The organism is Kribbella sp. VKM Ac-2571, assembly GCF_004362255.1.
GTDB classification, from domain to species: Bacteria; Actinomycetota; Actinomycetes; order Propionibacteriales; family Kribbellaceae; genus Kribbella; species Kribbella pratensis.
Window position 1 is genome coordinate 1 of sequence record NZ_SNWS01000011.1, and the last position, 115,343, is coordinate 115,343.

Consider the following 115,343-nt stretch of genomic DNA (forward strand, 5'->3'; position numbering starts at 1 on the left):
CGATTCATGCGACAGCCTCTCGTCTGCCGCCGCCACCACACCGACCTGCACCACGGCCACTGGACCATCACCATCACCAACGGCCAAGTCCACGTCACCAGACCCACCTGGGCCGACCCACCAACCCGCCCACACCAACCACCCAACAACACACCCCGAGCACACAAGCCACAGGGCGATCGACACACGCCCGCAGGCCCACCGGACACCGCCTCCGGGGTACACGAGCCGTCAGGCGAGCGCCTCACGCCCTCAGACCCACCGCACGCCCCATCCTGGGCAAACGAGTCGCCAGGTGATCGCCCCACGCCCACGAGCCCACCCGATGACCCATCCCAGGCGCACGAATCAACGGGTGAACACCCCACGCCCTCGGCCCCAGCGGACGACGCCCCGCGGGCAAACAAACCACCGGACGGCGCACCTCGGGCACCCAAGCCACCGCGCGAGAACACCACGCCCTCGGGTCCAGCGGCCGACGCCTCCGGGGCGCACGAGCCGCCGGGTGACCACCCCACGCCCTCTGCATCATCGGAGGCCGTCTCCCGGGCACACGAGCCACCGGGTGACCACCCCACGCCCTCGGAGCCATCGGACGGCGAGCCGACGCACGCCGACAACCCAACGCCCCGAATCTCAACCCCACAAGACGATCCCTGGGATGAGACCACCGCGCCCGCAGCACCGGATGTAAGACCAAGCCGCTGGCACGCCGACGAGTCGACCCGCGCGGAAGCAGCCCGCTTCGCAGTCTGGGGCGAGCACGCCCCAAACAACTCCGACACCGGCCCACCCTCCTTCGCCACGACCTGACCCCACCAGGCGTGACGATCCGCGGGCAGCCGATTAGTCCGCCGCGCACACCTCTCTCCAGCCACGCCCGGAACGCGGTATGCCGGGCCGTGCCGTCCCCGGGAGGCGCCGTACCCGGGAGGCGCCGTGCCGGGACGTGGTACGCCCAGCACGAGCCGCACACGACGTGCTGCACCCGGGACATGCTGCGCTCGGGACATGCTGCGCCCGGGACGTGGTTCGCCTGGATTAAGGACGTGTCGCGCCCAGGACCTGGTGCGCCCGGCACGTGCTGTACAGGACGTGCTGCGCCCGAGACGTGCTATGCCCCGGACATGCTGCGCGCAGGACGCGCCGTACCCGGGAGGCGCCGTGCAGGGACGTGCTGTTCCCGGGACGTGCTGTGCTCAGGACGTGGTACGCATGGAACGCGCTGCGCGCAGGACGCGCCGCACCCGGGAGACGCAGTGCCGGGACGCGCTGCGCCCGGGACGTGCTGTGCTCAGGACGTGGTACGCATGGAACGTGCTGCGCACAGGACGCGCCGCACCCGGGAGACGCAGTGCCGGGACGCGCTGCGCCCGGGACGTGCTGTGCTCAGGACGTGGTACGCCTGGAACGTGCTGCGCACAGGACGCGCCGTACCCGGGAGGCGCCGTGACCGGGACGTTGTGTGCTCAGGACCTGCTGCACCCGGGACGTGCTGTGCAGGACGTAGTGACTGGGACATGCTGTGCTCAGGACGTGGCGTGCCCGGAACGCGCCCGTGACGGGGACGTGGTGTGCTCAGGACCTGCTGCACCCGGGACCCGCTACACCCGGGACGTGCTGTGCAGGAAGTGGTGCCTGGGATGAGCTGCGTGGGATGTGGTGTGGACTGGCAGGTGGTTTGAGGGTGGGCCGCTCGCTTGCTTGGGTTTCGCCGGATCGCAACGGTTGGCTGTTGCACGGTGCGGTGTCAGTCTCGGCACGGGCCGCCGAGGGGGGAGCAGCAGCCTTTGCCTTGCCAGGCTTCGATTCCTTCGCGTACTGCGACGGCTGCGATGAGCAGGCCGGCGATCGGGTCTGCCCAGGACCAGCCGAGGGTCGCGTTCAGGACGAGCCCGACGAGGAGCACCGCCGAGAGGTAGGTGCACAAGAGCGTTTGCGTCGAGTCCGCGACGACGGCGTTCGATCCCAGCGCCTTTCCGGTACGGCGTTGTGCCCACGACAGGAACGGCATCACGATCAGGGACGCGATCGCCAGACCGATTCCGACCGGAGACGTCTCGGGATCGGCTCCGGTGATCAGCGTGCGGATCGACTCGAAGCCGACGTACGCCGCGAGTGCGAAGAATGAGAACGCCAGCAGACGAAGGGCTTGACGTTCGCGGGACTCGGGCAACGGGTGGCGGAACTGCCACAGGATGATCAGTCCGCTGGAGACCTCGACGACCGAGTCCAGACCGAACCCGACCAACGCGACCGAGCCGGCCACCAACCCGGAGGTGATCGCAACGACCGCCTCAACCACGTTGTACGCAACGGACGCACCGGCCAGCAACTGCGCGCGCTTCCCCAACCGGCGACGCTCAACAGGATCCACCACCCAAGCAGCCCCCAGCTGCAACGGTTCACCCGCGACTGGGCTCAGCCGCAACGGTTCACCCGTAGCTCGGCTCGGGCGCAGCAGCTCACCCGAGGTACGGCTCGGCCGCACCGGGTCACCAGCGGCTCGGCTCGGCCGCGCCGGATCACCAGCGGTTCGGCTCGGGTGCAGCGGTTCACTGGAGGGTTGGCTTGGGTGCAGCGGGTCAGTCATGGCTGGGCTCCGGTGCGGTGGTCGCGTCGTGTGTCAGGCCGTAGTTCGGGCAGAGGGCGACGGCGTCGCCGGTTAGGGCTAGGAGGCGCTCGGCTGCGGCCAGCAGGTCCATCGTCGCCTCGGGGTGCGACAGGCTGAACATCGACGCCCGGCCCTGGGGTCGCGACTCGACCAGCCCGCAGTCGCGCAGGCACGCGAGGTGCTTGGAGACCGTCGACTGGGCGAGTCCGAGGTGTTCGGTCAGGTCGACGACCCGGTGCTCACCCAGTGCGAGATGCCGCACGATTGCCAACCGCGAAGCATCACTGAACCCGTGGAACAAACAACCGGCCACCGCCAACGCAGTCGCCTCGTTAACCTCGACCTGACCAATCGCCATTTGGCGATGTTATCGTGCAGTGGTGGTTCTGGCCAGACGGGTCCGGCTGAGGACGTAGGCGGTCGGGGTCGCGCCGTTGTATCTGAGCACGCGCTGACGCACGACCTTCAGGGCGCGCTGCCTCTCGATCGCGCTGTGGAGCAGGCGTTTGTCCTCGGTGAGGAGCACGGCGCGGCCGTCGGCGGTCAGGATCCGGTCGATCTCGGCCAGTGCGGCGGGATAGAGGGTGCGGTTGGCGCGATGACTGCCGACCTGCTTGCCGAACGGGAGATTCGCAACCACCCGATTCACGCTGCCGGACGCAAGCGGAAGAGCATCCGCCGCGCCCCGGACGAGGGAGAGTTCGCCGCCGGCGAGCGCGTCACCACTCGCGATCCTGAGGGCGTTGTTGGCCGCGATCCTAAGCGCGTCACCGCCCGCGATCGTGTGCGCGTCACCGCCAGCGATCCTTAGGGCGTCGCCGGCCGCGATGCTGAGTGCGTCGCCAGCCGTGATCCTGCGTGCGTCGCCGCCGGCGATCGTGTGCGCGTCGTCGCCCGCGATACCGAGTGCGCTGCCGCCCGCGATACCGAGTGCGTTGCCGCCCGCGATCCTGAGTGCGTCGCCGTCGGCGATCGTGTGCGCGTCGCCGCCCGCGATCGTGAGGGTGTTGTTGGCCGCGGTGCTGAGGGCGTCGTCGTCTGTGATCGTGCGGGTGTTGTTGGTCGCGGTGCTGAGGGCGTTGTTGGCGGCGATTTGGAGGGCTTGGGGGTCGTGGTCGAGGCCTAGGAGGCGGGTGGTGGGGTGTTGGCGGCGTACCGCTTGGAGGATGGTGCCGGTGCCGCAGAATGGGTCTACGACGTGCTGGCCGGGGCGGATCTTTGCCAACCGGACCAGCACCTCGGCGACGATCAGGTTGGTTGACCAAGGCAACCGTTCCGAACGGCCGAATCGCCGCGTCCACGACAGCGGACCGAACTCCGCGATCCACCCGGCGGCGGACGGGACGAGGTTGACGTCCCAGTTGGCCGGGCGGTTCAGCCAGCCGAATCGTTGCTCGGTCGCGTTGATCATCTCCCGTCGCTGGGTCGGATCGGCCGTCCCGACGCGAAAGCGGACAGGGTGCGGAAGGTTGCTGAGGGCTCCGCTTCGCAGTGATTGGTCGAGGTCACGTAGGGCGAGCGTCGAGTACAGACCACAGGCGGCGAGTTCGTCGAGCGGGCCGTCGATCGTGCACTCGACGGTGTCGACGGACGCCTGACGGATCGAGTGGATCGACGCCATCGCCCGCAGTTCCTCGATGAGGAGGTCGGTCGCGCCGTCGATGGTGCGCAGGACAAGGTGATCGGTGATGCAGGGCATGACAATGCCGGACAAGAAGGCTCCTGAAGGCTCGCGATCGACAGAACAGTCGAGGCGCGGCGCAGGCACGCCAGATCGAGCCGACCCCGTCCAGGGCCCGCCACGACGTACCTACACCTTCAGAAACGCTGCATCGAGCAACATCCTAGGGCGCGCCGCCGTACCGGCACACCTGCTCTTACGATGCGGGGGTGGAGCACATCGTGGAGGAGCGGTCGGCGGAGGACCTCGAGTTGGGTGAGTTGCTGGCGGCGGCCTACGGCGAATTGGTCGCGAAGTACGGGGCCGAGGGGCGGTCGCAGGTCAAGCGCGGTGCGCGGTACTTCGTGGTGCTCGACGACGCGCGGCATGCCGTCGGGTGTGGCGCCGTACAGGCGTTCGGGCCGGACAGCGAGCATCCAGGGGACGGCGAGGTGAAGCGGATGTACGTCGCCCCGGCCGCACGCGGGCGGGGATACGCGCGCGCCTTGCTGGCCGGTCTGGAAACGGCCGCTCGCGCTGCCGGCTACCCGATGCTTCGCTTGTCCACAGGTGAGCTCCAGCCCGAGGCAATCGCCCTCTACGAGTCGAGCGGATACACCCGCACGGCACCCTGGGGAAAGTACGTCGATCAGCCCGGAACACACTGCTACGCAAAGGGAATTCCGGTAGAATTCACTGGTGACGGGACCTCGCATTTTCACAGTTGACCAGTTGCTCGATGTGCTCGATCAGGTGGTGAGTTCGAGTGGGCGAGGGGACCGCTCCAGCACCTCCGCCGCGGAGTACTGGACCGGGTTGCTGACCACGCCCGGCCATCCGCTCGCCACCCAACTCCCGGACGAACCGCTGGTCGACTGGCACGAGCGAGGTCTGCTCGGAGAGCTCGAGAATGCGCGGGTTCTCGACGTCGGCTGCGGCGCGGGCCGCAACACCCGGTGGTTCGCCGAGCAGGGCGCGACCGTCGACGGGATCGACCTGGCCGCGGACCTCCTCGACACGGTACGGCCGACGATGCCCGCCGCTGTGACGTTGACAGCGGTCGACGTACTGCGTGATCCGCTGCCGGCCGGTCAGTACGACGTGGTGTACGACACCGGGTGCTTCCACCACATCGCCCCGCACCGCCGGATCACGTACCTGCAGCGGGTGCTGCCGCTCGTGCGCCCCGGTGGGCGGTTCGGGATCGTCACGTTCGCCGCCGAGCGGATGGAGATGCCCAGCGACCTCGACGTGGTCACGACCGGCGACACGTACGGCGGTATGACGTTTTCCGTCGAGGATCTCCGCACGATCTTCGGCGCCCTGACCCCGATCGAGCTCCGCGCCGTGCATCCGGACCGCGAAGGAACCTTCGCCGCTGACTTCCTCAACGCTGCCCTCTTCACCCAGCCCTGAGCAGCCTGTTTCCGGTGACTGGAACTGGCCATTGCCGAGCCTATTCCAACGTTGTAAAGTGCTCGTGTCCCGCCACCGATCAAGCACCACGGGAGACAACAATGTCGCAGCCTCGTGCGGAATACCCGCGTCCGCAGTTCGTCCGCCCCGAGTGGGTGAATCTGAACGGCGAGTGGCAGTTCGAGATCGACCGGTCGGACTCCGGGCTGGAGCGCGGCCTGCGGGAACGCGAGCTGACCCAGCGGATCGTCGTACCGTTCGCGCCGGAGACCGAGTTGTCCGGGATCGAGGACGTCGACTTCATGGAGGCGGTCTGGTACCGCACCACCGTCACGATCCCCGCGGAGTGGGACGGCAAGGACGCCGTACTGCACTTCCAGGCCGTCGACCACGACACCACCGTCTGGGTGAACGGCGAGGAGGTGGTCCGGCACCGCGGCGGGTTCACCCCGTTCAGCGCCAACCTGCACCACGTCGCCAAGCCGGGCGAGCAGGCGACCATCGTCGTCCGCGCCCGCGACACGCACCGCGGCCCGCAGGCGCGTGGCAAGCAGAGCCAGCTGTACTTCAACCACGCATGCCTGTACACCCGCACCACCGGCATCTGGCAGACCGTCTGGCTCGAAGCGGTCCCGACGGTGCACCTGAAGCGCCCGCGGATTACGCCGGACGTGGCAGGCACGGCGTTCCACCTCGAGGTACCGGTCTCGGCGAACAAGGCCGGCTACACGATCAAGGCCACTCTCAAGGACGCGGACGGAGAGATCGTCAGCCACCAGGTCCGCGCCGACCTCGACCTGGCGCCGCGTCTGACGCTGCAGATCCCGGCCGACCGCGTCCGCCTCTGGGACACCACGGATCCGCACCTGTACGACGTAGGCCTCGAGCTGATCGATGCCGACGGCAACGTGGTCGACGGCGCCGACTCGTACGCCGGCCTGCGGTCGGTGAGCATCAACGGCAAGGCGATCCTGATCAACGGCAAGCACGTGTTCCAGCGGCTCGTGCTGGACCAGGGGTACTGGCCGGAGAGCCTGATGACCGCGCCGTCCGAGGAGGCGCTGGTCCGCGACATCGAGCTCAGCCTGGCGGCCGGGTTCAACGGCGCGCGCCTGCACCAGAAGGTGTTCGAGGAGCGGTTCCTGTACCACGCAGACCGGCTCGGGTACCTGGTCTGGGGCGAGTTCGGCGACTGGGGTTCCGGCGTCGGCAACACCGACAAGGACAACCAACAGCCGACCGCGTCGTACGTCGGCCAGTGGCTCGAGGCGGTCGAACGCGACTACAGCCACCCGAGCATCATCGGCTGGTGCCCGCTGAACGAGACCCACCAGCTGCTGCACGACCGGATCACGCAACTCGACGACGTGACCCGCGCGATGTTCCTGGCCACCAAGGCCGCCGACACCACCCGCCCCGTGCTCGACGCCTCCGGCTACAGCCACCGCGTACCGGAGACCGACGTCTGGGACTCGCACAACTACGAGCAGGACCCGGCCGAGTTCGCGAAGCAGATGGCTGATCTGGTGAACCACAAGCCGTACAGCAACACCGGAGGCCCCGAGGGCAAGCCGATCTCGTTGGCGTACGACGGCCAGCCGTACTTCTGCAGTGAGTTCGGCGGCATCTGGTGGAACGCGGAGAAGGCGGCCGCCGGGAAGAGCGGGAACTCCGCGGACTCCTGGGGCTACGGACAGCGGGTCGCGAACGAAGAGGACTTCTACGCCCGCTTCGCCGGCCTGGTCGACGCGCTGCTCGACAACGAGTTGATGTTCGGCTACTGCTACACGCAGCTGACCGACGTGTTCCAGGAAGAGAACGGCATCTACAACTTCGACCGCAGCAACAAGCTCGACGTACCGCGGATCAAGGCAGTGCAGGACCGCCAGGCCGCCTACGAGAAGGACTGAAGCCCGAGGCTGCCGACAGCGACCAGGACCCAGAGGATCGCTCCGAGGAGGAGTGGCCTGGGTCCTGCGTCGCGCAGCTCGCGCGGGCGCAAGGAAAGGCCGATCGCGGCGAGGGCGGCGGTAATGAGGGTGCTGCCAACGATTGTCAGCGTGGGCAGCCAGCTTGACGGTACGGCGCCGGCCGAGCGGAGGCCCGCGGCGGCGATGAAGCCGATCAGGAACAGTGGGACGAGCTTGCGCCACGGCAACGGTTTACGAATCGATGCCGTGGCGCCTGCGTACGACCCCTCGGCCGCGGCGTCGAGAGCGCGGGCGACACGGTTCTCGCGCCGGATCTTCAGCGCGACCAGCGTCAGCACGATCGGGATCAAGGTCAGCGACCGTGTCAGCTTCACGACGATCGCCTGGTCGCCGGCAGCCTGGCTGTACGCATACCCGGCCGCGACGACCGACGACGTGTCGTTGACAGCCGTACCGGCCCACAACCCGAACGCCTCCGAGCTCATGCCTATCAGGTGGCCGAGCGGGGGGAACGTCAGTACGGCGACAATGTTGAAGGTGAAGATCGTCGCAAGCGCATAGGCGACCGACGAGCGCTTGGCGCCGATCGCGGCGGTCGCGGCCGCGATCGCGGAGCCGCCGCAGATCGCGGTGCCGACGCCGATCAGGATCTGGGTGTCGCCACGGACGCCGAGGATCCGGCCGAACAACCACGCACCGCCGAGGGCGAGCGCCAACGTGCCGAGCATGACGGGCAACGACGAGACGCCGACGCGCGCGACCTGCTGCAGCGACAACCCGGTGCCGAGTACGACGATCGACAGCTGGAGCAATGTCTTCGAGGCGAAGTCGTACCCGGGCCGCCAGACCTCCGAGCGCAGCGCCGGGATCACACTGCCCGCGATCACGCCGAGAAGGATCCCGAAGACCGGTCCGCCGACGAGCGGCACGAGCCGCCCGAGCGGGACTGCCACCGCGGTTACCAGGAGGACGATCCACAACCCTCGCAGGCGCCGTACGGCAGAGCCGAGGCGACGGACGGTGGGAGCGGCGGGGTGGGGGTGAGGTGGCCTAACCTCAAGCTGCACCACTAGCCGGTTCCCTCCTGCGAGAAATGTACGTACATTCACGGTAGGAGATGACCGGACATTTGGCAACTGGGAGGAACTGGGTGACCGTGCGCAGGCTCGACCGGGCCGGTGGAGATCCGTTGTGGAAGCAACTGCAGGAGGATCTGGTACACCGGCTGCGCTCCGGGGAGTTCGACGACGCGTTCCCGGGCGAGCTCGCGCTGGTCGAGGAGTACGCGGTCAGCCGGCACACCGTTCGCCAGGCGCTCGGTCAGCTCCGTACCGACGGGCTGATCGTCGCGGAGCGCGGCCGGCAGCCGCGGGTCGCGACAGCACCGGAGATCCGGCAGCCGATGGGCGCGCTGTACAGCCTGTTCTCCTCCGTCGAGGAATCGGGCCTGCCGCAGCACAGCGTCGTACGGGCACTCGACCTGCGCGCGGACGGCGTGGTCGCCGCTCGCCTCGACCTCGAAGGGTCGATCCCCCTGCTCTACCTAGAGCGTCTCCGGTACGCCGGTGACGAGCCGCTCGCCCTCGATCGCGTCTGGCTGCCCGCCGCCCTCGCCGAGCCGCTGCTGAACGCGGACTTCACCCACACCAGCCTCTACAACGAGCTGGCAGAACGCACCGGCATCAACCTCGACCACGGGCGCGAGGACATCCGGGCGATGAACCCGAGCCCGGCCGAGCGCGCGCTCCTGCACTGCCCCGACGACGCCGCGGTCTTCTCGATCATCCGCCGGGGCACCGCGCAGAACCGCCCGGTCGAGTGGCGGCACACGATCGTTCGCGGCGACCGCTTCGCCCTCTCCGCCGAGTTCTCCGCCCACACGGGCTACCGCCTGACGCCGTACCCGAACGCCAAGGCCTGGTAGCCGGACGCCAATGCCATCACAATTGCGCCCACCGGGCCGACTCCCGCGGGCACCTCGCCGGCGCGGGACATTGTGATGGCCTGGGCGTCCGTCAAGCGCCGAGTTCTGCGCGGAACGGGTCGTCGGCCGGCAACCAGCACGCGCGGGCATCGAACTCCACCTTCACATCCCGCGTCAGCGCCTCGACGGTCGCGAGTACGGCGGGTCTTTCCTCGGCGCGGCGTGACACCAAAGCCCAGGTCCACAACGGGATCGGGTCGACGACCGGGCGGCGGGCGAAGTCGCGCGGGAGCGGGGTCGCGTCCCGTTTCGGCGAGCTGACGACCGGGCGTCCGAGCCGACGTACATGGTCGTAGAACGCAGGACCGGTGATGCCGTGGTCCTCGATGCGGACCACTGACGCGCCGGTGGCGCGGGCGAACTCCACCGCGTAGATGTTCCACGAGGCCCACGCTTCGGTGTCCGCGTCGACCAGCACGACCGTGTCGCGCGCCGGCACGGGCGAGTCGTCACCGATCGAGAACGCGAACAACCGATCCGCACCCAGCAGCGAGCCGGCCAGTTCCTGCTCGGCGAGGTCGGTCGCACGCACCCAGCAGATCGCCAGGTCGATGCTGCCGTCCGCGACCCGCCCGGCCTGCGTGTGCGATGGCATCACCCAGGCATCCACAAGGAGTTGCGCGACCCCGGACACCCGCTCCGCCAGATCCGGCGGCCGCCAACTGACGTAGCCCAACCGCACCGGCTCACTCGCCGCGAACCCCCGAGCAGTACGTCGCAACGTATCGGCCTGCTCGAGCAACGCCCGCGTCTGCGGCAGCAACGTCTCGCCGAACGCGGTCAACCGCACGGTTCGGCGATCGCGCTCGAACAGCCGTACGCCGAGATCGCGCTCGAGCGACTTGATCTGTTGCGACAACGACGGGCCGGCGATGTGCAACCGGGTCGCGGCCCGCCCGAAGTTCAGCTCCTCGGCGACCGCCACGAAGTACCGCAACTGGCGCAGCTCCACGCCCGCAGCCTAGTAGGCCGCGCCTCTCAGCTGGGAGCAAGCCGGTCGTGGAAAAGCGCCGATGGTTCGACAACGATCGAAGTAAATCCACTCGAGGAGAGCGAGAACCATGAACCACCGCAAAGTAGCCGTCATCACCGGTGCGTCCCAGGGCATCGGCGCCGGACTCGTCGCGGCGTACCGCAAACTCGGCTACGCCGTCGTCGCGAACTCGCGCACGATCACTCCGTCCGACGACCCCGAAGTGCTGGCCGTACCCGGCGATCTCGCCGAGCCCGGCGTCGGCGCCCGGGTGATCGAGCAGGGTCTGGAGACGTTCGGCCGGATCGACACTCTGGTGAACAACGCCGGCATCTTCGTCGCGAAGCCGTTCACCGACTACACCGACGAGGACTACGACCTGACCACCGGCCTGAACCTGCGCGGCTTCTTCGACATCACCCGCCGTGCGATCGCGGCGATGCTCGAGAACCCCGACGGTGGCCACGTGGTCAGCATCACCACCACCTTCGCGGACCGCGGCTTCAGCAGTGTCCCGGCCGTGCTGGCCGCACTGACCAAGGGCGGCCTGAACTCCGCCACCAAGTCCCTGGCCACCGAGTACGCGACCCGCAACATCCGCGTCAATGCCGTCTCGCCAGGCGTCATCCGTACGCCGATGCACCCCGAGGAAACGCACGAGTTCCTCGCCGCACTGCACCCGGTCGGCCGGCTCGGCGAGATCGAGGAGATCGTCGACGCGGTCACGTACTTGGAGAACGCGAAGTTCGTGACCGGCGAGGTGCTGCACGTGGACGGCGGCCAGCAGGCTGGTCAGTGACATGAAGCAGTGGCGCCTGGCGGGTCAGGGTGCGGCGGCTTTGGCCGGTGGGATGGGCATCGGCCGGTTCGCGTACACGCCGATCCTGCCGCTGATGCACACGCAGGCCGGCCTGTCGCCGCGACTCGGCGCGGCTCTCGCCACGGCCAACTACACCGGCTACCTCGCCGGTGCGTTGGCGGCGATGGTCGCGCCGCGGCTCCTCCACTCCCGCTGGGCGCTTCGGCTGTCGCTCCTGAGCCTGGCCGCGACGCTCGCGCTGATGCCGCTGAGCCGGAGCGGTTCGCTCTGGCTGGGGTTGCGCCTGATCGCGGGGATCGCGAGCGCCTTGGTGTTCGTGATCGCGGTCAGCGCCGTACTCCCCCGGCTGCACAGCCACCACGTCGGCTGGACCTTCGGCGGCGTCGGCGCCGGCATCGCACTCTCGGGCGCGGTGCTGGTGGGCGGCGACTGGCGTACGGCGTGGTGGATCACGGCCCTCCTGACGATCGCCTGCACGGTCCCGGCGTGGCATCTGACCGGATCACCAACACTGTCGACCACTGCACGCGGGACCCGATCACGGGACTTCACCGCACTTCTCACCAGCTACACCTTGGAGGGGATCGGCTACATCATCGCCGGTACGTTCCTCGTGGCCGCGATCAACGAAACCGCCGCCGGGCCGGTCGGCAACGGCGCCTGGATCCTCGTCGGTATCGCTGCCGTACCGTCGACCGCGGCCTGGGCTCGCCTCAATCGCCGGTGGTCACGGTCGACCCTCCTGCTGGCCGCGTTGACGCTCCAGGCAATCGGTATCGCGTTGCCGACCTTTATGCACGGCGTCGCTGCCGCGCTGATCTCCGCCGCCCTCTTCGGCGCCACGTTCCTGGGCGTCGCCAACCTGGCGATCGCGATCGGCACCGAACTCCGCGTGCCGCACGCGGTCGCTATCCTCACCACCGGCTACAGCCTCGGCCAGATCGTCGGGCCACTGGCGGTCGGCCCCCTACTACACAACGGATATCACCAGGCGCTCCTGGTCAGCGCCGGCGTCGTGACCCTCGCCGCGGCCGCCGCGCTCCTGGTCCGCCGTCCCCTTAGGAGCCTCACATGAACGCCATCCTCACCAATGTCCTGGACCAGTGGAAGTCGGGCATCGACGACCACGATCCCGAACGCGTCGCCGCCCTCTTCCCGAAGGACGCCATCTTCCAGGGCCTGCATCCGTACGGCGTCGGTCGCGACACCGTCACGGAGTACTACGAGTCACAGCCTCTCGGACTGTCGCCGCAGTACCGGATCTTGGAGACGCGCGAGCTGGGCGACGACCTGCTGCTCGGGTACCTGACGGTCGACTTCACGTTCACCGACCGGCCTACGCTGACCGTCAATCTGAGCGTGCTGCTCCGTCGGACGGACGATGGTTGGCTGATTGCGCACTACCAGGTGTCGCGGTTGTAGATACTGGCTGGATGAGTGTCAAAGAGCTGCGTTTGGTTGTGACGGTTGACGACTACGACGCCGCGGTGGCGTTCTACCGGGATGCGCTCGGGTTGCCGGAGCGCGAGTCGTACACGACAGGGGATGCGCAGGTGATGATCCTCGAGGCCGGTCGGGCGACGCTCGAGATCGCGAACACCGCGCAGGCCGCGTACATCGACGAGGTCGAGGTCGGGCGGCGGGTCGCCGGCAAGTTCCGGGTCGCGCTCGAGGTCGAGGACTCGGCTGAGACCACGACGCGGCTGGCCGGCGCCGGTGCCGACGTGATCGCGGAGCCGACCCGTACGCCGTGGAACTCGCTGAACGCCCGCCTCGATACCCCGGGCGGCATCCAGCTGACCTTGTTCACCGAGCTTGACCTCAAGTGAACTGGAAGTGTTGAGGTAGCGGCATGTGGAACATCGACGACCTGGACCTGGATGCCTACCTCGCCCGGATCGGGCACGACCGGGTGCGCCCGTCCGCCGACGCCTTGCGGAGCCTGCATCGGGCGCACGTGCTGGCGATCCCGTTCGAGAACATCGACGTGATCCTCGGCACGCATCCCGGCATCGGCCTCGACGCGATCCAGGCCAAGCTGGTCGGCCGGCAACGCGGCGGGTACTGCTACGAGCACGCGCTGCTGTTCGGCGCCGCGCTGGAGCAGCTCGGGTTCGACGTCGTACGGCGGGTCGCCCGGGTGCAACCGCACAAGGCCGGACCGCGGACGCACGCGCTGCTGAAGGTGGGCGTCGACGGGCAGGAGTTCCTGGCCGACGTGGGATTCGGGGCCGGCCAGCTGTACCCGACCCCGTTGAAGGACGGCGCCGTCGTCGACCAGGCCGGCTGGGACCACCGCCTCACGCTCGACGGCGACCTGTGGACCCTGTCGAAGCAGACCGCCGACGGGTGGGTCCCCCAGCACGCCTCGAACGACGAGCCGGTCCGCCCGATCGACTACGAGGTCTACCACCACTACGTCTCAACCCACCCGAAATCCCCCTTCACCGGCCGCCCAGTAGTAATGCGAGTAGCCGACGGCGTCGTACGCCGCCTGGTAGGCAACACCCTCACCACCGAACAAGCCAACGGCCCCACCACCGAACGCAACGTCCCCCCAGCAGACCTTCCCGACGTACTCGCATCCCTAGACGTAATCCTCAACGAAGAAGAACTCGACCGCCTCCGCTTGGTCTAACTGCCTACCTTGGGGTTTCGGTGCGGAAGGACTCGCCTAACTCGGGGCCTAGGCCGTAGTAGTGGCGGAAGTTGTAGATGAGGGGTGACCAGGCGGCGGGGTCTACGTGTGAGGTGCCTGGTACGACGATCTCTTGGGCGGCGTGTACTCGGACGACCCGGGCCTGTGCGATCAGGAAGTTGCCTTTGGCATCTAGCTCCGAGTGGTCAACCGTGGCTTCGAACTGGAGTGGGCATTCGGCGACTCGGGGTGGGGTGACGAGTTCGGAGGGGACGGGGGTCAGGCCGGATGCGGTGAACTTGGCGCGTTCGTGGCGGAACCGATCCTGTTTGTGGGAAGGGACCGGGTCGGCCGCGGTCAACGGGGCGAGGCGTTCGACGACCTTCCACAGATCGGGTGACGGGTAGTTGATCACCACCTCCGGTCGCGCACGCAGGTTGATCGCAGTCTGTCCCGAGACCCCGACCCCAAGCACCACGACGTCGCCGAGCGCCCAGGCCGACGACATCGGGGCGAGGTTGACGGTGTCGTCCTCGTTCACGGTCGCGAGCAGTGCGACGGGCGTACCGACGTACAGGATGGAAGGTTCGATCGTCAGATGAGTCACGTGAACCGACGCTAGACACGAGACCGTTCGCTTGGGGCCTAACTGTGGGGGCGGGATGATGGGGGTATGACGGCCGAGGGTGAGGAGTTGGCGGGGTGGGCTCGGATGTTGGCCGATGGGACTCGGGCGACTGTTTGTCTGGCGTTGCTCGACGGGCGGGCGTGGACTGCTAGCGAGCTCGCCCGGCTGGCGAAAGTTTCGCGGCCGACGATCAGTGAGCACCTGAATCAACTGGTCGGCGGCGGGTTGCTGACCGAGGTGCGGCAGGGGCGGCATCGGTACGTGAAGCTCGCCGGACCGGATACGGCCGAGTTGCTCGAAGGTCTCGCCGCGTTGGCACCACGGCGTGAAGAAGTCGCGAACAGCCTGGCCGCGGTGAGCAAGCGGGACGCGTTCGCGCGGGCGCGCACCTGCTACGACCACCTGGCCGGCAAGCTCGGCGTCGCGCTCGCCGACGCGATGACCGAGCGTGGTCTGATCGACTGGTCGGAGGGGATCGCGTTGACGCCGGAAGGCCAAGCCTGGTTGGAAGATCTCGGCATCGAGGTCGACGTACGACGTGGCCGGCCCGCCATCAGGTCGTGTCTGGACGTGACCGAACGCCGCCCGCATCTCGCCGGCGCGGTCGGCGCGGCGTTGTGCAGGCACGCATTACGGAACGACTGGGTCACGCATATCCCGGGCGGTCGCGCGTTGAAGGTGTCGGGTTCGGTTCAAGCGTTCGGGTTGCCTGTGAGAGTTGTCAAAGAATTGCAGCCCGGCCCGCGTGAAACACAGAAGTAACACGCGCTCGGGAGGCGGCCGGCTCCGAAACCCCCTAGCCTTCGGCCATGACTGAGTTCGAGCCCGGCACCGATCTGGTGTCCCGACTCCCTCTGCCCAGCCATGTTGTCGTCCTGGCGGATGGCAAGTGGCGTCGCGGCTGGCTGATCGGCCGCGACCACGAGGAATCGGGATGGACCGCTCTGGTGCAGTACGAGGGCGACGACGGCACCGAGCGGACGGAACGCCTCCCGGCGGACCGGATCGCTCTCCCGGAGTCGAACGGCCCGACAGAACAAGCGTCCTAGGGAGGGAACGCGAACGACACGAAGGCCCCCGGGGTGATGAGTCACCGGGGGCCTTCGTTCGTAACGCTGCTTGGGCGCCTCAGAAGCATCGAGCACCCCGCCCCAGACCCTTCGGGCGGACGGCCTGGGACGGGATCCTCAGTGGCGTTACACACGGTGTATCGCCGGTGACGGCCGGAGTGTTACACAATCGGAAGAATTTCCTTGCAACCCGGTCACGACGTACTGCGACCCCGGTGCACGTCCCTGAACACCGGGGTCTGGATCGGAGGCCTCTCGAGCGACCGCCGCTCTTGCATCCCTGGTGCCCCGACGCGCTACGGTCATGCACGCTCAGAAACGAACGGCCAGCAGGACCCGCCCGGTTTCCGAGCTGCGGATGTCCAGGGCCTTGATCTCGTTGCGCTGCAGCTTCGTGGTCGCCGCCGGCTTCACCGTCGTCCCGGGCGCGGACGTCCAGCTGGCCATCAGCTCGATCTTTCCGGACGTGTCCGTTACGTACAACTCGTACCCGCGGGCGCGTTCGCTCGGCGTCGCGAGTTCGTCGTACCGGCAGCTGATCTCGATCGTCGTACCCCACGGCTCCGGCACCAGCCGGGCGTCCGCGGACAGTTTGCTGGACACCGTCTGGGCGAGTACGACGTAGTCGCCCTTCGGCTCGTCGCGGGTCAGCGGGACGATGATCAGGGCACCGATGACGGCGGCCGCGACGGCGATCCCGGTCGTCAGCGCACCGACCCGGATCCGCTGCCGGCGCCGGTCACGCTGAACGTTCCGGACCAGACCGGGCAGCAGATTCGGCGGATCCGACGCGACGGTGGCCAGCGCCCGATCGGCCGGCAAGGCCGCCAGCACGCCCGGGACGCCGGCCAGGGACGCGACTCCGGCCGAGCACTCCGCACAGGTGTGGAGATGCTCCTCGTACACGCGCCGGTCCTTCGCCGACAGCGCGCCGAGCAGGTAGGCCGCGTCCCACTCCCAGTACGGGTCGCTCACTGGCTCGTCACCCCCCTCTCCTGCAGCGCGAGCTTCAACGCTCGCAGCCCGTAGTGCAGCCGCGACTTCACGGTGCCCGACGGGATGTCCAGCTCCTCGGCGATGTCGGCGACCGTACGGCGCCCGTAGTACGCACGAACGATCACCTGCCGATGTTCCTCCGACAGCTGAGCCAGCGACTCGGCTACCAGCCAGGCATCCAGTACGGCGTTCGCGTGGTCGGCGCTCGGGTTCTCCGGGAGGTCGTCGCTGGCGACCTCCCGACTGACCCGCGCGCTGCGCCGGTCGTCGATGACGAGGTTGCGCGCCACCGTGAACAGCCATGCCCGGGCGCCCGCCTCGTCCTCGGCCAGGATGTTCGGCCGCCGCCAGGCCCGCAGCAGGGTCTCCTGGACGACGTCCTCCGCGAGCCGGTCGTCGCCGGTCAGCCGGACGACGAACCGCCACAGCGCAGGAGCGTGCACATCGTGCAGCTCGCGCAGCAGCGTCGCCCGGTCGTCGGCCATCGGCGCTCCTGCTCTGTGCGGGTCGGACATCGGGTTACTTGCTCGCCGCGGCGGCCCGCTGGACCGACCAGGCACCGTTGCCCAGGACAGCGATCAGCAGGAACGCGAAGCAGAACAGGGCCGCCTTCTCGCCACCATTCTGCACGGGCAGCAAAGCACCAGCCTGGTGCACGCTGAAATACGCGTAGGCCATCGATCCGGAGCACAGCAGCGCGGCGTACCGGGTGCCAGGTCGTGTCTGATGGTTCAGCGCCGTAGCGAGCAGGTGCTCGGTGCGGTGCATCGGCGTGCGGGGGCGAAGGTCTCGATGCGGAGCATCGTGGCCTTTGCACCCGTGCGGCGAGGTGCCGTGCCGAGTGCCGCGCAGTAGGCGCTGGACCATCAGACACGACCTCAGGCCGATCATCACCAGCGCACCGCCGACCGTCTGGATCAACGACGCCCACCAGGACGGCCAGACGAACGCGGCGACCTGTTCGGTGCCGAGGACACCGAACAGCGCGGCCGCGCCGTGGGTCGCGAACAGGAAACCGACGACGATCCGGAAGACGCCGATGACTTCTTTCTGAAAACGCTCGAGCACCTGCACAGGGCCTCACTCCTCGCGGCGTGGTTGTGGTCTGGTGCCTGGTTCGAACGATTGAACGCTCTACTTGGTTCAACGCTGGGTGATGTGAAGCTCACATTCCGGATCGGTTGTCTTACGGGTCGCGAATTGGTAACCCCGGGCGGCGACGGTCAGCCCGGCGCCCCAGACGACGTACGCCGGGACCGCGACCCAGAAGAAGCTGTCCGGGAGTCCGACATCGCCGTACACAGGCTCGCCCTGGACCGCGTTCCCGATCATCTGGAGCAGGCCGACGGTGAAGTACGCCGTCATGCCGCCGCCGATCGTGTAGCCGGGGAGCAGCACGAGCCAGCGCGGGAAGTACCGGCCGATGGGGTGCACCAGGAGGAACGGGAGGACGGTTCCCACGAGGACGAAGCCGCCTTCGAAGGCGATGATCGACAGGTTGCCGCCGTACGGCGTCTTCTCGAACCCGACGACTGCCTGCGCCGCGAGCCTGGTCAGGCACCCGGCGGTCGCGAGGCACGCACCCGCGGTCGAGACCCAGTACGGCCACGGCTTGGCCTCGGACTGGTGGGATTTGGCCAGGCGGCCGAGCAGCAGGGCACCGATCACCGCGCCCAAGCGGCTGAGCATCCCGGGCACGTCGATCGGGATACCGAGACCCGGCAGGACGGTGGCGACCAGGTCGAGCAGGATGAACGCGGCCGCGGCGACCCAGCCCGCAGCCAGCGCCCAGAGCAAGCGCGGCCGGATGCGGATCAGGGCGAGCGCGGTGACCAGACAGCCGACCACCGAGACCCAGTTCGGGACCAGCAGATCGTCGCCGGGCAGCTTCCACTGGGGTGCATGACCGGTCGCGAACCAGATCCGCACACCGCCGTACGCCACTGCCCACACCACGACCGCTCGTCTCATACGGCCAGTCTGTTGAGCCTCGGCCGCGCTCGGATCACCCGCACGAGGGAGCGGCCTCCATCGTCAGCGTGAAGCGTGCAGTTCTTGCAAGATGCGGACGAAGGTCTTGCGGTCGGCCGGCGTGAGCGTCGCGAGGACCTGTTCCTCCTGCGCCTGGATTTCCTTGCGGACGGCACGACGTACCTTGCGGCCCTGGGGTGTGATCGAGAGCAGGCGGACGCGGCGGTCGGCGGGGTCCGGGGTGCGCTCGATCAGGCCGGCCTGCTGGAGTTCGTCGAGGGTGCCGATGATGCGGGACTTGTCCGCACCGATCGCCTCGGCAAGCGCGGCCTGGGTCCGGACCGGGGTGTCGTCGAGCGCGGTGAGCACCGAATAGCCCCACATCGACACGTTGTGCGCGGCGAGCACGGGCAGTTCGATCGCGATCAGTTCCCGCACCAGCGGATACAGCATTGCGGCGAGGTCGGGTCGCTCGATTGCCATGTCCGGAAAGGTAGCACTGGCGCAATCATATGCTGGCGCTTACGATAGGCGCATGCCTACTATTGATTACGTTCAGCTCGACGCCGAGGCCGTCCGGGCCAGCATCGAGCTCGTCTCGACCGCGACCACCGACGACCTGTCCAAGCCGACCCCGTGCCGCGCCTGGACCCTCTACGGTCTGCTCGCCCACATGGCCACTCAGCACTACGGCTTCGCGGCCGCCTCCCGCGGTGAGTCCGACCCGGCGATCTGGAAGGTCCGCGATCTCGGCGACGACCCGGTGAAGGGGTACGTCGAATCCGCCGAGCATGTCCTGGACGCGTTCGCGCAGCCGGGGGTCGCGGAGCGGACGTTCACGCTCGCCGAGTTCGGCCCCGACGCCGCGTTCCCCGGTTCCCAGGCGATCAGCTTCCACTTCATCGACTACGTGGTCCACAGCTGGGACGTCGCGAAGTCCCTCGGTACGACGGTGACCTTCGCCCCCGCCACCCTCGAGGCGGCGCAGGACGTGGCCCAGATCGTGCCCACCGGCGAGGTCCGCCTCACCCCGGGTACGCCGTTCGCCCCCGACGTACCGTGGTCCGGCAACGACCCCCTCGACCGCATCATCGCCCACCTCGGCCGCAACCCCACCTGGCCGAGCTGATTCACCAGCCGGCGTCGGCGAAGCCGTGGTGCTGAACGTCCTGCGTTGACCTGCCTTCCCCGGTCACTTCGTTGCCTGATCCGGCCAACCGCGGCCGGGACAGGCACCGGCCGCCGAGCGTCGTACGTATGAATGACGAACGGTTGATGCTCCCGCTCGGTCACCTCGTCGGTTCCGGCCGGGTCCGACGCGGGACCGACGTGGTGGAACTGGACGATCGGCAGTACGCGGTCTGGGCGCTTGCGCACGGGTCTCCGCATGCGGTCGAGAAACAGATCACCTGGCAGCGCGACTCGATCGTGCAGCTGGCCCGGCACGCCGGTGTCGCCGACGCGGCGAATCTGGTGCAGGAACTGACCGGCCTCGGACTGCTGGCTGAGTTCAGACTGGACAGCGACGAGGCGATCGACTTCGCGCAACGCCACCAACTGACGCCGCTGATGCTCGGGCTGGGGAACACCGCGGCCGAGCCCGGCCGGTTCGCCATCGGCTTCCTCGGACAACCGGTGCTCCACGTCGACTTCGCCGTCTACGACTTGTGGCAGTGGTCGGCCATGGACGACACGCTGTGGGCAGTCTGTCGGAGTGCAGCCGGCGTCGCCGGCCGGACCGATGAGGACCGGCCGGGCGGGGTCGACGCCGAGAAGCTCCTTGCCGGGTTCCTTCCGGCCCTGCATCCACTGCTGCTGGTGAATGCGGCGTACGTCGATGTGAGCTTCCGGTTGCGTGGGGTGAGCGCATGAACAACGCACTGATCTTCCCGGTCGGTCACTATCTCGGCGCCAACCACCCGGGCGAGCAACACATCGTCCGGATCGGCTGGCAGCAGTACGAACTCAAGACGGGTGACGAACTGGCGGTCTGGGCGCTCGCCCACGGCGTACCCGGCACTGCCGGCACGCCATGGACGCGGGCAACCACCGAAGCCGTCGCCCTGGCCGGCGGGATCGCCGAAGCAGCGGCCGTGCTCGACCAGCTGCTCGGCCGCGACCTGCTCGTCGAGGTCGAGCCGAGGACCGCGGACGCGGCGGCGTTCGCACGTACCTGCCGGATCAGATCGCTGCTGGTGGGTTCCGGCGAACATCCGAGCGCTCCCGGTCGTTACGGCCTCGGCGCGGTCCCCGCGAATCCGACGGCGCGTGTCGACGGGTTCAGCTACGAACTGTGGATGTGGGCACCTGCCTGCGACAGTCTCTGGCAGGCCTGCGAGTACTTCGCCCGGGCCGAAGCCGGAGCGGATGCCGACGGCGTGAACGCCGAGCCGGCCCTGGACCGGGTCCTGCCCGCGGCACAGCTGCTGCTGGCCAACGGAGCCGCCTACTTGGACGAGGCCCGCGAAGCCTGACCCGGCCCGCGATCATCGCGGGTCAGGCTGAGCCACCGGAAGCCGTGGCCCTCCAGGGTCACGGCGTACGGCAGGTCGTCGATCACCCGGAACCGCTGCCGCCCGAGAATGTCGACCGGCCCGCGGCCGGCCCAGGCGCTCAGGTCCAGATCGGTCGCCTGGGTCGTGCCGGCGAGGTTGAAGATCCCGAGCATCACCTCGTCGCCGTGCTCCCGGGCGAACGCGAGCACGTGACCGTTGCTCCCGGCCAGGTCCGTGAAGTTGCCCACGGCAAGAGCAGGATGCAGCTTGTAGGACCGGATCAGCTCGCGGGTCCAGTACAGCACCGACGACTCGTCGTACAGCTGGTGCTCCACGTTGACCTCGCGGAACCCGTTCACCGGGTCGCTGACCGGCGGTAGGTAGAGGTGCCGCGGATCCGGATCGCCGCTGGAGGGCCGGTACGGCGCCGCGACCGAGAATCCCGCGTTGCGGTCCGAGGTCCAGGGCATCGGGGTGCGCTGGGCGTCCCGGTCCGGCAGCGTCGGGTCGTCGCCCATGCCGAGCTCGTCGCCGTAGTAGATGATGGGCGACCCGTGCAACGCGAACAGCAACGCGTTGGCCAGCTTGAGTTTGCCGATGTCGTTGCCGAGCAGCGGTGCCAGCCGGCCGACGAAGCCGTCGTTGGACTTGCGCAGATGCGTCGGGTCGTAGGTCGCGTGCAGGTACTCCCGTTCGGCCTGGCTGACCATCTCGGTGGTGCGCTCGTCGTGGTTGTCCAGGAACGTCATCAGCGCGGCGCTCGCGGGCAGCTCGGGCCGGCTGCGGACGAGCTCCCGGATCGGCTCGGCCACTCCGCTCGCGAGGGCCATGTACAGGCGCGGCATCAACGCGAAGTCGAAGGCCATCTGGAATCCGTCGCCGCCCTTGGCCGGATCGCCGAAGTACGCCATCAGGTCGTCGAGCGGCTGGTTGGCCTCACACAGCACCATCGCACCGTAGCGGTCGGCGAGTGCGCGCATCCGCCGTACGAACGCGTGCGTCTCGGGCAGGTTCTCGCCGTTCGTGCCCTCCCGGACGAACAGGTACGGCACGGCGTCCACCCGGAACCCGTCGACACCGAGCTCGAGCCAGAACTCCTGTGCGTCGAGAATCGCCTGCTGGACAGTGGGATTGTCGAAGTTCAGGTCCGGCTGGTGGCTGAAGAAGCGATGCCAGAAGTACTGTCCGCGGACGGGATCCCAGGTCCAGTTCGAGGTCTCGGTGTCGGTGAAGATGATCCGCGGACCGATCAACGGCCGGCCCGACGACGAGGTGATGCGCAGCCAGGTCGACTCCGGGTCGATGTCCCGCCGTTCACCGGTGTCCGGATCGAGGATGTACTCGGTTCCGTCCGGGTCGGTGTGCAGCGGGGTGTAGAACTGCTCGGGCGTGTCCGACCACACGTAGAAGTCGCCGTATGGACCGTTCGGGTCACGGCGGGACTCCTGGAACCACGGATGCTGGTCAGAGCTGTGGTTCGGGACGAAGTCGACGATGATCCTGATGCCCCGCTGGTGCGCCTCGGCGAGCAGTTCCTTGAAGTCGTCGAGTGTGCCGGCGCTCGGGTGGACGCCGGTGTAGTCGCTGACGTCGTACCCGCCGTCCTTGAGCGGTGACGGATAGATCGGGTTCAGCCACACGCAGTCGACACCGAGCAGTTCCAGGTAGTCCAGCTGGTCGATCAGTCCGCGGAGGTCGCCGTACCCGTCACCATCGGCGTCGCGGTAGGCCCGTACCAGCGCCTGATAGAACACCGCGTTCTGGTACCAGTGCGCGCCGGACGGTTGTGTCGTCGAGTCCCCGGTGACCGTCGTCGCGGGATAGACCACCGGCCCGATCTCCTCGGCGGTGCGCACCTGGTGCTCTTCGATACCGGCGTAGACGTCGACGGTCTGCTGCGCGATGACATCCCAGTGGTACATCGGGGACAGGGCCTTGGCCCGGGCGGCCTCGGCCCGCCGGCCGGCGCCGTCGGGATCGTCGAGTACGCCGAGGATCGCGGTGACGAGCTCGTCGACGGCACCGGCCGGATACGCGAGACCGTTGCTCTGGTCAACGAATCCGATCTGGTCCGAGGCCACCAGTGGCAGCCCGGCGGTGGCCAGTTCGTTGGCGACGACACCGAACGGCTCGTAGCGACTCGGAATCACGCCGACGTCGGCACTGGCCACCAGTTCGGGCAGGCCATCGGCGTGACCGATCCGGCCGAGGAAGACGACGTCTCCGTCGGCGAGGCGCCGTTGGCTCACCAGTGCGGACACCAGTTGCTTCAGCTCCGCGGCGAACTCGCCCGTGTCGTCACCGACAACGCGCAGTTTGGCCGCGGGATAACGCTGCTGAACAGCCGGCAACGCCGCGATCAGGTCCTGGACGCCCTTCTCCTTCGCCAGCCTGCCCTGGTAGTAGATCACTGTGTCATCCGCAGCGGCCTGCAGCCGGGCCCGGGCCGAGGCACGATCCACCGTGGCGCGGTCGATCTTCCAACGGCTCGGATCGGTGCCGTTCGGAATGATCGTGACGCGATCCGGGGACAGCCGGAACGCCTCGACAGCCTCCTGTTTCATCTTCGGCGAGTTGACGATCACGTGGTCGGCTCGGCGTACCGTGCGCCACTCCAAGGCGTGGATGCTCCGGCTGGTCTCGGTGTCCAGCCGGCCGCCCCGGCGGCCGATCTCGGTGGCATGCACGGTCAGCACCACCGGGATGCCGAAGGCGTCGGCGAGGTCGAACGCGGACCGGGTCATCCAGCCGTCGTGGGCGTGCAGTACGTCGGGCAGCTCGTCGGGGTACGCGGCGAGATACTCACGCCACGCGGCCAGCGTCCGATCGCTCATCGCATCCGACCAGCCGACCTCGTCGGCCTTCAGGTGTTCCTCGGTCCGGTAGCCCGCGGGCGGCGGGATCAGCATGACCTGCAGGCGCCGGCCTTGACTGATCAGTTCGGTCAACCCGGCCGCACCGAGACCGAACAGCTGCCTGGTGATGTTGAGCGCGTAGTGCCCCAGACCGACCTGCGCGGGCAGCAGCGCCTTGACCACCGACCCCAGCCCGCCGACCTGGGCACCGATGCCCTGCAACGCCGACTCCCAGGAGTTGTGCGCGATCCGCAGCGGACGCCCCGCGCCCCGCCCGTCACCAGGCACCAACGCCACGGCGCCGACGTCCTGACTCAGTAGCTCGACAGCGTCGAGGCGCGACGCGACGCGACCGATCAACGGGGCCAGCTCGGGGTCCGCGAGAGCGAGCCGGCTGCCGATCCCCTGGGCTCCTGGCAGCAGGCCGAGGTTCGTGACCGTGTCGAGCAATGCCAGGTCGGCTCGTACGCCGGCCTTCGGGTCCGACTCCGGGACCTCGTCAGCCACCCAGCCGAGGACTGCCAGCTGGGTCTCCCGGCCGCGGTCATGCGCGGTCGGAACGACCCCGGCGCTCCGGTTCTGGCCGGTCGGGTACACATCGGGTCCGTCGGCCGGCGTCCCGACCAGCAGCTCGCCGATCTCGCGCAACTCGTGCCCGATCGCCGGCAACACCTCGACGGCGTCGATCAGCAACCGCGACACGGTCACCGTCACGCTGTCCTCGCCGGCCTCCCACCGCGCCGGCGCGTGGTCTTCGACATCGCCCACCACGAACACCAATCGACGTGCGTGATGCGCGCGCACCATCCGGACGCGCATCGGATCGACCGGATCGACCTCCAAGGCGTCGAGCTTGGCCATCAGCTGCAGCAGCGCCCGCGTTCTCCCGTCGGTCAACAGATCGGTTGTCATCCGGGCCACCTCGGCCGTGTTGTCCACGGTCCGGCCCTCCGTGGTGAACATGTGTCCCAAGGCCGCCGCGTTGCCGGAGTCCTCGCGAGACCGGTCGTCGAGCACCGCGCGCAGCGCACGCTGCTTGACCTTGCCCTCCGCGATCGCTCCCTCGGCCATCCGGTGGTAGCCCTGCAAGGCCTGCTTGCCCGCGCGGAACCAGTTCAACGGGTAGTGGCCGGCGGTACCGGTGACACTGGTCAGGACGGCGTTGACCGAGCCGGTCATCACCTCGTCGGCCGCCTCTGCCTCGGCATGCGTGATGCCGGCTACGGCCGAACCCAAGGTGCTGACCGCGGCGAACTCGCCGATCCCCGGCAGCAACGCGGTGAGCGGGAAGATCTTCCGCCAGAACGGCGGCATCACCGGAGCCTGCGGTTCGGGTACGACGAGGTCTGCGATCACCTCACCCGGAACACCGGGCCGCGTGCCGTCCGGCCCCGCCAAGGCAGACCACACCAGGTCGTGGACGCCGCCGAGCAACCGGTCGTCGCTCTGGCGACTCCGGACCAGCGACGCATGCGCGAGCTGCGCGGACGTCAGGTCGGTGTAGTGCGTGTCCAGGTCGCTGTACCCGCTCTCCACCAACGCGTTGACCCAGGTGTTGACGATCGTGTTGCCTGCCTGGACCGCCGCCACCACCGGGCTGACGAACACGCCGATCGCGGTCCCGGCAACTCCCGGCGCGAGGATCGTCGGGTACCGGATGTCCAGCACCTGGCCGAGGTCCAGGCCCCGGTTCGGGCGCCGGTCGAACACGGGCCGGCCGAGCCGGTCGTCGCTGATCCGGCGGGCGAGCAGCGCGGTCGCCGCCGGCGGCGCGGTGTATCCGGCGTCCCGGATCAGGGCGCTGACGCCGAGCTGCAGCTCCCGGGCCCGCAGCGCTTCCTCCTGCCGACGGGCGTGGATCCGGCGTACGTCGTCGAACTGGCCTTGCCGCAACCGGTTCGCGACGTCGTGGCGGGTACGGCGTCGTTCACCGAAGGACGCCCCGAGGTAGCCGAGCCCGGCGCTGACACCGAACACGGCGGCCAGTGCCCACTGGCCGGCGCCGGCTCCGACGAGGGCAACGGGCTCGATCGTCGACATCACGCCGTACGGCAGGTTCGACCACAGGTGGTAGCGCTGGGACCGCTGCAACATCCACGGCTCGCTGTCATGCGCCGACCACCGGCGCGCTGCCTCGGCGGGCCGCTCCGGTTCTGCCGCCGGGACCTTGACCACACCTTCGAGCAACGGCCGGATCACGTCCCGGACGTCGTCGCGCAGGGCGACGGCCTGGGCCGCTTCGCGCCCGGCGCGCAGCGCCGCACCCCGGCCTCGGACGGCCTGCTCGAGCTTCTCGCCGGCCACCTGCCCCCGGTACATCAGATAGCCCTGCCCGCAACCCTCCGCCAGGCCGTAGCCGATCGCGAAAGTTGCCCCCAGCCACGAAGAGTTGTGGAACACGGCCAGGCCAAGCGCGGCGTTGCCGACGCCGATGAGCAACTTGTCCAGCGCCATCCCGCCCAGGAACACCGCGCGTCCCGGCACCCGTGAGGGCTCGGACTCACCCCGGTCGATACGGTCCTCGAGCTGCTCGGCGAGCGCTTGCGCCGACCGTCCGCGGCCCCGGCGGGTCAGGACTCGCCGCAGGGACAGCGGGATCAGGTCGTCCAGCTCTGTCACGGCCTGATCGGCCAGCTCGAGCTCGGCGAGGTGTTCGGTCAGGTCCTTCACCAGCATCCGGAAGGTACGCCAGCCGGTCGCGGACACGAGCTGCTGCTCGAACCGCGCGAGTACCGCCGCGATCCCGGGAGGTAGCGCGGTCGTGCTGTCGAGGTGCTGGGCAATCGCGGCATAGAGTCCCTCGATGGCGAGTCGCTCGCCGCGCAGCCGGTCGACGCCGGGTGGCGTCCGGACCTGGTACGTCGCTGCCTCGGCGCCACGCACCACCTGGCCGTGCCGAGCGGCGAGCCCGGCACCCGGCTCCACGACGACGTAGACGACCTCGAGCGAGCCGTCGGCGCGCGGGACGGTGATTGCCACGGTGTTCTCGCCCGTGTGGGCGAAGGACAGCCGCCGGCCGTGCGGACCTGCCTCGAACTCGTTGAGCCACGACGCCAGCCGGGGCAGGTCGCTGCCGTCGAAGACCGGTATGGCCGCCCGGCTCGGCTCGATGCCGGCCTCCCCGAGCGGGCGGGTCTCGATCAGCCCGCGGGCACGCGTGACCCGGCGAGTGCCGTTGTGCCTCAGCACGTAATCCGCGAGCTTCCCGTCGAGGTGCCGCAGCGCGGCGATCTTGCGGTCGTAGTCAGGGCTGCTGGGCAGCAAGCCTTTCTGATACAGGAATTCCCGCAATGCCCGTGTGTCCTGCCAGGTCGGCTCGGCATGATGCAGGCTGAAGCTGCGCAGCCAGCCGATGGCGGCCCGGTCGTCGGGACTGAACTCGTTGCCGGCGCTGCCGCCCAGCGCCTGCCAGGTGAGCAGGTTCGAGGGCTCGATCAGCTCGTGCAGGGCTTGTCGCCAGGATCCTTCCTGGGCCAGGTCGGCTGCCAGTTGGTAGTCGGCGATCGCCTTGACCACCCTGCCTGCCAGCTCGTGCACACTCGGGCCGGCTTCGCGTTCTGCCTCAAAGGGCACCACGACATCCGCGACGGGCTGCGCCGAGGGCTGGTCCTGCCGGTCGAGGCGTACGGCGAGGGTGAAGGGTTGGTGTCCCTCAACCTGGACCGTGAGCACGCCGGCCTGCTCGGTCGGTACGAGTGTCGCGCCCACTGCCTGCTGGAAACGAGGCCGGCGCAACGTCTCGTCGAGCCACCCGGCGTCAACCGTCACCGGGAGGGCGGCGACCAGACCGGGTCGGGCGCCGTACTCGAAGGCGAGCTCCACGACCTTGCCGTAGCCGGAGCGTTCGAGGAGGTTGAAGCGACCGAAGTGGTTCACGGCACCGATGTCGAGCCCGGCCGCGGACACCGCCTCCCGCAGCCTGGCCCGGCGCTTACGCGTCAGGCGCCAGCGGTCGTATCCGCCCAGATCGTGGGTCGGTCCCGCGTTCAGCCGCCGTTCCCGGACCCGAAGCTTCGTGGCGGTCAGTACGTCGGCCGGTGTCAACCCGCCCGGCACCTCGTACCCGCGGTGCAATGCCGCGTTTCCGCCGAGCTGTTCGGCCGCCTGGCGGGTGGCACTTGCCAGCTCATGCAAGGCTGCCGCCCCCGGAGCGTGCGCCGAGACGAGAGCGGCGGCCGCCCGCACCCGCTCGGCGGCCAGGGCCAGATTCGTCGGCTGGTACGGGTCGTCGAGACCCGCGCGTACGTCGTCCAGCGCCTCACGAACCGTCGACCAGTCGACGAGCGAGACGGGTTCCGGTGGCATCGCGAACTCGTCCGCCGCTGCCTGCAGACTCCCCCGGACCGTCCCGAGGATCTCGAGCTGCGCCGCGAGGGCCGCGATGTGCCCGGCGGCGGCCGCCTCGACCCAGTCGGCGTCCAACTCCCTGTCGATCCGCTGCCCGAAGGTCAGATCGGCCAGCTCCCGATCGATGCCCTCAGCAACAGTGATCACGAAGGCGGTCGACGCACGGTCGCCGACACGTTCGACAGTCACGTCGCCGTGCGCGACGGAGCCACGCCGTACGCCGGCGAGGAAACTGAGACCGCCGCGGGTCGTGACCCGCAGCCAGCCGGGACCGACCGGTTCGATCGCCGCCACGTTCTCGATCACGTCCGGGAGCGCCGGGGAGTCGGCCCAGAGCCGCACGAGGCTGTCGTCGGTGGGTGCCTGCATCGCGGGCTCTCGCTCGATCCGCGCCAGGACCGCCGCGTGCTGGTCGGCGGGCAGGTACAGCAGTTGGCTCGGCGAAACCAGCGCCTCGACGCCGTACTCGCTGTGTTCAGCGACGGGCCGGCCGGCGAATGGCAGCGGCGTACCGTCCGCGTCCAGGACCAGCGCTTCGACGCTGACGACGTTCGACCGGGCCTCGCGGAAGATGACACTGCGATCGACATCCTGCTCGTCCGCGTCGACGTACCGGGGCCGGCCGCCGTCGTCGCGAACGACGACCCGGCGGCTGGATCCGTCTTCGCGGGTCAGCACGACGAAGGCGCGGCGACCTTCCGCGGACCGCACGGCGGTGTTCGCGACAGTGGTCTCGATCTGACGAACGGCATCGAGCACCGCGTCGCGGGCCCGCTGCCGGCCGGCCGCTTCGCGACGAAGCACGAACGCGTCGGCGGCGTCGTCGAGTGCCTTCTCCACCGCCGGCTCAGGCGACCCACCCTGGTCCGAGGCCGCATTCCACGCCGCGATCGCATCGTCGAGCCGCGACTCGGCGGCCGCCAGTTCCCGCTGAACGCGAGCCCCCTCCAGCGTCGGTTGCGCGACCTCAGCAGGTCCTCCGTCCCGAACATCGACGACCACCTGCAGTACCCCGCCGGTACGACGCACAACCTCAGCAAGCCGCACAGCAAAACCGTCAGCGATGCGACGCTGATCCTCGGGTGCCAACTGCTGGTACGACGGCATCTCCCGGAACGTTTCGGCGACGCTGCCGCTGTCGGCAGAGCGATCGCGTTGTGGACGGATGCGGCGGGCGCGTGCGGAATCGGCCACGCGGGCTTTGCGCCTCACGTTCTCGATCGCGGCTGCCAGGAGTTCGTCGGCCGCGATGCCGGGACCGGCGACCTCGACGGCGCGGAAGTTGCCTTGTTCGTCGACGAAGGCTCGGACGTCGGCTGCGGGGTGGTGGCCGAGGGCATGCAGTCGGCGGACGTAGTCGTGGAACTGCAGGACAGTGTCGAGCGTGATCGCCTGCCGACGGCCGGCTGCATCCGGCTGCGCGGCTGTTGCGCCGCCGTCTACCCGATCCGCCGCGAGGCCGACGTACCTCTTGCCGTCGATCTGCGTCGTGACCAGGCCGTGCGGATTCGGACCGTAGCCCGTGCGCGCTGCGACGTACACGCGCTCGAGCTCCGCGACGACGCGGTCACGGGCTTCCTGGCTGTCGGGGTAGAGCTTCACGACCTGATCGGTGGTCCGGTAGACACCAGAGCCGTCGACCGTCGTGGAGAGTTCTTCGCCCGTCAGGCGGGTCGCGGCGGTCCAGTCGTACGACGGAGGCTCGAGGTTCTCGTTCAGGGCCGGGGCGCCGCGGACGGGACCGGGCGGAGTGAAGCTGCGCTCGGCGCCGAGACGGTCCGCGGCCCAGGCGATCCAGGCGTCGATGACTTCGAGCGGGTCGGATTTCGCGCGGCTGAAGATCGCGAGGTTCACGCCCTCGGGGACGGACGGCGGAGTCGCGGGCGGCAACGGGCGGACACGGCCGACGTCGTACGCCCAGAACCGGCCATCCGGGTCGATGCCGAACTGGAGGTCGGTGATCACCAGGTTGTTCGCGACGAAGAACGCGCGGATCGCGAGCAGGCTGTCGAGGGTTGCCTGGGTCGGACGGAGCACCTGCGGCCCGTCGAAGTCCGGCACGCTCGCCCAGACGTCGCGGCTGATCGTCGTGAAACGGTCGGCGACGAACGCATCGCGGCCGAAGACGGTGGTGTAGCGGAGCGGGGCCACGACCTCGGCCGCGCCGGGTTTGGTGAGCAGGTCCAGCGTGCGGTTGAGCTGCTTGAAGAACGACACCTCGATCGTCGGCAGCGCGATCAGCACGACCTTGTCGTAGAACGCGAACGCGGCCTTCGATCCGCCGATCCCGAGCAGACGACCAAGGTGCGGCTCGAGATCGTCGATCGGTACGCCGTCCGGGTTGTCCGGAGTGCGCAGGACGAGAGTGTCGTCGGGACCGAAGTCGACCGTGCCCTCTTGGTGCGGTGTCGCCTTGGGGTGCAGGCTTTGCCAGCCGTCCGGTGTACGGATGACGATGTCGATGCCCATGACGTCGGCGAGCTTCTGCGCCAGTGCGCGGGCCTCCGGTGTGGTGGTGTCGAGGACGATCGACACGTTGCGATAGAGGTCGGTCATCACCGCGAGGTGGTGCGGAGTGAGGCGGGCACCCTCGATCACGAAGTGGTTCTCGTCCGTGGCGGTGACGAGGAAGCGCTTGACCTTGCCGCCCGGGGATGCCGGGAGAGCGGCGGCGAGGGCTCGCTCGTCGGGCGTGCCGTCGAGCAGCTCGTCGTACGACGACTCGACAACCCCGTTGGTGAACGCGGGCAGACCGCCGCCGTCGTACCGATTCTGCTGAGCCGGACGGATCCGCGAGATGCTCGGTCCTGTCCGGTTGATGCGGGACCTGGCGGTGGCGAGGTCTCCGGCGGGGAGGGGAGCGGTCCGCAGGTGGCGGACGCCGTTGGCCAGGGCCCGGACGATCCGGTACAGCGGCTCCAGGTGGTGGTCGCGGCGGGCGTTCTCGAGGGTTTCGTTGCTGATGGCACCGATCGCGGCGAGGGCGTCGCCGAGGTGGGTCGAGAGCAGGCGGTTCCAGGCCTGCCGCAGGCGCGTCGGTACGCCACCTTCGGCGAGCCGTGCGAGGAACTCCTCGTCCTGGACATCCGACGGCTGGTCGCCGTACAACTCGTCGACCTCCGCCGACAGCTCCGGCTCCAGCCCCCGCATGTCCTGCACCGCGGCCAGCACGTGGCTGCGCACCGCCGGGCCGAACAACTGCCACCCGAAATGCCCGATCACCTCATGCCACACCGACGCGGCAACATCGTCCGCGGACCGGTGATCCCGGGCGGACAGGTAGACGACACCGTCCCCACCCTCCATCCGGAAGTACGCCGGCTGAGGCACACTCGTTGGTTCGACTCCGTGTTCCCGCGCAAGGGCGTCAGCATCAGCCTCAACCACCACCCGCACTCCGACTGCCCGCGGCAAGCGCATCCGCGCCCAAACCTCCTGCACGGCCTGCTGCACCTCCCCCACGCTCATCCCGTCCGGGCGCCCGAGCTCGTCCACCCCAACTGGCGCGTCGACCGCACCCGACGCGGTCTTGCTGGTTTGCGCCACATTCCTCGGCGCATCTGCACGGCGCCGCGCCCGCGCGCCGTCCCCCGAGACTCCTGGCCGGCGGCGGATGATCCGCGACTGCACCTTCTTCGCAGGCGTCGGCGCGGCGGGGGTGGTGGTCAGTTGGGATTGGGCCCAGGCGAGCCATGCGTTGAGGGTGCCCAGGGCAGGATCCTCGGGGCCGGTGATTTTGCGCGCGCCGGCGATGTCGTAGGCGAGGAACCCGCCGTCGGCGGTGACGGCGAACTGGAGGTCGCCAGGAAGGACCAGGTTCTCGACGGCGAACTTGTGGAGAGCCTGGAGGCTTTCGAGTGTTGCCTGGGTGGGAAGGCCGGGGCGGGTGGCGCGGGAGTCGGGGTCGGGGGCCTCCTCGTCGAGGATGTCGTGACTGGTGGTCGCGTAGCGGTCGACGATGATCGCGTCGCGGCCGAAGAGCGTGGTGACTTGGTGGATCGGGGCGATGACGTGTTCGCCACCGGGGAGGCTGCGGAGCTGGGTGGTCTGCTCGACCTCGGAAGCGAGGGACACGCCGGGGTGGGCCACCAGGACGACCTTGTCGTAGAACGCGAAGGCGGTCTTCGAGCGGCCCGAGCCCAGGCGGGGACCGAGGTTGTCCTCGTTCACCTCTACCTCGATGCCATGAGCCGAGGTTGCGCGGGGCTTGCGGACGAGCCTGCCGTCCTCGGGTACGACGACCCCGTCGGGGGTCAGCGAGGGATCGTCGGCCGGGTTGATCACCTGAGTCTGATCGGACGATCGCAGTACGACGTCCTGTCCGGTGATGTTCGCGAGCTTCTGGGCCAGGGCGATGGCGGCGGTGGTCGGGCGGTCGACGACGATCTCGTGGTTCGAGGTCCGGGCGAGGGAGGCGAGCTCGTGCGGGGTTACGAGGTGGTCGCCGTACAGGAGGTGGTTGTCGTCGGCAACGGAAATCGTGTGTGGTCCGCCGGGGAGTCGAGGGTGGTCGCCTCCGCGGCGCATGCCGGCGAGTGCCTCGCCCGGGCGGGGTGCGCGCGGTCGTCCGGTGGCGTCGAGTGCGGGGGCGCCGCGGCGGATGATGCGTCTGCCGGAGGTGGTCGGGGTGCCTGTGTGGTTCGGGGCTGGGGCTTGCGGGTTCAGGGCGCTTGTGTCGGGGTGTGAGGACTCGAGGTGGGTCGTGGCGGCGTTCGGTTGGGCGGTGGGGAAGGTCGTGCTCTGGTTCGCAGCCGCGTGAACCGGGACGACCTGCGCAGCTGCGTCGGCTTGGGTGGCTGGGTCGGCTTGGGTGGCTGCGTCGGCTTGCGTGGTTGTGTCGGACTGCGTAGCTGTGTCGGCCTGGGTGGCTGTGTCGGCTTCGGTGGCTGCGTTGGCGTGGGTGGCTGCGTCGGCTTGCGTAGCTGGGTTGGCTTGCGTGGTTGTGTCGGCTTGGGTGGTTGGGTTGGTTCGGGCGGGGTCGAGGGCTTCGGTCGGGGTGGGTTGTTGGGGGGCGGCGAGTTGTTCGTCTGTGGTGTGGTCGGGGCCGTTGTCGTTGGGCGGGGTCGGGTGGGTGGTGGGGATTCGGCGTACGGCGTGGTCTTGTTCCGAGCGGGATTGCTGAGTGGTGGTCGGCGTGGATGCGCCCTGCTGACCAAGGCGGGCGGTTGTGGCGGTCGGGGTCACGCTCGACTGGCCGAGCATTCCCCCGACGGGGGCCAGCATGTTTTGAGCGGTGTTCTGGGCAGCGTTCTGGGCCGAGTTCTGGGCCGAGTTCTGCGCTTGGTGCTGCGTCGCGTTCTGAGCGGTGCCCTGCGCGGTGTTCTGCGCGGTGTTCTGCGCCGTGTTCTGGCCGACACCCTGACCCACGGCTTGGCTGGCGTCCGCCGCGGTGGTCTGGTTGGCGGACGGGGACACGACCTGGCCGCCGTCGGAGCCGCCGGGCGGATTCCCGCCGGGGGTGGCGGAGATGATCTTGTTTCCGACGTACTCGCCGACCTTCTCGCCGATCACCTCCAACGGACCGTGCACGTCCCCCGGGGTCGAGTTGCGGACGGCGCCGTGAGCACCGGCGAGCCAGGCCTCTTGCAGGGTCGGGTTGTGCCAGCCCTCGCCGAAGCCCATCGCCGTCAGCGAACTGGACAGCGGCGACGTGACCGCGTTGTTCACGAACGTCCGCCCGATCTTCCCCAGACCCGGCACTTTCGCCAGCCCGACTCCGAGGCCGTGCGACAGCGGTACGCCGACCACGGCGCCCGCCGCGGTCATCGCCGTACCCCGCCAGTCCCAGTCGTGGGTCGTGACGAAATGGTTGTCGGCGTCCGTCACCGGTCGGCCGTGGCTGTCGACGACGAGGCGGCGGTCGTGGCCGTCCACCTCGCCCCACCAGCCGGCCAGTGTGTTCGGGATGACCTCGTCGGCAACCTCCGCGCCGACCAGCCCGAGCACCCTCGGCACCATCTGCTTGCTGAGGACGAACTTGCCGGTCTGCTGCGCCGCACTGGCGACCATCTCGGCAACCATCCGCGTCTGCAGCTTCTTCGCTTCCCGGTTCACCAGCTTCTTCAGAAGCTGGAGCAGTAGCCGTTTGACACCTTCCTGCCCGAGCTTGCGGATCAGCGTTCCCATGATCGGACCGACGCCGGCCAGGATCGTGATCCAGCTGACGATGCCGATGATCATCAGCTCGCGCTTGGTCCGCAGGATCGTGTCGCCCATGGTCCGGAGGAACTCGGCCACGTGCTTGACGTCGTCGGCCATCGCCGACGGCCCGGACGCGTTCTTGTCGGTCGCGTACCGCGTCAGGTACTCGCTCAGCGCGACCCCGGCCTCCCCGTGGTACGTCGCGCTGAACGCATTGCCCGCGGCCTGGACGGCAGTCGCCAGCTCACCCGTGAGGTACGCCGCGCAGGCGTCGTACTGATCGGCCAGCGCGTACAGCTTGTCCTCGTCGGCCTGCGGCTCGGCGCCGCCCTCGAGGATCGACTTCAGCCAACCCGGCAGGTGCAGTCCCACGGCAGCTAGGCCTCGTCCTGCGGAACCGGCTCCCAGTGGTCTGTGACCCGCCGCAGCCCGATGTCCGCGACCCGGACCTGTTGCGACGCGTCCGCGTCGGTGGCCTCCGCGCGCTCCGCGCAACCGGTCATCTGGTACCCACGGCCGAGCAATTCGGCCTCGATCGACTTCGCGCCCTCGGGGAACTGCTCGGCACCGCTGTTGGCCCAGCCATCGGTGATCTGCTTGCCGTAGTCGTCGTTCCCCGCGGCGCTCTCGATCGCGTGTTTCGTCACGCCGAGCAGCAAACTGGTCAGCTTGGCGCGGGCATCCCCGCCGGCTTGCCGGCAGGCCTCGGCCGCGCGGTCCACACCGGGGATGTCGACCTGGATCCGGTCAGTCATCGAGGTGCTCCTGGAAGGCGCCGTACGCCGTTTGCATCTTGGCGGCCGCGGCGGCGTGGGCCTGCCCGAGGGTGGCGAGGATCGTCGCGGCCAGTGCGCGCGGGTCTTCCGTGCGGTAGATGCCGGGATCGAACTCCATCTCGCGTACGTCGCCGCGTCCGGTCACGGTCACCTTGACGAGCCGGTCGGGCGAGACCACCGTCACGACTGTCTCGTCGAAGGCGCGATCCAGCGCGTCGGTCGCGGCAGTCAACTCGTCGAGTCCGCTGTTCAGACCCAACGCAGCCAGTTCCTTGTCCAGGTTGAGATTCGGCATCTCCATCACACACCTCCGACTCCTAGCGTCGGCGGTCGGCGGCATCGTGGTCAGTCCTTGGCCACAAGGGGTCAGAACCCGTGGCCAGATCGGGCCGCGCCGTACGGTCCGGATCGTGAAGCCTGTCAGAGCAGCAGCCGCGGCCGCCGTACTGGGTGCGCTGGCCGCCACCGCGACGCCCGCGTCCGCGACACCGCCGGCCGGGCAGTGCCAGACCGCCGAGGCCGGCGGGCAACCGGTCACCAAGATGCCCTGGGCAACCACCTGGCTGGCCCCGGAGCGCGCCTGGCCGGTCACCACCGGTCGTGGCGTGACGGTGGCCGTCATCGACTCCGGCGTCGACGCCGACCATCCGCAGCTGCGCGAACCCGGCGCGGTCCTGCCTGGCAAGGACGTCCTGACGCCAGGTGACAAACGCGCGAACTTCGACTGCGTCTCGCACGGTACGGCGGTAGCGAGCATCATCGCCGCGCGACCGCTGCCCGGGACCGGGTTCCGCGGCGTCGCCCCGGGCGCGCGCATCCTGCCGATCCGGGTCAGCGAACGCGACGCGAGCGAGCAGCAGGGCGAGGCGGTGAACGGAGGAGTGTTCGCCGGCGCGATCCGGTACGCCGTCGACGCGGGTGCGACCGTCATCAACATCTCGCTGTCGCTGTACGCCGACCAGAAGCCCGTTCGTGAGGCCGTTCGGTACGCGCAGCGCCACGACGCCCTGATCGTCGCGGCGGCCGGCAACGCCCACGCCCAGCGGGGACCGGATCCCGTGACCTACCCGGCGGCGTACCCGGGAGTGCTGGGTGTCGGCGCCATGACGATCGACGGCTCACGGCTCCCGAGTTCGCAGGTCGGGCCGTACGTCGACATCTCCGCGCCGGGCGGGGGCGTACTGGCCGCGACCCGCGTCCGCGGTCACCGCTACTACGACGGCACGAGCTTCGCGACGGGTTTCGTCAGCGGTACGGCGGCCCTCGTCCGCGCCGCCGATCCGAAGCTGCCGGCCGCCGAAGTCGCGGCCCGGCTGATCGCGACCGCTACCCCGGCGTCCGGGCCGGCCGATCAGTACGGCGCCGGCGTGGTGAACCCGTACCGAGCCGTCCAGGACGTTCTCAGTACGACGAAGCCCGCGGTCCTGCCGCCGGTCCGCCCGTCGACAGTCGATCCGGCCGCAGTGCGTCGTACGGTCGCCTGGAACCTCGCGGGTCGGGAAGGGCGGCGGATCGCCGTACTAGCAGGGATCTGCGCGTTGCTAGTGGTGATCGCCGCGGTCGTCGTACCGCTCGGCCGCCGTCGCGGCTGGCGGGCCGGCTGACGAACGGACAAGAGCCCGGCCCCTCGAGAATCAGGGGCCGGGCTCGAGCGGTGGATCAGGCGCGGATGTCCAGGGCGTTGGCCGCCGACCGGTCGGCGCGGTGCATCCGGATCCGTGCGTCGTCGAGAGCGTCGCTCCGGCGACTGAGCACCAGGTTGATCTCCTCGTTCGCCTGGATCCACAGCTGCTGCACGGCCTGGAGCTGTGGCGAGCCTTCCTGGCTCTGCCATGCGCCGAGCAGCGCCTGGATGGCGGACTGGAGCCGGCTCTGCAGTTCGGTCACCTTGTGGTTCGCGGTGGCCATGTCGAACGCGCCGCGTGCCATTGCGTCCAATGGATAGTTGATCAGCATCAGTGCGCCTTTCCTCAGAGCTTGGTGACGTCGAGTGCGGTGCCGGACCCGACCTGGGTGAACGCGGCCTGGCTGCCGGAGTCCTCGGACTCGTAGCCGTTCTTCGAGGTGGTGATGCCCTCGGACATCTGGTGCAGCTTCGCGCACAGCCTGCCCACCGCGTCGAGGTGGTTGTTGTGTCCCTGCCAGAAGACGTTCTTGATCTGTCCGTCCATCGGGGTGAGCCCGCCCATCGCGTTGTCGAGCGCGGTCATCACCGCCTTCAGGTTGTCGCCGATCGTGGCGGCTTCGTGGGCCGTCCGCTGCATGCGCTGGAGTTCGGTCTCCACACCGGCCATGGTGTTTCCTCCTCTGCTGTTGCCGGCGCGTGATCACCGGTCGATGTCACGCTAGGTCCCGGTGCCGCGTCCTCCGGGCGCGTTCCGGTTGCGGCCATGGAATGGCCAGTTGTGCTGTCCTCAGACACCCTCTTGGAGCTTCCAGAGCTCTTCGTCCAGCACGTCTTCGGTGGCGGTACGGCGGGAGCGTGCGGAGGCTCTGCGCTTGCGCAGTGGGGGTGCTCCGGACGGGGTCCCGTGCTCGCCGTTGGTCCGGCCCTGGAGGTCGGACTGCACACCTTGGCGGCGCATCCGCTCGGATGCGGTGGACTCGGCCGGCACGGTGAAGCCCGGCTTGGATGCCGCCGCGCCAGGACGGATCTCGCCGCGGCCGGTGGCGCCGGCCGCGCCTGCTCCACTCATCGGCGGATACATCGGCGGCGCACTCGACTGCGTTCCGGTCGTGGCGGTCGTCGCGGTCTTCCCGGTCAGTGCGGGTTCCGCGCCGGTGCCGCCCGCGGTAGTTGCCGATCGCAACGATGCAGCCGGGCGGTCCGTCGTACCCGACGGCAATCCGGTGTGACCGCCACCGCCGCCACCGCCGGAGAAGGGCATCCCGATCGAGCCCAGACCGCCGCCACCGAAGCCGCCACTACTCGTGGTAGGCGGTGTGTAGGGCTCGGGCTTGTAGATCGGCGCGGTGCCGGCACTACCTGCCAACGCGGGCTCGTCGGTCGTGAGTCCGTTCGACACCGCGCTACCGGGGTCCGGTGTCGTGGCCGCCGACGACGGGTCGGCTCCGAGCAGGTCCTTCGCGTTCTGGGCGAGCGTCAGCCACTTGTCCAGGTTTTCCGGCACCTTGCCGACAAGATCGATCCCCTTGCCGACCACGTCGATCAGCTTCCCGGCCTCCTCGACCGGATCCTTCGCCTCCGGTGTCGTCGGCTTCTCTGGTGTCGTCGGCTTCTCCGGGGTGCTCGGGTTGGCATCCCCGGTGTCCGGCGCACCTGCTCCGGTCCCTGCTCCCGCACCGGTGTCCCCCGCGGTGCCGGGGCCGGGAGTCTGGTCGTCCCGGGTCTCCGGCGCAGCCGCGCCACCAGGTGCGGCACGAGGCCCGGTCCAACGTCCCGGCCGTTCAGGATCCTTGTCGCTCATCGATTCGTTCATCGTCTGGGCGACGAACTGCATCCGGCCGCGCGCCAGCCCGTCCAGGCGGTCGATCTCGTTGGATGCCGAGTTTCGTGCACCGTAGTCGTCGCCGGCCTGGTCGCGGATCCTGACCTGGTCGGCACGTCCGGCGGCCCACGCCCGCATCTCGACCTGTGCCGAGGACAGCACCGCGGACACCAGGTTCATCCGCAGCATGAGGTTCTGCCCGAACAAGGTCCACCGGTTCAGTACCTCGACGTCGCGCTGGATGCGATCGTCGAAGGCCTTCTGTGCGTCCGAGTCGTTGCTCTGCCGCCAGATCGTGACGTGTCCGCTCGCCGAGCTGACCCCGCCCGCGGCGTTGCTCGCGAGGACCGCCGTCTTCCCCCAGGCCTTCGCCGCCGCATCCCAGGCAGCGGGGTGCTCGGCGGCGACGACGTCGTACAGCTCCTGGGCGTTCATCTTGCTGTAGTCCATGGCGTTGCCTCTGCTACTTCGGTGCGGGTTCGGGGTCGGGGAGCTTCGGGAACACCGGCGAGATGTCGGGTTCCGGGTTCGACTCGACCGGCCGGAACGACTTGTTGATCGCGGCCTGCCGGGCGGCGTTGTCGCCGTCGACGCCCGTGTAGGTCTCGATCACGTGGTCGGCGAACTGCCGGAGCGCCTCGATCCCGAGCGGGACATCGGTGCCGAAGGACTCGAGCTCATGGAGAAGCACGACGTGGATCGACTGGATCTTCTTGCTCTCGTCCATTCGGCCGGCCAGATTGGAGCCGTCCTTGATCAGGCCGGCCACTTCGGTGAAGTCCACCGCGGGCAGCGCGTCCCGGAAGTTCCGTACTTCGTCTGTGTCGAACAGCAAGCTCATGCGCTTTCCTCCGTTGCGGCCGGGCAGTTGACGATTTGGACGAGGTTGGGGTTGCCCCGGCGGTCCACCAACAGGCCGCGGCCGGGCGGTTGCGGTTGGGGTTTGGTGGTGCCGAGCAGCGGGCCTTCGGACTTGTCGCCGCTCATCACGAGTCCCGGCGTACCGAGGTCGCGGAGGCGGGCGATCAGCGGTTCGAAGATCGCCCGGCCGGCGCCGCCGGTACGGCGGGCAACGATCAGGTGCAGGCCGATGTCGCGGCCGTGGGCGAGGTAGTCGACCAGACCGGCGAGCGGGTTGGTGTGGCCGGCGACCAGGTCGTAGTCGTCCACCAGGACATGGATCTGCGGTCCGGTCCACTCGCCGGACAGCCGGCGTTCGAGCACCGGGAGCAGGTCGGCGACCATCGCCTCGACGCCGCGCGGATCCGTGAAGGTTCCCATGACGTGCTCGCCGGCGACGGTCAGCGAGCGCCGGTAGTCGACCAGGATGATCCGCGCCCCGGTGGGCTCGTAGCGCTCGACGATCGACCGGGCGGTCCAGCGCAGGAACCCGGTCTTGCCGGTCTCGGTGTCGCCGAACAGCAGGAAGTGCGGGTCGGCGTCCAGATCGACGTACGCCGGTCCGAGGTCGCGCTCCGCCAGCCCGATGGGCAATCCAGGACGTTCCTGCTGCTGGCGACGCAGTACTGCGGCCAGCTGCTCCTCGGGCAACTGCAGCGGAAGCAGCCGTACGCGCGGCGCGCCCGACACCGGCCACGCGGCGGCGAGCTGCGCACCGAGATCGCCGTCCGGACTCGCGACGACGAAGTGATGCCCCTTGCCGGCGAGCCCACGGCCGGGCTTGTCGGTCGGCACGCTCATCGCGGCCCGGCGGTCCACCATCGAGTCGGCCGGGTCGCCGAGCCGCAGCTCGATCCTGGTGCCGAACAGGTCGCGGATCGTGCCCCGCAGATCGAACCACCGCGAACAGGTCGCGACCACGTGGACGCCGTACGCGAGACCGCGTCCGGCGATCTCGGCCAGGGTCGTCTCGAGTTCCTCGAAGTCGGAGCGCAGGACCGACCAGCCGTCCACGACGAGGAAGACGTCGCCCCAGGGGTCGTCCGCGAACTCGCCTGCCGCACGCCGTTCCCGGTACGACGCCATACCTTCGATGCCGTGTTCGGCGAAGAAGCGTTCCCGGTTGCTGAGAAGCTGCAGTACTTCCGCGACGGTCCGGCGTACGGCGCCGACATCGAGACGGGACGCGACACCGCCGACGTGCGGGAGCTCGCGGAGCGTGGTGAGCGATCCGCCGCCGAAGTCGAGGCAGTAGAACTGCACCTCGCGTGGCGTGTGCGTCAGAGCGAGCGCGGAGATCAGTGTGCGGACCGCCGTACTCTTGCCGCTGCGTGGGCCGCCGACCACCACCGCGTGCCCCGCACCCGCCGAGAGATCCACGACGAACGGATCGCGTCGCTGCTCCAACGGCTTGTCGACGAGTCCGATCGGTACCCGTAGCGTTCCGCGTGGTCCTGCGGCGGTGAGCCCGTGGTCGGGGTCGACGGTCAGGGCCGGCAGGAGGCCGGTGAGCAGCGGCGGGTCGTCCAGTGGCGGCAGCCAGATCTGGTGAGCCGGTTTGCCCTTGTTCTCCAGGCGATCGACGAGGATGTCGAGCAGCTTCTCGCCGACCCCGTCCTCCTCGGGCTGCTCATCGTCCTCGGTGGCAGGCTTCGAAACATAGGCGCTCGTGTACTCCGCCACGTCATCCGCGACATGGTTGCCAGCCGCAACCGAACTCGCCGCCGGCCGATGCACACCGGACACGTAGGCGGAGCGGAACCGGACGAGGGTCTCGGTGCCGATCTGCAGGAACCCGTGCCCGGGGGCGCGTGGCAGCTCGTATGCGTCCGGGATGCCGAGTACCACGCGACTGTCCATCGCGGAGAACGTCCGCAACCCGATCCGGTACGACAGGTGGGCGTCCAGCCCGCGTAGGCGACCCTCTTCGAGTTTCTGGCTGGCCAGCAGCAGGTGTACGCCGAGTGCGCGGCCGAGGCGACCGATCTGGTTGAACATGTCGATGAAGTCCGGTTTGGCGGACAGCAGCTCGGAGAACTCGTCACAGATCACCAGAAGGGTCGGTACCTCGGGCAGGTCGGCTCCCGCCGCGCGAGCGAGTTCGTACTCCCGCACGGACTCGTAGTTGCCGGCTCGCCGGAGCAGCTCCTGGCGGCGGATGATCTCACCGCCGATCGCATCCGACATCCGGTCGACCAGAGCGAGCTCCTCGGAGAGATTCGTGATCACCGCACTGGTGTGCGGCAGCCGGTCCAGCTTGGTGAAGGTGGCCCCACCTTTGAAGTCGACCAGTGCGAAGTTCAGGCTGTCGGACGAGTGGGTGGCGGCCAGGGCGAGTACCAGGGTGCGCAGCAGCTCGCTCTTGCCCGAACCGGTCGCGCCGATCAGCAGACCGTGGGGTCCCATACCGTCCTGGGCGGACTCCTTCAGGTCGAGTTCGACCGGCGTACCGTCCGCGGTGACGCCGAACCGCACGCGCAGCCGGTCCCGGTTCGGCCTGGGTCCCCAGTGGCGAATGGGGTCGAAGTCGTACGGCTCTCCTAGACCGAGCAGGTCGGTCAGTCCGAACGCGGATGCGAAGCTCTCCTCGCCGTCCGTGCCGGTCGACAGTCGCAGCGGTGCCAGGAGGCGGGCCAGCGCTTCGGCGTCCGCGGTGGTGAAGCTGTCCGCCGTACCGACGTCGGACTCGCCGTCCATGGTGATGCTGGTCAGCGCACCGTCATCCGACACGTCCAGCAGGACAGTCGAGCGATCGAGCAGTCGGGGCGGCTCTGTGGTCAGGTCGATGACGCTGACGCCTTCGACGCCGTTGCCGGTCATCAGGTGGTCCGAACCGACCACATCGCCGCCGTCGATCACTACGACGATGTGCGGGCCGTCCACTCGACTCGACGCTGCCGGGTCGAACCGCGGCCGTTGCGCGAGCAGATCGTCCAGCACTGACTCGAGGTCCGGGACGCTCTTGCTGATCAGCCGGATCGGTCCGAGTGCGTCGGACTTCTCCGGATGGTGTGCGTGCGGCAGCCACTTCAGCCATTCCCAGTCCGGCCTGGTCTCCGGACCGATGACGGCGGTGATCAGCAGGTCATCCGGCGAGTGAAACGTGGCCAGCTGCGCAATCAGCGCGCGTGCCAGGCTGCGAGCGCGGTCCGGCTCACCATCGACGTACACGCGGGAGAAGCCGCGCAGGGCCATCGCCACGGGTAGTCCCGGCACTGACGAGTACGTCGTGATGAAGCGGCGCAGTGCGCCGGCGGACAAGGGCTCTAGCTCTTCCAGTGGTGCTGTGTCAGGTGGAGCGACCGGTGTGGCCAGTGGCTGTGCACCAGTGCCCACGCGGACGATCGCGAAGTCGGGGTCGTTGCGGCGGCGCTCCCAGAGCCGGTAGCTCTCGACCAACGTCCAAAGCTGCGTCGGATCCGGGTGCAAGTACGACAGCGCCGTCCGTTGCTGGGTGACGGCACGCCTGGCCCGGATCCGTTGCTGGGACAGGTGTCTGAGATAGCCGCGTCGTGCGCGCGCCATCTCTCGGCGTGGTGCGCCTTGTCCTGCGAACGCCACTGCCGCCATGCCCAGTGCGGAGAGTCCGAACAGACCGCCGACGATGTAGCTCATCCTGCCGCCACCGCCGAGTGTCGAGTACATCAACGCCATAGCGGCACCGCCCGCGAGCATCGGAACCATCATCACGTACTGCGAGAGCTGCCTGCTCGCAGTCTGCGGCAACGCCGGCGGTGCGTCCAGCGTGACGTCGCCGGTGGGCAGCGCCGGACCGTCGCGCCGTGGCGGTCTGCTGACGATGACTGTCGACATGCTCCAGGACGTTAGGTGGTGCGGCAGGAGCACAGGGGGTTGCGGCCACTTGCTGACTGTCCACAAGCTGCAAGCACAGAGCCCCGTGATGCTGTGCGTGCCACGGTTGCTGCCGTGAGCATCCGAGGACTGGTCAAGGTCACCATCGACGCACCCGAACGCCGCATCGACCTGGCCCTGCCGGAGCGGTCGACGGTGGCCGAAGTGCTGCCCGGCATCCTGCGGCACGCCGGCGACGACCTCGCCGATCTCGGCGCACTACAAGGCGGTTGGATCCTTCGGCGACCCGACGGCGAAGCGCTGGAGACGCACCGGGACCTGGCCGGGCAGGATGTGCGCGACGGCGAGATCCTGCATCTCGCTCCGGCCCACCAGCACTGGCCGGAGCTCGAGTACGACGACCTCGTGGACGCGATTGCCACCGACGCACGATCCGGCGGCCGCGCCTGGACGCCAGGAGCGACCCGCTGGTGCGGACTGGTCGCGGGAGCAGCCGCCCTGCTCACCGCACTTGCTCTGGAGTTGCGCAGTGGACCGCCGTGGTCCTCCGTGGCCCTCTTCGCGCTGGTCGTCGCAGGCGTGCTGATGACGGTTGGCGTCGTACTGTCCCGTGCTGTCGGCGATGCCTCGGCGGCTGCTGCCACCGGAGCGGTGTCGGTGGTGTTCGCGCTGGCCGGCGGAGCCTTGTTGCCTGCCGCATCGTTTCGGCTGTCGGAGCTTGGTGCACCGCAGCTGACCGCAGGCGGCGCGGCAGTGCTGCTGTTCGGGCTGATCGGGTACGTCGGGATCGCGCGACACACTGCGGTGTTCGTGGCCCCGGTGACCGCGGCCATCCTCGCACTCGTTGCCGGTTGGCTGAGTGGTGCGCTGGACGGCACCCGATCCGCTGCCGTTGTCGCTGCCGCGGCGGTCGCGTTGATACCGATGGCCGCGCCGATCGCGATGCGGATCGGTCGACTGCCGAAACCCGTCCTGCCCACCAGTACGGCGGATCTGCTGGCCGACGCACCCCAGCCACCCCGACGCCTGGTGTACGCCGCCGTACTGCGGTCAGCGGCGCTCTCCACGGGCATCCTCGTCGGACTGGCCGGCGGACTCGCCTGCTGCCTGTGTGTGCTGGCGCTGTCCACCTCGACGCCAGGGCGGGTGCTGGTGGTGCTCGTTGCCGGGATCTGCTTGCTGCGGGCACGGTTGCTACCGGTAGTGACGCACCGGTTGAGTCTGATCGGTGCGGGTCTTTTCGGACTCGGCTGGTTGCTCGTGCTCACGCCGTACAGCCTGCTGGGGTTCGCGGCGGTCGCTGCGTTCCTCGGGCTCTGGTACGCGGGGCACAAGCCAGGTGCGTACCTCGCCCGATACGCCGAGCTGGCTGAAGTGGTGCTGGTCCTGCTCGTGGTGCCGGTCGTGTTGTCGGTGCTCGGGCTGTACGCGTACGTGCGCGGGCTGGGTGGGTGACCGATGGCCTCCAAGCGGGATCAACTGCAGTCGCACCAGTTCGTACAGCAGCGACTGACGCATGCATTGCTGCTGCGGGAGACCGATCCGGAGTTCCCGCCGTTCCGGCGTGGCATCGTCGCCATGCTGATCGGCATCGGGCTCGCGGTACTCGCACTGGCAGGGGCAGGCGTGTACGGGCAGCTGTCACCCGGCGGCAAGACATCGTGGAAGTCCGGTGATCGCGTCATCGTCGAGAAGGAGACGGGGACGCGGTACGTGTACCGCGACGGGGTGCTGTATCCGGCCGCGAACTACGTGTCGGCGTTGCTGCTCGCGAACAAGTACAGCGCGCCGCTGATGGTGTCTGCCAAGTCGCTGCTCGGAGTACCGCGTGGCCAGCGGGTGGGGATCCCGGACGCACCGGACTCCTTGCCCGCCAAGAGTCGGCTGCTCGGGAGTGGGTGGTCGCTGTGTGCGAGACCAGGTGTCGACTCGGCAGGCAGTGCGATCGTGCGGTCGGTTCTGCTGGTGGGAACCGAGCAGCCCGGTGCTGCGGTCGACTCGTTGCTTGTTGTCGGACCAGATGGTCGGCGGTACCTGATCTGGCGCGGCTATCGGCATCTGATCCAGCAGCAGGCGACTGTGGCCGCAGCGCTCGCACTGAACAACGAGGCGTGGTTGCCGGTGCCGTCCGTGTGGCTGGACCTCGTTCCATCCGGTGCACCACTCGGACCGATCTCTGTGCCGGGTGCAGGCACGCAGTCCGGTCTGCTTCGACCGGGCAGGATCGGCACGCTGTACGTCGTACAGACGTCGACCGGCCAGGGACAGTACTACCTGCTGCAACGGGATCGCCTGCTGGCGATCAGCTCGCTGCAGTACGACGTACAGCGCACTGCGCCGGTGACTCGAGAGGCGTACCCGGGGTCCGTGCCGGAAGCTGTGCGGTTGGATCCGGCCGTGGTGGCGCAGGTGGCGGGCGGGGTGAGTACGGCGACCACGGACTCAGCGTTGCCGGCTACGCGGCCGACGTTCGCACGGCCGGAGTCCTCTGGGGACTCGGTGTGCGCGGTGTTCTCCGATGGTGAGTTCCGGCCGCGGTTCACCCTGGCCGGCTCATTGCCCTCGGCCGGCGACGCCGGTGTCACAACAGGACGTGGCATCGGCGGGCTGGCGTTGGCGGACGCGGTCGTCGTACAGCCCGGGTACGGGGCGGTCGTGGAGGCGATGGCGTCACCGGCTCAGCCTGCTGGATCCGGGGCGCTGTCGTTCGTGAGTGATCTCGGACGGCGGTATCAGCTGGCGAGTCACGACGTACTGGGTGTTCTCGGTTACGACCAACCACCTGTGGTTCGGCTGCCGGCCGAGCTGATCAGCCGACTGCCCGCTGGTCACGCGCTCGATCCCGACGCGGCGACCTACCCGATCGGCCCTTAACCAATCCCTCAACCTCAGGAGGAACTATGGACATCGGCACGCTGACTGTGGTGCCCGACGAGCTACGCCAGTTCGCGGCGCTCGCACCACTGGCGACCGTCACGCCGGTCTCCGGCACGGTCCAGGCGACACCGCCGCTGGCCGGACCGATGCCGGAGAGCGCGACCGTCGAGGCACACGTGCGGTTCTGCGTGGAGAACACCGGCACGGTCACGCTGCAGGCCACGAACGGCATCGCGACACTGATCGATGCCGCGCTGTCGATCGCCGGCCGCTTCGAGTCCACCGACCAGTCGAACGCGATCACGCACCGGGCGCTCGCCGACGAGTTGCCGACGGCAACGGACTGACGGGACGCGATCATGGGTGCGTACTTCGGGATGGAACTGAACGCGATGGCGACGATGCTGTACGGGCAGCGCGCCGAACCTTGGCACGCGGGCGCCGACATGTGGGGCTCGGCGTGCCAGCAGTTGCTCGCCACACACGGCGACCTCGGCGCTGCGAACGCCGTCGTCACCACGTGGCCGCTGAGCATCGGGTCGCTGTCGCAGGTCGCGTTCAACGGACAGGTGGTCGGCAGTCTCGCGTCGCTCGGCGAGTGGGCGGCGTACACCGGTGCGATGTCGGCGGCGCTCCGGCTGGGCGGTACGGCGCTGAACGCGGCGCAGGCGGCGATGCCGGCGCTGCAGAGCGGATACGACACCGCGGTCGCGTTGAGCGGCGTACCGATCATCGGGCCGTTCGCGGCACAGGTCGCGGTCGGTCTGCAGCAGGTCGGCGCCGGGATGATGGAGGCGGTCGGGATGGTCATGCAGGCGCCCACCGCCGTACCGCAGCCGACTCAGGGCTGGCAAGGGCCGGGTGGTGGCGCAGCGATGCCGTCGTCGCCGGTAACCGCCGCGTCGGTGACGGATGTGCTGGACGCAACGGACAAGTTGTTCAGTGCGCTCGAGAAGGGCGCGAACCTGGTGCAGACCGTCACCGGACTGGCGCAGTCGGGGAGCCTCGGCGACGCGCACGACTCGCTGACCAAGCTGCCGGACTACAAGGATCTGCCGGGCGCGGTCATCCGTCCGGACCAGCTGACGCTGGCCGGTGGGGCTACGACATCGGCGGTTCCGCCGTCGATCGGAGTGCCGCTGTCGACAGTCGGCGCGGCTGGCGGGTCGCCCGGTGGGATTCCGGTCGCGGTGCTTGCCGGGACAGTCGGCGCGATGACCAGCTCCCTCCGCAGTACGCCGGTGGTCGCATCGTCGGCGACCGGGGCACGGATCGCCCCAGGCAGTGAACCAGGCCTGGCCGGCAGTGCCGCGCGGGCGGCCGCGGCTGCTGCCAAGTCGATGCCTGCAATCACTCCGCCGATGTCCGGAGCATCCGGTGGGGGCGGCTCCAACGAAGTCCGCTCGGGCTCCCGCAAGCGCTCTGCCAAGGACGACCACCTCCGCGAGTCCGGCGTGCAGCCCACCCTCCAAGGCCGCCCTACCGAGGACCCCGACTTCACGCTTCCCCGTCCCAGGCGCCAGACCCCGGGTCCGCTGCTGGACGACGAACTCTTCACCCCACACCCCTAGGACGGGAAGCCGCATGACTACCACCCCAGCCACCGCCCCCACCGCCACCCCCGCGGCACCCCACCTCACAAACACCCTCATCACCACCACAGTCGCTCCACCCCGCACCGCTCAGTTGGCTGCCAGGCCAACTCCGCCTGCTCGGCCTGCACCAGCAGCCGCGTCCCGTCCCGCACCTGTCCCCGCATCTGGTCCTGCTCCCGTCGCGCACTTGGCACCGGCTGCCGTACCTGCTCCTGCTCCGGTGCGTGGTGCGCGGGTTGGCTTGGGGCAGGTGGTTTGTTGGGAGGTCGGGGTCGGGCTGGTGGCTTGGCTGGTTGGGCGGGGGTGGGTGGCTGATGTGGCTGCAGGGCTCGTGGCTATCGGGGTGCTGGTGGCCACCGCCTGCCGGTGGCGTGGGTTGTGGTGTTACGAGTGGCTTCGACTGGCCGGTGGCTACCTGGTGCGCGGGACTCGGTTCGTGGCGGTCGAGGGGGTCCGTGGACGGCTCGAGATAGCTGAGGTGGAGGCGGGCACGATCATCCGGCCCGACGGCGTGACCGTCGTACTGGAGAGCGACGTACCCCCAGACCTGACGCCGGCCGAGCTGATCGAGGAGCACACCGGTCTGCGTGTGAAGCTGCTCCGGCAGCCCGGCCGCGCCTGGATCGCAGTCACCGCGCTGCGGTCCGCCGGACGCCACCAGGACACCGAGCTGGAACTGCTCCTCGCCAACACCGTGCGTCGGCTCAGCAAACGCCTCCGGCGACGCGGTCTCCGCGCCGAACCGCTTGGGCCGGGCGAACTGACCAGTCTGCTCAACACGCTCACCCCGAAGCACATCTCCGAGGAGTGGGACGCCCTCGGCCTCGGCCCCGGCCGCTACCGGATGTACGCCGTACCCGCGCACCTCGCTCTCCAGCAGGCCGGCGCTGTCACCGTCACCACCTCGAGCGACCTCGACCACGCCCTGGTCCTCGCCCACGCCGACGCCCCACCCGCCCCGGTCTCGGTCCCCCGGACCGGCCGGCAGCGGGCCGCGTTCATCGCCGCCCTGCCGTGATCCGCGCCTGATCCGCGCCTGATACAGGCGGCTGGATCATTGGGCTGGACAGGGAATGTATCGGGTGTATCGGGCGTGGACTGCGGCGAGATTCGCGCTGGACGCGGGGTCGCGATGGTTCTGGTGTTCACCGAGTCGCACTGACTCGACCGAATCGAGCGAGGTGTCCCGTGTACCACTCAGAGCCCACCGAAGGCGCTTCGTACCTCCGCGCGGCGCGCTACCCACGAGCCGTCAAGTCCGCGCCGCAGATCCGCACCACCGGACTGCGGCTCGCCCACCTGGGCGTCGACGCGACCGCCGAGCGTACGTATCTGGTTGTCCTCGAGCGACCGTCGTGGACCCCGGCCGAGCTCGGCGAGCGGCTCGGACTGGACGACGCCGCAACCCACGACGTGATCCAGCACCTGACCGGTCTCGGTCTGCTCTCCCGCGCCGGCTCGGGAGAAGTGGTCCGCCCACTCAACCCGAGGCTCAGCCTCACCGCGTTGCTCGCCGAACGCGAGGCCGACCTGGCCCGGGTCACTCGCGACCTGGAACGCAGCCGGGTGGCCGCGGCCGAGATCGCCGGCGAGTTCGCCCGCCGGCACCCGGCACCGCTCGGCGACGGCAACAGCGCCCTGGACTGGGCCGGGAGCCCGGCAGCCGCACAGCGCACCATCGAGGGGCTGCTCAAGTCCGCAGCCGGCGAGGTGCTGGTCAGTACGCCGGCCACCACAGCTCTCTCCGACCCGATCGCCGGCCTCCGCGAGCTCGGCACCGGCGTACTGGCGCCACCGGTGCGCTACCGCATCCTCGTCCCGGACGCCGCCCGTACCGACCCGATGCTGGCCCGCCGACTGCAGCAACTGACCCGCAACGGTGCACAGGTCCGGACCGCGACCACCGTCCCGCTCTGCGCGATGATCGTCGACTCGGCGACCGTTGCCCTGCCGGCCGATCGGACCGGTCGCGGCGCGGTCAGCATCCTCCGATTGGCGTCCGCTGTCGGCGCAGTGACCGAGCTGTACGAACGCATCTGGCACGCCGCCACACCACTGCGCCAGCCAACCGGACTCGGCGACGCGTCCGGGCTGACCGTCCGCGAACGCGAAGTGCTCTCCCTCCTCGGCGACGGCGGCACCGACGCCTCCGCTGCCGCGCAACTGGGTGTGTCGGTCCGGACCGTACGCCGAATGGTGTCCGAGATGATGGCCCGGCTCGGAGCGCAGAGCAGATTCCAGGCCGGGCTGAAAGCGGCCGAGCGCGGCTGGGTGGGGACGCGATGAGCCGCACCCTCATGGTGGCGCCGGACCGTCCAGGTGCCTACCCGAGCATCGGAGCCGCCGTACTCGACGCTCCCGAGGACGCCGTCGTCTCGATCGCCCCCGGCGTCTATCGGGAGGTCATCGACCTTGCGGACCGGTCGCTGACGCTGACCGCCGACGCAGGGGACGTGGTCATCGACGCCACGTCCGCGCAGACGCCCGTACTGCGAACCGCGGGTGGACGCCTCGGACTCCGCGACCTGACCATCCGCGCCGGCGACGCACCGGCCGTCGAGCTCCGCGGCGGCACCCTGCTCGCCGAGCGCTGCGCGCTCTCGGCCCGCTTCGGTCCCGTCGTCCTCGTGACCGGACCGGCCGACGTGTCCGTGTCGCACTGCCAGGTCGACGGCGGCGAACACGGACTGGTGCTCGAGGACTGCACCGCCCAGATCGAGCACACCAACGTGTCCGGTGTGTCCGCGGACGGCGTCATCGTCCGCCTCGGCGCAACCGTCGTACTGCGGAACACCCAGGTCACCGATTGCGGTCGCCGCGGCATCTACGCGTACCAGTACGGCCGGCCGACCATCGAGAACTGCGAGGTCTCCGGTACGGCGGAAGCGGGCGTACTGATCGCGTACGACTCCACCGCGGTCCTGCGGCACACCCTCGTCCGCGACGCCGCCGGCCCGGCCGTGGTCTTCGGACGCCGATGCCAGGGCGAGGTCGTCTCGTGCCGCTGGGAGAACACCGCCGAACCAGCACTCGACCTGGCCGAACCAGAGCGGGTCTCAGTGACCTCCGCAGTGCAGGTGGAGGCACGTGCGACCACGGCCCAGCCGGCGGCGGCAGACGTGGAGTCGCTGCTCGCAGAACTGGACGCCATGGTTGGACTGGCCGGTGTGAAGGACGAGGTGCGCAGCCTGATCGACGAGATCCAGGTGAACGAGTGGCGCCGGAAGGCCGGTCTGCCGGTCGGCGGTCTGAGCCACCACCTGGTGTTCGCCGGCGCACCCGGGACCGGCAAGACCACGGTGGCTCGCATCTACGGCAAGCTGCTCGCGGCGCTCGGCATCCTCCCGAAGGGACAGTTCAGCGAGGTCGTCAGGCGCGACCTGGTCGGCCAGTACCAAGGTCACACCGCCGAGAAGACCTCAGTGGTGTTCCAGGACGCGACAGGTGGCGTGCTGTTCATCGACGAGGCCTACACGCTGTCCCGGGCCGGGGCCGAGAACGACAGCTTCGGCCAGGAGGCGATCGACACGCTGGTGAAGCTGATGGAGGACCACCGTGACGAGGCGGCGGTGATCGTCGCCGGGTACAGCGACGAGATGCTCCGGTTCCTGGACGCCAACCCCGGCCTGGCGTCACGGTTCTCGAAGACCATCGACTTCGAGAACTACTCCCCGGACGAGCTCACCCTGATCGTGCAGCGGATGGTCGCCGCGAGTGAGTACGACCTGGACGCCGCGGCCGCACCGATCCTGGAGCAGCACTTCGCGCGGGTCTCGCAGACTGCGAACTTCGGCAACGCCCGCGACGCCCGGCGGTTGTTCGACCGGGTCCGGAAGGCACAGTCGCAGCGCCTGCGGCGGTCGGACGGCATCCCGGACGTGAGCGAACTGCGCACGCTGCAGCTGGCCGACGTAGCCGCAGCGGTGTCATGAGACCGGTTCGAGGACAGCAACGAACTTCGACAACAGCGCGGACAACCCGTCGAGTACCAGGTCGAGCTGGGCACCCGGTGTGCCCGGTTCGCCCGCGGTCTGCTCGCGGATCGTCGCGAGTACTTCGCAGTGCGCCCACAGCGACGGCGCGACCCACCCCCACTGCCACAGCTCGTAGGTCGCCGTACTCACCGTGGCCAGTGGCTCCAGCCCTGGTACGCCGATCGCGAACCGCTCCAGGTCGTCAGGACGATTGCCGAGCCCGACGAACAACGGCAGCAGCCGGTGCCGCTGCGCGAACTGGATGGGCTCATCGGCCCGCGTCAGCACGCCTCGATCCAGCAACTTGTCGAAGTGGTGTTCCGCGTCGTCGATCTCGGCTTCCAGACACTCAGTCACCAGCTCGGTCGCGGTGGACGACCGGTGCGCCAGGGTCCAGACGCCGAACTCGGACTCACTCAGGTGTTCCGCAGTACGGCCGACACGGACGACGTGCGGACCGGCGCGGTGGCCGACCGGAAAGACAGCGGTCATCAGTACTCCTGTACGGCGAGGTCCAGGCATGCTGCGCTCGGTGCGAGCAACGCGTGGAGTGCGGTCACCACGGCAGTGAGGTCGGCGTTGTGTTCCTTGCACGCGATCAGCAGATTGGGAGACAGATGCCCCCACAGCCACAGGTCGTAGAGCGTTCGGGTCATTCCAGCGAGTTCGAGGTCGGTGGTGCCCGACTTGAACATCGCCGGGAGTTCCGGTGTGTTCCCGAGGCCGAGGTTCAGTGGCAGCAGCCGGTGCCGTTCGGCGAAGCCGGCTGGATTGTTCACATCGACCTCGACCAGCAGGTTCCTGGCCAGCAAGCTGTCGATCAGCGGGCCGCGGCCGCCGGTCAGAGCGTGCGCCAGCGCCCAGACCGCGAACTCCTCGTCAGCCAGGTCGACGATCTCTCCGCCGAGCCGCACCTGCTGGACATGACTGCCCGCGGCGTGGACCGTCCCGAGGCAGTGGCCGATCGGGAACGTCAGCGTGGTCATGCCGCTTACGGTGGCACCCGGCGAGTGCGCGGTGGGCGCCCTTGCAGCATGTGGCCAGTGTGTGGCCGCAGGCGCCGGGCTGGCGGCGAACGACCTGTTCACACGGGAAGATAGACACGTGACCGACAAAGCAGGACCTGACTCCGCTCCGGCGCTCCCGGGGTGCACAGACGTGGTCCTGGTCCGTTCTGGGATCCCGAAGGTGTACCGGTGCCTGTGGCAAGGGACTGCGGCCAGCGCGCTGGTTTACCCGGTCCACGTCGATGCGAGCACCGCGGCGATGTTCAACAAGCAGGCGAAGGCGCTGCAGGGAGTCAACCATTCGCATGTCGCGTCGGTGCTGGAGTCCGGCGTCGCTGACGGCTTCCCGTACCTGATCAGCACTGCCGACGCCGGGACGCTCGCGGAGCAGGTGCGTAGTCAGCTGCACTCACCTGCTGATCTGGCAGTGCTTGGTCGGCAGCTCGCGGAAGGTCTAGCTGCTCTGCACGGTGCTGGGCTGATTCACGGCGGCCTCACACCGGGCGCGGTGGTTCTGCTCTCGGATGGGCGGCCTCAGCTGTCTGCGCTCACTCTCGGGCTGGGACAGCACACTGGGCACGCCGCGTTGAACTCACCGAGTCAGCTGTACGTCGCCCCGGAGACGTTGCGGGACGGGACGCTGACTGCGTCGTCCGACCTGTACGCGCTGGGCGCTGTGCTGCACGCCGCGATCAGCGGGAAGCCGCCGTTGGCTGCGCGGATGGGTGAGACAGCCGGCGAACACATCCTTCGCGTGCTGAACGAGCCACCGGCGCGTCTCGACGTACTGCCGGACGAGTTCGCGGAAGTCATCGCGCGACTGCTGGAGAAGGACCCGGCCAAACGGCCCGTGTCCGCGGAGGTCGTCGCCGCCGCTCTCGCAGCGTTGGGAACCCCGACGACCCCACCGATCCCTCCCGTGCGCCCCGTCGCCGCCGCCCCCAAGCAGACAGCTCCCGCCAAACCACCCCTACCGCGACCCGCGGTGATGTCCCGAGCCACCCTCCGCTCGTGGCCCACGCCCGACCCACAGCACAAGCCCGCCCCGCAGCAACAGACCACCCCAGCAGCGCCACCCGCTCCCCAACAGCCAACTCCCGCTCCGCCAACGCAGTCGGCTCTCCCACCGCACGCTGGAGCACCGGGTCCGTCAGCCGCGGGCCATCCACCCACAGCCACGCCACCCCCCGGCCAACCACCCTCCGGCCAGTCGCCGGCGGGTAGCGCCTCGTCTCCTGCTGCTGCCGGGCCCAAGCGGCGTAACTGGTTGCTTGCGGCAGCAAGCGTTGTCGTCGCGGCCGCTGTCATCACCACGTTCGCCCTGGTCAACCGCAAAGGCCAAACCGCCACACCCCCGCTCAGCGCCCCCACCCCAACAACAGCCTCCACACCAGCACTGGCAGTCAAACTGAACCCACCAGCAGACCACAGCACCTACGTAGACCTCAGCTGGAGCGGACCGTCCGACGTGAACTACGCGGTCGTCATCGCACAGGTCGGGCAACCCGCGGACGTCAAGCTCGTCTACAAGCACACCAAGTACCGCGTCAATGTCGTCCCCGGTATCCAGTACTGCTTCGCCGTACAGGCCACCGACGGCATCAACAAGATGGAGACCGACCCGCGACCGGTCCGCGACGCCCAGTGCGAGCGCTGATCACCCGATCAGGCTGCGCGCGCTGAACGTCGTACGGATCCGCTCCGACCACCGCCCTTCGGCCAGCCCACGCTGAGCCTTGCGTACGGCGGACCACGCGAACTCCCGGTCCGGGTCGGAGTCCTGCCCCGACCACAAGGCCCGGTCCAGGCACCCGGCCAGCAACGTCATCGCCTGCTCCACAGATCCTTCCGAGTCACGTGCCAGGTCCCGTGCCGTGGCAGCCGGCGTGACCCGCATGCCGTGATCCCGCAGTAGGTCACGCGCCTCGGCCCAGGCTCCGAGCGTCCCGTGCCGCCTGCGCCGCCGTCGACGTACTGCCTTGGCCAGTGGCACACCGATGATCCACAGGAGGGCCAGGCCTCCGAGCGCAGCGACGACCACGACCAACGCGAACCAGCCCGGCCAGTGATGCTCCGTCTTCGGCTCCTCGGGCATCGGCAGCGGCGGCTCGGACTGATGCTCGCGCTCGATCTCCTTCTTGGACGGCAGCTGCTTCCGCACCGTCTCCGCCGCGCCTGCCAGCCCACCACCCGCCTTGGACGTAGCGGTCCCGGTCGGGTCGAGCGGCACCCAGCCCACACCTGTGACCGCGACCTCGGGCCAGGCGAGTACGTCGCGGTTGCGGATCACGTACGTGCCGTCCGGGCTCGGTGTGTCCGGCTGCTTGAACCCGACGACAAGCCGCGCCGGCAACCCGAGCAGTCGCGCCAGTACGACGTACGCCGCGGCGAACTGCTCCGACGTACCGCGCTTGCTACGCAGGAGGAAGTGGTTGAGCTGCGGGTACCCGTGGCCGGTCGGGAGGTTCTCGCCAGTGGCCAGCTTGTAGTTCGTTCGCAGGTACTTCTCGAGGACCAGCGCCAGCTGGAACGACGGCCGCACATCACCGGCGATGCCGCGCGCCAGCTCGTCGATGCCCCCTGGCACCTCGCCGAGGTCCGCGTTGCTGCCCGGGTCCGAGTCAACGCCGGACGAGGCCAGCTGATCCGAGTCGACCGTTGGTTCTGCCCAGCTGACCCGGTACTGCGACGGTCGCTTCTGCTCGGCCAGCAACGCACCGGACGCCGGGTCGACCAACAGCGGCCAGTCATCCACTACGGACAGCGTCCGCGTCTGGCTGGGCAGCCACGGCAATGACCAGTCCGCCAGTGCGACATCCGCCGACTGCCGTCGTACCGGCACCGTCACTCGGGAGTCGAGTGGCAGTTCGCGTCCGAGGCGCTGGAACTTCGGTGCGGCCGTCCAAGTGACGCCGTCGAAGCTGTCCAGGGCAATCACCGGCCAGCGGTCTACTGGACCGTCAGCTCGGGCAGTGAACACCACGGTGTCCGGCGAGTGCAGCCGCGCGGCGATCTCGGTGAGCGGGTTGCTGAGCACAGTGGGCGAGTCAGGCGGGCTTGGCTTCGCCAGGTGGACCGCAGTGGACGTCGGCAACGCCAGTCCGAGCGTGCCGGCGCCAACCGCCATAGCAGCGAGTGCTGCGACCAGACGGACCCAGGCGGCACGCTCACCCGGCCACTGCAACAACACCAACGCAAAACACCCAGCGAGTGCCAGTCCGACGAGTACTGCGTCCAGTCCGGTCACTGTGACGTACGCCTGCGACAGACCGGCCACCACAACCGCAGGCAGCAACGCCAACAGGCGAGACCGCTGCAACACGCGCGCACCCACCAGACAGGCGAGCAGAACGAGCACGGGCACAAACGCGACCAGATCCGGCGACGGAGTGGCCGGCCAGGTCGACTCGAGCGTACGGCGCCAGCCCGACGTCACCGCATCCCACAGAGACACCGGCCGACCGGCAGCACCAGGGATGACAGCCAGCAGCGCTACGACTCCGCCGATCAGCATCAGCGGCACCCGCCAGCGAGCAAGCTGTGGCCGGCGCAGGATCGCTTCCTCAACCAGGTAAGCAACTACGGCGACCGCCAGCATCGGCCAGAGCACAGCCGACGTACCGAACAGCGGTGAGAACAGCAGTCCCGCCACCACACCAGCAGCAAGCACTCCGAGGATCGGTAGTCGTGTCATGCGGGTACGGCGTTCCAGGCGTCGACTGCGTTCTGTGCCGCGGCGGCGTGGATGATGTGAACGCCCGCGCCGGTGTGCAGCGCCGGCTCGTCATGAGTCAGGTCGATGCACACCACCGGGCGGTAGCTCGACCTGAGGTTCGGCACCTCGGTCAGGCCCGCAGTGTCCCCGGTCAGCACGACCAGTGCACCACCGTCGCGGGCAACGGGCAGTGACTCGAGCAGGTTGGTGGTAGTAGTCGACTGCTCGACCCGGGCGAGCTCGTCGAGCAGATCGCTCACGGACTGTACGTCGTGGTCCGTGCCGCAGGGTGTGGTGAGCCGCAGCCGCTGACCGGACTGTGCGGCAACCACCAGGATCGACGCCGCGACAGAAACAGCAGTGTCGAACTGGTCCGCGGTCAAGGCGGTCGTGCGTGTATCCAGCAACACCTGCAGTCGCGGCTGGTCCGGGTCGACGTACTCGCGGACCATCAGCCGACCTGCTCGCGCGGATGCCTTCCAGTGCACGTGGCGGACCTCGTCACCGGGCACGTACTCGCGCAGCCGGCGCAGGTCGATCGAGCCGCGCAGCGGGCCGGCGGACACCGGCCCTTCGAAGTGGTGCCGTTGCCGGATGCCAGTCGCCGTACGAGCGGCGTACCGCTTCGGGTGGACGAGGAGCGTGGCTGCGCTACCGATCGAGACCTGACAGGACACGAGGCCGAACGGGTCGGAGCGGCGCAGCAGCAACGGCCCAACCGGCAGTGGCCCGCGACGAGCGGTTGGCAGCTCGTAGTGGTACGTCGCAACACCGCTCGGCGCGAGTGCCGTGACAGCAACCTCGGACTGGTGCGCACCAGCGGTGTCCGCGGCAACGAACGCCGGCTGTCGCCGCGTGGACTCGTTGCGCACCATCAGCCGCGCCAACGCAGGCTGACCGCACTCGACGCGGTCCGGGTACAGCACCCGCTCCACAGTCACCTTCGGACGACGTACGACGGTCAACGCGCTGATGAGCACGGCAGCAAGACCAGCTCCGGCCAGCACTCGCAGCATCGGGTAGCCGAGCAGCTGACCCGCCAACAGCAAGGCGATCGAGCCGACCAAGACTCCACAGGCTCGTGGCGTGAGCCTGGTCCTCATGACACGACGCCAAGAGCCCGCTTGAGGTCGCGGCGTACCGGATTGCCAGGGGCCGGAGTGTCTTCGAGTACGTCGTCCACAATGCTCTCCGCCGTACGACGGGCCAGCGCGGCGTCCGCGGTCAGCACCAAGCGGTGTGCCAGCACCGGATGCGCGATGCTCTTCACGTCGTCCGGTGTCACGAACGATCGCCCGTCGGTCGCGGCGATCGCACGCGCCGCACGGATCAGGGCGATGCTGCCCCGCGGGCTGGCGCCGTACCGGACCGCGCTGTGCAGCCGGGTCGCCGCGGCGAGACGTACCGCGTAGGCCATCACAGCCTCGTCGACATACACCGACCGGACCGCGGCGATGACCCCGCGCAGCGTGTCCGGGTCGATCACCGGCTCCAGGTCGTCCGGTGTCGGCCCCGCGCCGTCCAGCGCGACGACCTCGACCTCGGCGTCCAGATCCGGGTAGCCGATCTCGATCCGCAGCAGGAAGCGGTCGAGCTGCGCCTCCGGGAGCTGGTACGTGCCTTCCATCTCGATCGGGTTCTGCGTGGCCAGCACCATGAACGGGTCCGGTACGCGGCGGGTGTCGGCGTCGACAGTGACCTGTCGCTCGGCCATCACCTCGAGCAGGGCGGACTGCGTCTTCGGCGTACCGCGGTTGACCTCGTCGGCAAGTACGACGTTCGCGAACACGCCACCGGGATGGAACACGAACTTGCCCTGCCCCTGGTCGTACACGACGACGCCGGTGATGTCGCCGGGCAGCAGGTCCGGAGTGAACTGGATGCGGCTCCAGCGACCGCCGATGCTGCGCGCCAGGCTGCGGGCGAGGCTGGTCTTCCCCAGCCCGGGCAGGTCCTCGATCAGCAGGTGCCCGCCGGCGAACAGCGTCGCGATCGCCAGCCGGACCACCTGCGGCTTGCCGCGGATCACCCGCTGGATGTTCGCGGAGATCAGCTCGTACGCCTGCTGCGGCTCCATACCGTGCCCCGCCTCCCGCATCACCACTGCGCATCCTTCCGTCGACGCGAGGTACGTCGTACTCGTGCGGCCGACGTACTCACCGGCGGCAAGGCCGGGGCCGCGGATGCCGGAGCAGCCGTGGTGGATCCGGCTGCACCGGTTGCGGTCGGACTGCTGCTGTTGTTGCGCTCCCGCGTGATCGCCTTGACCGTGAAGGTCAACTGCAGAGCGGACAGACCGGTGTAGCGAGTGCTGGTCGTTGTCACTGTCCGGTCCGCCTGGCCGGCGGCAGAGACGACGTAGTGCACCAGTTGGCCGCCGTTGAGGTTCGGCGCGGTCCAGGTGAGCGACACCGAGCCCTTGCCCGGAGTGGCGGTCACCTTCGGCGCTGCGGCCGGGGAGTACGGGTAGACGGTGCGGGTCGCCGCGGAGCGCGGTGAGGTGCCGGCACTGTTCGTGGCCGTCACCCGGTAGCTCACGCCCTTGCCCAGCGCCGGCTTCAGCGAAATCGAGCTCTGGTAGACCTGCGCCTTCGTCTGCGACCCGTCCGAGCCGAGCACTGTGTACCCGGACATCGTGTAGTCGGAGGAGCTCGGCGAAGTCCAGGACACGGTGACCGAGCCGTCCGCCTTGGTAGCTGCACTGACCTTGGTCGGTGCACTCGGCGGCTCGGCACTCCCGTTGATCGAGGTCACCTTCGAGTCCACGGACGGTCCGGTGCCGACCCGGTTGGTCGCGGCCACGGTGAAGATGTAGCCGCCGCCGTTCAGCAGCTGGCCGAAGCTGTGGCTGCGGGTACTGCCGCTGACGGTGACCGCCCCTGACTCCGGCAGACCGACCACGAAGGTCCCTGGCGCAACCCGGAAGCTCACTTTGTACCCGGTGATCGCAGCCCCGTTCGCTCGCGCCGCCGCCCAGCTGACGGTCGCCTTGCCGTCACCTGCCTTGGCAGACACCGATCCGGGTGCCCCCGGCGCGGCCGGCGGCGGTGAGGTCGGCTTCGACGTCGGCTTGCTGGTCGGTTTCGCCGTCGGCTTGGTCGGCGGCGGTGTGGGCGGTGTGGGCGGTGTGGTGGGCCTGGTCGTCTCGGTCTTCCCGGGCTTGCGCTCGGTCGTCCTCGGCTCGACGGTCTCGGTACGGCGTGGCTTCTCCGGGCCGACGGTCACGTGGATCGGGGGCAGGATCGGCTTGTGGGTCGGCGGAGTGGAGGTCGGGGTCGACGTCGGCGTACTGCTGGGAGTCGGAGTGCTCGGGCTCGCGGTCGGCTTCTGGGTGGCCGAGGGCGACACCGGCTTGTTGCCGCCGTCGACGTCCACCTCGCTGACGGTCCCGTCGCCGTCGACCACGGTCACGACCTCACCGGTCTCGTCGTCGATGTAGATACGGCCGTCCTGCCCGGCCGTCACCCGCGGACCGCTCTTACGGTCGCCCTTCTTCTTACTGAGCTCATGCGTGTGCAGCGGCTTGCCGTCCGGTGCGAACGTCCGCACGACCCGCTTGTCGGTGTCCAGCACGGCGACAGCGGCGCCGGTCGCGGCAACAGCGTCGTACCGTCCCGGGGGCAGGTCGATGCTCTCGGCCTTCTTGGCGCCGGCAGCGTCGACGAGCAGCAGGCGCTGACCAGCCAGGATCGGGATGCGTCCGTTGACGTCCGCCTGAGCCACGACAGAGGTGGTCGGCAGTGAACCGCTGATGTCCATCGGCATCGCGCGGCCTGCGGTGTCACCGGTCAGCGGGGTCAGGGTGCGCTTGGACAGGTTGGCGAACGCAGGCTTGCCGGCCACGCTCAGCAGCGCACCGGCATCACCCGCTTGAGAAGGCAGCTGACAGGCCAGCGTGGTCGAGCCAGGCGCCAGCTGGCAGAACTGCTCGGCGTTGCGCAGCCACAACGCACCATCGGCGGTAGCGATCGCGCTGGACACCACACTGCCCACGGTGACCGTCTGCTGCTGGTCACCGAGCCGGACGATCTGACCGTGCTGCCGGTAGACCAGGTACGGCCCGCCCTGCGCCTCGATACCGATCGGTTCCTCCGGGATCCCGATCCGGACCGTGCTCTTCACGGTCAGGTCGGACTTGCCGAAGACGATCACGCCGTCCGCGCGGACGACGTACCCGTTGGTGCTGCCCTGGACGACCTGGCTGCCGGCCTCGGTCTGGACACCGCGGACCTCGGCGTCGACGCTCTTGCCGCCGCCGTCGACCCGGAAGACCGCGCCGACCGTCGCGTTGTAGACCCAGTGGCCGGCCTGCTGGAAGGCGACCGCAGGGGCTCCGCGCCCCAGCGCGGACAGGCCGACGAACGTCCCGAGGATCAGGGCCGCGACCGTCCACCACGCAACGGGCCGACGAATCGCGCGAGCAATGCGGGTCATGGGTAGAAGGTGCCTCTCATCTGTCCAGCTGCGGTACAGCGGCGATACATCCGGCCACGAGTCGGCCGGAAGCGGTCGTCAGCGCCTCTCACGAGGCGACCGTTGCCCGTGCCGGGTCCTCCGGTTCGCCCAGTTCGGCGAGAGCGGCCCGGGCCTCGCCCGCGGTCGGCGACTCCGGCAGCAGGCGCAGCGCACGTCGGAGGTACTCCGCTGCCTGCTGACGCGCGCCGGCGCTCGCCTCAGCCAGTGCCAGGTTGACCAGCACAGTGCCTTCGGCATCCCGGTCACCGTGCACCGAGGCGATCGCCAGCGCGGCAGTGAACTCAGCACGTGCGTCGTGGACCCGACCGGACCGCGTCTGCGCGATCCCGAGGATGTTTCGGGTCATGAGCTCGCCGTACCAATCCTTGGCGGCGCTGGTGGCGGCAGCGACCTCAGCAACCAGCGGAGCCCAGCCCGGCACGTCACCCCCGGTCTCGATGAACTGGTGTACCGCAGTGGTCAGCAGCCACGCGTTGGACACCTCGTTCGCCGCCAGCAGCTGGCTGATGGCCGTGGTGAACTCGACGTGCCGCGTGACGAACCAGTGGTGGGCGGCAGCCGCATGCTCCCCGTTGAGGGCAGCGGCAGCATCCAGCACGGTCCGCACGTACGCATCAGGTCCGGGCGCCTCGGACTTGACCGCCTCAGGTTTCGGCTCCTCCGGTACGTCGGCCAGCAACTGCTGCTGCAGCGAACGGAGCTCCGGCCCCGGCTCGGTGCCCAGCTCGTCCACGAGCGCGGTCCGGGCCTTCTGGTACGTCGCGAGCGCGTCGGCTCGGCGTCCCGCGTCTCGGTACGCGACGAGCAGCCGCACCCAGTTCGTCTCCCGCAACGGGTCCTCGGTCGTCAGGCTCTTGCACAGCGCAATCGCGTCGGCGAATCGCGCCGTACCGATCAAGGCATCCGCCAAGCGCTCCCGGACCGACCAGTGCAGCTCGGCAAGCCGCACCACCTCCGGCTGGTGCCCGTCAGTGACGAGTCCCTCGTACGGCGTACCTCGCCAGAGCGATTGCGCCGCCTCCAGGTGCTTGAGCGCCGTCGCGGCGTCTCCCGCGGTCAGAGCCTCATCCCCTGCGGCCAGCAGCGCCTGCAGCCGGTCAGAGTCCAGCTCACCGGACTCCACCCGGATCCGGTACGCCTTGGAGCGGCTCTCGATCCGCTGGCCGTCCGCACCGAGCGGTGGGAGCGTCCGGCGGAGCTGCCAGATGTACGTGCCGATGTTGCGCTCTGCGGACACCGGAGGGGTCTTACCGGCCCACACCGTGTCGATGATCTCGCCCACGGCGACCCATGTGTTCGCCTTCACCAACAGCAGCGCGAGCAGCGCGCGGGGCTTGTCGGCGCGGATATAGCTGACCGCATCGGTGCCGTCGATCTCCACCGGCCCCAGCACCCGGAACAACACCGCCGCCCCACCTCCACCTGCGCTGACTCACACGGAACCACTCCGACGCAAAGACCCACCAGGCGGTTCCGTACCCACCGCCCACCTTCCGCTACAGAAGGTAGTCACCCGTCAGCATGCCGCGCCACCCCCATCAAACCGGAATCTCGGGTCAGCCAACTGGGCGGCGCAGCGGCGTGAGCGTATCTTCAGAGCATGGCGTCGAGACCGTTGCCGCAGCGCGCGGTTCGCGTGGTCGGTGAAAGCTCGTTCTCTGAGCGCGTGGCCCGCGCTCAGGAGCTGGCTTATGCGCCGCTGATCGACTGGGCACGACGCAGTCCGCTGCACACCGACGTACTCGGTCATTCGATGCATCCCTCGCTCACCGACGTGACGACCGGCTGCTGGCTCGGCACGACCCTGCTCGACCTCGCCGGTGGATCCCAGTCGCGTCGCGGAGCGGGGCTGCTCGCCGCGTTCGGGGTGCTGGCGTCCGTGCCGACGGCCATCGCAGGAGCGGCCGACTGGTCCGATCTGTCCGGCGCCGAACGCCGGATCGGCGCGGTCCACGCGCTCGGCGCCGACACCGCGATCGTCCTCTTCGCCGGCTCGGTCGTCGCACGTCTGCGCGGCAGGCACCGGGCCGGCACAAAGCTCGCCCTGGCCGGGAACCTGGTCATCGCAGGGGCGGGCTTCCTCGGCGGGCACCTGGCCCTGAGCCGCGGAACCGCCCGCCGAGATCCGCTTGCTGAGAGCAACTAATCCCACCGCCGCCCTCTCAAGCAGGCGTGATCCGGTGGACCTCGACGTACCCCGCTCGGCCGACGACCAGCCACTTCTCGGTGACGTCGGCGAGGGTCACGCCTTGCAGGTTCGGCGAGCAGGGTGCGCCGGTGCGGTCCACCGCGATCGTGCCCACGAGACGGTCGTTCGCCTGGCTTTCCTGCGTGTCTTGGTACAGGCCCCAGATGTACGGTCCGACGCCGTACGCCGCGGTGAACTCCAGGCCCTTGGGCCGATGCTTCCCCTTGGTGGGCGAGCCTTCGGGCAATGCCTGGGTGACGAAACCGTTGGGGCCCTTCGCCCACCAAGCGGGCCCGTTGTCCCACACAAGCAACGGTGGATCGCTCGCCACCACGGCCGGCACGCTGTCGGTATCGAAAACGAGTGGCTTGCCGCCGGACAACCGGATCACGTCGACATCCGTGCGGTCCGCGTGTTGCAGCACGGTGTGGTCTGCGGCCGTTCCCTTGTGTTCGTGCGGTCCGCGCGACTGATGCGTGCCGGTCCAGCGAGCCTTTCCGGTCCGCGCGTCCCGGACCTCCATCTGCCAGAACCCCGTCGCCCGCTCCGCGACGACGACCGCGTTCCCATCACCCGACACTCCGACGACGTCCGCGTCACGCCACAGCTCGGCGCCGGTCTTGGCGTCGAGCGCGATCGTGGTCGCCGACTGGGCATTGCTCGGCCAGCCAGGACCGAAGGGTGCACTGACGGTCGCGAGTACGACGGACTCGGCCACCGCGGTGACCATCGTGCGCTCGTTGGACGGCGTCGCCACGGCCCGAAATCCCCAGACCGGATCGCCTGTTCGGACGTCGACGCCGACGACCCCACTCGTCGCCGTACCCCTGGGCGCGGACGCAACGGAGACCGGCAGGACGTCGCCGGCAGGCCGGACCGTCGGCCGCTGCACCAGTGTCGGCGAGTTCCCCAGAAATCCCGGGCCGACGGCACAGAGCCAGACGGTCCCCAGGTCCGGCACCGACATCGGCGCCTTGCCGTCGATCATCCACTTCTGCGCACCGTCCGCCGCGCTGAAGCAGCAGGCCCGAGCGTTCTCCGTGCCCGTGCCGTCAACCATCACCACGGCGTCACCCACCAACCGCACCCGCCCCGGCAGAGCCGGCGACGGCGTCACCAGGCGCTCCTGCCAGACCTTCTCAAGCAGCAACTTCGGCGCGGTCTTGTCGGCGGTCTCCCCACATGCCGCAAGCAGGGGTACGGAGGCCATGCCTAGAAGCACAGACCGACGGCGTACAAGCACCAGCCGACCGTAGCAAGCCGACGGCGCAAGCCCACCCACGCGCGCCATCCGCCTCGGTGACCTGCCGGGCTGCGCAGGTGGCCCATCGAAACCGCCTCGGAATGGCCCAGCGATCGCGGGCCGCGGCTGCCTACGGTCGGAGGAGAACCATCACTACGACCAGTGCGAAGGATCTTCAATGCGCGCCATCAGTGTCCGGGACCGCGAGGCCGATGGTTACGGGCTGTCCCTGACCGAGCTGCCCTACCCCCACGCCGCCGAGAACGACGTCATCGTGGAGGTGCACGCCGCCGGCTTCATCCGAACCGAGCCGGACTGGCCCGCGACCTGGACCGACCGCGCCGGCCGCGACCGTACGCCAAGTGTCATCGGCCACGAGGTGTCAGGTGTGGTCGTCGAGCTCGGCTTCGGTACGACGGGGCTCACGGTCGGCCAACGGGTCTTCGGGCTGACCGACTGGGCCCGCAACGGCTCGCTCGCCGAGTACACGGCCGTGGAGGCCCGCAACCTGGCTCCGCTCCCCGCCGACATCGACCACGTCACCGCGGCCGCTCTCCCGATGCCCGGTCTGACGGCCTGGCAAGCGCTGTTCGACCACGCTCACCTGCAGGCAGGTCAATCCGTCCTCATCCACGGCGTCGGCGGTTCCGTCGGGTCCGTCGCCGTACAACTGGCCCGCGAGGCCGGAGCACACATCATCGGCACCGGCCGGGCTGCCGACCGGGACCTGGCCAGCTCCCTTGGCGCCCAGGACTTCCTCGACCTGGACAGTGATCGCCTCGAGGACGCCGGTGAGGTCGACGTGGTGTTCGACGTGATCGGTGGCGAGATCCGCGACCGCTCCACCGCGCTTGTGCGCCCGGGCGGCACCCTCGTCAGTGTCGCCGAACCACCGACCGTCCACCCGCGCAACGGCAGGTCAATCTTCTTCGTTGTCGAGCCCGACCGCGAACAGATTGCTCAGTTGGCTGCTCGCGTGCGCGACGGAAGTCTCACACCACTTGTCACAACTGTCCGCGAGCTTGATGCAGTCCCCGCCACCTTCGCAGAACGCACCCGCGGCAAAACCATCATCACGATGAAACCACTGCACTGAGCCTGCTGACCAAACAGGTTCCACAGCACATCATGGAGCTATGGACAGGACGTCGATGCACGAGGAACTCGAGCGGGTTCGCGCCGATTTCCGCCGGCTGGTCGAGTCGGCGGACGACGACGTACTGCGCAGAGCCTCGAACGGCACGCGGTGGAACAACCGCCAACTGCTGTTTCACATGCTGCTGGGCTACTTGATCGTCCGTGCGCTGCTCGGACTGGTTCGTGTCTTCGGTCGGCTGCCGCGCGGAGCAAGTCGCGCTTATGCACGATTGCTGAATGCAGGAACCCGGCCGTTCGACGAGGTCAACTTCCTCGGCTCGTACGCCGGCGGCCGCACGGTCAGCCCGGCTCGCATGGTCGTGATGTTCGACCACGTCATCGACAAGCTTCACCGGCGGCTCGACGCCGAAACCGACGCAGACCTGGCCAGGGGCATGCACTATCCGACCCGATGGGATCCGTTCTTCAAGGACTACATGACCCTGGCTGACATCTATCACTTCCCGACCCAGCACTACGACTTCCACCGCGGGCAACTCACACTGGACTGAGGTCCTCGGTGGGCATTCGCCGTACGACGAATAGCAGCAGGCCCGCCACAACACACGCGGCAGCAACCAGTAGGACGAGTGTCCGGTAACCCACCGCGGCGGCGAGCAGCGCGCCGCCGAGAGGTGCGGTGGCCTTCGCGATCAGGATCGGGGCGGCCAGTGTGCCCGCGATCGTGCCGTATCCGGTGGCGCCGTACCGGTCGAGCAGGATCGCCGGTGTGGCGATCGACGCGACCCCGAAACCGAGCCCGAACAGCACCAGGCAGGGGATCGCTCCGAGCAACTGCCGTCCGACGACAGGCAGCAATGACATCGCAATGCCTTGTCCGACAAGGATGCATCCGACGATCGTCGCCATCGGCAACCAACGGGTCGACAACGTGGTAACCACCCGGCCCGTGACCGACAACAACCCGAGCAACCCGGCGAGCGTGGCGGCGACGACGGCCGGATGACCGAGACTGGTCAGGTACTGCACCAGGTGTACGGCGATCACGGCCAGCGCCGCGCCGTGCAGGACGAAGGTTGCCGCAAGCAACCAGAATGCGGGATCACGCAGCACCCAGGCCGGCGACGTGCGCGAACGTCGTGCGAGATGACGCGCCGCCGCCGTACGCCGCAGCCCAAGGGCGTGCAGAGGAACGGTCAGTGCTGCCAGGAGAACCGCGAGTACGACGAGTGCGCGACGCCAATCGATCCGGTCGACCAGCTGTCCCGTGAGCGGGATGAAGATCGAACTGGCGAATCCGGCGACGAGCGTGACGCCGAGCAGCGCCTTCGCCCGCCGCGCCGGCTCCGTCGCCGCCACAACAACCGCGAAAGCCGGCTCATACAACACCATCGCCGACGCGACGCCGATGAGAACGAACACCAGGTAGAGCTGTACGGCGTTGTGGACCTGCGACCAGCCCAGCACCGCCACCGAGCCGACCACGGATCCCACCGTCATCAACCCGTGGCCGCCCCGGGCATCAAGCCAGCGGCCGACAGGAATCGACAGCAGCCCGGACAGCAGAACCGCGAGAGTCAGCGCGCCCGCCGCAGTGGTGTGCGAGATCCCGAGATCGTTGCTCATCGGACCGAGGATCACGCTGAAGGCGTAGTACAGAACGCCGTACCCGACCGTTTGTGTGACGGCGAGCGTCCCGACCAGCCGTCCGGGTCTGACCACTGCACGAGTGGCCGGACCCGGAGTCGTTGTCATCAGCCGCAGCAGCCGGCTTGGGTGCTGGGCTTGGCCTCGACGACGGTCAGCAGACCGCCGCTGATGCCGGTCGCCAGTCCTCGGCTCACCGGCGCTTCGATGCTCACCGGTGCCGGGCCACAGCAGCCGCCCGCGGCCTCGTCCGTGGAGTCGCCGTACGCGAGGTTCGACGAGCACACGCCGGTCTCCGGCAGGTTCAGCTGAACGTCGCGCGCGGCCTCCCAGTCGCCGGCCAGCGCGGCCACGACCGAGCGAGCCTGCTCGTAGCCCGTCGCGAGCAGGAACGTCGGCGCCCGGCCGTAGGACTTCGCGCCAACCGCGTAGTACCCGGGCTCCGGGTGGGCCAACTCGTCGACGCCGTGCGGGGGAACGGTCCCGCAGGAGTGCTGGTTCGGGTCGATCAACGGCGCCAGCGCCCGCGTCGAACCCAGGATCGGGTCCAGATCCAGCCGCAGTTCGCCGACCATGTCGTGGTCGGGCCGGAACCCGGTCGAGTTCACCACGGTGTCCACCACGACGCGCTGGTCCCCAGCGGCCAGTTCCACCCGGCCATCCGCCGTACGGGTCAACGACTCGGTCCGGAAGCTGCTCACCAACTCGACGCGGCCCGACTGCACCAGCGCCTTCAGCCGGGCGCCGAGCGCACCTCGTGCGGGCAGTTCGTCGCCATCGCCACCGCCGTACGTCCGCGCCTGGTCGGATCCCCGAACGACCCAGACCACCTCGGTGCCCGGCTCGTGCTCGGCCAATTCACCGAGCTCGAGCAGCGTTGTCGCAGCAGAGTGACCAGCGCCGACGACCGCCGTACGACGACCCACGAAACGGTCACGATCGCGCCCGAACACATCCGGCAGCGCGTGCGAGATCGCATCGGCCGTCTCGTCCTCGCCACGGGCCGGGATCCCCGATGCGCCAAGGACGTTCGGGCGGCGCCAGGTCCCTGCCGCGTCGATCACGGCCGATGCCAACACCTCTTCGCCGTCCGCGAGGCGCAGCAAGAACGGCGCTGATTCGCGGCCCGCCGTACGGATGCGGTCGTACCCGACACGGGTCACCGCGACCACCTGAGCGCCGTACCGGATCCTGTCCGCGAGGGTCTTCGCCAGCGGCGCCAGATACTCGTCGATCAGGTCGCCGCCGGTCGGCAGCTCGTCCAGGTCGGGCGCGATCCAGCCACTGTCCTCCAGCAGCCGGCGCGCGGCGTCGTCGATGTCGTAGCGCCACGGGCTGAACAGCTTCACGTGCCGCCACTCGTCGATCGCGGCCGCGACGCCCGGTCCGGATTCCAGCACGAGGAACTCCAGCCCGCGTTCGGCCAGGTGGGCCGCCGCGGCCAGTCCCACCGGGCCCGCTCCGATGACTACCACCGGCTCTGTCACGATCATCCTCCGCCGCCCATCTGCTCTGTCTAGATGCTTGTCTAATCACGAAGCTTGCCTCTTGATTCGACAGGAGTCAAGATAGATATATGTCGAATCAGCTGCCGGTCCTCAACTCGTGCTGCACGCCGATCTCCGAGGCCGCCCTCGGTCCGGAGCAGGCTGCGGAGGGCGCGGCGGTGTTCAAGGCACTCTCCGACCCGATCCGGCTGCGGCTGATGTCGATCATCGCCTCGGCCGGCGACGAGGTCTGCGTCTGCGACATCACGGCACACTTCGAGGTGAGCGGTCCGACGATCTCCCACCACCTGAAGGTGCTCCGCGAAGCGGGCCTGGTCGACTGCGAGCGCCGCGGCACCTGGGTCTACTACTGGCCTCTGCCTGAGCGCCTCACCTGGCTCTCCACACTCTTGTCCGTTCCCGCAGCGGTCTGACTCGTCTCCGATTCGATGCGGGGTGGAGCATGACGTGGCGCGCCGTGGTGATCGGCGGTGGTCAGGCAGGTCTCGCGACCGGCTTCTACCTCCGCCGATCCGGCCTGGTTCCTGGCAAGGATTTCGTGATCCTGGACGCGGCGGCCGAACCCGGCGGTGCGTGGGCCCGCATGTGGCCGACGCTGCGAACCTTCTCTCCGACCCAGTACTCATCGCTGCCCGGCTGGATGATGCCGCCTTGGACCGGCGACAGCGGCTACCCCTTGGCATCACACGTGGTCGACTACCTCACCCGGTACGAGGACCGCTACCAGCTCGACGTACGGCGATCCGTCACCGTCCGATCCGTCAACCGCGGCATCGATCAACTCGTCGTACAGACCAACAGCGGCGATTGGGCGGCTGAGCACGTCATCTCCGCGACGGGAACCTGGTCCCGGCCCTTCGTGCCGCACTATCCGGGAACTTTTGCCGGGCGACAGCTCCACACCGCCGACTACCGAAGTGCGTCGGATTTCAGCGGTCGACGGGTCCTGATCGTCGGCGGCGGAAACTCAGCCGCTCAAATCCTCGCCGAGGTCTCGCTGGTGGCCGAGACGACCTGGGTGACATTGCGTCCGCCACGGTTCCTCCCGGATGAGGTCGACGGGCGCGCGCTGTTCGAGATCGCGACCAAACGGTACAAAGCCCGCCTGCGCGGTGAATCCGACACCACTGGCGTCGCCGGTCTCGGCGACATCGTGATGGTCGAGAGTGTGCGGGAGGCTCGCGAGCGCGGCGTACTGCACGCGCGCCGGCCCTTCACCCGCCTGGTCGACCACGGTGTCCGCTGGCCCGACGGAACCGAGTCATCGTTCGCCACGATCATTTGGTGCACCGGCTTCCGCCCCGCGCTCGGCCACCTCGCCGGTCTCGGCCTGCGCGGGCCGGACGGCCTGATCCCGACCGACGGCACGCAGGCGATCAAGGAACCACGCCTACATCTGATCGGGTACGGCGACTGGACCGGGCCGGCCTCGGCCACACTCATCGGCGCCGGCCGCACCGCCCGGGGTCTCGTCCGCGACCTCATCGCGGCAGGGCCTTAAGCTCCCCGAGAAGCTTCTCGATCCGGCCACGGATCTCGTCGCGGACCCGCCGTACGACCTCGATCGGCTGACCGGCGGGATCGGTGAGCTCCCAGTCCTCGTAGCGCTTGCCGGGAAAGATCGGGCAGGCGTCCCCGCAGCCCATCGTCACGATGACATCGCTCTCCCGAACGGCCTCGGTCTCCAGGCGCTGCGGCACGGCGCCCGTGATGTCGACGCCAACCTCGCGCATCGCCTCGACAGCGACCGGATTGATCTGCTCCTTCGGCTCCGACCCAGCCGAGCGAACCTCGACCGAGTCCCCCGCCAGCTCCCGCAACCACCCCGCGGCCATCTGCGACCGCCCGGCATTGTGGACACAGACGAACAGAACACTTGGCTTGCTCACTTGGAAGCTCCAGTCTCGGCATGAGAAGTGACAACATCGTCCGCGGCGCGTCCGGCCTGCGGATACAGCAGGGCAAGCACGCCCACTCCGACAGCGGCTCCCGCAATCTGAGCGATCACAAAGCCCGGCACCGAGCCCGGCGCAATACCGGCGAACGTGTCGCTGAACGCCCGCCCGATCGTGACCGCCGGGTTGGCGAACGACGTCGACGAGGTGAACCAGTACGCCGACCCGATGTACGCACCAACCGCCGCAGGCGCCACCGCCGCGCGACCTGATGCAGCCAGGGCGAAGATCAGGACGACCAACCCGGCCGTCGCGACAACCTCACCCAGCCACAGATGCGGCGCGGTCCGCTCCGTCGTCGACCACGACACCGCAGCCTCGCCGTACATCAGATTGGCAAGCACGGCACCCAGCACCGCGCCGATGATCTGCGCTGGGATGTACGCGCCGAGATCCTGAGCGGTCAGACCGTTCCCGGTCCGGCGGCCGAGCCACCAGTCCGCGACCGAGACCACCGGGTTGAAATGCGCGCCCGACACGGGTCCGATCATCAAGATCAGCACGGCCAGACCGAGCGCGGTAGCGAATGCGTTCTCGAGCAACTGAAGCCCGACATCGTCCGGCGACAACTTGGCCGCCGCGATACCTGACCCAACGACGATCGTGACGAGTAGCCCGGTTCCGATGCCCTCGGCAACCACCCGCCGCCACAGCGGCGTCACACTCACCGGCTGCTCACCATCGGCACGGAACCGCTCCCTCCGCCGGGTCACCGCCGCACGCACCGCGACTTGCTGATTCATCGACGAGTCCTCCCGGTGATGCCCCGCGACCTCGGTCATGACGCCTGTGAAACCAACGGCGCCAGTCGATCGATCCGGCCGGCGATATCGTCGTACGCCGCCTCGAACGCCGCGTCCGTGCCCTTCGACGCCGGATCCGGCACCGACCAATGCACCCGCGGCTGCGCTGCAGCGGGCAGCTGCTCATACGCGACATCGCACACCGCGATCACCAGATCATCGCGCTTCAGTACGTCACTCACTTGCGCGGTGCGCCACGACGTCGGGTCGAGCCCACGCCGCCGAGCCACCTTCACCGCCCGCGGATGCACCCGCTCCGCCGGCCGCGTCCCCGCCGACGCCGCAGGCACCTGACTACGCCGCGCCCAGATCGCCGCCGCCAACTGCGACCGCGCCGAGTTCTGCGTACACACGAACACCACCCGCGGCACACCCTCCAACGACTGACTAGCCACCGACGCCAACCGCTCCGGCACCAACCGCACATACGTCCGCCGCTGATCCCCCTCAGACCGCCCCCGAACGACCAGCCCAGCCTCCTCCAACACCTTCAAGTGATGCGCCACCAAATTCGTAGCCATCCCCAACAACGCCCCCAACTCCCCCGGCGCCGCATCCCCCACGACCAACGCATCCACAACCGCCAACCGCGCAGCATCCCCAAGCGCCGCATAAACCCGCGCCCGCTCAACCAAAGAATTCCGCTCAACACCCATTGCCTCAATAGTCATTGACCCAGCCCTGAAGGTCAAGCAGCACTTCCCCTTGGGCATCCACCAAGGCGCTCGCCAGGTTCCCGCCTCAACGCCCTCCGGACGCACCTCTCCGCAGCGCCGCCTGTTCCTGCACGCCCGGCACCTGGCCCACGCTGGTGTCGATCAGCCGGGAGTAGCTCCACATCAGTCAGCCAAGGGGCACCTCTGCAGCGAACCTGACATCATCAATCCGTGCCGCTGCCCTACGTCTACAAGGTGACGAAGTACGACCCGATCGATTGGAACGAGCACGGCCGATACATCGGTCCTGAGGTCGAGATGAGCGATCACGGGCCGAAGGAGGCCGCGTACCTCGCAGCGGTGGTGGCGTTCGCGGAGGAGAGTGGGGTTGCCGAGGTCAGCATCCGGGAGCCTGCAGTCACCGGCTCTGTGCACTTCGGGCTCGAGGCACCAATCGGCGGGCTTGGACTGGCCGGGCAGCTCGCACCGGACCTGAGTGACTACTACGACGGAGCCGTCGTGCCGGTCAGTGTCGCCGTCGAGCTCGTCCGGGCCATGCTGCGGGACAACGGTGCGTGGTGTCGCCTCGAGGTCGAGGAGCGGTTCCTGGTTCACGTCGGCTTCGATCAGTACATGTACATCGGAAGTCATATTCCGTGTGAGCGTGCACTCGCCACCGCCGCCGCCCTGGGTCTGTTCCCAGTCCGGCTGGAACGATCGCCGTACGACGACAGCGACGAAGCGCCAGGGCCTCCCGCCGATGCGGCGTTCTGGGCGAAGGTCGCGGACCTCGCGACCCGGCACGGCACGATCCTGCTCCGAGAATCTGCGGTTCGGAACATGTCTCGATGGCATCGGCTCACGTCAGGAACGGTCGAAGGCATCGAGCTCGCACCACGTGCGATGCTGAGCGTCTGGCCCGACCTCTCCCCCGAGGTGGAAGCCGTCCAAGCGAAAGCCGGCAGCCTCTGTGAGTACGTCTGGGAGGACCGGGCCGGCGGTATTCAGAGTGTCACGCTCGCCGACCCGGAGGCCGAAGACTTTCCCGATGGCGCGGTTGCGGCAGCCGCCATCTCCCTCATCGAGGAGGAGTACAGGCCGTTGCTTCAAGGCGTCCTGCCCGATCACGACGGCGTACTACGAGCCCGCTGGACAGCCATCTGAGAAGTACTCCGCCTCCGCTGGAGCAGGCAGCTTGCTCGGGTCATACCAACTAGTCTTGGTCGGTGCTTGCCATATTTGTCGCCGTCGCCGCCCTTGCCGCTATCGTCGCCGCTTGGTTCCTCTGGCGGCTCGCGGCGAGGCGTGACACCGTGACGAGCGACGCGATGTCAACCACCGGAGCGGGCATCGCTCCGCGAGCAGAGTTCCCTTCGTCCGGGCTCTTGGTCTCCGAGGCAGTGCTGCGATCCACTGGTTCAAGTTCGACTGCGATCTGGGAAGCGCTCGAAGCGGCCGCGGTCCCAATGGCCGTCCAGTACTACCCCGTGAGCGAGTCGGAGATCACCAGGTACCGGACGGTGCCCGTCAACGCCGCGGCCCAGAAGTCGATGGTAGACATCGTGAACGCGCTCAACCCCAACAGTCCGACCCTGTATCGGGTACTGCTGCCGAAGGGCGCAGAACTCGTCAAAGCCGTCGGCGCTTCGGGCTTCAGAGGGTTTGCTCGCAACGGCGGCAAGATCACATCGCAGGCAGTGTTGAAGCCAGTCGCCGCCGGTGGAGCGATCGCGGCTGGTTGGCCGGTGTTCGCCGTCGCCGGCACGGTCATGGTGGTCGATATGTTGGCCCAGAAGGAACTGCGAGCGCACCAGCGCAAAGTGGAGACGATCCTCGGGCGTCAGGAAGAGCGCCACTACATCGAGAGAATCACGGATCAACGCTCGGCAGATGCCCAACTGACTCGTGCGATCAGCCTGATGCTTGACGGTCACAACCCGAACTTGGAGCTCGCACTGAAGAGCGCGTACGACGAGTTCCACCGCTCTCAACAGTTCCTTGAGAAATACCGCGGCGTCACTGAGAAGCTCGTGGACTCCGACGGCAAGGTCGACTACCGCCGCATGCAGGAGGTGCTCGGTGGGAAGACGAAGGATCTGGACCACTTCCTTCGCGAGCTCCACCTGGCAAGGGGCGCAATCGCAATCAGGCGAAAGGCACTGGTCGCCGACGCGGCAGCGGTAGCGCTGGTGGACCCGACCAACCCATACACGGCATTGCGCAGGTTCTTGGACTCGCAAGTCCACGAACTGGAAGACGCCGACATCGTTGCAGCCGCAATCACCACGATGCTCACGGAAGTCCAGTTGAAGGGCCGCTGGCACGACGGCGACAAGGCCGTAGCGGAGAAACAGCAGCGGCTCCGCGCATTGGCCTCCCCGCCCGCCGTCGACGACGCCACAGAGCTCCTCTTTCTCAGAACCGCAACTGGCGAGATCGTTCAGGTGATCCCATCCAGCGAGGACGAGGAACCCAAAGAGATCACATCGAAGGAGTAGGTCCGTCGTCAGGTGACGCCCGGCCGCCTTCGCTGACTCGGCAGCCTCGCGGTGCCGGTAGCCGTTGCGGGAATTCACCCGGTCGAGGCTGCTCGTCCCCTACGAGGCGCCGCACACCGAGTCGGCCCATCAGCGCGTTGGCAAACACGGTCAGCAGTTCGCGCATCAAGTCCCTATGACCGCCTGCACGTCGGCAGAGACGCGCTCACCGGGCTAACCGTCGTACACGACTCTGCACAACGCGACGGTGGAAGACCCCGGCGAGTTTCCGGAAGGAGTTCGTCCGGATCGAGGTCTAGCGTTGCCGGTATGGGTGACAAGGTGTTCGACCACACCGACCTCCGCGGAGCGCGGTTTCGTGATGTCGACCTGCGGAACGCCGACTTCCGCGGAGTGGCTTTGAGCGGATCCGTCCTGCGCGGCGTCGAACTGGGGCGGGTGCGGATCGACGGGGACATCGAGGATCTCGTGATCAACGGGGTGGAGGTCGCGCCGTTCGTGGACGCCGAACTGGACAGGCGGTATCCCGATCGCGTGAAGATGCGGCCGACCGACGTACCCGGGTTCCGCGAGGGCTGGGATGTGGTCGAGCGCCTGTGGACAGGGACGGTCGACCGGGCGCGTCGATTGCCGGCGGACTTGTTGCATGAGCATGCCGACGACGAGTGGTCCTTCATCGAGACGTTGCGGCACCTCGCGTTTGCCACGGATTCCTGGGTACGGCGTGCGGTCCTCGGTGATCCGAGTCCATGGGACCCGCTCGATCTCCCGTGGGACGAGATGCCCGACACCCCCGGCGTACCGCGGGATCGCGATGTCCGGCCCTCGCTCGACGAGGTCCTGGAGCTGCGGATGGACCGGATGGCGACGGTACGTCGGGTTGTCGACAATCTCACCGAGGAACAGTTGAACGCGGACACGGAACCAGTCGCCGGGCCAGGCTGGCCGCCGCCGGAGAGCTTCCCAGTCCGCGAATGCCTGCTGATCGTGCTCAACGAGGAGTGGCAGCATCGCCTGTACGCCGAGCGCGACCTGGACGTGCTGGAGTCACAACACGGAAGCCGCTAGAGCCCCGTCAAGAATCGTTCGGGTCGCACATCCGCCAGCTCAGCCGGTCCGCGTCATACGCCCGTGCGGCGTCGTGACGCGCTCAGAACTCCCCAAACTGGTTTGGGGAGGCCTGCCTGCCCGGATCGGGAGGTAGAACTCCCCAGTCTGTGCGCAGACACTCCCCAAACTGGTTTGGGGAGTGTCTGCCGCTCGGTGGGATGAGGATTTCCCGCTCGAGTGGCGGCGCGTTCGCCGGCTTCACCACCGTCGAGGTACTCCACCGAGACCCCCTGAGCATCGACGACTGCGCCCTTTACCCGCTCTTCTCGGCCGACGTCATCCGGCTGAGGAGATCCCTCAACCCAGCCCACCGTCACGACCACATGGCAGTCGCCATCGTCGTACGCGCCCATCTGCCCGACGACACACCCACAGGCTGCCGGAAGCTAGTACTCCAGCCGTAGTTCGTGATCAGGCAAGCTGGGCTGTCTGGCGGCGGTGGACCGGGGTGCGGAGCCGAGACTACGTCCAGCCGGGATCACGGCCGGTCAGGCCGAGGATGCGGTCCAAGGTGGGCGCGTCGGCCGGCACCGCGACCTGCGGTCCGTACATGCCCATCTCCCGCCCCTGCTCCACGCCGGCGAACATCGTGTCGTGAAGGTGCGCCAGCAGGTCGGCAGGCAGTTCCAGCCGCTGCCCGGTCGCGACCGCAAGGTCCCAGCCGTGTACGGCCAGTTCGCCGACGATCATGTCGCCCATGACGGGCGCGGGCAGCGTCTGCGGCGTGCCCATGCTCGTCTCGCCGGCCCATGCGCTCGGCGGCGTCCATGACGACGAGATGTCGTCCAGCAGGGCGAGCAGGCGGCCACGCCAGTCGCCGGCTGCCAAGTCCACATCGGACTCAGCGGTCTTCGGCGGCGGAACGGACTCCTTGCGGCCGGCGCCGGCGAGCGACGGGCCCCAGAACAACAGATGGTTGACCAGGGCCCGCACGTCGTACTCCGTGCATGGAGTCTTGTTGGCAAGCTGGTCGTCGGTGATGGTGTTGGCGACTGTGGCCATGGCCTCGGCCGCGTCGGATATGTGTGACATGGCGGCGAGGCTAGGCGCCGTCGGCCGGAGGGGTATTGAACAAAGACGACATACACTCTGCCGCGTGGGACGGGACACTCGTGAGCTGGCGAGTGCGTGGAGCAGGTATCAGCGCCACGCATTCCATCGCCCGTCCCCGGCGCTCGCGCCATGGGTGGACCATTACTGGGAGGCTCGCTGGGACTACGCCGAGCCCTACCGGCAGAAGATCGTGCCGTACCCGAACGTGCACCTGCCGTTCGGCAGCGGCCGCGCGGACGTCAACGGCGTGTGCAGCAGCTACCAGATCAAGGTCCTCGAGGGCCGCGACCACGTCTTCGGCGTCGCGTTCCGGCCGGGCTGCTTCCGGCCGTTCCTCGGCGCCTCCGTCTCGACGATCACCGACCGCGTTGTCCCGGCGACCGGAGTGTTCGGCCCGGCCGTGCCCACGATGCTCGACGCGCCGACCATCGATGCGTTCCTGCTGAAACACCTGCCGGACGACGATACCCGGGTACGCCAGGCGGTCGCCGCCGTCGAGCTGATCGTCAAGGACAAGGCCATGACAAGGGTCAAACGCCTCGCCGGCGAACTGGGGCTGAGCATGCGGGGGCTGCAACGGCTGTTCGCGGAGTACGTCGGCATCGGCCCGAAGTGGGTGATCCGCCGCTACCGCCTGCACGAGGCGACCGCACGCATGGCCGCCGGCGGGGTGATCGACTGGGCCGGGCTGGCTGGGGACCTCGACTACGCCGACCAGGGCCACTTCATCCGCGACTTCAAGAACATGTTCGGCGAGCCACCGACCTGGTACGCGCAACGGTATTGAGCGGGACCCGCCCGGCAGAGACGGTTGGGTCTCCGATCGAGCCGCGGGATGCCGAGGCTCACCAGCACGCCCAGCGAGGAAGGCAGCAACAAAACTCAGTACCGGCACCACCACAGCGCGCGCGGCCAGGGTCTGAGCTCTTGACACGCCCGGCCCTCAGGGGTGGCGATTCATAGGCCCCGTGGGACTCGAACCCACAACCCGCGGACTCTGACAAAAATGCACTCATCGTTCGTCATCAATTGCCAAATCTACCCGAGACCTGCGGATTCACACTGCCAGCCTTCGCATCCCTGACTGTGCACAGTCATGGTCTTCTGTTGAATGTGCAGAGTAAAGGCGGCCCTCCAGAGGCAGCCGCTGGCGGGTTGCGACCGGCTGCGCGACTCACGGAGCTCATCATCTCTGAACTCGTGCGTTGTCCGACGAGCCGGGGAAGAGCGGGGACCGCATCGCGTTCCGCCAGATCCAGCCGTATCAGGGCTGCGACAATTGCACTTCTGCCTGACGGCGAACCAACTTCCATCGCGGCGACATCTCGGAACGTGCCGGTTCGTTCGAGCAGATGAACCTACCCTGTGGCGAGCGGTTTGGCTACGACGATGCTTGGCGGCGACCGGCCATGCGGAGCTGAGAATGCACGGATGAAATTACATCAGCAGCGTCGATATGCCGCAGTGATGGTGAGAAACTCCTCGCCAGCATGGCGCTCGATCCGCTTCCAGACGATCTCAATATCTGCCGTCATTAAGGCATTGTGCTCGCCATCCCCACACTTCGACAATGTCGCAGCGATCCGATCGAGTGTCCAGGGTGAGCACAATCAGCGATCCACAGGCCGCGGCCTTGCATCACGTATCACCGGGCTCGAAGTCGCGACAAGGTCGGCTCCGTCCCCGGGCTCGCGTCACGAGACGCAGGTCCTGAGTTGAGCCATGGATGCTCCTCGCCTGCCGCTGCATCTTGCGCAATCGCTCGATTCGAACCGGCCCGATGACGAGACGCGGATCATGAGGCATCCTCGTAGGCTCGTTGTCATCTGTTTCGGACGCGTGCCCGGCACCAAGTCCATACAGATGAAAGTTTCCGAGCAGCGCACAACACCAATAGCAGCCATTTGACAGGTAGCTGCCGCCGACGGCCTTGCTGTACCGCTCTCGGATCATGCCGATCGGCAGCGCCGGACTAGGCGTGATCCTGCCAGCCAACTCCTCGCGGATGCGGGCGAGCACGCCCTCATGCCGGGCGCTGATCAGTTCATACCGTTGTCCGGTGGAGGGGTTGAAGGGGCGCAGCCCTACCACTGCGGCTGTCCACCGGTGACAGCGGTAACAGCGCTCCCGCCGCAACAGCAACTCGGCAGGCAGCCCGCGCGGCATCGGGCCACGGGACCCAGCCCAAGACTCAAGCGCACGCCGAGGGACCCAACGCGGTTTCCCGATCACCCGCCAATCGTCGCGTGCATGCGCCAGTTCTAGCGACAGTTCGCCTTTCAGGATCAGATCGATCGTCACGGTCAAGCCACACGGCCGAGGCAGCCACTCAGCACCGTGGCCTGCGAGATCTTCAACTGGCGTCCAGCCACAAACACCGTGCTGGACCACCCAGGGATCGTCGGCTGCACCTCTGTCCGGCACGATCAGTGCACCGCCTTCGGCGCACCACGCCCAGTCCCTCTTGGCGAGCCAGACTGTCTGCACACCAGACGCTCGATGGCGCGCAGAGCGCTCAGCGACATCCTCAGGCGCAATCGGCGATCGCTGCACCTCCCACGCAATGCGTTGACCGTCAGGGCTCGTTGTCAGGACATCCGCACGCCAACCGTCACCCGACGCCTCGACGGCAACGTGATATCCGAGGGTACGAGCCCGAGCGGCGACTAGCGCCTTTAGTTCGAGATGTATCGCTGTCTCGCCAGCGACCGGGCAGGATTCCGGTCGACGATGGTGAGCGAAGAAGCGCGCACCCAGCTTGGAGATCTTGGCCGTCATCCGGCCACCGCACGCTCGGCAGGTGAGCGCAGCGGACGGCCTGCGACGATAGACATCTGCCCACGTCGCGCCGCGTCCAGACAGGCCAAGGTCATCGACCGTGGCATCGACGAGATCGGCATCCCAACGTGCTGTTAGCGGCATGGGCTCAGCGTTCCAGACAGCACCGACACTGCGAGACCCGCCCAGATTGACTGGTCAACGACTCAGGCGGCACCGCTTCAGGATCCGAGGTACGGTTCAAACCGACCCTCCAGGGGGAGTCCTGGACCAACTGGCTGACTGGACGTCAACGTCCGATTCACGGTTCTGTCGTCTGCCAGTCGATCTACCAGGTTGGCGCGTCCGGATCGTCGGCGCCACATCACACAGAGAATTCGAGACGAGGTGGTCTGCCGCTACGTCTCCGAGAATCAGACGGCCCTCGAGATCGCTCAGGGTTCGGCATCGTCAAGACCAATGTCCCGAAGATCGTCAAGTGTGCGGGCGCACCGGTACGCCCGCGAGGTCCGTAGCGTCTGTGAGTCGCAAATCTTGGCACGGATGACGCATCTGCCCCCACGTGCGGCGGTTCGGCATAATCTGCTAGGTGAGTGAACACACCGTCGAGTACGAAGAGGTTCGCGACTACGGTCAGGCGCTGCAATGGATCGCTCGCTGCACGACGTGCGGAGCGCAGGGAGTCGAGAAACGGTCAATGCCAGCGGCCAAGGCCTCGCTTGACCGTGAGTCATGCACTCCAGTCCCGGCAGACCCGGAGCGTCAGTCATAGCGCCAGCTGGCTGAGGCCCCGGCGACTTAGACGTGCTCGACCGCCCCGGCTGTCGCGCTGTCTGGTAGAACCATGCGCATGACAGATCGAGTCTCGTTGCGCTTCGGCTCGGAGAACGTCCACATTTCGTTCGATCAGGTGACGCTCCAGGCAGGCAACGCCACGCATGGCGTCACCTTGAACTTCAGCTCGCGAGCAACCTGGCTGGCACCGGAACCCGCAAGCGAGACCACACCGATGCTGCTCACCGGCACAGCGTGGGTCGATCGGGATGGCCCTGGTCGACTCGGTGGCCTCCAACCACAGGTAGTTCAGCTTCGTGGATATGACGCAAGCGAGAAGTTCGTGCTGGATCTGTCCGATGACCAGTTGATCGCCTTGGAGAGGGGTCGTGGAGACGACGGCGTAACATTCCGTCTCGACCTCCAAGGCACGCTCCTTCATCCGCCGGATGGGATGCACCCGGTTACAGACGAGCAGGTGACTGTTCGGGTCCCCGGTACTCGATGGATGGAGCTCGTGGAACAGGCCGGCAGCGAAGTCGCTGTCCTGATTCGGGTGCCGAGTCCGCTACGCGATCCGTCACTGCCGCCCGCGGACGGCAATAGCGCTGGCTCACTAACACTGGCCACCACTCGGCTCGCCCAGGCCCGCGCTGAGCTCCGCGACCACAGATGGGAACAGTCCGTAGGCACCTGCCGGAAAGTCCTGGAAATCCTGGCCCGTACGGTCAAAGTGCCGGACGCCGACGAAGTGTTCAATACCCCGCGCCGACGTCGCACCCAGGAGCAACAGTGGGCCGCGATGTATCACACGCTGAAGGACATGACCCATCCGGCACATCACGATACACCACATACCAGCCAGTTCAACTGGAGTCGGCCGGACGCGGAGGCGATCCTGGCGGCTACAGCCGGCCTCCTCCTTCGGTATAACGCGTGACGGCCATTACGCCGTGGCTATGGCATCAGCAACGGCGCCTCATCCAACACCGCTCGCCGAACAACCATTTGGCCAGCCGTGACGGCGACGATCGATAGATGCGGATTGACCGCACCAATCGCCGTCGCACACACGCGCAGTGTGCTGCCTTCCGTACAAACATCATCAACAAGCAATATGCTCTGAACGCCAGCGAGACCAGCGTCAGTAACCAGCGCTGCCGCATACCGCTGCTCAAATTCCGCTGCCGAGAATCCCAAGCCTGTCCTGAGCTTACGCTTTGAAATCGGCTCCGAGAGACTGAGCCAGTGCCGAACGGGGACCCCGAGGAGTAGGCTTAGCTCCTCAGCCAGCAGGCCAGTCCGATCCACCTCGCCAGCGACCTTCTTGTCCGGCGAGAGTGGCACTGGAACGATGGCGTCGAAATCGAGAGTCTTGGCCTGCACAAGAGCTCGCTGCATGCCAAGACCGAGAGGGTACGCCAGAGACTTCTCACCCGTCTTGAATCGCGTGAAGAGCTCAGTCGAACGCCGAATTCCCTTTCTTATCACCCGATATCCGTGGTATATGAATGACCGTTTCGGAACCACCCAGAAGGCGGGCGCGAAGACATCCACTTTACCGCGCAGCCGCTCGGGCGAGCCCAGGATCTTGCGATTCACACTGATCAATGACTTCCATGTCGGGCAGGTCCCACAAAGACGCGAAGCACACGACGTCGCAGCTGTGGTCATGTCACAGACTGGCGCGGTCTCGAGTTCCTCAGGAAGAACGAATACTTGTTCGAAGCGTTTTGCAACAACAACGGCGATCTTATGCGATGTCGCCTTGTCGGTTAGCGGCCTATTTTCATCGAACTGCTGTACCCGCAGTAGAACTTCATTAGCGTCGTAGAGAATCCGCTCCGCGATCCCCTTGATGTACACCCCATTATCAAACCGATGCGGGCCGCGGAAATACACCCAAATCTCATCGCCGATCTCCACCGCATCGACGTACCGCTTCCACCCCAAGCGAAGCGTCTTCCCGCCCTCGAGACGGCCCTTTATGCGCCGAGGTGTGAAGCCATCGTATCCAGAGTGGATCTTGTAGACATACTTCATCTGGGGTCCAATAGCAGAGAGGCAATCTCCGATGGCGCTCCGAGCACCCTCTCAGCGGTTGGCGGCGGCACATCACCGTAGCCCCACGCGGCCCAGGCGAAATGCATTCCCGCTGCGGCTGCAGCCGCAGCGTCGTCTGCGTGATCACCCACGTACCACGAATCCACCGGAGAACAGTCCAGGCGCTCCAAAGCAACAAGCAGCGGCTGTGGATTCGGCTTGTGCCGTCTCGTTGCTCCGAAGTCAACTGTGGTATCCAGATACTCAAGCAATCCAGTCCCCCTCAGCATCGGTCCCGCAACCCAGCGCGGCAAGTTTGTTACCGCCCCTATCCGGATCCCAGCTTCAGCCAGTTGATCCAGCGACTCATCTACTCCCGCATAGAGTGCCGGCGGCGACCCGTCGCGCAAGGCTCGCCTCAACCTAGCCTCTGTGTACCCCTTCGCCCTGAGCAACCTGGCGGCATTTAGCCCGGATGGTACGCGGTCTGAAGACAGATTCGCTAGATCTTGATACCAGGGAGTGCTGTCCCACACCGTGCCATCTAGATCGAGGAGGAGAGCTGTTTCAGCCATGAGCCCCACGCCACTTCATCCGGCACGCTCGCGCTGAACCCTGTACCTCCACCATCGTCGATGATCGCCTGATTTCCCGATGTCGAGTCGGTGCCGTCCGGAGCGAAAGCCGCGGTCGGCTTATGTTGCTCCCGAGCGAAGCGGTAGGCGTTCATCGCGCCGCCTTTATAGGAGGACTGTCCAATTAACACTCCAAGAGCAAGCCCAACGATGGTCTTGTTTCGCTTGCGCAAAGTAAGACTGGCAGCCGCGGTTCCGAACGGAAACTCGCTAACGAGGACCGCGCCGGGATACTCGCTGAACCGCTGCCAAAGCACGCGGTTTTCGGGCGGAAATGGCCTATCCAAACCGCTGGGCATAACACAGACCGTCGCTCCGTTCGCTTCATACGCTGCCAGGTGAGCAACGGAGTCGGCCCCAAGTGCGAAACCCGAGGCGATCGCCCAACCTTGCCGAGCTGCGAACGTCGCGAAGTCGCGCTGTCGAGCCTCATATTCCCCTCCGATACCACGTGATCCCACGCAGGCGACAGTGCGTCGATTGCGAAGTATTTCAACGTTTCCGCGCGCGAAGAGAATAGGAACCGGATTATTCGAATGCCACAGATTGGGGGGGTAGAAATCGTCGCCGTAGAGCAAGATATGCGAGTTGAACCGCCGGGCGCGCTCGAGTTGCCGGCCAGCGCGCTCATGAAACTCAATCATCCGAGTTCCCGATATGCGAGAGAGTTCATCACGGAACATGTCGCCCCGTTTACCCGACGTTGGAAGTCGGCCCGGCTCAGCGAGCACCTGAGGCGCTGTCAGTCCATGATCCCGCAGTTCGCGAAATTTCTGTGGCCCGAACCCCTTGATCGCTTCGAGCGCGTAGGTCGCGGCTAAGACACCGATCGGCGGCAAGGAGAGAGAAGCTTCCACCGAGCCATCATGTCAGTTGACGACTAGGCCGTAAATGGAGCGGGTTCGCGACCCGCCTGGCGGTTCCTCGACACGGAGCGGGCGATCCGAGCAAGATCGCGCGCCGCAACGCTCCACCACTTTCCGCAGCGTACCCTAAGTGCATGGTCGCTGCGAACTACCTCCTGGTCCTAGGGGATCGAGTTGCCCTGGGTTGGGTGCTTAGCGAGAGCCGAACAGCATTTCCCGGTGGATTGAACCGCCCAGAAGTCCGTGGGCTGACACCTGGCGACCGGCTATACATCTATGTGACACGCGGCTGCTTCCGGAATCCCACGCGTGACCGGGGTCGAGTAGTTGGCCTCGCACCGGTCGTAACTCCCGTTAAGCAGCTCGCCCGACCAGTCGAATTTGCCGGCCGCACTTTTCCGATCGGCTGTGAGCTGAGTATCCAGAGGCTTGCCCCGATCCATCAGGGGCCAGAGCTTGAGCCCCTGGTCAGCGAACTCGACGCGTTCAACCATTCATCCGCCGGGTGGTCAGCGCGCCTTCGTCGTCCGCTATTATCGATAACAGAAAGCGACGCGGCAACGCTGGACCACCACTTGAAAGGCCTCGTCCTACCGATCAAACAGGTGGTCGAACCTTATCTTCGTTGGTATCGAGCTGCAGGATCCCCGGGATCCACGCCTCCCGTCTAACTCGCTTTGGTCTCCCCCAAGTCAGCCAGTGCCCTGGCCGCCGACGCCATGTCCGGATGATGAATAGTCCGTAGCTTCTGATCCGCGCGGAGGCTCCAGACAGTAATCCCGTCAGGTCCCGCGGGCGAGCCGTCCGGCTTCCATTGGCCTTTCGAAACAAGCGCTACTCGCAAGCGAGATTCTGACCTCGCGTGCGGCGCGATACTCATCAGCTTCCGGGCGGCGTCCGTTTGAACGCGATCCTCACCCTTCGTATCAATACAGACAACCGTCTTGTTACTCCATAACAGAAAGTCCGGGTAGAAGTTTTCCGTCGGACCGAGGCTCAACAGCGGCAATCCGTATCCCAGACGTGACGGATTTCGGCACCATGGGAGGTCCAGCCCATCGAGGGCCTGCGCGAAATCCAGCTCCAGCTGATTCAACCCATCGTAACCGTCGTGAATAGAATTCCTGAATCGCTCAATGTCTGTCTGGCGGGCGAGGATGGACCGCACTTCGTACGGATTCGGTCCGACTTGGCGAATCAGAGCGTAGTCTAAGTAAGTGTCGACAGCCTTTTGAGCGATGTCCACGATCTGGCTATATGCGGGGCTATTAACTCCCACGCGGGCATCAAATTTCGTATGACCCGTATCCATCACCGTGACCGCACGATTGTAGCGTCGCGCGACTTCGCGCCGGAATATCCAGCGAGCCGATACGCGATTAGACTGCTGAAATATCTCCCAGTCCGCATCCTCGGAATCTGCGCTGCCGATTCTCTCCAAGACAACTCGGCGGTTGCCAACACCAGAGGTGTTAACGAGGTCGAATGAATAGTCGCTCATTGCCGACAATTCACCTTCAACCGCCGCCGCGGCATCGCTGTTATCCACAGCTGCCCGCGGAACGTAGAATTGGGATTTCACCGGAAATTCGACAGGACGCTCGCGCCCTGGCGCAGTGGTCAAGATGCGAACGGCCGGCGCATCACCGCCCAGACCACGGCGAACTTCCTTCAGCACGTCGTTGAAGACCTCATTGCGATCAACGCGTACATAGAAATGGGCGGTGTTCAAACGCTGCGACGCGTAGTGAGTGGCGCCAGGCTGGCGCAGCACTCGTCCGATCACCTGGGTGACCTGAATACGCGACTCCATCGACTTGTCGATGTAGGCGAAGTACGCCGCGGGGTCATCCCAGCCTTCTTGAAGCGCCAGGTTGAAGATGATGTGGCGATAATTTCCTGCCGTGAAGTTCTGGTAGTCCTTGTCGCCGTTCTTGAAGAGCACAAAATCGCTCGGGAGCGGGAAGTCTTTGTGAACTGCCAAGTCGGCGTAGACTGCAATCTCACGCGACGGAACTCCGCATGTTTCCGTCAGGTATCGCCAAATGAGAATCGGCGGAGCTTGCCGGTCACTGAACACGCGCTTCGGATCGTCGCGCCGACGCGCATCGTCTGCCAGCATGTTGGTATTGCAAACATAGATGGCCTTAGGTGCAAAATTGACGCCTTCCGCCAGTGCGTCAGCCTCGGCTTCACGGAAGTCTTCGATCATGTCGTTGATCGTCTCTTCCATCGGCGAGTTGTAGCCGCCGAGCGAGACAACCCCCTTAACGAGACCCGACTCGACGACGGCAGTAGATTGAACAGCAGTGATGAGATCACTGTCCTCGAAGCCTTCTCGTTGAAGTTCGTCGATAACCTCGGTGGAGAATCGCGCCGGAAACGACAGTGTGGCGCTCGCGAGCAGAAAAGCCGTCGGCTCCTGCTCCAGTAGCAGGTCGGTTTGAAGGTCGCTAAGGTTCTGCGCTTCGTCGTAGACGACGATTAATGGCCTTCGAACGCCTTCCTCATCCCGCCGATCTTTCAGCGCATCCCACGTCGAGCGTTCAGTGGTATCGAGTTCGGATCGATAAATTCGGAGACTGCCGGTTTCTTTGTCGCGCTGATTGAATGTCCCGACGGTTGCAAAGTAGACCATCGGCAGGCTCGAATGCTCAACCTCGTCCGGGTCGTACTCACTCAGCAACCTCACCTGCGTCTGTCCGAGAAGGTGGTGGTACTTGCCACCACTAGCAAGATTGGCGAAGGACTGATCGACGACAACCTTTCCCTTCGACAGCCACAATACGACGGGCGCAACAGCTGACGCTTCACAGATTTCTCGCACAGCCTGAGCCAGGATCGGCGTTTTCCCTGCACCAGTCAACGCCGATAGAGCTTGATAGAAGGGAACAACACGCTTATTGTTCTTGCGGCCGGCTTCGACCGGGTTGGCTACGTACTCAAGGTATCTGTCGGAGATTTGCGACGCTGCAATGGACTGAAACTGCAGGAGCTCGATCAAAGCTCGCCCTCCTCGGTTTCACTGTACGCGTCCGTGCGAAGATTGAGCCCAAAGTCCATAAGAATACGATCGGGAATTTGGTACCAGTGCACGTCATCGGTCACGAAGAGGTTGAGTCGCGAGTAGATGTGGTACACCGACGATAATCCCTCAGCCGATCCTTCGTTGACACATGCCTCGTAAACTTCCTCAGTCAGGTCCGTGTTTTCGCTAGGGCCGTCCCAAACGAGATATACGCCGTCGTCGTCAGCGTTCTTAGCCACTAGGTAGCGATACTTCTCAGACTCGGCGACCGATCGAAGGTTCGATCCGCGACGTCGACTGCTATCGAAATGAGAGGCGATGACGGTGTCCACCATCTCGTCGCGCTCCATCTTGAGTAGCGTCTCAGCATCGACACGCTTGGTCAGCGTCTTAAAGGTGAAGCCCCCATCCAGCGGCCTACCCTTACCGTTTGCCCATTTGCCGCTGATCACGCGACTCAACCGATCGGCCGTCAGGGTCTTCGCATAGCTGTCCCCGGACTCAGGACGTCCCTGCTCGATCAAGATGAATCGTCGGTTTGCGTCAGCGATCGCATTCGTCGCCAGTATGGCATGGCCAGTGGTTCCAGATCCGGCGAACGGGTCAAGGACGAGTCCATCGGGGGGACACCAGATCTGGATGATCTTCTCGACCAATTTCAGCGGTTTTACCGTTTCGAAGCCATGCCCCTTCCCGACGACGGCGGAAAGTTCGTTGACGCCGGCTTGGCTATGTCCGGACTCCTCGTGATCCCAGGAGATGGACCCGAGCGTTTCCGGGAACTCATGATCGTCGTCCGCCCAGTACGTCATCGGCACTCGGCCGCGCTTGACGTCCTCGAGGTACTTCTTCTGCTGGGGCCGCGCTTCACCATCGAGGCCGAACACTATAATTGGCCAAACTTCATCCTTGAGTATCCGTTTCGCCCGCCGCTTGGCGGTCGCGAGCGGGGTCTTGAGCATGACTGCCTGCACTGGACGCACCTTGTCCGGCGCGACGCCCACGATGGCAGCGCGCTTCGCCGCGTCATCGATGGCTCTGGCCTCGTACTCCACGCCCCAACCGACTAACCACCGAAGCGTCTCGGCGATGGGTGCACGCCAACACTTACCCTCGGGCGGATAATGGATCGCGCCCGTGAACGGCGACTGGATCCCGTAGACCATGCCCTGATGGGTCGATGCCTTCGGCCCTGAGAAGTTCTCCCCCTTCCAGAGCCGCGGATCCCCGTCCGGGCTGCGATACCGAGCATCCATGGCGTCGGTCCGTGGAAGCAACGCGCTCTTTGCGTACTCCTCGTCCCGTGCATACACGAGAACATATTCGGTCGCCGTGCTGACGTGTCGATTGTCACTGCGGGGTGAGTAGGACTTCTGCCAGTTCAGGATCGCTAGGCGGTTCTTCTCACCGAAGAGTTCGTCCATCATCTGGCCCAGGTGAAACAGCTCGCGATGGTCTATACAAACGGCTATCACGCCGCCACGCTTGAGCATTGCCCGGAGCATTTGCAGGCGCGGATACATGAACTTCATCCACTTGGTGTGCTTGCCCGGGTCGTCCGAGCTGACGTAGTCTCCGAGCCCCTCGTCGTTCGGATCCTGATCCCATCGGTCGTTGTACCGGAAATCGTTTCCCGTGTTGTATGGAGGATCCGCGAAGACAAGGTCGACATGGCCTCGTTCGCGATACAAGGAGGCCAACGCCTGGAGGTTGTCCCCCTCAAGCAGCAGATTCTTGGCTCGCCCGTCAGCAGAACCCGCACTGTACGTGCTGACCGTCCGTTGGACTCGAGGTCGGACTCGCCTGCCGAGTTGACGAGCAATCCTCTTACCGGGGAAGGCAAGGTGGACTCCAGCACCTGTCCGTTCCTGAACCAGCTCGATCAGCTGTTCGGTGGTCAGGTCTTCCAGCTGTGGGTCGTCGTCCACTCTCATCCCTCGTGTGTCGTTGCATGGCCAGGCAGCCGTCCGCTACGAGCAGTCACAGTTGCCCCCTCAAACGACTCTCAGAGGGGCAGCCTAGTGGCTCCGCTGGCCGCTCGACTAGCTGCGTCCTGCTGCTACCAGCTATCTGATCAGGGCCCACCGACATTTTCCTGCCGAGGCACAAACCTTCGGCTAGGCGCCCAGCCACCAAGCGCTCTGAAGGCTCTAAGCTCAGTCCAGCGGCTTCCACTCAGGCCAAGGCCGCGATCCGCGCAGGCCCCGAAGACAAGCACCCCGCTGAGCCGCCTCGGTGTGGAGCGCTAGATCTTCGCTCGCTCGCTGAGCCGCAAAGCAGGTAACCCGCGGCTCGCGGATGTCGCGTAGCACCTCGAAGCCGTCCCATGTGAGCACGTCGCATCCGTACGCCGCCGCGATGCTTGGTACTCCCGTGCCGTCATGGTGCCGAAGGTGCTCAGCCGAAGTGCGGTACTGACCAGATCCCATTCAGGTCGCCCGACGGAGAAACGCTCGAGATCGAGAAGAACCGGACCATCGGCCGCCACTACGACGTTGCCCGCCCCAGGCGTCGCCGTGGATGGCGCTCCGTGGCAGGCCGGCTGGTAGATCGGCGTACGTTTCCGTCAGGCGGGTTAGTTGTCGCCGCAACCAGGCGCGATCGTCATCGGTCAGCGTCGCCGCCGCGTCGATGCGCTCCCTCAAGCGGACAAGCGGTGCGAGCGGTGGAAGCTCGAAGCTGGTCGGCAGTGCCCTGGTGTGCAAGGCGCTTGAGGACGCCGGCGACCTCTGGCGGCGCGCCATGCCGATGCTCAGGAAGTTCGCGCCAGAAGGTCACTGGTGCGCCGTCGATGACGACTGGCTGAGCGGTGTCGGGGAGCGCTTCAACAGCTCGCACCTCCACAGACGCCAGCCAGCGTGAGACAGCCACCTCTTTCTCAGCAGCTGTGACCTGACCAGCTCGCCCGATGCGCACCGCAACTTGACCATTGGAGACGGTAGATGGCGTTCTCGCCGAGCCGGATCCCCTCGGCGCCAGACGACGACAGCCCGACCTGAGCACAAGCCTGCTTGAGCAGGACCTCTGATGGTGACACTGTCACGAGGCGACCAGCACGTGCGAATGTGGTGGCGCAGCTCGGCAACCTGGTCGACCCGCTCAAAACACCGTCGCGCGACGGGCCAGATCGCGGAGATCATCGGCTGCGCGGCGTGAACGTAAGGAATGCGTGTCTTTGAGCGCCTGCGCCCCGACCACCGCGGCTTCTTGCGGATCGCGAACTGTCACGGTGAGCGATGCCAGCTTGATGCCACTCATGGCACGCGACCGTTCGACTTGAGACATGTACGGCTCCTCACTTGGTTGGACAATCAGCGATCTGCTGGGTCCGGATTGACAAGCCGCGCGATAGCGGGGCAATGATGTTGCCGATACGGGAGGACGATCAGGCAGATGATTCGACGCAAGAACGCCTTGTTGGACACGGCTCTCGCATGCGTGGAGCGTGGTATTCCGGTGCAGGCGGCAACTATCGCGGGTACGCCGGACGGCGAGTGGATCACCGATGTCGATGCCGCCCGCGTCGTCTGGGACGTCGCCGAGCCGCCGAACCTGGCTGTCACCTCGTGCCCGACCACGGCGATCTGGCGCCTGCCGCGGATCGCCGGCGCTTACGGCAGGCAGCTGTACGAGCAGGATCGACCTGGGATCTGGCCGCCGACGATGAGGCTGTCGGACGGCGACTGGATCACCTGCACGCTCCAGCCCGAAACCGACCTTGGCCAGCTGGCTATGGGCGTTGAGTACGTCGAGCCGGGGACACTCGTGGTCATTCCGCCTTCGACGACCGTAGACGGCCGGCTGAGGTGGGACGGGTCGAACTTCCCGCTCCATCCACTGCCGAGTGCCGATGCGGTGCTGTCGAAGGTGCTGCGCGCCGAAGAGGAGTACGTCGAGTTGCACGGCCAACTCGGTTGAGATCTCGCCAACCGTGCAGCAGGACACCAATGGCTCAACCCTTCTGGCCCACGGCCAGGAACAGCGAACTAGCTGCCACCAACTCGGGCATCCGGTCTGCCAAGCGAGAGCACTCCAGGGCCCGCGGCGAGCAGGTCCTGCTCGGCCAGCTTGTCGGTGTAGAGCTGGTTCTTGAAGTGAGCGTCGATCATGACCGTCAGCCAGCCACCGAGACCAGTGAGACCGAAGATGCTGACCAGCACGGTGCCAGTCGTGCTGGAGGCAGATCTCAGTCATCTCTCGAACAGCGAGCGACCCTCTTCAGATCCCGAGACGACGCGAGATTCGAGCCGAGGACCTGCCGCTTGTGGCTCCACATCTCGGATTGCACGGACATGGCCTTGTCCGCCACGTCAAAACCAGGTGTGCAGGACGTCGAGCCCACATTCGTCCGTCAGGATCGTTGCCAGCACCCCGTGTTGCAGGCCTACCGTGTTCGTGGGCAGCAGGGGCCAGCACAGATGCAGCGGGATGTCAGCCCTCGCGTTCGATCCGTTCAAAGATGTCCGCGTCAGTCTCTCGCTGCCAGGCTGGCATGTCGTCCCAGTCGGCTACGTAGCCGGGTTTGGGGTCGGGGATATGATGGTAGATCTGCGCGGTCCAGCACAGCGCCACAAACCGGCCCTTCTGCTCCCGGCTGAGCTTGCTCGTGTTTCCTCCAGAGACCTCGACGAACGCCCGCACCTGCTCATAGACCGCCGCCGCGCTCTCCCGCTCCCAATCGGGTGTCTCCTCCCACGGTGCGACGTGCCCGGGCTTTGGTTCGCCGGAGTAGTGCTTCGCCACGCCTGCGATCCATGCGTCACGGAAGATGCGGCCCTGTTCGTTCGACAACAGCGTTGCTCCTTTGGACGGGTGAGATTCCTACAGCGGCGAGCGCTCAACGGACAGGCGGGCCGAGATGTCTTCGCTCAGGTGCAACAGTTGAGCATCGTGGCGGTGGTCGGCGACCGCACCAGCCACTCTGAGCGTGCCTCCTGTTCGGCATCGCCCAGTCGTCGTAGCGCATCCAGTCGAGGCATTGGAAGGGTCGGCCAGACTGCGTCCGCGTCATTGCGTCTCTCGCGTGGGCGGCTGCGCTGATTGGGCGGCTCGCTGGGCAACTGCACGGGCACGGGACTCCTCAGACCTGATCCGATAGTCCTCGTCCAAGGCGTCCAAGGTGGCTGGGTCGATCGGACGAGGGGCTGGGACAGCCGGTCGGCAATTCCGCGATACGGCACCGAGCCTAGGTAGAACTCGATCGAGCCGTGGCCCGGCCAGATCTCGCCGCGCGTTCGAGTAGGTGGATCATCGGCTCGTATGGATCGTCGAACTCAGGGAACCGTTCCTTCGGAAGATCGCCCAAGGAGGCCCAGCGGAACATGTCGGTGACGACCTTTCTCGACAGGGTCCACAGCTTGTGGCCGCTGTCAGCCTCCAGTCGTTCCATCCAGACTGGATCGTTCTCGACCGAAGGATCGAACACCACGGCCAGATCGAAGAATGGCCATTGCCCGGGAACGCCCAGCGCATCGGCCCAGACCGCCATCCGCCGCAGGTACTCAACCGCCAACCGCCCCCGCGACGAAACGTGGCGATCCTCAGCCTCGTCATCGTCCCACTTCGCGGCCGCCAGCCGCGCCAGCAGTCGCTCGCACGCGACCAAAACGGTCAAAGCACCGATCCCTCCTCTTTCGCCGATACCACCCGCCGACCTCCGCACGGATGAGTGCACGGCAGGACCACACGCGCATGTCGATCACGAGTTGACGGTTGCTCGGCCTCGGCGGCCTCCTAGGTAGGCTCTTGCTCCGCGCGTTTTGCCGCTCGGCGCGCGCGTGACTCCTCGACCCTGATCCGTTCTTTCTCATCGGCCTCATCCAAGGTTGCGGCGTCGATCGGGAACGGCGGCTGAGCGAGCCGTTCGGTGATGCCGAGATATGGAACCGAGGCAGCGAGGAGCTCGATCGATCCGTGGCCGGGATAGATCTCGCCGCCGCGCTCGAACACCTGCACCATCGGCTCATACGGATCCTCGAACTCAGGAAACCGCTCCTTCGGACGCTCACCCAAAGAAGCCCACCTGAACATGTCGGTAAGCACCTGTTCCGTCCGAGTCCCGAGCTCACGCCCGACCTCAGCCTCCAGGCGCCGTAGCCAGCCTGCGTCAGTCTCGACCGACGGATCGAACACCATCGCCAACTCGAAGAACGGCCACTGCCTCGGCACACCAAGGGCCTCGGCCCAGATCGCCATCCGCCGCAAATACTCCTGCGCAAGCAGACCTCGCGACCTGGAGTGCCGTTCCTCGGCCTCAGGGTTGTCCCAGCTCGCCGCCGCAAGACGCATCAAGAGCCGCTCGCGCGCTCCTGTATCCATCACAATCCCAGCCCTTCCTTCGCCACGCGTACCACCTCGTCGAGATTCGACAGGTCCTCCGCGACCCGAAGGTCGCCCCTCGGCATGTCCAACGTCGAGTCCCAAAGAATCAAGAGATCCATCCTCGATGACCGCGCACTCAATGGTGCCGTGTTGTGCGCCGACGGGTAATCAGAGGTGGCCAGTGGCGTCCCGTATTGGTCCCAGGCCTCAGGGTCTGGCGACCGATACGGTAGTCCGGCTGCCATGAGCTTTGACTCGACGTACTCGTGCGCCAGCAACGACCAGAACTCCACTCGATTCTTGTCAGTCAACTCCGCACCGGACGCGACTCGCTCCCAGAGATCGCCGTACAGCGCGTCCGGGGTGAAGTAGCCGTGCCTGATTTCGCCCGGGCGAACGGCCACGTCGTGCTGGCGCTGGAAAAGGTGTTGTTTTGCCTCCTCAATGACCGCACGCGGCATCCGGCTGTGATCCGCGAGCGCGTCGACGTCGTCAGCTTCCCGGATTCGGCGGTACTGGTCCATCTCCTCCGGGGTGTCATCGTCGACGAACTCGTGCTCCAGCTCGGCGACCTCGTCGACGCCGGCAACAGACCCTGGTTCGGAATCGATGCCAGCAGCAACGTCATCGGTTTCGAACAAGTCGCTGTCACCGCCCGGAACGCTATCGACGGCGAGCTTCTGATCCTTGGCTGCGGCAGCCTCGATGTCGGTGGGCGGTTGGTCAGGCGAGCTGGCAGCGGGCTGATCGCCGGGTTCGCCGGCCAGACGTGACCTCGACGTGGTGCTGTCGTCCGCCGGCAACGCGACGCTCGGTACGTCGTCACGCAATTCCGCCTCTGACGTTCGCTCGTCAGCACCAGGCGACTCAACCAGACTGGGAGGATCTGCGTCGTGGGAGGTGGTCTCGGCTTCTTGAGCAGGCGGGCTGATGTACTGGAGGCGGGCCAAGGTGTCGTCGTGAAGCATGTGGGCCCGAAGCTCTGGTGAGTAGGAGACGAACGGGTCCTCCGGCTCGGGTCGATCATCGACCGGCCTCGTCGCCGGGGCCGAGGGAGAATCGACTGGTCGTCGCTCGGCAGACTCGTCATCGCTCCGCTCGGCGGACGACCACTTGGAGTACCCCGGCCAGTACATCTCATCGAGACGTTGCTCGAGCTTTTCGCGAGCAGTCGACGGCTGTGAGGACTGACCGTCCGCGGTCGCGTGCTCGTCGCCTGAGTCGGCCTCGGATGCCTGCACTTCCCTCAGCCGAGGATCAGCGGACGCCCGCGAGTTCTCCTGTCTGCTTTCCGGAGCCTGGTCCGCGACATCGGCGGAGTGCTGGCCAGTTGAGCCATCATCTTGCTCAGCCGATGCCCGTCGCGTGTTGCCCGGCCAGTAGACGTCATCGACGCGCTGCTCGAACTTCTCGCGAGCAGTAGACGGAGGCGGCGTCTCATGATGTGTAGCGTCGCGGCGATCCGGCGTCGGAGCATCTCTACGGCTTGCCTGCTGATCACGTACGCCGCCGTCGGAATGCCGAGACGTCTCGTTCGCAGGACGCCCTGTTTCGCCAGCCTGGTCCCCTGGCGTGCTGCCCTTGCTCGGGTCGTCGCCACCACGACGACCTCTCAGCTCGGACACAGCCATCTCCTATCCACACCAACGCAAACCCGAAGTAGCAAGGTCATCACGAACAGTATCCGCCACGAGGCCCACACGGGCAGTGAGCACCGGTGCGGATTGACAAGCCTGCGATTGAGCGGTCAGGCACGAGCGTCGAACTCTCCCGCCTTCATGCCTTCTGTGAATGCCGCCCACTCGCCGGCGGTGAAGCGCAAGATCTGGCCGCGGCCCTGTTCCTTGCTGTCGCGGACCGCCGCACTGCCGTCCGGCATCAGCGCGACCTCGACGCAGTTGTTGCTGTTGTTGCTGCGGGTTGCCTTCCGCCAGGCGGCCGTGGTGAGGTCGGTCATTTGCTTCCCTTTCGCTCGGGGCGGGCAGGCCAGCCAGGAACCCGGCTGACTCGGGGTTGGAACGGCTGGCTCCCGCGGGCCGTGTTCACGACGGGAGCCAGCCGGTTCAAGGTGGAGTCGTCGGTCAAGGGCTTGTGCACAGGGGCGTGCGGGGATCCCGGGACCGAGGACTCCGGACAGTGGCGAGGCCGAGGCCTACCCGCGGTCGTGAGGTCGGCCGCAGGGAGGAGGCATTGAGGAGCCTCGGCCTCGCCTGCTCAGGGCGAGTCGCGCGCGATTAGGAGTCGGACTCCGGCGTCGTCGAGTTCACGGCGGTACGGCGCTGCGATTGAATCGGCGGCAGTGATTGCGACCGCCGAGACGTCTCCTCGGCGCGCTGCTTCGATCAAGGCCTCGATCGCCGCAGGCTGCGAGTCGAGCGCCTCCATGTAGATCGCCGTCATCTGTGAGCCCGCGCGGTCTGCGAACCCGAGCAGCAGGTTGCGAACTCGGTCCTGCTCGGTCGGCGTCATCAGGAAGGTCTCGACGAAGTAGCCGAGCATGGCCGGTCGGGCAGCGCCGGTCACCTCACTGCCCGCCGTCGATCCGGATCGGCCCGGACACGAGGTCGACTGTCACCGGCAGACCGAATCGCCTGGAGGATGCCGCGGCGTACCGCTCGGCCAAGTCGGGCCCGACCAGATAGTCGGCGATCACGTGATCGCCGAACCAGACCCGCACACGACGTTGCGGCATGGGATCGGCCAAAGGCTCGGTGGCTGTCATCACCCGCGGACCTCCTGCGCGATGTCGCGGAGCATCACGGCGTACGCAGCCACTGCGATGCCGATGAGGCCGTACAGGACCGCCGTGTGCGCGTGCGTTAGGAGCCAACAGCCGATCATGAACATCCCCGTTCTCAGTCGAATGGGTCTCGGGCGAGGGCAGTGAGGCTGAAGCCCCATCCCATTTAGGCGATTCGTTGCCTACATCACCGAGTTTCGACCGGCACACGCGGAGTTGTTCAGCCCAGCGTGGGGGTCCACGATGTACCCCCACCGCTCCGCCGCCTTACTGGTAGCGGTGCCAAGTAGCCGCATCGCCTGCGATCAGACTGCGTAGCCGGTGAGCCAGCTCTTCAGCGACGTCGGGCCGGCCGGGCAGCCCGCCGATCACACTGGTAACAATCTGGAGCTCGCGGATAGACCGCAGGGTCGGCCAAGTGGGCGAGGAGAGCAGGTCGAAGCCGTACGCCGCACGGAGGTCGTCGTACTGCTCACGCGGATCTCCGAACCGCTCCACGCCGTGGGCAGCCGGGACGAGGTCCCATTCAGGCGGGCCGATACTCACCGAGTCCAGATCGCAAAGCACGGATCGGCCGCGAGTATCCGTCAGCAGGTTGCCGACGTGGGCATCGCCGTGGATGACGGACGTGGGTAGCCGCCATTCGGTGGACGCCACGGCGGCCCGGACCGAGCTGGCGCGATCTCTCAGCCAGCCGACGAGGTCGCTGAGCTCGAGCCCGACTTGGTCGGCCGCCCATGTCTTCAGGTAGTCGAGTTCCCCGTCCTGAGCTGCCGCGGCGGCCTCGAGGCGAGACTGCGCGCGGCCGAGGGGGTCCCACTGCGGGAGCGGGACTCCGAGATCGTTGAGCGAATGGAACGCCCGCAGCGGACGGGCAAGTTCGGCTTGCCGGTGACGTTGCCCGGAGATCTGCGGGAGGTATATCCAGGCGGTGGCGGCCCAGCCTGAGGTCTCGATCGGCTCTTGCAGTCCGGGCGCCAGCCGGACGGTAGGCAGGTCTAGCTCAGCCATCCGATGGGCGATCTTGGTGACGCGGTGGACGGTCAGGCGATTGGCCACGGGAGCGATGCGGAGCACCAGGTTGGCGGCGGGGAGTTTGTAGACGGCGTTCATCGTGTAACGGAGCAGTACGGCGCCCGCGGGGTTGATCCCTGCCGCGCTGGCGACGTCGCGCAGTGCAGTATCGAGACGGTCGCGTTCGCCGCTGCTGAGAGTTGTCACGCCGTAGAAGCTAGCCGCTGATCAATGCACCAACACGCTCGAGGACCCCGCTCACCCCGTCGTGGGTTGTGTACGGACGAGCCAGGGACACCATGGCCTGCAACCGATCAGCGGCGCGAGCCGAGTCAGTGGCCATGGCCATGTCGACGGCCTGATGACCGGCCGCCGCCGCATGGTCTGGCTGTGCATCAAGGACGTATCCCGTGGCGATGCTGATCGCGTCAAACGTGCGGCTCCGCTCCTCCCCCGCGCCTCTGGCCGCGTACGAGCGCTCTGCATGTTCGATCGCGCGCGGCGCAAACCGGGTCCGATGCTCTGGGTGGGAGGCCAGGCAGGCGTAGATGACCCCCGAGATGCCGTCCAGGTCTGCAGGGGCAAGGAAGAATCGAGCCCATGACGGGACCGTGTCTTCGTCAATTCGCCCGAGTTCGTCTTGAGCACGTGCAAGTGAGTCTGAGACCCTGTCCGCAGCGCCGAGCATGGCGTAGGCCCAGGCTTCATTAGCGTGCAAGACAGCGACTGCTGCGAGATTTCCGCTGTCTTGGGCGACGATCTGCCCGAGCTGCCATAGCCGCAGCGCCTCCTGGGCCCGACCTTGGTGGGTCGAGACGCGGCCAAGGCGGTAGAAACCGCCAGCGATCAGAGCGAGTTCGTTGATCTCCCGCGCAAGGACAAGCCCAGCAGTTAGGTAGTGACGGGCCGCTCCGTGGTCGCCAAGGTCGTGACTTGCCCATCCGGCAACCTGGTACATGTCGGACAGTGCGGCCTTGAAGTCTGTCTCGGTTTGTTCCGTCTCGAACCGGCTGGCCAGCATGCCATTCGCCCATGCCAGGTAGCTGACCGCGGAGTCCCGGCAGGACCCGCCGCCATGGGCGGCATCGATCTGTCGGTGCTCGTCACCAACCACGCGGACCAGATCGACGTGGGCTGCAGTCACCCGCGATGGAACGCTGGTCGCGGTGGATTGCTTGGAGGCGACGTATCCATTCAGCTCGGCCGGGACCGGGCCAACAGCCAGGGCGGCCAGCGATCCGACGAACCCTGGCGCTGCGCCCGGGTCGCGCAATGTGTCATCGCTCTTGGCTTCACCGCTCCGCACATGAGACCCCACACCCAGCAGACCGCGGTCGATGCCAAACCCATCCGCGATACGCACCAGTACGTCGTACGACGTCACCACCTGCTTGCCCTGGGAAATACTCCGGACCCGGGTTTCCGCGAGACCGGACGCAGCAGCGAGCGCGCTCCTGCTGTAGCCGTGATCGCGCAGGAACAAGAACAGCGTCCGAATGTCCTGCTCAGCCAAGCAGTCACGCAGCAGCCGGCCCGCGTGCACGCCCGAGGTCCACCATTGCGGATCTGGTCGTACCACGTGCCGCGCAACGTGCTCTGACTGCACTCTCGGGCCCTCCTGCTGCTTCAGTGCGGATACGATGAGCGAATCACTAGCTACCGTGGGTGGGACACCGGTTCTGGGGCCGAGAGTGGTGAAAGTGGTGAACGAGCGAACGGGAACGTCGAGCGCCGGAACGCGCCGCAACTCCAAGCTCGCCGCGGTGATCGCGGAGGCAGGCTGGTCGCATGCCCAACTCGCACTGGCGGTAGGCCGGGTGGCCGCCGAATCCGGCAACGAGCGCCTCGTCTCGGTGGGCAGGTCCCACGTCTCGCACTGGGTCGCGGGGTCGACCCCGTCAGGTGACGCGCCGGCGATCTTGGTTGAGGCGCTTTCACGCCGCCTCGGCAGGGTCGTCACTCTCGACCAGATCGGCCTGTCCGGTCCGCGGGCACCTGCAGCACCGGATTGGTCCGCAGATACGCTGACAGCGCTCGCTGATCTGGGAAGGGGCAACGTGGACATCGAGCGCAGGTCAGTCCTGCGAGCCGCCGGCTACTCCGTGGCCGCACTGGCGGTTCCTCCACAGGCTTGGTGGGAAACCATGGCGCGCCGAGGAGCCCAGCGCTCTGCGCGCAGCGGCCGGTTGATCGGCGCCGGTGACCTGGAAGCGATCCGGGAGATGGCGCAGATGTTCACCCGAATCGACCAGCGCCGCGGCGGCGGGCACGCGCGCACAGCAGTCGTGCAGTACTTGACATCTGACGTCGCCAGCGCGCTGAGAGCCGCCCACGCGAGCGCCGAGATTCGCCGCGGCCTGTTCGCCACCGCGGGCGAACTTGCGTACCTCAGTGGCTGGATGGCGTTCGACAACGCCGAGCACGCGACCGCGCAGAAGTACTTCACCGTCGCCGTCCAACTCGCCGCAGAGGCCGACGATCCACCCCTGGCCGGCCACGTCCTGCGCGCGATGGCACACCAGGCTGTGGACCTCGGCCATTCACGACAAGCAGTGCAATTGGCCAAGGCGTCGCTGTCGGGGACACGATCGACATTGGCCAGTCCCAGGGAACGCGCTCTGCTCGAGGTCGTCCAGGCCAGGGCTCTTGCGGCTGACGGTCAAGGCAGCGCGGCTACGAAAGCGCTCCTGCGCGCCGAGGACAACCTGACCGCCGCTGGCTCTGGTGACGACGAGCCCGGCCGGGTCTTCTTCTTCGGCGAGGCCAGCCTTGCCCACGAAACTGCGTGCACTTTGCGCGACCTCGGCGATCTGGCCGCGGCCACCACCCAGTTCAGACGCAGCGTCCGTACACGGAAGGCGGCAACGTTCACGCGGACGCACGCTGTGACCCTGGGGTACCTCGGCGCAGTTCAGGCGCGTCAGGGTGCGATCGACGAAGCCTGCTCAACCTGGTCGGCGGCTCTTGACGCCATGGACGGCGTGCACTCTGGCCGCACGCGTCAAACTGTCGTCGACATGCGATCGGCGCTGTCGCCGTTCCGGGCCCGCGGCATCCCAGCCGCTGCCGAACTCGATCATCGTGCCGCACGCTACCTCGCCTCCGTGCCGAGATGACCCCCTGTTCACCACTCACCGATCAAAGGACGTTCCGATGACGCCGAGTCCTCTCACGGTCGAACCCGTTGCCCAGGTCATCGGTGGCCGAAGCGAGCCTACCGATGACTACTGGGGCGGTACGCGCTCCATCCTGCGCATCGACAACGAGCGGTTCGACGAGCGATCCACCGCCGGCCTCGAAGCGTTCTCACACCTCGAGGTCGTGTTCTTCTTTCACCTCTCCGACCAGACCGATCTGAACCTCGGCGCCCGCCGACCCAGAGACAACCCAGCCTGGCCCGAGGTTGGTGCGTTCGGTCACCGCAACATGCGCAGGATCAACTGGCTCGGCATCTCTCGCTGCCGACTTGTCAAGGTCGATGGGCTCGACCTGCACGTCGAGGATCTCGACGCCGTCGACGGAACGCCTGTCATCGACATCAAGCCCTGGTTCGATGAGTTCGGGCCGCTGGGCGAGACCCACCAGCCAGCCTGGACCACTGACATGCTCACGAACTACTTTGCGCCCGGCGACCAGCGCTGACCCAGTTGGGGTCAAGCGTTCGGTTGGAGTTGCCTGAGTCTGCGCTTGATGAATTCAGCAGACGTCGCGTCGTCGAGGGCGATCTCCCACAGATTCGCCCAGGCCTTCTGAAGCAGCCCGACCTCGTCGGGCTTGTCCGACCAGAAGAACCCGAGAAAGCCGTCCACGTATGCACCGGACCACTCGACCAGCGGACCGCGGGACGGGAAGCCCAGCAGGGCGAACGGCCCGGTCGTCATGCCGGCGTGTTCCTCAACGTCGAATGGCATGATCCTGATCGCAACATTTGGGCGCTGAGCCATATCCAGTAGGTGGGTCAATTGCCCGGCCATCGTCTCGGCACCACCGACACGCCGGCGAACCACTGCTTCGCTTAGTACGGCGTCGAGTCTGGGCGCGCCCGACGCGCGGTCCAGGATCCGTTGCCGGTTGAGCCGGATCTCCAACCGGCGTTCGAGCACATCAGGATCGATGTCCGAGCGGGTGAAGCGCTCATCTCCCATGATGCTTTTCGCGTAGTCGCGAGTCTGTAACAGGCCGGGGATGAGGTCCGTTTCGTAGAGGGCCAGGGACGACGTGGATGCCTCCAAGCCGGTGAAGAGGACGAAGTTGTCCGACACCAGGTCTGCGTACGAGCTCAGCCAGTTCTTCGCCTTGGCCGCCCTCGTCTCCTTCGCCAGATCCATCAAGGCGCGCACCAGCTCGGCGTCGGCTACGCCGTACACCTTGCATGCCTGCTCGACGTCCAGCTCCGCACTGGAGACTCGCCGTTCTCCAGTCGCGAGACCGTGGATGCCGACATCTCCAGCCTTGACCCCGCCTGACGGAGAGACAGACCCGCAGCCTCACGAAGCTCTCGCAGGTGCCGGCCGAGCAGGTACCGCGGGACCACCGAACCGATGGCTGATTCCAGCGTCATCTGACCTCGTTTCTCAGCGACCAGAACCCTACAACGGACCCCGTTGACCGATCGCTATCCGCGCCGACCTGGAGACAGAGTACGACGAAACGCGCCGTGATGAAACGTTGCACGATGGAACGTTCGCTGGTTCACTGGTGACTCGACACCACGAGTGATGGAGCGGTGAAACCAATGACGACACTGATACGTCCCTCACAACCGGCCGATGCCGGGGACGCTCGACCGGCACCGCACCTGTTGATACGAGCCGGTCTCCTCGACCGTCAGGCCACGCGCTGCGGTCTGCAGCGCGGACTTGAGCGGTGCCTGGAGCGACTCAACAGCAGGTTCCGCCGCTGGTGCGACGAAGACCTCTAACTGTTGGTTAGACGGCGATCAGAGTTGGCGCTGAACGGCCACAGTTCGAGCCTGGCGCGGTCCGCACACCTCGGTTCAGCCGCCTCGATCTGGAGTCCGTTGGGCGATCTGCTCTCCCCTGTGGGGCGGATCGAATCCAGCCATCGGCCCGAAGCCGGGACTCCAAGAAGGCCGGTGAGCGACTGCTGGCTCTGCCAGGTCGCTCACCGGCACAAGTCCTGTCAAGCATCCTCGGAGCGAAAGGAGCCCCGTGCCGGCGATGACCGACTGCGAACCGATCTCGCACGACAGCTTCGTGGCGCAGCTCCTCAGCAACGCGAGCGACGCTAGGTTCTGGAACCTGGCGCAGGGCGGCAAGGACCACTTCGCGGTCGATCGCAGGCTCATGCTCGGCGTCAAGGAGATCGCCCCGCACTTCGGCGACCTGGCAGTCGCCAGCGAGGGTTTCCTGCTCCGCGCCTGCCAGTACCTCACAGGCACCACCGGCATCGCTCAGTTCATCGATTGCGGTCCAGGACTGCCGACAGGCCATCGCGTCCACGAAGTCGTTCAGGCGATCAATCCCACCGCGAAAGTGCTGTACGTCGACAACGACCCAGAGGTGCTGGCACACGCCCACTCCTTCGTTGCTGCAAACAAGCAGGTACGCGTCGTGGACGGCGACATCTTTACGCCCGACGACCTGCTTGACTCCAAAGAGGTCAATTCCTTCATCCACTGGTCTGAGCCGGTCGCGATCATCCAGACCGCGACCCTCCACCATCGCTCGGGCTCAGCCAGCGACGTGGCCCGCATCATGCAGACGTACATCGACGCCGCGGCACCGGGCTCCTGCACGGTGATCTCCCATTTCCTCGACCCACAGGACGTCGCGAGCGGCACGTTGCGGCGTATCGAGAAGCACCTTCTTGACAGCTCGTTCGGAACTGGCTGGTTCCGGACCCTCGATGAGATCCGAGCCATGTTCCCCGGGCAACGCCTCCTGGACCCGGGAGTGGTCCCTTGCCACCAATGGCCCAACACCGAGACAGATCCGATTAGCTGGGTGCAGGGCTGTGTGGCCGGCGGCATCGGACAGAAACTAACCTGCACCCCCTGACGACCAAAGATCCAAGCCTCGACCGCCCCGTCCTCCAGCCTCCTCGCGGATCTCGATCCACCTCGACCGCGCAGGCAAGTCACCTTGGCTGCCCATCGACAGCTCGCGCCTCTTGCCACCGCCGACATCGTGGTGCGGCTCTGCCCTCATCCCATGGAGCAAGACCGGAACCTACGAGCTTGATCAAGCCAGTTCGTGCGAGTACGACAGAGCGCTACGACAACGTAGCGGCGAGCGGCTCGAGGCAGCGCTGGACGACAGCCCCGCTCGCAGTAGCACCGTAGAGTTGAACAATCTCCGGTGCGCTGTGCAGTTGGCCGACCGATGATCGAAACGGAGTAATCGTGACCCGTGACACTACCGACCGGGACGCAGCAGGAGCCGCTGCCTTCGCCTACGAGATGGGGGTACTCAAGCGGCTTCGTCGGGCCGGATGGTGGCACGTCGGCGTTCGCGACCCCGAGTCCGTCGCAGAGCACAGCCTGCGCGTTGCCCAGCTCGCGGCGCTGATCGCCAGCGAGGAGGGCGGCGATCCGGCGCGGGCGGCGTACCTCGGGATGTGGCACGACTCCCAGGAGACCCGCATCGGCGACATCCCGCACAGCGCCAAGCCGTACATGGATGTCGCGAGCAACGAACGCATCACCGAGGACCAGGTCGCCGTCCTTCCGGAGGCGGCCGCCAAGAGCATCAGAGAAGCCGTCGCCGAGTACGAGGCCGCCGAAACGATCGAGGCCCGGTGCGCCAAAGACGCGGACCGCCTCGAGTGCCTCATGCAAGCCGTCGAGTACGGCGAAGCCGGCTACAAGCGCGTCACCGGCTGGATCGAGTCCTCCCGCGCCCGAATCCAAACCGATTTCGGTCGCCGCCTTGCCGAAGCAGCTCTTCAAACCTCACCACTCGCCTGGCGCGACCGCTAACACTCCCCATTCATGGGCGGGTGACCGCGCAACGCCCTGCCAGCCGTCGACCATCGCTCGTCCTGCCCGAGGGCTGCGGTGATTCTTCAGGTCTCGATGAATGAGTGAAGGCGCTGACTCCAAGCGCAGTAACACCGCAGCGGGTGGACGAGGGTCGCTGGCCATGAAACGACAGCCTCGATCCGAGCACACCTCTTGCATGCTCGGGGCGATCCCGCGGGAGCCGTCGCGATCAGACCTGTGAGCGCTCAGCCGTTGAGCTTGCATGAGCGATCTGGCGAGTGTGCGCAACTGCCACGGTCCGGGTGGGCGACCGTGCTGAGTATCCACCGGATGAATGCCGGGGAGGGTTACCTGTATCTGCTTCGGCATGTCGCTGCTGGGGATGTCGATCGGCGGATGGCGACGCCGTTGACGGCGTACTACACCGCGGCGGGATACCCACATGGCCGTTGGATAGGCCACGGCCTTACCGGCCTCGGCGATGGCGAGTTGGTCCCGGGGAGCGAGGTGACCGAGGCGCAGATGGCCGCGCTGTTCGGGCGCGCGGAAGATCCGCTCACCGGCCGGACACTCAGCGAGCCGTACCGCGTTTTCAAGGGTCCGGAGGAGCGCATCCGGGACCGGATCCGCGACCTCGACCCAGCCCTACCCAACGCCGAACGCGAACCTGCGGTCGCGCGGATCCGCCGGGAGGAGATGCGCAAGAAGTCGCGGCAGGCGGTCGCTGGGTTCGACCTCACGTTCTCTCCGGTCAAGTCGGTCTCGGCGCTGTGGGCAACAGCCGACGTTGGAACGCAGGAACAGATCGTTGCTGCCCATCACGAAGCCGTCGCCGATGTGTTGTCGCTGATCGAGCAGCACGCGGCGTTCACCAGGAGCGGCGATGGCGGTATCGCGCAGCTGGATACCCGCGGATTGATCGCGGCGGCGTTCGATCACTGGGACAGCCGCAGCGGCGATCCCCAACTGCATACCCACGTGGTTGTCGCGAACCGCGTGCAGGGCCCAGACGGTGCATGGCGAACCCTGGATGGGCGCGTGCTGTACCGGGCTGCGGTGGCCATGTCGGAGATCCACAACGTGCTTCTCGCCGACCATCTCACCAGGCGTCTGGGCGTGAACTGGGAGCTGCGCGAACGCGGTTCCCGGCGCAATCCGGCATTCGAAATCGACACGATTCCCGACGAACTGATCCGCGAGTTCTCGGCCAGAACCGCACAGATCGAGACCAACCTCAGCGCACTTCTCGACGAACGCAGCGACCAGATCCACCCACCGAACCCTCGCGAAATGTACGCCCTACGGCAGCACGCAACCCTCATGAACCGCCCAACCAAGCACCTCGCCCAACCCCTTGCGGTGCTGATGGCGCACTGGCGCAAACGCGCCGACCAAGCGATCGGGCATGACGCCGTCGCCGCCATCCAACGGTCTCTCAATGCAGCCGGCGAGCGTCCCTTGGCGGCGGCAGACCTGAGCCCGGAAACGATCGAGGCGTACGGCGCCGCGACCGTCCTGACACTGCAAACCAAGCGCGCGACCTGGACGCGCTGGAACCTCCTCGCCGAGGCCGCACGCCAGACCCGGCTGCTCAGATTCGTCTCCACCAACGACCGCTTCGCCGCGCTGCAGGCGATCGTCGAACGCGCCGAGCAGCACTCGATCAGCCTCACCGCACCCGACCTGGTGACCATTCCCGTCACCCGCGCCAGCGGCGAGAGTGTGTTCACCATCCACAACGGCCAGATCTACACCTCACCCGTCATCCTCGGTGCCGAAGCGATCCTGCTCGACCAGGCTCGCGACACCAACGGACCCACCATCGCCCTAGCCACAATCCACACGGCCGGTCTCAGCCCCGACAAGGCCGCCGCACTCCGCAGGATCGCCACCAGCGGCCAGAAGCTCGAAGCCCTGATCGGCCCAGCCGGCACCGGCAAAACCAGCCTCTTGTCCGCCCTCGCCGCCAGTTGGGAAGCCGAGTACGGCGACGGATCTGTCATCGCTCTCGCACCATCGTCAGCCGCCTCGACAGTCCTGGCCGACGCCATCGACACCCCTGCTGAGAACATCGCGAAATGGATCCATGAATCCGCCGGGCTCGGAGCCGAACAACGCCGTGACCAGATCCTGCAGACCGAACACGCCGCCAGCCTCGCCCACCGATCTCATCGCCGTCTTCGCCATCAGCGATTGATCGGGCAGCTCGCAGCCCTGAGAGCCGACCACGATCGATGGAGCTTCCACAAGAACCAGCTCGTCATCATCGACGAAGCTTCCATGGCGAGCACCATGGAACTGGCCACTATCGCCCGTGCAGCCAACACCGCCGGTGCCAAACTCTTGCTCGTCGGCGACGACGCCCAACTCTCCGCAGCCGACACCGGCGGCGCCTTCCGACTCATCGCCCAAGACACCCAAGCCGCCGAACTCACCGACGTCTGGCGCTTCACCAATCCCTGGGAACGCGACGCCAGCCTCGCCCTCCGCCGCGGAGAACTCACCGCCATCGACCTGTACGACGACCGCGGCCGACTCGCCGCCGGCTCCACCGACGATATGGAAGACGCCGCCTACAAGGCCTGGCTCGCCGACACCCGAACCGGCCGAACCAGCCTGCTCATCGCCGCCGACAACACCACAGTCGCACGCCTCAACGCCCGCGCCCGCCTCGACCGCATCACCACCGGCGAAGTCGAACCCGACGGCATCGAACTCCACAACGGCAACCACGTCGGCCTCGGCGACCACATCGTCACCCGCCTCAACAACCGCCGCCTCCGCTACGGAACCAACAACCACGTCAAGAACGGCGACCACTGGACCGTCATCCAACGCTGGCCCGATGGCTCCCTCACCGTCCAAAACGCCACTGCCGACACCGTCACCCTACCCAGCGCCTACGTCCAGGAATCCGTCGAACTCGCTTACGCCACCACAGCCCACCGAGCCCAAGGCGCCACTGTCGACACCGCCCACCTACTCGTCACCGAACAACTCACCCGAGCCCTGATGTACGTCGGCATGACCCGCGGCCGCGACGCCAACAACGCCTACGTCGCCACCCACCACACCGGCTCGGACCTCCACGAACCCGACGCTGAACAGACCATGCAAGACGTCCTCGAAGCCGTCCTCAACGACCCCGGCGTCGAACAATCCGCCCACGAAGTCATGCGCCAAGAACTCGACAACGCCACCCGTCTCGACCGCCTCATCCCCATCCACGAACACCTCTGCCAACTCGACGCCAAGAAGCGCTACCAACCCGCCATCGCCACCTCCGGCCTCGACCCAGCCGACCAAGCCGCACTCCAAGCCTCCCCCGCCCACGGCCCACTCGTCGCCGAACTCCGCCGCGCCGAAAACGCCGGCCTCAACGTCGCCGACGTACTCCACCGCGCTGTCAACCAATCACCGCTCACGAACGCGCACGACGTCGCAGCCGTCATCCACCACAGAGTCCAGCGCCTAACCGCCCGGGCACTACACAAGACCGGCCGCCACCCCACACAACTCCTCGGCCTCGTCACCCCAGCCATCCACGTCAGCGACCCCACGCTGATCGCGCCACTGCGCGAGCTCGAGTCCCAGATCATCGATCGCGCCAATTGGCTCGCCGAGGAGCTACTCGCCAATCCACCTGCCTGGTACCGCAAGTTGCGTCACGCAGCCGGTGAGTCCCCAGACCAGGAACTCACCGAGCTTGCTCGGGAGATCGCCGCGTACAGGGAGTGCTACCAGGTCCACGGCCAGTCCATCCTCGGGGACACCCCACCAGCCAATGCAGACGTGCGACACCATCAGCACGCCCGGCTCATGAGGATGCTCACCGGGTTCTCGCCAGAAGCTGTCGAACGATCGATCGACGGCACAGGCATTGCTGAGGTGTCAGCACAGTCCGATCAACTACCGCAGCCAGACTGACGTCGCCGTGTCAGGTGCTAGGCCAGACTCACCGACCGTGGGTCGGTAGGGTCTGAGGGTACGACGGTGCCCGATCCTGACGGCGCCCAGCCCAACTGTCAGCGCGACACCACCAGGCCGCCGCAACCGGTCGGACTGCGGGGCCAGCCTTCGGGAGTCTCAGTCGGGGTATTGGAGGAAGGCCGGCTGGACACGCAGCAGGTGGCTGTCGGGGTGTGTGGCCTCATACCGCTCCATGACCTGGTCATAGCGCTTTGCCTCGAACAGCTTCACGGCCTGCTCGTCTTCGTCCAGGCCGCACGCCATCGCCAAAGCGGCTCCCTCGCGCAGCGCGACCGCCTTGGTCGGATAGACCCACACATTCAGCCTGCCGCATCCGCTGTAGCCGCGATGAGCCAGCGTCCACACGGCCGGGTCCTTCGTCGTGTCCACGCTGCCGTCCGGGTGGTACGTCGTCGACGAGGTCACCTGCCGGATGAACGTAAGACGACTCACCCGTCAACAGTACCGGGCCGAGCTCAGCCTCGGCCCGCGGCGATGGTGGCTCCGCAGTATGAGCACTTGTGCGAGGCTGGGTGGCCCGCCAGGCTGCTGTCAGACGTGGCTCCGCGTGCCGTGGCGCCAGTCATGACGGCGCGTAGACCGTTCGTCCGGGGGTACCGGCGAGGTGCCCGCCTGGGCTACTCATCGCTGGTCATCTTGCCAGGCCGGGTCCGCGACAGCCGGTGTGGCTTCCCCATGGCCGCTGTGCCGGTGGCCGCAAGGACCGAACTCGCATCACGGCTTCACCAACTCGATGCCGATGGCAACCACACCCAGGGCTTCGCGCTCGGGAGGGTAGATCTGGCGGATATTGGCGAGCTGCTCTTCCCGCGTGGCGAGAGGGTTGACGGCCGCGACTGATTCGGAGGCGAACATCGCGTCGAAGTCGGTGTACCGGGCGACCCTCGTTACCCGGGTCAGCACTTCGTCGCCTTGGCAGCGGAACCGGATCAGGGAGCCGGGTTTGATGTTCTTGCGGCTGGAGTCGTTGACCCGGATCTCGGTGGTTTTGCGGCCGGCGGCGATGAGGTCGAAGTAGCGCTTGTAGATGCCCATCTCGTGGGCGCGGATCAGTGGTTCGGTAGGGCGTGCCGTCATCAGTCGGCCTAGCTCCTTGACGGTGAACGATCGGAAGAAGTGCTTGGGATCCGTCAGCAGCTGCGACACAAGCCAGACCAAGGCGTCGACGTAGTTGTCGACCGTGCCGGGCCAGGCAGTGGTGTCGAGCATCCATGGTTCGACGTCGGCGGGAAGGACGCCGCGGCCGTGCTCGCGCAGCAGCGACTTTGACAGCTTCGCGCCCGTCGGGGCCAGGACCTGAGGGGTAAAGACCCGGATTGGCATCTGCCGAGCAGGAGTCCCGAGCGCGCCGAGGGCGCCGTCGACCAACTGGCAGCCGAACGCCCAGTCCCCGCCCTTCATCATCACCTGCAGCACCGAATCGCCCCGGCCGCCAGCGCGCTCCTTGACCAGGTTGCGGTAGAGGGTGGCCAGGTCGAGGTAGGGCTGATCGTCTTCGGGGTCGACGTGCGCGTCGTAGGCTCCGTGATCGAAGCACACCGCGGTGAAGATCGCTCCGTCCTCGTCGAGGCGCGCCAGCTTCGTCCGGTCGGCACGCTTCTGCGCCCAACCGCACTGCGGGCACGGGATCCGGACATGGACGGTCCCATGCGACGGAGCCAGCCACCAGCGGATCTCGTCCAGACGTTCCAGCGAGCGCAGGAACTCCGCCCGGAACGCTGGCGTCGCCTGCTGATCGGAGTAGGTCTCGACGGCGTACGCCGTGTCGGTGGCTTCGGAGACCGAGTCGAAGAACGCCCGGTAGTAGGTGTCGATCAGCTCGCTGATCTTGTCCTTGCCCAGGGCGTGGAAGTAGGTCTGCTGGTAGGCCGTGTGGGTTTCCGGATCGAGGACTACGTCGTACGGCGCGTTGTCCAGCGCTCCGAAGCGGACGGTGGTGTCGATCGAGAACTCACGCCGGGCCAGCTTCGCCAGCAGAAACGCGGACGTCTGCACGAGGTTGGTACCCAGGTGCGGGGCGCCATTGATCTGTGTGCCGACAACGAACTCGATGCGGGCCGGCCGGTTGGCCAGCACCCTTGGCCGGAGCAGGTCGATCGACCGCAGCAGCGCGTTGGCCAAGATACTGTTCGGTGACAGCAGCAGCGCCGCCTCGGACATCTTGGACGACAGAGGTGACGAGTGAGGCGAGGGCGTGGAGGGAGTGGCCATCGGTCAGGCTCCTCGGCTGGGGCGGGGCAAGCGGAGGTTGGAGCAGATGAAGTCGAGCCGCGCGATCGCAGAGTCCGCGGCTACGAACACCGGCTCGTAGCCCGCGTCGTAGTAGCCCTGGACAATCAGCTCGTGCACGCGGCGGATCTCGCGATCCTTGGCCCATACGACGTCGTCGGCGTCCTCGAACCGATCCAGGGGATCCAGGACGAACACGACGTCGTACCGGTAGGCCCGGGTTGCCTTCTCCAGCTCGTCGGTCGGGCGCAGCCCGAAGAACCCTTCCCAGCCATAGCCGTCCGGGATGCCGCGGTTGTAGAAGCGGATCCCGTGGGTGTGCGCCTGGTACTCGGCGATGAAGGCTTCGAGTACCTCCAGCGAGTAGTCCCGGCGGTCTTCCTTCTGCAGGTGCCGGCCGAGTCGTTCGCGGTGCTTTCGGTAGATCTCGCGTCCGGGCTCGGTGACCATGCAGGGGATGCCGGCGGCGTGGACCGCCTCGAGCAGGTCGTCCTTACCCGACGAGGGTCCGCCGGTGATGACGTAGCGGCGCGCCGGGCCGCTGTCCGCAGCTTCGAGTGCGTCCGCTAGGGCTGGGTTGGTGGTCACGCGATGAGTCCTTCCGCGTCGTTGGGTGCGGTGGGTGGTGACGTCTGGAATCCGGTGCTCCAGGCGGTGCTCAGTTCTGTCTCGGCGTGCAGGTCAGCAACGAACTGTTCGCGGGTCGCGCGGCCGCCCTGCGTCGCGGCGACGAGCCGGTCGACCTGGTCGACGGCCAAGGACGGCGCCCATCCGGCCAGGGCAACCAGGTCGTCGGGTGATTGATCGGTGGCGAAGCCGGACGTGTAGGTGAGTGCCTGAGCGCGGGCCGTTGCCCAGCGCCAGGCGGCGGTCACCGCGGCCCGGCCGGTCTCGCTGCTGTCAGCCTCCAAGCTGATCAGGCGTTCGACGGTCAGCAACGCCGCACGTGCCGCGTAGATCGCCGCCCACATTCGGGAGAGGTGCTCCTCGTGCTCGGCGACCTCCCACGCGAACGGGTCACGCACAATCACCTCGCGCTCGGCAGAAACAGCAAGCCGAGGAGCGACAAAGACCGGACGTGCGAACCGCTCGGCATCGGCGAGCAGCTCGTCAGCGACGATCTCGACCAGCCGGGGCTCGACCCGTTTCCGGAAGTGATGCACCTCGTGCCCGGCCAGCTCGGCGGCCAGCTGACGCCGAGAGGTCAGATTAACGCCCTGCGCTGCCGGCGGCAGGCCGAACAGAGCCCTCGCCGGGGAGGCATAACGAGCGTTCGGGAAGCGCGCGAGAAGCCCGCGCAGCACCCCGTTGAGCGCGGCCGTACGACTGACCTCATCACTGGGATCGATCGATCGGGCGACAACGCCACGCAGCTCCAGCAGCACCGCGACGGTGCCACCAGGAGCAACCGGGAGGCCCCTGCGCAGCAGGCCACGCACAGCCTCCACCACTTCGGATCGAACTGGGCTTTTACTGGGCATATCAGCAGTGAACCACGACGCCCAGAAAAAGCCCAGTCAAACACCAGGGGCGACCGCAGCTACCCCGCCGCCCTCACCCCTGCGCGCTCGTCTGCAGCTGGTGACACGTTCCTTACCCAAGGTCCCCGAGAACGGCGTACTCGCGTCGCTGCCCTAGGGCAAACCGCCTGCCGCCCGAACGGTACGGCCCTTTCAGCTACGGCGCCTAGTAGAGCCGGTACGGTGGCCCGCCCTTCGGCTCCCGCCTAGCCGCAACCGGAGCACGCCGTACCGCGGATGGCGGATCGACGTTGAGCTCGACACGGGCGGCGGCGCGCAGTTCGACCTTCGCTTCCTCGAGCTCATGCACGAACTCGTCGAACACACTGTCTGGCGTCGACCGGGCCAGGCCGACAACGACTCGCTCATACGTCCCAGGACGTCGAGGCTCTTCTCAGCGGCGTCCCGAACCGGTCGGCTGCCCGTAAGCCGGATCAGCTCCAGCTGATCCAACGCGAGGCGAAGCGCTGCCTGCGCCGAACCGATCTGCCGTCTGAGGCGGTACGGTCCCCACGGCGGCTGCAGTCGCGGCCGCGCAGCAGCGATCGCCGCCCGGGTCTCGACAACCAGAACCGTCAGCTGATTCAGCGTCGTGGTGTACGCCTGCAGCCGTGGCTCATGCCATCGCCGGTGATCCTCCCGCCGTTCTCGGCTCCGCTCGCTCAATTGCGTGCCAGCAAACGTCAACGCCGACCCCACGGCTACGCCAGCAACTCCCACCCATGCAGCATCCACGGCCCGAAGCCTAGGACCAGACCTCGGACATCCGGCGTCCGCCGCCGTGTGCGACGGTCACGGCAGATGCACTGCGCCGGTCTGGTCGACCCACCAGACCTCTATCTGCGCCGCGGCGAGCGATCCTGCCGTATCGGCGTACAGGTCGCGGTAGCGCGGGAAGTCCGGCAACGCGATGACGCTGCGCCACGTCGGCTCCTTGCCTCGCAGTCGCATCGCGGCGAGCACGGCCTGGGAGTACCAATGGCCTGCTTGGGTGCTTGGGCTGGTGCGCTTGACCTCTCCGGCCCGGGCCGGGTCGGCGTAGCCGCGGCTGGGGAATCCCTTGACCTCGACCCCGACGGTCTGACCGTCGCGAGCTGCGATCACGTCGATGCCCTGTTCCTTAGTGGCGGTGTTGGCCACCGACAGGATGCGCCACCCGTCGGTCGCGAGCGCCGTCACCAGGGATGCCTGGATGTTGGCCTCGGTGTGCCACTCCCCAGACGTTGCCTCAGGCTCTTTGGGGCTCCGCTGCCCACTCCGCGTGGCAGGCAGTGTGTACGCACTAGGGTCGATCGGCTGTGCCGTTCGTGGTTCAACGTCGCCGGCGACCTCGTAGCCGAGTGCGGCCAGGTGCCGGCGGGCGGTGTTGGACACGAATTCCGATCGCGGGATACCGGTGGCGGCCTCGAACGCCTGGATGACCGGGAACCATGCGCCGTTAACCCTGACGCCGTGCTTGCGGATCGCGTCAGGCATGATGCCGGCCAGCCGGTTCGCGACGTCCGCGCGGGACAGGTCGTAGCGGTGACCGTTCACGGTGAACCGGATCGAGGCGCGACCGTGAGTGTCCATGGGCACGAAACTACGGCAGCCGGTCGACAAAAGGGGAGTGGATGCGTAGTTCCAGGATCGACACAGCCTGTCGCAGCGCGACGTCCGCGTGTACGCACGCAGACCCGGTCTCACATCTTCTGCCTCGTTCACAGTCCTGATAGACCCATCTCATGGGCATGGCGAAGTTGACGTTCGGCCGGTTGACCGAAGCGTGGAAGGGCGAGGCTGCTGACTTCACGCCGCTGCTCGCCGCTCAGCTGGACTCACTCGGCAATGCGATCGGGGTCGACCTCACCGCACTGGGGGAGTCGGAAGTGGCCACCACTGGTGGCCGCCGCATCGACATCGTCGCGCAGGTCGAGGATGGGTCGGAGTTTGTGATCGAGAACCAATACGGCCGGGCCGACCATGATCATTTGACCCGCGGGCTGGCCTACGCGGTGGCGCGCCGGGCCCGTGGGCTGGTCGTGGTGGCGGAGGAGCACCGCGATGAGTTCCGCGCGGTCGCTCAGTACCTGAACGAGCTCGCCGAGCTCGACAGCGAACGGGGTATCGCGGTGTGGCTGGTGGAGGCCAAGGCAGTACGCATCGAGAACAGCGCCTGGGCACCGCTCTTCACCGCGGTCGTCGAGCCGAACCAGTTCACGGCGACAGTCGAGAAGGCCAAGCAGTCGGAGACCGTCACGCTAGAGGAGTTCTTCGACCAGTTCGATGTCGCGGACCTGCGACAGGCAGCGGAGGCCTTGGTCGGCAAGTGGCAGGCTGCGGGATATCGGCGAAGGCTAGGTCCGAAGCATGTAGTCCTCGAGGCGAGCGGTCCTTCCGCTGGAGGTATTCGGACCGTCGTCGCAGTCTTCAACGACGGCCATGTCCTCGTCCCTTTCAGCGCCTACGCCGGCCTCAACAGCGGAATCCCCATCGAGTCGCTCACCACGCCGGAGTTCCGGGACGCGGCCGACCAACTCTTCGGGTTCAACGGAACCGAGAAGCAGGCCCGCACCGTTCCAGGCTGGCTGACGCCCGAACGCGTGAACCCGCTCCTGACCTTCTGCAGCCAGGTCGCAGACGCCTACAAGGCCGCCCTAGCCCAAGGCCCTTCCACATGACCGCCTCCGCTTCAGACGGGGCACATCACGCGCGCGGTAGACAGCCGCCGGAGCTCCATCCGCCCTCGAGCAGGCAGGCACGCGGCGGTGCTCACCATAGGTCGAGATCCGCGAACTCCTGGTCCAGGGCGGTTGCTGCGGAGGGGTTGTGGATTCGGCGGCCCATGTAGACGTCTTGGGTTATGGAGACTTGGGCTTGGCCTAGGTGGTCGGCTATTTGGCGGGCGGATTGACCTCGGCGGTCTAGGGCGGTGGCGGTGGTTTTGCGGAAGGTGTGGGAGCGGATCCAGGTGAGGGCGTCTGAGGGTGAGGGCTGGGCTGCTTGGTCGACTTGGGCGCTGAGGGTGGGGGATGCGTCGAGGTTTATGCGGTAGGTCTTGACGAGGATGGCTACGAGTTCGCGGTCGAGCTTGATGCGGCCGTTCTCGATTAGCTCGAGTCTGGTCTTTGGCCAGCCGAGTTTCGTGACGACCTGTTTGCGGGTGAGGCCGGTCTGGAGGCGGGCGGATCGGAGGGTCTTGCCCAGGTCGCGGCGGGCGGTGCTGGCTACGGGGGACAAAGCGCGGCGGAGGGCTCGGCGGACGTTGGACGGGTCTCGGAAGCCTCCGAGGGAGTCGGCGAAGATGGGTTCGTCAGGGAGGACGCCGGCTGCGTGGCGTCGACGGAGCATGGTGACGGCCCAGTCTGGGAGGGGTAGGGCGCGTACGCCGGCCTTGGACTTCGGGGCCTTGCGGATCAAGCCTTGGCCTGGGACGCGAACCATGGTGTGAGTGATCTCGATTGCGCCGGACTCGAGGTTGACCTGTGACCAGAGGACGGCGAGCGACTCGCCGATTCGGACGCCTGTGCCGAGCATGAAGAGGACCAGGTCCGGCAGGTCGGCTCGTACCGCGGCTTCGTCTGTGGTCAGGAGTTGCCGTAG

Annotated in this window: 100 protein-coding genes and 2 pseudogenes (1 of these 102 running past the window's edge); 41 read left to right on the forward strand and 61 right to left on the reverse strand. The window is 67.3% G+C overall.

All coding sequences use genetic code 11. From position 1 onward, the window contains the following. Nucleotides 1-1,750: 1,750 nt before the first annotated feature. The 3 genes from EV651_RS23565 to EV651_RS23575 all read right to left on the reverse strand — a co-directional run bounded on the left by EV651_RS23565 (nucleotide 1,751) and on the right by EV651_RS23575 (nucleotide 4,328). On the reverse strand, nucleotides 1,751-2,380 hold the full coding sequence (locus tag EV651_RS23565; protein WP_370353220.1) for a cation diffusion facilitator family transporter: 630 nt from the start codon (nucleotides 2,378-2,380) through the stop codon (nucleotides 1,751-1,753). 205 nt (nucleotides 2,381-2,585) lie between these two features. After that, nucleotides 2,586-2,972, reverse strand: coding sequence for a metalloregulator ArsR/SmtB family transcription factor (locus EV651_RS23570; RefSeq protein WP_133787423.1), 387 nt, complete (start codon nucleotides 2,970-2,972; stop codon nucleotides 2,586-2,588). Between the two features lie 9 nt (nucleotides 2,973-2,981). Beyond that, on the reverse strand, nucleotides 2,982-4,328 hold the full coding sequence (locus tag EV651_RS23575; protein ID WP_133787424.1) for a methyltransferase: 1,347 nt from the start codon (nucleotides 4,326-4,328) through the stop codon (nucleotides 2,982-2,984). Between the two features lie 176 nt (nucleotides 4,329-4,504). On the opposite strand from EV651_RS23575, the gene EV651_RS23580 reads away from it, so the two are divergent. The 3 genes from EV651_RS23580 to EV651_RS23590 all read left to right on the forward strand — a co-directional run bounded on the left by EV651_RS23580 (nucleotide 4,505) and on the right by EV651_RS23590 (nucleotide 7,600). Beyond that, nucleotides 4,505-5,002 (forward strand): GNAT family N-acetyltransferase, encoded by a 498-nt coding sequence (locus EV651_RS23580; RefSeq protein WP_238157146.1) that lies wholly within the window; start codon nucleotides 4,505-4,507, stop codon nucleotides 5,000-5,002. Then, a complete protein-coding gene (locus tag EV651_RS23585) occupies nucleotides 4,974-5,690 on the forward strand; it encodes a bifunctional 2-polyprenyl-6-hydroxyphenol methylase/3-demethylubiquinol 3-O-methyltransferase UbiG (RefSeq protein ID WP_166658738.1) in 717 nt (238 codons plus the stop codon). Before EV651_RS23580 ends, EV651_RS23585 begins: the two co-directional genes overlap by 29 nt. Nucleotides 5,691-5,791: 101 nt before the next feature. Beyond that, entirely contained in the window at nucleotides 5,792-7,600 is a 1,809-nt protein-coding gene (locus EV651_RS23590; protein WP_133787426.1) for a glycoside hydrolase family 2 protein, read from the forward strand. Here EV651_RS23590 and EV651_RS23595 read toward each other — a convergent pair. Then, complete coding sequence (locus tag EV651_RS23595; RefSeq protein ID WP_238157147.1) at nucleotides 7,585-8,574, reverse strand: putative sulfate exporter family transporter; 990 nt, start codon at nucleotides 8,572-8,574, stop codon at nucleotides 7,585-7,587. The genes EV651_RS23590 and EV651_RS23595 overlap by 16 nt on opposite strands. A gap of 197 nt (nucleotides 8,575-8,771) precedes the next feature. On the opposite strand from EV651_RS23595, the gene EV651_RS23600 reads away from it, so the two are divergent. Beyond that, the gene (locus EV651_RS23600; RefSeq protein ID WP_202870479.1) at nucleotides 8,772-9,545 is read left to right on the forward strand and encodes a GntR family transcriptional regulator; all 774 of its coding nucleotides are present in this window, start codon (nucleotides 8,772-8,774) and stop codon (nucleotides 9,543-9,545) included. 91 nt (nucleotides 9,546-9,636) lie between these two features. Here EV651_RS23600 and EV651_RS43110 read toward each other — a convergent pair whose 3' ends face one another. Then, nucleotides 9,637-10,557: a LysR family transcriptional regulator gene (locus EV651_RS43110; protein ID WP_133787428.1), complete on the reverse strand. Its 921-nt coding sequence runs from the start codon at nucleotides 10,555-10,557 to the stop codon at nucleotides 9,637-9,639. 109 nt (nucleotides 10,558-10,666) lie between these two features. Here EV651_RS43110 and EV651_RS23610 point away from each other — a divergent pair, with 109 nt between their 5' ends. Genes EV651_RS23610 through EV651_RS23630 form a run of 5 tightly spaced genes read left to right on the forward strand, consistent with a single transcriptional unit; the run spans nucleotide 10,667 to nucleotide 14,036 of the window. Next, nucleotides 10,667-11,377 carry an SDR family NAD(P)-dependent oxidoreductase gene (locus EV651_RS23610; protein ID WP_133787429.1) on the forward strand — a complete coding sequence of 237 codons (711 nt, stop codon included), beginning with the start codon at nucleotides 10,667-10,669 and terminating at the stop codon, nucleotides 11,375-11,377. Nucleotide 11,378: 1 nt separating this feature from the next. Further along, entirely contained in the window at nucleotides 11,379-12,473 is a 1,095-nt protein-coding gene (locus EV651_RS23615; protein WP_202870480.1) for a YbfB/YjiJ family MFS transporter, read from the forward strand. Further along, entirely contained in the window at nucleotides 12,470-12,820 is a 351-nt protein-coding gene (locus EV651_RS23620; RefSeq protein WP_133787430.1) for an SgcJ/EcaC family oxidoreductase, read from the forward strand. The genes EV651_RS23615 and EV651_RS23620 overlap by 4 nt, the downstream gene beginning before the upstream one ends. An 11-nt stretch (nucleotides 12,821-12,831) precedes the next feature. Beyond that, nucleotides 12,832-13,227 carry a VOC family protein gene (locus EV651_RS23625; RefSeq protein WP_133787431.1) on the forward strand — a complete coding sequence of 132 codons (396 nt, stop codon included), beginning with the start codon at nucleotides 12,832-12,834 and terminating at the stop codon, nucleotides 13,225-13,227. A 23-nt stretch (nucleotides 13,228-13,250) separates the two neighbouring features. Continuing rightward, nucleotides 13,251-14,036, forward strand: a complete 786-nt coding sequence (locus tag EV651_RS23630) for an arylamine N-acetyltransferase (RefSeq protein ID WP_133787432.1) — start codon at nucleotides 13,251-13,253, stop codon at nucleotides 14,034-14,036. 4 nt (nucleotides 14,037-14,040) lie between these two features. Here the strand turns inward: EV651_RS23630 and EV651_RS23635 are convergent, their stop codons facing one another. Further along, on the reverse strand, nucleotides 14,041-14,643 hold the full coding sequence (locus EV651_RS23635; RefSeq protein WP_133787433.1) for a flavin reductase family protein: 603 nt from the start codon (nucleotides 14,641-14,643) through the stop codon (nucleotides 14,041-14,043). Nucleotides 14,644-14,709: 66 nt separating this feature from the next. On the opposite strand from EV651_RS23635, the gene EV651_RS23640 reads away from it, so the two are divergent. After that, nucleotides 14,710-15,426 carry a helix-turn-helix transcriptional regulator gene (locus tag EV651_RS23640; protein WP_133787434.1) on the forward strand — a complete coding sequence of 239 codons (717 nt, stop codon included), beginning with the start codon at nucleotides 14,710-14,712 and terminating at the stop codon, nucleotides 15,424-15,426. A 47-nt stretch (nucleotides 15,427-15,473) separates the two neighbouring features. Then, the gene (locus EV651_RS23645; protein ID WP_133787435.1) at nucleotides 15,474-15,713 is read left to right on the forward strand and encodes a hypothetical protein; all 240 of its coding nucleotides are present in this window, start codon (nucleotides 15,474-15,476) and stop codon (nucleotides 15,711-15,713) included. A gap of 333 nt (nucleotides 15,714-16,046) precedes the next feature. On the opposite strand, the gene EV651_RS23650 is transcribed toward EV651_RS23645, so the two are convergent. From EV651_RS23650 to EV651_RS23675, 5 genes are all read right to left on the reverse strand, one after another. Next, the gene (locus EV651_RS23650; RefSeq protein WP_133787436.1) at nucleotides 16,047-16,709 is read right to left on the reverse strand and encodes an anti-sigma factor; all 663 of its coding nucleotides are present in this window, start codon (nucleotides 16,707-16,709) and stop codon (nucleotides 16,047-16,049) included. Then, complete coding sequence (locus EV651_RS23655) at nucleotides 16,706-17,215, reverse strand: sigma-70 family RNA polymerase sigma factor (RefSeq protein ID WP_133787437.1); 510 nt, start codon at nucleotides 17,213-17,215, stop codon at nucleotides 16,706-16,708. Before EV651_RS23655 ends, EV651_RS23650 begins: the two co-directional genes overlap by 4 nt. Nucleotides 17,216-17,249: 34 nt before the next feature. Then, entirely contained in the window at nucleotides 17,250-17,804 is a 555-nt protein-coding gene (locus EV651_RS42510) for a DoxX family protein (RefSeq protein WP_238157148.1), read from the reverse strand. A gap of 69 nt (nucleotides 17,805-17,873) precedes the next feature. Then, nucleotides 17,874-18,701, reverse strand: a complete 828-nt coding sequence (locus EV651_RS23670; protein ID WP_133787438.1) for a hypothetical protein — start codon at nucleotides 18,699-18,701, stop codon at nucleotides 17,874-17,876. Between the two features lie 63 nt (nucleotides 18,702-18,764). Next, entirely contained in the window at nucleotides 18,765-19,184 is a 420-nt protein-coding gene (locus EV651_RS23675; protein ID WP_133787439.1) for a MarR family winged helix-turn-helix transcriptional regulator, read from the reverse strand. A 52-nt stretch (nucleotides 19,185-19,236) separates the two neighbouring features. Here EV651_RS23675 and EV651_RS23680 point away from each other — a divergent pair, with 52 nt between their 5' ends. The 3 genes from EV651_RS23680 to EV651_RS23690 all read left to right on the forward strand — a co-directional run bounded on the left by EV651_RS23680 (nucleotide 19,237) and on the right by EV651_RS23690 (nucleotide 21,175). Then, complete coding sequence (locus tag EV651_RS23680) at nucleotides 19,237-19,830, forward strand: TIGR03086 family metal-binding protein (RefSeq protein ID WP_133787440.1); 594 nt, start codon at nucleotides 19,237-19,239, stop codon at nucleotides 19,828-19,830. Nucleotides 19,831-19,958: 128 nt separating this feature from the next. Further along, a complete protein-coding gene (locus tag EV651_RS23685; protein WP_133787441.1) occupies nucleotides 19,959-20,573 on the forward strand; it encodes a hypothetical protein in 615 nt (204 codons plus the stop codon). Beyond that, nucleotides 20,570-21,175: a hypothetical protein gene (locus EV651_RS23690; RefSeq protein ID WP_133787442.1), complete on the forward strand. Its 606-nt coding sequence runs from the start codon at nucleotides 20,570-20,572 to the stop codon at nucleotides 21,173-21,175. Before EV651_RS23685 ends, EV651_RS23690 begins: the two co-directional genes overlap by 4 nt. On the opposite strand, the gene EV651_RS43320 is transcribed toward EV651_RS23690, so the two are convergent. The 4 genes and pseudogenes from EV651_RS43320 to EV651_RS23705 all read right to left on the reverse strand — a co-directional run bounded on the left by EV651_RS43320 (nucleotide 21,148) and on the right by EV651_RS23705 (nucleotide 35,616). Further along, the gene (locus tag EV651_RS43320) at nucleotides 21,148-23,025 is read right to left on the reverse strand and encodes an alpha-amylase family glycosyl hydrolase (protein WP_370353295.1); all 1,878 of its coding nucleotides are present in this window, start codon (nucleotides 23,023-23,025) and stop codon (nucleotides 21,148-21,150) included. The genes EV651_RS23690 and EV651_RS43320 overlap by 28 nt on opposite strands. 123 nt (nucleotides 23,026-23,148) lie before the next feature. Next, a pseudogene (locus tag EV651_RS23695) lies at nucleotides 23,149-34,656 on the reverse strand (glycosyltransferase); the annotation flags it as partial. Nucleotides 34,657-34,916: 260 nt separating this feature from the next. After that, nucleotides 34,917-35,294: a hypothetical protein gene (locus tag EV651_RS23700; protein ID WP_133787444.1), complete on the reverse strand. Its 378-nt coding sequence runs from the start codon at nucleotides 35,292-35,294 to the stop codon at nucleotides 34,917-34,919. Further along, nucleotides 35,287-35,616, reverse strand: a complete 330-nt coding sequence (locus tag EV651_RS23705; RefSeq protein ID WP_202870482.1) for a YbaB/EbfC family nucleoid-associated protein — start codon at nucleotides 35,614-35,616, stop codon at nucleotides 35,287-35,289. Before EV651_RS23705 ends, EV651_RS23700 begins: the two co-directional genes overlap by 8 nt. 109 nt (nucleotides 35,617-35,725) lie before the next feature. Here EV651_RS23705 and mycP point away from each other — a divergent pair, with 109 nt between their 5' ends. Beyond that, nucleotides 35,726-36,919 carry a type VII secretion-associated serine protease mycosin gene (gene mycP, locus EV651_RS23710; RefSeq protein ID WP_133787445.1) on the forward strand — a complete coding sequence of 398 codons (1,194 nt, stop codon included), beginning with the start codon at nucleotides 35,726-35,728 and terminating at the stop codon, nucleotides 36,917-36,919. A gap of 55 nt (nucleotides 36,920-36,974) precedes the next feature. Here the strand turns inward: mycP and EV651_RS23715 are convergent, their stop codons facing one another. From EV651_RS23715 to eccCa, 5 genes are all read right to left on the reverse strand, one after another. Then, nucleotides 36,975-37,271, reverse strand: coding sequence for a WXG100 family type VII secretion target (locus tag EV651_RS23715; RefSeq protein ID WP_133787446.1), 297 nt, complete (start codon nucleotides 37,269-37,271; stop codon nucleotides 36,975-36,977). Between the two features lie 14 nt (nucleotides 37,272-37,285). Beyond that, nucleotides 37,286-37,609, reverse strand: coding sequence for a hypothetical protein (locus EV651_RS23720; RefSeq protein ID WP_133787447.1), 324 nt, complete (start codon nucleotides 37,607-37,609; stop codon nucleotides 37,286-37,288). Nucleotides 37,610-37,729: 120 nt separating this feature from the next. After that, a complete protein-coding gene (locus EV651_RS23725) occupies nucleotides 37,730-39,214 on the reverse strand; it encodes a hypothetical protein (RefSeq protein ID WP_133787448.1) in 1,485 nt (494 codons plus the stop codon). A gap of 13 nt (nucleotides 39,215-39,227) precedes the next feature. After that, on the reverse strand, nucleotides 39,228-39,605 hold the full coding sequence (locus tag EV651_RS23730; protein WP_133787449.1) for a hypothetical protein: 378 nt from the start codon (nucleotides 39,603-39,605) through the stop codon (nucleotides 39,228-39,230). Continuing rightward, on the reverse strand, nucleotides 39,602-43,477 hold the full coding sequence (gene eccCa, locus EV651_RS23735) for a type VII secretion protein EccCa (RefSeq protein WP_133787450.1): 3,876 nt from the start codon (nucleotides 43,475-43,477) through the stop codon (nucleotides 39,602-39,604). The genes EV651_RS23730 and eccCa overlap by 4 nt, the downstream gene beginning before the upstream one ends. A gap of 114 nt (nucleotides 43,478-43,591) precedes the next feature. Here eccCa and eccD point away from each other — a divergent pair, with 114 nt between their 5' ends. The 7 genes from eccD (at nucleotide 43,592) to EV651_RS23770 (ending at nucleotide 51,881) form a co-directional block, all read left to right on the forward strand. Beyond that, complete coding sequence (eccD, locus tag EV651_RS23740; RefSeq protein WP_133787451.1) at nucleotides 43,592-44,932, forward strand: type VII secretion integral membrane protein EccD; 1,341 nt, start codon at nucleotides 43,592-43,594, stop codon at nucleotides 44,930-44,932. A 3-nt stretch (nucleotides 44,933-44,935) separates the two neighbouring features. Continuing rightward, complete coding sequence (gene eccB / locus EV651_RS23745; RefSeq protein WP_133787452.1) at nucleotides 44,936-46,351, forward strand: type VII secretion protein EccB; 1,416 nt, start codon at nucleotides 44,936-44,938, stop codon at nucleotides 46,349-46,351. Nucleotides 46,352-46,377: 26 nt separating this feature from the next. Further along, a complete protein-coding gene (locus EV651_RS23750) occupies nucleotides 46,378-46,701 on the forward strand; it encodes a hypothetical protein (RefSeq protein ID WP_133787453.1) in 324 nt (107 codons plus the stop codon). Nucleotides 46,702-46,713: 12 nt separating this feature from the next. After that, nucleotides 46,714-47,925, forward strand: a complete 1,212-nt coding sequence (locus EV651_RS23755; RefSeq protein WP_133787454.1) for a hypothetical protein — start codon at nucleotides 46,714-46,716, stop codon at nucleotides 47,923-47,925. Nucleotides 47,926-48,265: 340 nt separating this feature from the next. Then, complete coding sequence (locus EV651_RS23760) at nucleotides 48,266-48,967, forward strand: type VII secretion protein EccE (RefSeq protein WP_166658739.1); 702 nt, start codon at nucleotides 48,266-48,268, stop codon at nucleotides 48,965-48,967. Nucleotides 48,968-49,137: 170 nt separating this feature from the next. Continuing rightward, nucleotides 49,138-50,235, forward strand: a complete 1,098-nt coding sequence (locus EV651_RS23765) for a LuxR family transcriptional regulator (protein WP_133787456.1) — start codon at nucleotides 49,138-49,140, stop codon at nucleotides 50,233-50,235. After that, complete coding sequence (locus EV651_RS23770) at nucleotides 50,232-51,881, forward strand: right-handed parallel beta-helix repeat-containing protein (RefSeq protein WP_133787457.1); 1,650 nt, start codon at nucleotides 50,232-50,234, stop codon at nucleotides 51,879-51,881. Before EV651_RS23765 ends, EV651_RS23770 begins: the two co-directional genes overlap by 4 nt. On the opposite strand, the gene EV651_RS23775 is transcribed toward EV651_RS23770, so the two are convergent. Both EV651_RS23775 and EV651_RS23780 read right to left on the reverse strand, forming a co-directional pair. After that, on the reverse strand, nucleotides 51,876-52,415 hold the full coding sequence (locus EV651_RS23775; RefSeq protein WP_133787458.1) for a hypothetical protein: 540 nt from the start codon (nucleotides 52,413-52,415) through the stop codon (nucleotides 51,876-51,878). The genes EV651_RS23770 and EV651_RS23775 overlap by 6 nt on opposite strands. Next, nucleotides 52,415-52,909, reverse strand: a complete 495-nt coding sequence (locus EV651_RS23780) for a hypothetical protein (RefSeq protein WP_133787459.1) — start codon at nucleotides 52,907-52,909, stop codon at nucleotides 52,415-52,417. The genes EV651_RS23775 and EV651_RS23780 overlap by 1 nt, the downstream gene beginning before the upstream one ends. Before the next feature lie 118 nt (nucleotides 52,910-53,027). On the opposite strand from EV651_RS23780, the gene EV651_RS23785 reads away from it, so the two are divergent. Then, nucleotides 53,028-54,587, forward strand: coding sequence for a serine/threonine-protein kinase (locus tag EV651_RS23785; RefSeq protein ID WP_166658740.1), 1,560 nt, complete (start codon nucleotides 53,028-53,030; stop codon nucleotides 54,585-54,587). Here EV651_RS23785 and EV651_RS23790 read toward each other — a convergent pair whose 3' ends face one another. From EV651_RS23790 to EV651_RS23810, 5 genes are all read right to left on the reverse strand, one after another. Then, a complete protein-coding gene (locus EV651_RS23790; RefSeq protein ID WP_133787461.1) occupies nucleotides 54,588-56,624 on the reverse strand; it encodes a DUF3488 and transglutaminase-like domain-containing protein in 2,037 nt (678 codons plus the stop codon). Continuing rightward, a complete protein-coding gene (locus tag EV651_RS23795) occupies nucleotides 56,621-57,748 on the reverse strand; it encodes a DUF58 domain-containing protein (protein WP_133787462.1) in 1,128 nt (375 codons plus the stop codon). The genes EV651_RS23790 and EV651_RS23795 overlap by 4 nt, the downstream gene beginning before the upstream one ends. Beyond that, the gene (locus tag EV651_RS23800; protein WP_238157169.1) at nucleotides 57,745-58,743 is read right to left on the reverse strand and encodes a MoxR family ATPase; all 999 of its coding nucleotides are present in this window, start codon (nucleotides 58,741-58,743) and stop codon (nucleotides 57,745-57,747) included. Before EV651_RS23800 ends, EV651_RS23795 begins: the two co-directional genes overlap by 4 nt. Continuing rightward, nucleotides 58,743-61,079, reverse strand: a complete 2,337-nt coding sequence (locus tag EV651_RS23805) for a fibronectin type III domain-containing protein (RefSeq protein ID WP_133787463.1) — start codon at nucleotides 61,077-61,079, stop codon at nucleotides 58,743-58,745. The genes EV651_RS23800 and EV651_RS23805 overlap by 1 nt, the downstream gene beginning before the upstream one ends. An 88-nt stretch (nucleotides 61,080-61,167) precedes the next feature. Next, entirely contained in the window at nucleotides 61,168-62,526 is a 1,359-nt protein-coding gene (locus EV651_RS23810; RefSeq protein ID WP_133787464.1) for a BTAD domain-containing putative transcriptional regulator, read from the reverse strand. Between the two features lie 195 nt (nucleotides 62,527-62,721). Here EV651_RS23810 and EV651_RS23815 point away from each other — a divergent pair, with 195 nt between their 5' ends. Further along, nucleotides 62,722-63,267, forward strand: a complete 546-nt coding sequence (locus EV651_RS23815) for a DUF2231 domain-containing protein (RefSeq protein ID WP_133787465.1) — start codon at nucleotides 62,722-62,724, stop codon at nucleotides 63,265-63,267. Nucleotides 63,268-63,283: 16 nt separating this feature from the next. Here the strand turns inward: EV651_RS23815 and EV651_RS23820 are convergent, their stop codons facing one another. Continuing rightward, nucleotides 63,284-64,519, reverse strand: a complete 1,236-nt coding sequence (locus EV651_RS23820) for a PQQ-binding-like beta-propeller repeat protein (RefSeq protein ID WP_166658741.1) — start codon at nucleotides 64,517-64,519, stop codon at nucleotides 63,284-63,286. Between the two features lie 211 nt (nucleotides 64,520-64,730). Here EV651_RS23820 and EV651_RS23825 point away from each other — a divergent pair, with 211 nt between their 5' ends. Both EV651_RS23825 and EV651_RS23830 read left to right on the forward strand, forming a co-directional pair. Then, the gene (locus EV651_RS23825) at nucleotides 64,731-65,648 is read left to right on the forward strand and encodes an NADP-dependent oxidoreductase (RefSeq protein ID WP_133787467.1); all 918 of its coding nucleotides are present in this window, start codon (nucleotides 64,731-64,733) and stop codon (nucleotides 65,646-65,648) included. 40 nt (nucleotides 65,649-65,688) lie between these two features. Next, nucleotides 65,689-66,201: a DinB family protein gene (locus EV651_RS23830; protein ID WP_133787468.1), complete on the forward strand. Its 513-nt coding sequence runs from the start codon at nucleotides 65,689-65,691 to the stop codon at nucleotides 66,199-66,201. Here EV651_RS23830 and EV651_RS23835 read toward each other — a convergent pair. Together EV651_RS23835 and EV651_RS23840 are read right to left on the reverse strand one after the other, a co-directional pair. Next, nucleotides 66,188-67,405 carry an MFS transporter gene (locus EV651_RS23835; protein ID WP_133787469.1) on the reverse strand — a complete coding sequence of 406 codons (1,218 nt, stop codon included), beginning with the start codon at nucleotides 67,403-67,405 and terminating at the stop codon, nucleotides 66,188-66,190. The two genes, EV651_RS23830 and EV651_RS23835, sit on opposite strands and share 14 nt — an antisense overlap. Next, a complete protein-coding gene (locus tag EV651_RS23840; RefSeq protein WP_133787470.1) occupies nucleotides 67,405-68,790 on the reverse strand; it encodes an FAD-dependent oxidoreductase in 1,386 nt (461 codons plus the stop codon). The genes EV651_RS23835 and EV651_RS23840 overlap by 1 nt, the downstream gene beginning before the upstream one ends. A gap of 83 nt (nucleotides 68,791-68,873) precedes the next feature. Between EV651_RS23840 and EV651_RS23845 the strand changes: the two genes are divergently transcribed. Continuing rightward, nucleotides 68,874-69,218 carry a helix-turn-helix transcriptional regulator gene (locus tag EV651_RS23845; protein WP_133787471.1) on the forward strand — a complete coding sequence of 115 codons (345 nt, stop codon included), beginning with the start codon at nucleotides 68,874-68,876 and terminating at the stop codon, nucleotides 69,216-69,218. 29 nt (nucleotides 69,219-69,247) lie between these two features. Beyond that, the gene (locus EV651_RS23850; protein WP_133787472.1) at nucleotides 69,248-70,306 is read left to right on the forward strand and encodes an ArsO family NAD(P)H-dependent flavin-containing monooxygenase; all 1,059 of its coding nucleotides are present in this window, start codon (nucleotides 69,248-69,250) and stop codon (nucleotides 70,304-70,306) included. Here EV651_RS23850 and EV651_RS23855 read toward each other — a convergent pair. The 4 genes and pseudogenes from EV651_RS23855 to EV651_RS42520 form a co-directional block, all read right to left on the reverse strand. Continuing rightward, nucleotides 70,287-70,694 (reverse strand): arsenate reductase ArsC, encoded by a 408-nt coding sequence (locus EV651_RS23855; RefSeq protein WP_202870483.1) that lies wholly within the window; start codon nucleotides 70,692-70,694, stop codon nucleotides 70,287-70,289. The genes EV651_RS23850 and EV651_RS23855 overlap by 20 nt on opposite strands. Continuing rightward, the gene (locus EV651_RS23860; protein WP_133787473.1) at nucleotides 70,691-71,503 is read right to left on the reverse strand and encodes an MIP/aquaporin family protein; all 813 of its coding nucleotides are present in this window, start codon (nucleotides 71,501-71,503) and stop codon (nucleotides 70,691-70,693) included. The genes EV651_RS23855 and EV651_RS23860 overlap by 4 nt, the downstream gene beginning before the upstream one ends. Before the next feature lie 35 nt (nucleotides 71,504-71,538). Next, complete coding sequence (locus EV651_RS42515) at nucleotides 71,539-71,979, reverse strand: low molecular weight phosphatase family protein (protein ID WP_238157170.1); 441 nt, start codon at nucleotides 71,977-71,979, stop codon at nucleotides 71,539-71,541. Between the two features lie 60 nt (nucleotides 71,980-72,039). Further along, nucleotides 72,040-72,276, reverse strand: a pseudogene (locus EV651_RS42520) (ArsR/SmtB family transcription factor); the annotation flags it as partial. Between the two features lie 174 nt (nucleotides 72,277-72,450). Between EV651_RS42520 and EV651_RS23870 the strand changes: the two are divergent. The 4 genes from EV651_RS23870 to EV651_RS23885 all read left to right on the forward strand — a co-directional run bounded on the left by EV651_RS23870 (nucleotide 72,451) and on the right by EV651_RS23885 (nucleotide 76,231). After that, nucleotides 72,451-73,383 carry an RNA-binding protein gene (locus EV651_RS23870; protein WP_133787475.1) on the forward strand — a complete coding sequence of 311 codons (933 nt, stop codon included), beginning with the start codon at nucleotides 72,451-72,453 and terminating at the stop codon, nucleotides 73,381-73,383. A 62-nt stretch (nucleotides 73,384-73,445) separates the two neighbouring features. After that, nucleotides 73,446-74,717, forward strand: coding sequence for a hypothetical protein (locus tag EV651_RS23875; protein ID WP_133787476.1), 1,272 nt, complete (start codon nucleotides 73,446-73,448; stop codon nucleotides 74,715-74,717). A 309-nt stretch (nucleotides 74,718-75,026) separates the two neighbouring features. After that, complete coding sequence (locus tag EV651_RS23880) at nucleotides 75,027-75,785, forward strand: DinB family protein (protein ID WP_133787477.1); 759 nt, start codon at nucleotides 75,027-75,029, stop codon at nucleotides 75,783-75,785. Nucleotides 75,786-75,985: 200 nt separating this feature from the next. Then, nucleotides 75,986-76,231: a hypothetical protein gene (locus EV651_RS23885; protein ID WP_202870484.1), complete on the forward strand. Its 246-nt coding sequence runs from the start codon at nucleotides 75,986-75,988 to the stop codon at nucleotides 76,229-76,231. Nucleotides 76,232-76,289: 58 nt separating this feature from the next. On the opposite strand, the gene EV651_RS23890 is transcribed toward EV651_RS23885, so the two are convergent. After that, nucleotides 76,290-76,859: a TIGR03086 family metal-binding protein gene (locus EV651_RS23890; protein WP_133787478.1), complete on the reverse strand. Its 570-nt coding sequence runs from the start codon at nucleotides 76,857-76,859 to the stop codon at nucleotides 76,290-76,292. Between the two features lie 64 nt (nucleotides 76,860-76,923). Between EV651_RS23890 and EV651_RS23895 the strand changes: the two genes are divergently transcribed. Next, nucleotides 76,924-77,667, forward strand: coding sequence for a helix-turn-helix domain-containing protein (locus EV651_RS23895; protein ID WP_238157149.1), 744 nt, complete (start codon nucleotides 76,924-76,926; stop codon nucleotides 77,665-77,667). Nucleotides 77,668-78,518: 851 nt separating this feature from the next. On the opposite strand, the gene EV651_RS23900 is transcribed toward EV651_RS23895, so the two are convergent. Further along, nucleotides 78,519-79,802, reverse strand: a complete 1,284-nt coding sequence (locus tag EV651_RS23900) for a competence protein CoiA (RefSeq protein ID WP_133787479.1) — start codon at nucleotides 79,800-79,802, stop codon at nucleotides 78,519-78,521. Nucleotides 79,803-80,508: 706 nt separating this feature from the next. On the opposite strand from EV651_RS23900, the gene EV651_RS23905 reads away from it, so the two are divergent. After that, nucleotides 80,509-81,372: a hypothetical protein gene (locus tag EV651_RS23905; RefSeq protein ID WP_133787480.1), complete on the forward strand. Its 864-nt coding sequence runs from the start codon at nucleotides 80,509-80,511 to the stop codon at nucleotides 81,370-81,372. A 17-nt stretch (nucleotides 81,373-81,389) separates the two neighbouring features. On the opposite strand, the gene EV651_RS23910 is transcribed toward EV651_RS23905, so the two are convergent. The 6 genes from EV651_RS23910 to EV651_RS23945 all read right to left on the reverse strand — a co-directional run bounded on the left by EV651_RS23910 (nucleotide 81,390) and on the right by EV651_RS23945 (nucleotide 90,289). Further along, complete coding sequence (locus EV651_RS23910) at nucleotides 81,390-82,475, reverse strand: hypothetical protein (protein WP_133787481.1); 1,086 nt, start codon at nucleotides 82,473-82,475, stop codon at nucleotides 81,390-81,392. Continuing rightward, nucleotides 82,472-83,050, reverse strand: coding sequence for an HAD-IA family hydrolase (locus EV651_RS43325; protein ID WP_133787482.1), 579 nt, complete (start codon nucleotides 83,048-83,050; stop codon nucleotides 82,472-82,474). The genes EV651_RS23910 and EV651_RS43325 overlap by 4 nt, the downstream gene beginning before the upstream one ends. After that, nucleotides 83,020-83,967 (reverse strand): DNA-processing protein DprA, encoded by a 948-nt coding sequence (locus EV651_RS23920; RefSeq protein WP_133787483.1) that lies wholly within the window; start codon nucleotides 83,965-83,967, stop codon nucleotides 83,020-83,022. The genes EV651_RS43325 and EV651_RS23920 overlap by 31 nt, the downstream gene beginning before the upstream one ends. Nucleotides 83,968-84,643: 676 nt before the next feature. After that, complete coding sequence (locus EV651_RS23930) at nucleotides 84,644-86,980, reverse strand: DEAD/DEAH box helicase (RefSeq protein ID WP_133787485.1); 2,337 nt, start codon at nucleotides 86,978-86,980, stop codon at nucleotides 84,644-84,646. Beyond that, the gene (locus tag EV651_RS23935; protein WP_202870486.1) at nucleotides 86,977-88,938 is read right to left on the reverse strand and encodes a site-specific DNA-methyltransferase; all 1,962 of its coding nucleotides are present in this window, start codon (nucleotides 88,936-88,938) and stop codon (nucleotides 86,977-86,979) included. The genes EV651_RS23930 and EV651_RS23935 overlap by 4 nt, the downstream gene beginning before the upstream one ends. Nucleotides 88,939-90,103: 1,165 nt before the next feature. Next, on the reverse strand, nucleotides 90,104-90,289 hold the full coding sequence (locus tag EV651_RS23945; RefSeq protein WP_202870487.1) for a hypothetical protein: 186 nt from the start codon (nucleotides 90,287-90,289) through the stop codon (nucleotides 90,104-90,106). Nucleotides 90,290-90,397: 108 nt separating this feature from the next. Between EV651_RS23945 and EV651_RS23950 the strand changes: the two genes are divergently transcribed. Next, nucleotides 90,398-90,922: a hypothetical protein gene (locus tag EV651_RS23950; protein ID WP_133787487.1), complete on the forward strand. Its 525-nt coding sequence runs from the start codon at nucleotides 90,398-90,400 to the stop codon at nucleotides 90,920-90,922. Nucleotides 90,923-90,990: 68 nt separating this feature from the next. Here EV651_RS23950 and EV651_RS41500 read toward each other — a convergent pair whose 3' ends face one another. From EV651_RS41500 to EV651_RS23995, 10 genes are all read right to left on the reverse strand, one after another. Further along, nucleotides 90,991-91,164 carry a hypothetical protein gene (locus EV651_RS41500; protein WP_166658743.1) on the reverse strand — a complete coding sequence of 58 codons (174 nt, stop codon included), beginning with the start codon at nucleotides 91,162-91,164 and terminating at the stop codon, nucleotides 90,991-90,993. 271 nt (nucleotides 91,165-91,435) lie between these two features. After that, on the reverse strand, nucleotides 91,436-91,795 hold the full coding sequence (locus EV651_RS23955; RefSeq protein WP_133787488.1) for a hypothetical protein: 360 nt from the start codon (nucleotides 91,793-91,795) through the stop codon (nucleotides 91,436-91,438). A 394-nt stretch (nucleotides 91,796-92,189) separates the two neighbouring features. Then, on the reverse strand, nucleotides 92,190-92,618 hold the full coding sequence (locus tag EV651_RS23960; RefSeq protein WP_133787489.1) for a hypothetical protein: 429 nt from the start codon (nucleotides 92,616-92,618) through the stop codon (nucleotides 92,190-92,192). A gap of 119 nt (nucleotides 92,619-92,737) precedes the next feature. Further along, a complete protein-coding gene (locus EV651_RS23965) occupies nucleotides 92,738-93,322 on the reverse strand; it encodes a hypothetical protein (RefSeq protein ID WP_133787490.1) in 585 nt (194 codons plus the stop codon). Continuing rightward, complete coding sequence (locus tag EV651_RS23970; RefSeq protein WP_133787491.1) at nucleotides 93,322-94,566, reverse strand: hypothetical protein; 1,245 nt, start codon at nucleotides 94,564-94,566, stop codon at nucleotides 93,322-93,324. Before EV651_RS23970 ends, EV651_RS23965 begins: the two co-directional genes overlap by 1 nt. A 506-nt stretch (nucleotides 94,567-95,072) precedes the next feature. Continuing rightward, on the reverse strand, nucleotides 95,073-95,282 hold the full coding sequence (locus EV651_RS23975; protein ID WP_133787492.1) for a DUF397 domain-containing protein: 210 nt from the start codon (nucleotides 95,280-95,282) through the stop codon (nucleotides 95,073-95,075). A gap of 257 nt (nucleotides 95,283-95,539) precedes the next feature. Further along, nucleotides 95,540-95,848, reverse strand: coding sequence for a hypothetical protein (locus EV651_RS23980; protein WP_133787493.1), 309 nt, complete (start codon nucleotides 95,846-95,848; stop codon nucleotides 95,540-95,542). Nucleotide 95,849: 1 nt separating this feature from the next. Next, a complete protein-coding gene (locus EV651_RS23985) occupies nucleotides 95,850-96,047 on the reverse strand; it encodes a hypothetical protein (protein WP_133787494.1) in 198 nt (65 codons plus the stop codon). 285 nt (nucleotides 96,048-96,332) lie between these two features. Then, nucleotides 96,333-97,286: an aminoglycoside phosphotransferase family protein gene (locus EV651_RS23990; RefSeq protein WP_133787495.1), complete on the reverse strand. Its 954-nt coding sequence runs from the start codon at nucleotides 97,284-97,286 to the stop codon at nucleotides 96,333-96,335. Between the two features lie 10 nt (nucleotides 97,287-97,296). Next, entirely contained in the window at nucleotides 97,297-98,685 is a 1,389-nt protein-coding gene (locus EV651_RS23995) for a hypothetical protein (RefSeq protein WP_133787496.1), read from the reverse strand. A 211-nt stretch (nucleotides 98,686-98,896) separates the two neighbouring features. On the opposite strand from EV651_RS23995, the gene EV651_RS24000 reads away from it, so the two are divergent. Together EV651_RS24000 and EV651_RS24005 are read left to right on the forward strand one after the other, a co-directional pair. Next, complete coding sequence (locus EV651_RS24000) at nucleotides 98,897-100,195, forward strand: hypothetical protein (RefSeq protein WP_202870488.1); 1,299 nt, start codon at nucleotides 98,897-98,899, stop codon at nucleotides 100,193-100,195. Nucleotides 100,196-100,232: 37 nt separating this feature from the next. Continuing rightward, nucleotides 100,233-100,721: an SAM-dependent methyltransferase gene (locus tag EV651_RS24005; protein WP_133787497.1), complete on the forward strand. Its 489-nt coding sequence runs from the start codon at nucleotides 100,233-100,235 to the stop codon at nucleotides 100,719-100,721. Between the two features lie 11 nt (nucleotides 100,722-100,732). Here EV651_RS24005 and EV651_RS24010 read toward each other — a convergent pair whose 3' ends face one another. Beyond that, entirely contained in the window at nucleotides 100,733-101,446 is a 714-nt protein-coding gene (locus EV651_RS24010) for a DUF5753 domain-containing protein (RefSeq protein ID WP_133787498.1), read from the reverse strand. Further along, the gene (locus EV651_RS43330) at nucleotides 101,434-101,640 is read right to left on the reverse strand and encodes a helix-turn-helix transcriptional regulator (protein ID WP_133787499.1); all 207 of its coding nucleotides are present in this window, start codon (nucleotides 101,638-101,640) and stop codon (nucleotides 101,434-101,436) included. Before EV651_RS43330 ends, EV651_RS24010 begins: the two co-directional genes overlap by 13 nt. 619 nt (nucleotides 101,641-102,259) lie before the next feature. On the opposite strand from EV651_RS43330, the gene EV651_RS24020 reads away from it, so the two are divergent. The 3 genes from EV651_RS24020 (at nucleotide 102,260) to mobF (ending at nucleotide 107,949) form a co-directional block, all read left to right on the forward strand. Then, on the forward strand, nucleotides 102,260-103,099 hold the full coding sequence (locus tag EV651_RS24020) for an SAM-dependent methyltransferase (protein ID WP_238157171.1): 840 nt from the start codon (nucleotides 102,260-102,262) through the stop codon (nucleotides 103,097-103,099). Nucleotides 103,100-103,443: 344 nt separating this feature from the next. Continuing rightward, nucleotides 103,444-104,019: an HD family hydrolase gene (locus EV651_RS24025; protein WP_238157150.1), complete on the forward strand. Its 576-nt coding sequence runs from the start codon at nucleotides 103,444-103,446 to the stop codon at nucleotides 104,017-104,019. Nucleotides 104,020-104,334: 315 nt separating this feature from the next. Continuing rightward, a complete protein-coding gene (gene mobF, locus EV651_RS24030; RefSeq protein ID WP_305000126.1) occupies nucleotides 104,335-107,949 on the forward strand; it encodes a MobF family relaxase in 3,615 nt (1,204 codons plus the stop codon). Nucleotides 107,950-108,108: 159 nt separating this feature from the next. Here the strand turns inward: mobF and EV651_RS24035 are convergent, their stop codons facing one another. The 6 genes from EV651_RS24035 to EV651_RS24055 all read right to left on the reverse strand — a co-directional run bounded on the left by EV651_RS24035 (nucleotide 108,109) and on the right by EV651_RS24055 (nucleotide 113,333). Further along, the gene (locus EV651_RS24035) at nucleotides 108,109-108,444 is read right to left on the reverse strand and encodes a hypothetical protein (protein WP_133787502.1); all 336 of its coding nucleotides are present in this window, start codon (nucleotides 108,442-108,444) and stop codon (nucleotides 108,109-108,111) included. A 282-nt stretch (nucleotides 108,445-108,726) separates the two neighbouring features. Beyond that, nucleotides 108,727-110,172 carry an ASCH domain-containing protein gene (locus EV651_RS42525; protein ID WP_238157151.1) on the reverse strand — a complete coding sequence of 482 codons (1,446 nt, stop codon included), beginning with the start codon at nucleotides 110,170-110,172 and terminating at the stop codon, nucleotides 108,727-108,729. Nucleotides 110,173-110,226: 54 nt separating this feature from the next. Beyond that, a complete protein-coding gene (locus EV651_RS24045; RefSeq protein WP_166658744.1) occupies nucleotides 110,227-110,829 on the reverse strand; it encodes an AAA family ATPase in 603 nt (200 codons plus the stop codon). Next, nucleotides 110,826-111,689 (reverse strand): hypothetical protein, encoded by an 864-nt coding sequence (locus EV651_RS24050; protein WP_133787504.1) that lies wholly within the window; start codon nucleotides 111,687-111,689, stop codon nucleotides 110,826-110,828. Before EV651_RS24050 ends, EV651_RS24045 begins: the two co-directional genes overlap by 4 nt. A gap of 238 nt (nucleotides 111,690-111,927) precedes the next feature. Further along, the gene (locus EV651_RS41505; protein ID WP_166658745.1) at nucleotides 111,928-112,086 is read right to left on the reverse strand and encodes a hypothetical protein; all 159 of its coding nucleotides are present in this window, start codon (nucleotides 112,084-112,086) and stop codon (nucleotides 111,928-111,930) included. A 467-nt stretch (nucleotides 112,087-112,553) separates the two neighbouring features. After that, nucleotides 112,554-113,333 (reverse strand): hypothetical protein, encoded by a 780-nt coding sequence (locus EV651_RS24055; protein ID WP_133787505.1) that lies wholly within the window; start codon nucleotides 113,331-113,333, stop codon nucleotides 112,554-112,556. 158 nt (nucleotides 113,334-113,491) lie between these two features. Here EV651_RS24055 and EV651_RS24060 point away from each other — a divergent pair, with 158 nt between their 5' ends. Continuing rightward, complete coding sequence (locus EV651_RS24060) at nucleotides 113,492-114,421, forward strand: hypothetical protein (RefSeq protein WP_133787506.1); 930 nt, start codon at nucleotides 113,492-113,494, stop codon at nucleotides 114,419-114,421. Nucleotides 114,422-114,512: 91 nt separating this feature from the next. Here the strand turns inward: EV651_RS24060 and EV651_RS24065 are convergent, their stop codons facing one another. Next, a protein-coding gene (locus EV651_RS24065) for a tyrosine-type recombinase/integrase (protein ID WP_133787507.1) crosses the window boundary here: on the reverse strand, nucleotides 114,513-115,343 show its 3' portion. The gene runs 600 nt beyond the window's last position; 831 of the gene's 1,431 nt are visible here — the last part of the coding sequence; its start codon lies off the right edge, out of view; it ends in the stop codon at nucleotides 114,513-114,515.

Coding starts and splice junctions, on each gene's coding strand:
- EV651_RS23570 (WP_133787423.1), bottom strand. CDS start 2,972: ATGGCGATTGGTCAGGTCGAGGTTAACGAGGCGACTGCGTTGGCGGTG.
- EV651_RS23590 (WP_133787426.1), top strand. CDS start 5,792: ATGTCGCAGCCTCGTGCGGAATACCCGCGTCCGCAGTTCGTCCGCCCC.
- EV651_RS23610 (WP_133787429.1), top strand. CDS start 10,667: ATGAACCACCGCAAAGTAGCCGTCATCACCGGTGCGTCCCAGGGCATC.
- EV651_RS23615 (WP_202870480.1), top strand. CDS start 11,379: ATGAAGCAGTGGCGCCTGGCGGGTCAGGGTGCGGCGGCTTTGGCCGGT.
- EV651_RS23620 (WP_133787430.1), top strand. CDS start 12,470: ATGAACGCCATCCTCACCAATGTCCTGGACCAGTGGAAGTCGGGCATC.
- EV651_RS23625 (WP_133787431.1), top strand. CDS start 12,832: ATGAGTGTCAAAGAGCTGCGTTTGGTTGTGACGGTTGACGACTACGAC.
- EV651_RS23630 (WP_133787432.1), top strand. CDS start 13,251: ATGTGGAACATCGACGACCTGGACCTGGATGCCTACCTCGCCCGGATC.
- EV651_RS23640 (WP_133787434.1), top strand. CDS start 14,710: ATGACGGCCGAGGGTGAGGAGTTGGCGGGGTGGGCTCGGATGTTGGCC.
- EV651_RS23645 (WP_133787435.1), top strand. CDS start 15,474: ATGACTGAGTTCGAGCCCGGCACCGATCTGGTGTCCCGACTCCCTCTG.
- EV651_RS23655 (WP_133787437.1), bottom strand. CDS start 17,215: ATGGCCGACGACCGGGCGACGCTGCTGCGCGAGCTGCACGATGTGCAC.
- EV651_RS23670 (WP_133787438.1), bottom strand. CDS start 18,701: ATGAGACGAGCGGTCGTGGTGTGGGCAGTGGCGTACGGCGGTGTGCGG.
- EV651_RS23675 (WP_133787439.1), bottom strand. CDS start 19,184: ATGGCAATCGAGCGACCCGACCTCGCCGCAATGCTGTATCCGCTGGTG.
- EV651_RS23680 (WP_133787440.1), top strand. CDS start 19,237: ATGCCTACTATTGATTACGTTCAGCTCGACGCCGAGGCCGTCCGGGCC.
- EV651_RS23685 (WP_133787441.1), top strand. CDS start 19,959: ATGAATGACGAACGGTTGATGCTCCCGCTCGGTCACCTCGTCGGTTCC.
- EV651_RS23690 (WP_133787442.1), top strand. CDS start 20,570: ATGAACAACGCACTGATCTTCCCGGTCGGTCACTATCTCGGCGCCAAC.
- EV651_RS23700 (WP_133787444.1), bottom strand. CDS start 35,294: ATGACTGACCGGATCCAGGTCGACATCCCCGGTGTGGACCGCGCGGCC.
- EV651_RS23705 (WP_202870482.1), bottom strand. CDS start 35,616: ATGGAGATGCCGAATCTCAACCTGGACAAGGAACTGGCTGCGTTGGGT.
- EV651_RS23715 (WP_133787446.1), bottom strand. CDS start 37,271: ATGCTGATCAACTATCCATTGGACGCAATGGCACGCGGCGCGTTCGAC.
- EV651_RS23720 (WP_133787447.1), bottom strand. CDS start 37,609: ATGGCCGGTGTGGAGACCGAACTCCAGCGCATGCAGCGGACGGCCCAC.
- EV651_RS23725 (WP_133787448.1), bottom strand. CDS start 39,214: ATGGACTACAGCAAGATGAACGCCCAGGAGCTGTACGACGTCGTCGCC.
- EV651_RS23730 (WP_133787449.1), bottom strand. CDS start 39,605: ATGAGCTTGCTGTTCGACACAGACGAAGTACGGAACTTCCGGGACGCG.
- eccCa (WP_133787450.1), bottom strand. CDS start 43,477: ATGTCGACAGTCATCGTCAGCAGACCGCCACGGCGCGACGGTCCGGCG.
- eccB (WP_133787452.1), top strand. CDS start 44,936: ATGGCCTCCAAGCGGGATCAACTGCAGTCGCACCAGTTCGTACAGCAG.
- EV651_RS23750 (WP_133787453.1), top strand. CDS start 46,378: ATGGACATCGGCACGCTGACTGTGGTGCCCGACGAGCTACGCCAGTTC.
- EV651_RS23755 (WP_133787454.1), top strand. CDS start 46,714: ATGGGTGCGTACTTCGGGATGGAACTGAACGCGATGGCGACGATGCTG.
- EV651_RS23770 (WP_133787457.1), top strand. CDS start 50,232: ATGAGCCGCACCCTCATGGTGGCGCCGGACCGTCCAGGTGCCTACCCG.
- EV651_RS23775 (WP_133787458.1), bottom strand. CDS start 52,415: ATGACCGCTGTCTTTCCGGTCGGCCACCGCGCCGGTCCGCACGTCGTC.
- EV651_RS23780 (WP_133787459.1), bottom strand. CDS start 52,909: ATGACCACGCTGACGTTCCCGATCGGCCACTGCCTCGGGACGGTCCAC.
- EV651_RS23790 (WP_133787461.1), bottom strand. CDS start 56,624: ATGACACGACTACCGATCCTCGGAGTGCTTGCTGCTGGTGTGGTGGCG.
- EV651_RS23795 (WP_133787462.1), bottom strand. CDS start 57,748: ATGAGGACCAGGCTCACGCCACGAGCCTGTGGAGTCTTGGTCGGCTCG.
- EV651_RS23800 (WP_238157169.1), bottom strand. CDS start 58,743: ATGCGGGAGGCGGGGCACGGTATGGAGCCGCAGCAGGCGTACGAGCTG.
- EV651_RS23805 (WP_133787463.1), bottom strand. CDS start 61,079: ATGACCCGCATTGCTCGCGCGATTCGTCGGCCCGTTGCGTGGTGGACG.
- EV651_RS23815 (WP_133787465.1), top strand. CDS start 62,722: ATGGCGTCGAGACCGTTGCCGCAGCGCGCGGTTCGCGTGGTCGGTGAA.
- EV651_RS23820 (WP_166658741.1), bottom strand. CDS start 64,519: ATGGCCTCCGTACCCCTGCTTGCGGCATGTGGGGAGACCGCCGACAAG.
- EV651_RS23825 (WP_133787467.1), top strand. CDS start 64,731: ATGCGCGCCATCAGTGTCCGGGACCGCGAGGCCGATGGTTACGGGCTG.
- EV651_RS23830 (WP_133787468.1), top strand. CDS start 65,689: ATGGACAGGACGTCGATGCACGAGGAACTCGAGCGGGTTCGCGCCGAT.
- EV651_RS23835 (WP_133787469.1), bottom strand. CDS start 67,405: ATGACAACGACTCCGGGTCCGGCCACTCGTGCAGTGGTCAGACCCGGA.
- EV651_RS23840 (WP_133787470.1), bottom strand. CDS start 68,790: ATGATCGTGACAGAGCCGGTGGTAGTCATCGGAGCGGGCCCGGTGGGA.
- EV651_RS23845 (WP_133787471.1), top strand. CDS start 68,874: ATGTCGAATCAGCTGCCGGTCCTCAACTCGTGCTGCACGCCGATCTCC.
- EV651_RS23850 (WP_133787472.1), top strand. CDS start 69,248: ATGACGTGGCGCGCCGTGGTGATCGGCGGTGGTCAGGCAGGTCTCGCG.
- EV651_RS23860 (WP_133787473.1), bottom strand. CDS start 71,503: ATGAATCAGCAAGTCGCGGTGCGTGCGGCGGTGACCCGGCGGAGGGAG.
- EV651_RS23880 (WP_133787477.1), top strand. CDS start 75,027: ATGGGTGACAAGGTGTTCGACCACACCGACCTCCGCGGAGCGCGGTTT.
- EV651_RS23885 (WP_202870484.1), top strand. CDS start 75,986: ATGAGGATTTCCCGCTCGAGTGGCGGCGCGTTCGCCGGCTTCACCACC.
- EV651_RS23890 (WP_133787478.1), bottom strand. CDS start 76,859: ATGTCACACATATCCGACGCGGCCGAGGCCATGGCCACAGTCGCCAAC.
- EV651_RS23900 (WP_133787479.1), bottom strand. CDS start 79,802: ATGCCGCTAACAGCACGTTGGGATGCCGATCTCGTCGATGCCACGGTC.
- EV651_RS23905 (WP_133787480.1), top strand. CDS start 80,509: ATGACAGATCGAGTCTCGTTGCGCTTCGGCTCGGAGAACGTCCACATT.
- EV651_RS23910 (WP_133787481.1), bottom strand. CDS start 82,475: ATGAAGTATGTCTACAAGATCCACTCTGGATACGATGGCTTCACACCT.
- EV651_RS43325 (WP_133787482.1), bottom strand. CDS start 83,050: ATGGCTGAAACAGCTCTCCTCCTCGATCTAGATGGCACGGTGTGGGAC.
- EV651_RS23935 (WP_202870486.1), bottom strand. CDS start 88,938: ATGAGAGTGGACGACGACCCACAGCTGGAAGACCTGACCACCGAACAG.
- EV651_RS23945 (WP_202870487.1), bottom strand. CDS start 90,289: ATGTCTCAAGTCGAACGGTCGCGTGCCATGAGTGGCATCAAGCTGGCA.
- EV651_RS23950 (WP_133787487.1), top strand. CDS start 90,398: ATGATTCGACGCAAGAACGCCTTGTTGGACACGGCTCTCGCATGCGTG.
- EV651_RS23965 (WP_133787490.1), bottom strand. CDS start 93,322: ATGGATACAGGAGCGCGCGAGCGGCTCTTGATGCGTCTTGCGGCGGCG.
- EV651_RS23975 (WP_133787492.1), bottom strand. CDS start 95,282: ATGACCGACCTCACCACGGCCGCCTGGCGGAAGGCAACCCGCAGCAAC.
- EV651_RS23985 (WP_133787494.1), bottom strand. CDS start 96,047: ATGACAGCCACCGAGCCTTTGGCCGATCCCATGCCGCAACGTCGTGTG.
- EV651_RS24005 (WP_133787497.1), top strand. CDS start 100,233: ATGACGCCGAGTCCTCTCACGGTCGAACCCGTTGCCCAGGTCATCGGT.
- EV651_RS43330 (WP_133787499.1), bottom strand. CDS start 101,640: ATGACGCTGGAATCAGCCATCGGTTCGGTGGTCCCGCGGTACCTGCTC.
- EV651_RS24020 (WP_238157171.1), top strand. CDS start 102,260: ATGACCGACTGCGAACCGATCTCGCACGACAGCTTCGTGGCGCAGCTC.
- EV651_RS42525 (WP_238157151.1), bottom strand. CDS start 110,172: ATGTCCGAGGCGGCGCTGCTGCTGTCACCGAACAGTATCTTGGCCAAC.
- EV651_RS24055 (WP_133787505.1), bottom strand. CDS start 113,333: ATGGACACTCACGGTCGCGCCTCGATCCGGTTCACCGTGAACGGTCAC.
- EV651_RS24060 (WP_133787506.1), top strand. CDS start 113,492: ATGGCGAAGTTGACGTTCGGCCGGTTGACCGAAGCGTGGAAGGGCGAG.